The sequence below is a fragment of the Ruegeria sp. Ofav3-42 genome (genome assembly GCF_022347725.1).
GTDB lineage: Bacteria > Pseudomonadota > Alphaproteobacteria > Rhodobacterales > Rhodobacteraceae > Ruegeria.
The window spans coordinates 282,297-395,089 of sequence record NZ_JAKRGB010000002.1; the positions used below are offsets into that span (position 1 = coordinate 282,297).

Genomic DNA, 112,793 nt, shown 5'->3' on the forward strand with positions numbered 1-112,793 from the left:
AAGGTCCGATCCTGGCCCAAATCACCACCGCCTTGAAGGCCCGTGCCCGCGATGATCTTTCTCTCGTTCGGCACGTAAGCATCTGTGCCCTGCACCTGCAGGACGAGGTTCTGCAGATCGGAAAACAGCACATGGATGCGGATCAGCGAAGAGGTCGCGTCCTTGACCTGGTTCACTGGCGGGTCGTAGCGGGCGATGGCAATCAGATCGCCGTCTTTGTCGAACAGGCCCGCCTCGCGGATGATGAAGGGACCTTCGGTTGTCTCCAGCAGAATCTCGAAAAAGGCTGTGTTCAGGGCACCATCCACGGTTCCACTGGCCTGTACGGGTTTGCGGCCCTGCTCGTTCAGCAGGGCGGTTTCACCGCCGCCCGGAACGCGGTCCCCGTCGCCCCATGCGATATGTGTGATCTCCAGCGCCTCTTGTTGCGCAAGCGCGGCCGCTTCCTTGTTGCGGCCGATATTGGTGATGAGTGCCTTATGTGCCATGCGCGCTCCTTACGCGGTTGTCACAATGGATGTGATACGGGTGGTCGGGACAACGGCCATGGACGCCGCTGCGCCCAGTACAGGCGGCGGATCGATGACCGCGTCTGCAATTGCCGTGGTGTGGGTCAGGGGAAACGCGCCTGCATAGGATCTGCTGCGGCCGACAACGCCGATGCGCAGATCCGTGTCTTGCGACTGCCGCTTGGTCGCCTCGATCATTTTCAGCGTGGCACGGGTCTGGCGTGGCGAGAAGTAACCGTCGTCGTCATCGGGATAGAGCACGTCATCGACCATGATTGTCAGCCGGTGCGTGTTTGCTGCCCCTAAAGGTGTCTGCCGGTACCATTGCTCGATGTCTGCCGTCATGCCCATCAGGCTGAGGCCGAGCTTGACGCCTGCATCGTATCCTTCCAGCGATTGCAGCTCCCACGCGTTCTTCAGGATGCGCCGCTGGATGGCTTCGGGCAGCTCGGGGTCGATGAACTCCTGCATCGAGTATTCCGCGATCAGCGCGGGCAGCGCCTCGGCCGGGCAGGTCTCGGCCTCCTTGACCTGAAAAGCGGTAATCGGCTGGTCACGGATGATCTCGTTTAACGCCCGCAGATAAGCTGTGCCGCGCGCATCCTTCACCTGTGGCGGCGTGATGCGGTCGAGTTGATCGTTCTCCCAATAGCCCGCCATCACACTGCCTCCACCGTGACGTTCAGTGTCGTGCATTTGCGCCAGGACGACGCTGCCACCTCTTTGAAGGCGAGACCAGGCACAGAGGCATCCACCACGCCTGTCACATCACGCGCGGCGTCGATCAGAGCGGAGGGCGCGATGTAGCCGCCCAGACTGCGGGTCCATTCATCCAGCACGTTCTGGACAGCGGCCGTTGCGGGGGCTTCTGCTGTTGGGGTGGACAGGACCAGCGTCAGATTTGCGGTGAACGCGTCGGGCGCAGGGGCTTTGACCTGAATGAAATCCCCCTGATGCGTGTTGCTGTCATTGAACACGCCCAGAAGGGAGGTGATCTCCTGCGCGTTTGGCGCGCCGGTATCCATCAGCGGATAGATATCGACGTAACCCGGCTGCGGCCGGGTAATGTGGACATCGATGCAGCGGGCGTTCCAGCCCAGCACATCGGCACGGTACCGTTCCCGGTTCAGACCGCCCCCGATCCGCTCGAAGGCCAGCGCCAGACGCTCGCGGTAGCGGTCATCAGGTTCACGCTCGGAGCCGCCGCCGGTTTCAGTCAGGTTGGTCACGGCGCTGATGCCCGGCACCGGGTCCACCAGCACGGTGAGCGCGCCAACAGGCTGCCCATTCGCGCCGATCCCGACCTTTTTGGCCGTGGCAGGCACATCGATACTGGATTGCCCGACATCCAGCGCCACGGGCTGGCTGGTGGCGAACTGGACCTGCCCACCGGCGTCACCAACCCGCGTTCCGGCCGGGATCTGAATGCGGGCAACAGCGGGCTGTGCCGTCGAGAACCGCAGGTTGGTGGTGGCGGCCGTCGCCGTCAGGCGCGGTGTGTTGCGATCCGCGCCATGCCGGTCCAGCCAATCGCCCTGCGCCCATGCGATGAAACAGTTCTGCAGCGCCAGTTGTTCTTCAGCGCCACGCAGGGCCAGCATGTAGGCGATGGTCTCCAGCAGGTGCATCTCGACCTGCATCTCGGACAGGGTGCGGCCGGTGTCGGCTTCGAATTTCGCCTTGGCCTGATCCAGCAGTTTTTGCGCTTCGACGGTGACGAAACCGGGCGCGCCCGCCTTGTTCAGGACGGTGATTGGTGCATCAGAAGGCATAGGCCACCTCCGTGGTCTGGAAATCGTCCCCAACAGCCTCGACCGGCGACCACGTCACATTCAGCGAAATGGTCTCAAAGGTGGTCTGATAAGTGATCTCGTGCACCTTCACGCGGGGCACCCAGAGCTTCAGCGCTTCGCGTACCTCGGCCACGACAAACAGGCTGCGCACGTTCATCGGCCGATCCCGGAACTGGTCCAGATCACAGCCCTTTTCGGGGTTCAGCGGCACCGAGCCTTTGGGCGTCAGGATGCACTGGCGGATTTCCTGTGCCAGATCCTCAAGATCAGGCGCAATCTCGCCCCACGCAGGCCCCTCGGCCGTGCGTTTCATTTGCCAATGTACGTTTGTGATGGTGTTCCGATCCAGCATGAACAGGTGATGCCGGATCTGAGGGGGTAGCGGATACCTGAACTCAGTTCAGGGGAAGGTCAACAATCCAAGTAATGGAAGTGGTACGCAGCTTTCACAGGAATATGCGACAGGTCAAGATACAGATTATCGCTACGAAAGTGATCGAAAGACAGGCCTTTTTTGTATCTGTGACACACTCTAAATTACTGGTATGGCATCAAATATCCATTGGCTGCGATGATTTTTATGACCGAAGACAACGAAAACCCTAGCTCCGACGACGCAACTGATCCAATTGCCACGGTGTCTGACACCGTGGGAAAGGTCGCGAAAAGCGGCGTGTGGGACAAACTTTTAGGCCCAACAGCTGAAATTCTGGGTGAAGAGTTAGCTCGCCGTGTGAAAGCGCGTTTAAACGGTAAGCAATTGAGAAACCTCGAGGAGATTTCGGCACTTAGCGAACAGCCAAAACTTCTTGAAGCTCCATCGACAACGGTCACTCCAACTCAAGTGGGCGCACTAGTAGATTGGATTGATGGCGCCAAGGATATCAACACTGTAACCGAACCGGCTCTAGCTAAAGCGTGGAGCAAGGCATTGAACGAAATCAAACGTCAGGAATACACCCTTGTAAGCAGCCTACCTCGGTTCGATGATCAGATAGTATCTGACATTCAAGAAAGTAGTTTGATTTCGAACCGAACCGCTGCAGTGCTTTCCGAGGCCAAATTGGGAAGGGTTGTTGAACCGAAGCGGACTAGACGCATTGATCTAAAAGCAGCCATTATGTTCCCTTCAACGCTTGTGATGGGCATCGTCTTCAAAGCCACGGAGTACTTGACCGTACCAAGCAATAGCAGCCCTGGAGTGCTTTTTTATGTATTCGTTATCTTGGCATCGTTTTTGGTCATTTATCTCCTTTTTAGCCTGCGTGTTTTCGAAAGTCGCGATGGCAAAAGAAAAGTTGGCTATTCAACGCTGATTATGGGTGAGTATGGAGGACAGTCGTATAAATGGCTAAAAAAGGACCCCCAATTGGTCCGCATCGAGAAAGCACTCACTGGCAAGTCCAATATCACCAATTACTATCTAGTTGAACGATCTGGGAGTTAGCAGCTCTATACCGGCGAAAAATAGGATAACTCACTTATACGTCAATCTCCGACCTGCGTGATACCGTTGATCTTGGTCGCCTTCAGGTCGGTCTGGCCGGTCACCGTCAAATCACCCGTCACCTCAAGATCACCCTGCACAACCAGCTTGCCACCAGAGATCGACAAGACGATCCCGCTGGCGTGGTTGATCGAGAACGTTCCACCTTCCCAGATCACGGTTGAGCCGTCCGGCATCTCGAAATGCGCCGTCCCATCGCCTCCGGCCGGGGCGGGATCCGCATCGGAATAGAGCGCGCCCAGGACAACGCCCGATTCACGATTGGCATCGAGCAGGCACGCAACCTGACTGCCGGGTTTTGGGCGCGTGAACACCTTCATTCCAGCAGTACTGCGCTGCGCGACATCGAGCCAGCCGGAGATAACCTGGTCATTGTCTTCAAACCGAACTTTCACTTGCGATCCGCGCCCTTCGACGACGATGCCGCGCTTCATCTGATCGGATTGCATGGAACTCACTCCACCAGCTTGAGATCAATGTTGGTCGTGTACCCGTCCGAACTGAACCTGTGCCGCGCCATGGTGATCAGCCAGCGCCCGGCATAGCGCCCATAGCTCGGCCCCAGCGCCACAACCTGACCGGCCAGCAGTAAAGGATCACCAACGGTTGTAATGCGGCCAGTGGCCAACGCGTCATTCTCACGTGCCAGGCGGGCGACACACATCCGCTCGGCATGGGTTTGTGTCTCGACACGATCATCCAGTTTCAGCGTGTCACCGGACGGCACGCGCGGATCCTCGGCCTCGGCCGTCAAGACGGTTTTGCGAACCGGGTGCAGATAGCGCGCCTGCGCCTTCGCATAGAGCTTGTGGGTGGATTTCCGGAACTGGTACCGGGTCACGGGATCACCGTTGACCAGGTCAAAGGTTCGGACAGGCGCTGCGCGCTCGATGGCCTCACGGGCGGTAAAGACCAGCTGGTCTCCCTTGACGGTAAAATAGCAGCCCCAGTCCTCGGCCAGCCGGGTCAGAAACGCCAGATCGCCCTGCTTGTTCTGACTGATGCGCTCAAAGGACAGATCGGGGATTTCGCCCACCACCTTCAGCTGATGCCGCCCCGCCACCTCGTTCACGATGTCCGAAAGTGATTTCTGATCATACGCGGCCGAGCGTTCTGTGCGCAGCTCTTTCGAGGTGAAGGCCGACAGCGCCTTGAACGTGGCAATGTCGCCACCGGCATCGCCTTCAGCTTCGGTCTCGTCCACGGCGAACAACCCGCAGGGCACGCGGATCCCGCGCAGGCCCGTATAGCCCATGACGGCCGAGACCTCGGTGCCCTCATCGATGCCCCAGCTACTGCGCCACAGCCCGCGCCCGTCGGCCAGCTTGAAACTGATATCGTCCACTTCACCGTGATGCACGTCGCGATAGGTGAACCGGCGCAGATCCTTGCCCAGAAACAGCCCCGAGGGTGTACCGGCAACGGTGATGTCCACGACGGGTTGCTGCGGGCCGATCATGGTGTGGCCTGTTTCCATGGTGGCAACTGCACCGCTTCGATCTCGCTCTGCTCCAGCACGGGGATCTTCAGCACCGTGCCCGGCTCGAGGGTCAGCGGCACCGGGTTGCTGGTGTCACCGACCAACTCGGGATTGGCCAACAGGATGTGATGCAACAGCTTGGCGTCACCGTAATAGCGGTGCGCGATCAGATCCCAGCGCTCGCCCGGCCGGGTGGTGTGTTCAAGGTAGGTCTGGCTCATCTCAGCCTCCGGAGGGCGGGGTTGACGGCAGCGCGCACAACACCGGCCGCCGCATCGCGCAGGCTGCCCAGCGGGCTGGCGCTCTCGATCAGCTCAACCTCGATCTCGACCCGAACCAGTCGACCCTTGGGCGTGGTTTTCTGCCGCCGGATCCGCAAGCGCTCGATGACGTAGACGCTGACGTCAAAGCCCTTCAGATCGAAGAACAGCTTCATCGGCACGCGCCCCTGAAACGCCAGCTCTATGCGGACATTCACCAGCGAGCTTTGCGGATCCCGAGAAGCGGACACAGCGGTTGTTGAACATCTAACCTGAAGAGGACGAGGGCTCGCCGCCGCCGGATTACAGCTATTTCTGATGGAGTTGTTCGAGTATTATGTTGCTATGCCACAACCCATGCTTCGAAAACTCGCTGCCATCGTTTCAGCAGACGTGGCTGGCTACTCGCATCTGATGGAATTGGATGAAGCCGGGACAATCTCCCGCCTCTCTGAATGTTTCGACAATGTCTTCTCGCCGCGCGTAGATTCTCGAAATGGACGTGTCGTTAAGTTTATGGGCGACGGCGTTCTAGTGGAGTTTGCGTCGGCTCTGGATGCTGTCACCTGCATGCTGGAAATCCAGTGCGCCCTGAAAGGGTGGGAGACCAATGTGGAGACTGCCCATCGGATAGAATTCAGAATGGGCGTCAATATCGGGGACATTACGATCATCGGTGACGATATCTTTGGCGATGGGGTCAATCAGGCGGCCCGATTGCAGGAGATATCTAAGCCAGGTGAAATTTGCATTTCCGCAGCGGTGCATGAGCAGATCAAAGGTAAGGTCGAACAGATATTCCATGATCTCGGACACCGTAGGCTTAAAAATATGGCTGAACCAGTGCGAGTATTCTCTACTGGTGCCAAAGCAACAGGCGAATACGAAAGACCATCTGGCTGGCCGTTCTTTTCAGCGACTACACGCAAGCCGGTGGCCGCGGGCGGATGCCTTTGCGGCAAAATAAAATACAAGGTTTGGTCACAACCGGTAACAGTTGGGTTTTGCCATTGTCGGCACTGTCAACTCGCACTTGGAGCGCCATTGAACGCCTGGGCGATTTTCGAGAAGCAAAATGTAACGTTTGAAGGCGATCCACCCGGGCTTTATGCGTCCTCGCAGCTTTCCGAGCGGGCATTCTGTAAAACCTGCGGCTCAAGCATTTATACAGACGTAAAAGAGCTTGGGTACTTTTCGATCAGGGTTGGAACTTTCGATAACCCAGCCGACTTCCCTCCTGAACTGCATTTCGGTGTTGAGAGCCAGATACCCTGGGTCGATATTCATGACGATTTGCCAAGGATCAGGACGGAGAATGATCCGCAGCTTTCATCGCGCTGGGTCGCCGCGGGCGAGTCAAAAGCTGGACCAACACCGCCAGATGCAAAAAAGCGCAAAGTTTTTGATGGTCCACCCAAGCTCAAAAAACAAAGCTGGCCTGGGTAAACTTATTACCCTTTTTTTCAGACATAGACGAAACTCCGGAATAACTTGTTCGGGTCGGCTATACATGCATGCTGGAGAAATTGATTTCATCGTAAGATTCTCGCATTTGGCTGGAGATTTCAATGCAGAAACTCGGAGCCCACAATCCATGGTCACGACGCGAAGATGTCAGATTGCTGCGCGGAGAAGGGACTTTTGTCGATAATATCGCGCCAGCAGGTGCGCTTTTTGCGCATTTTTTTAGATCGCCCATAGCGCATGCAAAAATTACCAAGTTGAACGTTTTCAACGCGCGCCAGATGGAAGGCGTGCAATTGGTGCTAAGCGCTGATGACTTACGTGCATCAGGTATTGCAGAAGGATTGCCTTTCGAAGTTGTGGAAAGCTCGGACGGCAGTATTGGCGCCGCGCCCAGGCGGCCATTGCTCGCCGAAGAAAAAGTGCGTTTTGTCGGTGAACCTATTGCAATAGTGGTGGCAGCGACGCCGCAATTAGCGCTAGACGCCTGCGAGTTGATTGAATTCGACTACGATGAATTACCCGCGCACATGCGCGTTTCAGAAGGTGGAGTGCCTTTACACATTGAAGCGCCAAACAATTGCGCGTTTACGTGGTCCACGGGCGATGAGGCAGCCTGCAAGTCAGCTTTTTCAAAGGCTGCACATAGGGTTTCCAGAACCATCCACAACAACCGAATAATAGTGAACTCAATTGAGGCGCGCGGGTGTTTCGCTGAACCGGTGGACGGTCGAATTCATCTTGCCTTGAACAGTCAGGGTGTCCAGAGCACCAAAGACGAAATCAACCGAATTCTCGGTGTGGCATCCGAGGATATCCGAGTGACAACGCCTGATGTCGGGGGCGGTTTCGGTATGAAAGCCATGTCATATCCTGAACCCATTTTGGTCACGCATGCAGCGCGGGTTTTGGACCAACCAGTTCGCTGGATGTCCGACCGAACGGAAGCAATGCTGACTGACGCCGCTGCCCGTGACCTGGATAACGAAGCCGAAATGGCATTTGATAGCGACTATCGTCTTATCGGATATCGTGTCGAAACAAGATGCAATCTGGGGGCCTACAACAGCGACCTTGGGCAACTTATCCAAACCGACTATTTTGCGATGGTTCTGTCCGGTGCATATCAGGTGCAGAATTGTTTCTTGAACGTGAAAGGCATTTTCACCAATACCGCGCAGACCGACGCCTATCGCGGTGCCGGGCGGGCCGAAGCCAGTTATGTTCTGGAACGCATGATGGACTACGCGGCACGCGAACTTGGTGTCGATCCGTGGGATTTGCGACGACGCAATTTTATCCAGCCCGAGCAGTTTCCTTTCATCAACGCGACGGGTGAGCAATATGATCCGGCAAACTACGACCGCGTTCTGGACCGGGCTGAGCATGTGGCTGACAGATCAGGGTTTGCTGAGCGGAGAGCCGGAAGCGAAGCCCGCGGCAGATTGCGCGGGATCGGGTTGAGCTACTACGTTATGAATGCGATAGGCAATTCCAAGGTCAGCGCGCGTTTGGAATTTCCCGGCGATGGAGCAGCCATTCTAACCGTTCCATCGCAGTCCTCGGGGCAGGGGCACGAAAGTGTGTTTGCTGCCTTTCTTTCTGAACAATCCGGAATCCCTGAAGAAAATATTGCCGTCATTCAGGGGGACAGCGACAAAACGGGAATTGGAGTCGGCACTGGCGGGTCGAGCTCGCTTACGACCACCGGCAACGCAACATTGGTAACTGTCTCGAACGCTGTTGAGATAATCAGACCTTTTGTTGCTGAACACATGCAGGTTGTTCCTGATCTGGTTGAGTTTGACGGAGAAACCTTTCGCGCTCCGGGGTCAAACCTGGCACCCTCTATGCTGGAAGCCGCCGATATGGTACGCGCAGCTGGAAGGGCTGACCTTTTGGATATTGAAGGGGTCGGCAAAATCGATACCTGGGCCTTTCCAAATGGCGCACATATTGCAGAGGTTGAACTGGACCCTGAAACCGGAGTGGTGACTCTTGAGAAATACACGGTGGTCAGCGATTTCGGTAACCTGATAAACCCCATGCTGGTTGAAGGCCAGGTGCATGGAGGCTGCGCGCAGGGTATTGGCCAGGCATTACTGGAACGCACCGTTTTCGATGACAACGGTCAATTGCTGTCAGCGAGTTTCATGGACTACGTACTGCCAAGAGCGTTGGACTTTCCACATATCGACTATGTCAACGAACCAGTTCCTTCTACGGCGAATGAAATGGGTGTTAAAGGCTGCGGTGAAGCTGGAACCGTCGGCTCAATTTCCGCTGTCGCCAACGCTGTAGCTGACGCTCTGTGCACACGCGGAGTCGCTAACCTTGATATTCCGATTACCCCGGAACGCATCTGGCGATTGGTGCAACAAGTCTCCACAAATCAAGAGCGTCGTATGGATGCATATTGAATGCAAACGAATCTAATCAGCCCAAAGCCGGCATTCACAACTAGACTTTTCAGCTCTCGAGTTGCGAACGAAGTGATCGTTCGCCGATTGCCGCTATCGGCTAACACTACAGGCGTTCCCAAACCAAAATACCACGTCCTTCCTTTCCCCCGAAAACGACCCCTTCTGCCGTCAATTCCAAAAGCTCGCCGATTGGCGTCATAGTTCGCAATTTGTCCTGCCCGGCCCAAGATGCCTCGGTCGCAGCATGAACCCGGTGCCGAACGACTGGGCCTTCAATTGACCAATCACCGCAATACGAGAAGTAGCTGGGGTATTCACTTGAGTTGGCTCCCTGGACATGCCGGTCGGGGTTCCAAAGGTGAGCCGACATGAACCCACTGCCCGCGTAGACGATCCGGCCTTGCGGGTTGTCGCCATAGGGCAGGAGAGTGGAGCCGTCGTCGAACTCGGTGACGAAACTCTTCAATGCCCATGTTCCGATTATCGAGATGGTCGTCCTCATACTGGCAAGGCTAACCCAGCAATTGGTTGCACGGCAACGACTGGGTTGAAGGCAGAACTGTCGTTCTGTGCGACTCGCGTCAGCGGCGGGTCGCAGCCCGAACCGGACATTCTAAAATAGACTTTGCAGTTCCGGTCTGCGGACTTTGCGGCCATACGCATTTTTGGTCCGGAGGACAGCATTCAGCTCAAAGCGGAGACTTCAGATCTGCGGTTAGAATGGAGAGCCGACCTTTGTTGCGTGCACAGACCAAATTGAGCGCCGGCAAGTAAGCCGACATTCAAAGGGTGGGTGTTTCAGGATCTTAGCTGCTCCACCGCATATCGTTTCTACCTTCAAAACAAACAGAAATTAGAGAACCAACGACCGGACGATTGATCGCGGAGGAGACCGAATACACCAGGAACTGAAAGTTTGTGGAGACGAAAATGCCCCCTGAGGTAAGCGAAAAGACTATCTGGTTGCCTAGTCTTCGCTTGGCCTTCAATGTTGTTGGGCAACTCTCCAACCGAAAAAGGAACACCTATGTCTCGACTTTCAGAACGCAGAGACTTTGCCACCGAAGTCTGCGAGGAGGCTGGGCTACTTGCCAAAAAGTTCTTTGCAGATCGGGTCAATCTTATAGTTGACCAAAAAGGCGCTCAGGACTGGGTTAGCGAGGCGGACAGGAACGTCGAGGCTTTCATTCGTCAAAGGATCGCGGAGGCGTGGCCCAAAGATGGCGTATACGGTGAAGAGCATGGCGCGGTAGCGGGTGAGAGTGGCTTTAACTGGGTCATTGATCCAATTGATGGGACCACGAATTTCGTGAACGGTATTCCTGCATGGACCATTGTTCTGGCTGGTGTCACTGAAGGCCAAACGGAGATTGGTGTGATCCACGATCCAAACGTGGATGAAACTTTTGTCGCAACTCGCGGAGAAACAGCGACACTTAACGGATCACCGATACGTGTCGCTTCAGGAGTGGCATTGCGTGACGGAACAGTGGCCGTAGGATACTCGAACCGGATTGAGAGCCGTCATGTTTTACCTGTTATCGAGGATCTGATCGAGCGCGGGGCGATGTTTCACAGAAACGCCAGCGGAGCGCTTTCATTGGCTTACGTCGCTGCCGGGCGCCTTCTGGGTTACATGGAGGAGCACATGAATGCATGGGATTGTCTGGCTGGGCAATTGCTGGTCTCGGAAGCGGGTGGCGTTGTCGAGGATCAGGACGCCGATGCGATGATCCGAGACGGCGGGCGCGTGATCGTGGGGACACCAGATGTGTTCGAGACGTTGCGTGACATCGCAGAGAACGCTTGGAACGCTTAACGTCTATGCCAAAGAGACCCAACATGAATCAGGCTTGAGCGTAGCTAAATCAGCCTGCCAGAAATGGCCTTGTGAGGGTTGGTCGTGCTTGCGGTCTATCGAACAATTCGAGAGTGCGCACCAAAGCAATGTGCCCACTGCTCCATGCGTCACGATTGCAAGATCCCCGGCATCATGCGACTGGATAATCTCAGTGACTGTCCGATGAATGCGTATCTGTGCTTCGATCGCTGTTTCCCAGCCGCGATAGCTACTTTTCGGCTGAGCAAAGAAAGCGTCGGCCGCGGCTTCGAAATCTTTCAGCGGCAAGTAACCGGTTGCGCTGCGGTCGTTCTCACCAAGACCCAAGTTGCAATTAACGGGTAGCGTTCTTGGTGCAGCAAGAATCTCACCTGTTTCGCGGGCCTTCCGCTCGTCACTGGTCCATACCTGAGTGACGTTGGACAAGATTCCACTGGATGCAAATTCAGTAGGGCGCTTACGGCCCACAGCATTCAAGCCCCACTCAGTTATCGGGACGGAGGGATCGATAGAGACCTCGGGGTGTGTGATGATAATGAGTTTCGGCATTTAATCCGGCAAAAGAACGGGCCCTTTGTCAGCAAAACCCATTCTGATTTCGGTGCCGGGATCAAGCGGCGCATCGACTTCATCGTGTACGGCAAAAACCTGACCGAATACACCGATCAGCGTATATTCCATCCGAACGCCAACATAGGTCGCCTTAGCCACCTTGGCTGCTATGCCTTGGTCTGAGCCGATCACCAGGCGTGAGGGTCGCACTGCAATGGTTGCGTTTCCTTCGGACAAACCGCGATGTGGCAGCGTGTGGCGGTAGCCTTCTATTTCTATCGTTGCCACGTCGCCATTGATATCGACGATTTGGCAATCCAAGAGGTTTGCCTCACCTATGAAATCGGCGACAAAACGGTCGTTCGGGGCATCGTAAAGCTGGCGCGGTGTGCCCATTTGGGCGATCGCTGCGTTGCGCATGACGACAATTTCATCCGAGACCGCCAGTGCCTCCTCCTGATCGTGGGTCACGTAAACAACTGTCAAACCAAGATCTTGCTGGATTGCCCGAATATCCTCTCGCACCTGACGGCGAAGCTTAGCATCGAGATTGGACAGCGGCTCGTCGAACAGCAGAACCTGAGGCTCAAGAACCAGCGCGCGGGCGACGGCAACACGTTGTTGTTGCCCCCCTGACAGTTCGGAGGGAAGACGGTTGTCGAACCCCTGCAGGCCAACCAGTTCCAATCCATACAGAGCGCGGCTGCGGGCTTCATCCTTTGCAAAACCCGAGAATGTGAGGCCATACATCACGTTTTCCAGCACGCTCATGTGAGGGAAAAGCGCGTATGACTGGAAAACCATAGATACGTCACGGTCGGTGGCGGGCAATTTGGTCACGTCCCGATCACCAATTAGGATCTTGCCCGAGCTTGCCATTTCCAACCCGGCAATCATGCGCAGAGTCGTTGTTTTCCCACAGCCTGACGGACCAAGCAGTGTGACGAGTTTTCCTGCCTCGACATGCAGGTTGATGTTGTCGACGGCGACGACGTCCTTACCGAATACTTTCGACACGTTCTCAAAGCGTACCGGGGCGGCCTTGGAACCGATTTTGGTGTCGGTCATCGCGATGTCTCCGTTCCGTGTTGCGTGCGTCGACCAATCTGGACCCGGCCAACGAGAAGTTGCAGTAAACCGACCGCCGCCAGCATCACAAAGATCAGCGTTGTCGAATAGGCGATCGCAAGGCCATAGTCGTTATTCTCGACCCGACCGATAATGTAGCTGGTCGCCATGTCATATTCTGCGCTGACCAGAAAGATGACAGCCGAGATCGCCGTCATGGCACGGACAAAACTGTAAACAAGCGCAGCAAGTATCGCAGGGCGCAATAGCGGCAGGATGACGTTTCGGAACGTCTGCCACGAGTTTGCACCAAGGGTCAGCGAGGATTCATCAAGGCTGCGGTCAAGCTGCGACATGCTCGCGATCCCCGCACGAACGCCAACCGGCATATTACGGAAGATGAAGCTGACAACGAGAATGACACCAGTACCCGTGATTTCAATTGGCGGAACGTTGAAGGCCAGGATGTAGCTGACGCCGATCACTGTTCCGGGGATAGCGAAGGACAGCATTGTTCCAAATTCGAAAGCGTTCTTGCCTGCAAAACTTTGCCTGGTCAGCAGATAAGCGGTCACCAGACCAACGGCGGCAGTCAATGGGGCAGCAATGGCCGCGATCGTTATGGTGGTCCAGAAACTGTCCCAAGCGGCTCCGGTCCAGCGAACGCTATCTTCTTCGAAACGTACGGAGAATGCGGTGACATAGTGTTTGATAGTCAGCGAGTTATCGACACCCCACAACTCGACGACACTGCCGTAAATGATCATCGCATAAACAACAATTGTGAACAGCGCCCAGCCCAGAGCGATGAGTAGTACCGGAACTGAAAGGCCAGTCGGCATCAGCGGATGAACACCGGCATCCCCTTTGCCGGTGACGGTTGTGTAGCTTTTCTTACCCAGCCAGACACGCTGCGCATAAAAAGCGGAAAGAGTAAAGAACAGCAGCACCATGGCCAGAACCGCGGCCCTGCCTTGATCGTATTGAGCGCCAACGATGGCAAAGAATATTTCGGTCGAAAGCACGTCGAAATTGCCGCCCAATACAAGTGGGTTGCCAAAATCGGCCATGCTTTCGATGAAGCCCAGAAGAAATGCGTTTGCAAGACCGGGCCGCATCAGGGGCAAGGAAACCGTCTTGAATGTCTGCCATCTGCTGGCACGGAGCGTTTGAGCCGCTTCCTCCATCGACGGCGAGACGCCTTCAACCACACCTATCAGAACAAGAAACGCAATTGGCGTGAACGCGAGTGTCTGTGCGATCAGGATGCCCGGCATTCCATAAAGCCAGCGTGTCGGCTGGGTGCCGAAAAGTTCGGCAAAGAACCGGGTGACGGACCCGGACAGGCCAAAAAGCAAGATAAGCGCCAGGCCGATCACGAATGGCGGGGTGATTATTGGCAGAACGGTCAGAGCCCGCAGCGCGCGTTTATGGCGAAAGCCTGAGCGCGTCACAACCAGTGCAAAGCAAAGCCCCAGGACCGTGGTGATGACGCCAACTAAGATGGCTAGGAACAGTGAATTCCAGGCGGCACCACAACGCGCGCCCTGAAAACATCCCAGACCCCACAGTCGATCATCGAAAAACTTTGAGAAGAATACCGCGATGGAGTACGCGCCGTCTTCGGTGATGAAGGCAGCAAAAAGCATCTTCGCGATGGGAAAAAAGACAAACGCGGTGACAATCGTAATAACGCCACCGATGGCGCTTACGACAAAGACATCACCGTTAATGGCACCCCTTGCCGCGATCCCCTGAGTAAGCAGGAACAGAAAGCTTGAGGCACATATCATCGCGCCGTAGCCCATGCCGAACTGACGGTCGCCGAGTTCGCCAAACATCGCCTCCAACCAATTGAAGTTGAAGCCTCTGATGCCAATGCTGAACCCCTGAGCGATCAGCCAGCCGAAGCCAAGCGCCCCTGACAGGATCAGTATTCTGGCGTAAAGTGGATCAGATTTGGGGCGCTTCAACACCAGAAGCGGCAGGGCGAGTGCGATCAGGAGCGGAGCGAGCCAAAGTTTTTCACCCTGTCCAATCAGAAACGCAGCGGGGGCATAATCCTCTTCGAATGGGTAGCCGTCCAGAAGCCACTCGAACGACCAAAGGCCACCGTCGACCATATACCAAGGCAACAGGCAGAATCCGACCCACCCAGCCATGATCCAGAAGATCAGGACCGGATGGGTCGTTTTTGAAGTCCGGTCAGTCATTTACTGCGGCAGAGTCGAAACCTCTTCGTCCCATTTCTGCAACAGACGCTTCCGTTCGTCTGAGGAACCATACTTTTTGAAGTCATAGTCAATCAGCTTGATCTGACTCATGTCTGGCGCGCTATCTGAAGTTTCGGCGCTCTTATTCGACGGTACCTGAAACGCGTTGACCTGAAGAGCAAGGTTCTGGGCTTCGGGTGACAGTGCCCAGTCATAGAACCTTTTCGCTTCTTCTTCGTTGCGGGCTCCTTCAATAATCGACATCGAGCCAATTTCGTATCCTGTGCCCTCGCACGGTGCGACGACCTTAATCGGGAATCCTGAAACGGCCTGCTTCACAGCGTCATGCATGAAGACGATACCAATGGTGTTCTCACCACGACCGGCGGCCTTGATCGGCGCAGAACCAGACTTGGTATATTGGTTGATGTTCGAATGCAGACCTTTCATGAACTCAAAGCCTTCATCTTCGCCAAAGATCTGCACCATCGACGCGAGCGTGGTATAGGCCGTACCTGATGAGTTCGGGTTCGCCATCTGAACGTGGCCCTTGTATTCGGGCTTTAGCAGGTCTTTCCAGCAGGCCGGTTCGGGTAGGTTATTGGCAGCAACAAGATCGGCATTGTAGCCGTAGCCGAGTGCGCCTGAATAGATGCCGATCGTCTTGTTGCCCGCGCTTTCTGCCTGGGATATCGCCCAATCATGAAGCTGGTCGCGCATTGGGGACATGTATTCCATCGTCAGGCCCTCTTCGGCGGCCTGCAAATGCGGATCACCCGTCCCGCCCCACCAAACGTCTCCTTTCGGATTCGAGCTTTCGGCGCGGATTTGTGCAAAGGTTTCACCAGACGACTTCCGGGTCATGTTGACGTCGATGCCCGTCGCATCTTCAAAGCTACGCGCCATGAGTTGGCACCAGTCTTCCTGTGCCGAACAATAGAATGTCAGCTTATCGGCCTGTGCCGCCGACAGTGACGCAGCTAGGGCAATCACCGATCCAACCGCAGTGGATGTCAATTTCCTCATTTTTTCCTCCCTTTGAGCTTAATGCGTCCGGGTTTCCCGGTACTTTCATGCCCTTCCTCATGCAGCCTTTCGAAGTTTCTTTATGACAATTTTGACTTCTGGATCGTCTGTTAGATTATGCAGCAAATCTGACAGGTCTCTTTCCTGAACCAACTTTGCGGCCTTTGCCGGTGAGAACCAATGACGCGTTCGTTCAGCTTCTTCCTTCCAGCGTCGCTTCAACTTTTCGACGACCAGAGGATAAAGGGTAACGCGGCAGCGAACGCTGCTTCGCCCCTCGTATCGTTTATCATAGAAAAAATGACCGATGGGCCGTTTCGATATGGTGCCGACTGCGCCTGCTTCTTCTTGAGCTTCTATTTCTGCGGCATGCCATGGTTTTTTGCCGTCCATTAGCCATCCTTTTGGGATAACCCACCGACCGGTATCCCGCGAAGTGACCATAAGAACGCGCAACTTGCCAGTCTTATCCCAGCGCATCGGAAGCGCCGCAATCTGATCTGCCGTTTCGCTGTCGCCCATGCCGCCCCTCAATGCCACACGATCAAGACCAAAAGGAAGCTGTCTGATTGGCAGGTTGGCCGGTTAACGCTTTGCCTTGGCTCGTATTCTGAATTTGATCAACCTGTGCATCTTCGCTTTGCGCTTCGAATTACTTGTGTTCGCTCGAATTCTCACAACCTTCTGAGGGTTATGCAACAAAAAATATTGCATTATGACCGAAAGCCCACAAAAGTAGGTTTCGAAGCCTAGTCGGGTCGTCGGATGTCCAAAACAAAAACGCGCGGCAAAATGTCTGAAAAGAACCAGAGCCGGGTAAAGAAGTCCGACCGGCGCCAACAGATATTGTTGGAGCTGAAGCTGCGCCCGCACGTTCGCATCAACGAACTGGCACAGCGGTTCAACGTCTCCAACGAAACGGTACGTAGAGATTTCGATGCTCTGTCGAACGACGGCTTGATAGCGCGGGCACACGGGGGGGCATCAGCCGCTGCGCAAGGGCACTATCCGGGTTTGGATGAACGAACAAACGCTCAGGTTGAGGAACGCGAACGGATAGGTGCTATTGCAGCAGAACTGATCCGGAGCGGTGAAACGGTCATGATCGATTCCGGCTCGACCACAATCGAAATGGCACGTGTACTGGCTTATATTGGTACCCCTTGCACGGTAATTACCAATTCCATTCCCGTAGCTATGACCCTTGGCCATGGGGCTGCACAAGTCCTGTTATGCCCAGGGGAATACTTGGCAACTGAGTCTGCAACTATCGGAACCGAGACGCTGGAGTTTCTGTCCCGTTTCAACGTCGACAGGTGCATGATCGGTGCCTCTGGGTTGTCGACAGAAGGTCCTTCAGAAACAGTGCGGGGCTTTGCGGCAGTAAAGAGGGTGATGCTGACGCGTGCAGAGAAACGACACCTACTTGTTGATTCCGGGAAATTCGGCCGGAAAGGCTTGTCTCAAGTAGGAGACCTTAACGACTTGGATTCCGTAGTCACCGACAAAAAACCAACAGGAGAATTGCGTAACGCTATTGAGGGCGCCGAGGTCGACGTTCTCGTCGCCGGGTAGACATAAAATGATTGATTAACAGCGGACAAAAAGCACCGCACATGACTGGGAGGAAAACATGAAGATCGATATCAAACTATTGCTTGGGGCATCTGCAATCGCACTCATGTCGATGAGTGGAACAGCGTCGGCGCAGGATTGTCCACGCGGTGACCTGGACGAGCGTTTTTGTGATGCCGACGGGGATTTGATCGCGGATATCCCTACAGATCCTTCCGAGCAAATAGATCCAGACACTTTGATCTTTGCTTATACGCCGGTTGAAGACCCTGCCGTATACAAAACTGCGTGGTCAGACTTTCTCGACCATTTGAAAGCAGAAACGGGCAAGGACGTTGTCTTTTTTCCAGTCCAGAACAACGCAGCCCAGATCGAGGCGATGCGCTCAGGGCGCCTGCATATTGCGGGATTCAACACCGGTTCCAACCCACTTGCGGTAAACTGCGCAGGGTTCCGACCGTTCACAATCATGGCTTCGAAGGACGGTAATTTTGGTTACGAGATGGAAATCATCACCTATCCGGGTTCGGGCATCGAAAAAGTTGAAGACATCAAGGGAAAGCAACTGGCTTTTACATCCCCCACATCGAATTCGGGATTCAAGGCACCTTCCGCGATCCTGAAAAGCGACTTTGATCTTCTGCCCGAACGCGACTTTGAGCCTGTCTATTCGGGCAAACACGACAACTCGATCCTAGGTGTTGCCAACAAAGACTACTTAGCGGCCTCAATTGCGAACTCGGTTAAATCGCGGATGATCTCTCGTGACGTGATCAATGAGGATGATGTCATTACGATCTATAAGTCGCAGACGTTCCCGACCACTGGGTTTGGCACCGTCTACAACCTGACATCCGAGCTGCAGGAAAAGATCCGCAATGCCTTCTTCAATTTCGATTGGGAGGGGACGACACTTGAAGCTGAGTTCTCGAAATCAAACGAAGGCCAATTCCTTGAGATGACCTATCAGGAATTCTGGGACGTCATTCGTAAAATTGATGCTGCCAATGGCGTCTCTTACGCTTGCCAATGACCTTTCACTGATCCGGCGGGCCTGAATGGGCCCGCTGTTCACCCTAATCTGGGGCATTTCATGCTGCGTCTTCAAAAGCTGACGAAAACGTACAAGACCGGAGATCAGGCGCTGAAGGCGATTGATCTTGAGGTTCCAAAAGGACAGGTTCTTGCGTTGATTGGGCCCTCGGGCGCGGGCAAATCAACCATGATCCGCTGTGTTAACCGATTGGTTGAACCTACAAGCGGCGGTGTCCTTTTGGATGATGTAGACCTGACAAAACTCGGATCGGGCGCATTGCGGAAGGCGCGCCGCGAAATGGGCATGATCTTTCAGGAATATGCCTTGGTCGAACGCCTGACAGTGATGGAAAATGTACTGTCCGGCAGGTTGGGCTATGTGGGGTTCTGGCGCAGCTTTCTACGGCGGTATCCGCAGTCGGATGTGGACGAAGCCTTCCGTTTACTTGATCGGGTGGGGCTGTTGCACATGGCGGATAAACGGGCGGACGAATTGTCGGGTGGTCAACGCCAAAGGGTCGGCATCTGCCGCGCTTTGATTCAAAACCCGAAACTGTTGCTGGTTGATGAGCCAACTGCGTCGCTGGACCCAAAGACCAGCCGTCAGATAATGCGGCTAATCACCGAGTTATGTCAGGAACGTGGATTGGCAGCCATAATCAATATCCATGATGTGGCGCTCGCTCAGATGTTTGTTCCCCGCGTTGTGGGACTCCGATTTGGCGAAATTGTATATGATGGACTTCCGACAGGCCTTACCCCTGAGAAGCTGACCGAGATCTATGGGGAAGAAGACTGGGAAGCAACCATCGAAAAAGTGGAAGAAGATGAAGATGTCGAGGCTGCAGAATGAGCCATCGAGAGTTAGACGACATGCTGGGAAAAGGCTGGCGTAAGCCTGCCTTTGTCAAAAACCCATTACTCCGCTGGGCATTGCTCCTTGGCTTTTTCGCCTACCTGATCGCGGCGTTCATGACCATCGAAGTTGATTGGGGCCGTGTCTATGAAGGGCTGGATCGAGGGTGGGCGTTTGTGCTTGCGTTCACCAGCCCAGACTTCATTTCACGCTGGTCAGATATTTGGAGCGGCCTTCTGGAAAGTATCGTGATGACCGTGGCCGCATCGGTTGTGGGCATCCTGATTTCGATCCCGATTGGGCTGGGAGCTGCACGTAATATCGCGCCCTTGCCAATCTACATGATTTGCCGAGGCATCGTCGCGATAAGTCGGGCATTGCAAGAGATCATTGTCGCCATTTTGCTTGTGGCTATCTTTGGCTTTGGCCCGCTGGCCGGATTTCTGACGCTTTCTTTCGCCACCATCGGGTTTCTCTCAAAACTTCTGGCCGAAGATATCGAAGCTATGGACAAAGTTCAGGCCGAGGCGATTAAGGCCTCTGGAGCGCGTTGGCCACAATGGATCAACTATGGAGTTCAGCCCCAGGTTATGCCGCGACTTGTGGGCCTTTCCATGTATCGGATCGACATCAACTTCAGAGAAAGCGCGATCCTCGGGCTCGTGGGGGCTGGTGGAATTGGTGCAACTTTGAACACCGCATTCGACCGCTATGAATACGACACTGCGGCAGCCATTCTCATTCTTATCATCGGCATCGTGATGGCACTTGAATACCTTTCGGGAATTATACGAGCGAGGGTTCAGTAATGCCGATACTCGAACGCGACGATGCGCAAATCTGGCGTCGCCGGACAACGGGTCAGAGCTTGGTCCGTTGGTTCGGCTGGTTGCTGGGCGTGGCGATCTTTGTTTACTGCTGGCAGCTGATCTCAGAGTCGACGACTTGGTTTTTCGTCTGGGATGCGCCCCGCATCGCCAACGATATTTGGACCCGTGCAACGCCTCCTAAATGGGATTACATCACCCAGTTGGGTCGCCCGATTTGGGACACGCTAAACATTGCCACCCTGGGAACAATCATTGCCTTATGCATGGCAGTGCCCGTCGCCTTTTTGGCGGCCCGCAACACCACGCCATCGGCCTTGTTCATCCGACCGATTGCCCTGTTGGTCATTGTCTCGACCCGCTCTATCAACTCGTTGATCTGGGCGCTTCTTCTGATCGCGATTATTGGTCCCGGAGTGTTCGCCGGTGTCATAGCAATCGCCATTCGTTCAATCGGGTTTTGCGCAAAGCTTCTTTACGAAGCGATTGAGGAAATTGATCACACGCAGGTCGAAGCAATCACGGCAACCGGTGCTTCACGCTGGCAGGTCATGGCCTATGGGATAGTACCGCAAATCCTACCCGCTTTCGCGGGCATTGCCGTATTCCGTTGGGATATCAACATCCGCGAGTCCACGGTGCTCGGGCTGGTTGGAGCTGGGGGTATCGGGTTGCAATTGTCGGCTTCGCTCAACGTACTGGCTTGGCCGCAAGTTAGTCTGATCCTGATTGTAATTCTGGTCGCGGTTATGATCAGCGAATGGGTTTCGGCGAAAGTAAGAGGGGCCATCATTTGACCGGTTTCTCTGCGCAAGAGGCTTTTGACGCCTACGAGGCTGTAAGACATCGTCTTCCGCAAACCAGATCTACTGAAGTGAGCTATCGTCGGGCGGACACGCTGGAGGACATAGCTCACGAGTTTGACGTGTTCCTCCTCGATGCCTTCGGGGTTCTCAACATTGGTGATACGGCAATCCCGGATACACCAGATCGGGTCAGGTCGCTGACAGCCGCCGGCAAACGTGTTCTGGTCGTATCGAATGCCGCAGGGTTTCCCCACACAACTCTTATCGAGAAATACAATGGGCTTGGCTACAACTTCGCGCCACAAGACGTGATCACCAGTCGGGCCACGTTGTTGTCTGAACTAAACGGCCAAAGTGAGTTGCATTGGGGATTGATGGCAACTCCAAGTGCCGGCCTTCGCGATCTGGAGGAGTTGAAACTATCCTATCTGGAGGATGACCCGAAGCCCTACGAAACCGTCGACGGTTTTTTGATGATTGGGTCAGCTGTTTGGAATGAAACGCGACAAGCTATGTTGGAAGCCGCTTTGCTGGAACGTCCCCGCCCGGTATTGGTCGGCAATCCTGATATTGTCGCTCCGCGCGAGTACGGTTTCTCCAAGGAACCCGGTCTTTACGCGCACCTGCTAGCAGACCGGACAGGCGTCACCCCTCAGTTCTTTGGAAAACCCTTCGCTAACATCTATGATCTTGCATTCAATCGTCTGGGTCACATCGACAAGTCCCGGGTTCTGATGGTTGGCGACAGCCTGCACACCGACATTCTAGGTGCACGAAATGCAGGCATAGCTTCCGCACTCATCTCTGGATTCGGTTTCTTCGCAGAGCATAATGTTGAAGCAGCGATCATGAAGGCAGGGATAGTACCGAACTTTGTTGTAAACCGGCCTTGATATTAGGGCGTTCCGCTTAGATACGTCTTTCTGTTAACTCGAATGTCGGGTGAATCTGCTTTGCGCACATGCCGACCATGTGGATGAAGCGCCGCGTGTGAACGGCGGCTTTGGAGAACCCCTCCGCAACAACTGAACTCTGAGTTCATGTCCGGCTTGGGCCGCATTCCGAACTTTGCAAAGCCCGCTTTCTGCGCGTAACCGTCGTCGGTTGATCGCGCCGCATCGTTCACTAAGGGCTCATTCGACCAATTGGAGCCTGTCGCAGAGAAAGTCAGGTGCGAGCCGATTAGGACTGATGCAGCACTCTTCGCCATTGCCTGCAAGGGTTGATCTTTTCCGCATTTGATCATGGAGTGCGACAACCGCCTGCAACATATTCAGCGCTCGAAACTCACGCTGATTTCTATTGGAAGGGCCTAATTGAATGAACGACACATCGCTGGTGCCGACGATCGAAACCGAACGCCTGATCCTTCGTGGCCATCGGGTAAGTGACTTTCACGACAGTGCATCAATGTGGGCTGACAAAGAGGTGGTTGCACACATATCCGGAGTGCCGTCGACACATGAGCAATCTTGGTCGCGGCTACTTCGCTATGCTGGTCATTGGCAACTCTTGGGCTTTGGGTATTGGGTTGTTCAATCCAAAACCGACGGTGATTTCCTGGGCGAGGTTGGCCTTGCGGATTATCATCGTGATTCGGAGCCAACATTGGACGGAAGACCAGAAGCCGGGTGGGTGCTCAAAACCTGCGCTCATGGAAAAGGCTACGCAACCGAAGCGGTCACTGCGATGATGCATTGGGCTGATAAGGCTCTATCCTGCACGCATACCTCGGCGATGTTCGACCCTGAATATGCGGCCTCCATCAATGTTGCAAAAAAGGTCGTTTCGCGAATGAAGTTTTGGGTCGCTATGGAGATCAAGAAGCACTTTTCCTGGAGAGAGCCCGGCAATAGTAGATTTCTGCGTCAGCAGGCACTGGCGGACGATCAATTTTGGGTCGGTTTGTTCGAGAAATTCATACTCATCGCTTAGAATCACCGACGAGCTTTCCCGATAAAACCTATCCAAATTGCCGGGCACGTAAGTTTAGAAACCGCTCAAACAAGCCGACAAACATCGTCACTCCCAGGTTTCAGACCCAGCGATTTCAGATGTTGCACCGCACTTTCGACGCCTTGGCGTAACTCTTCTGGGCTAGCAACAGGATCGTCGTCCAGAAATGCCTTAAGATTACACGACAGAGCTTTTTGGTATGCCGCTGTTATTACCACCAACTGACTCAAAACGTGCTCAGGTGCCGGGCTGCGGAGAATATCAAACGAGAACTTTATGGCTCTAAAATTCTGCTCGCCGGCTGCAATCCTTTCAGGCAATGCGTAGCCAAGATCGCCATCATCAACCTCCACCCAAATTAAATAGTCAGTTTGATTGGTCGGGTCGGCCCACTGGAAGCAGTCCATATCTCCCCATTTCAGACCCAATTGGTGTAACAAAGCCCAAATCTCCCGACCTTTCCAGAAGCCGCCCTCAGGATGATGTGCAACTACAATAACGGTCCGAGGTTTAATCGCTGTGAGTTGGGACACCTGATCCACTTGTTTCTCAAGTAAATCAAAGGAGATATCCGTTGCTTGAAAGCCGTCTGGCAGCTCGGTCAGAGCTTTTGCTAAAGCTTGAGCCCCCACAAAGATCTTTTCTTTATCTGGATTAGCCCATTCTCCCAAAGACCATGCGGGGATCAGCGCAATTCCGTGTGGCGGGGTATCAGATGACGATAAATACGTGATCTGGCCCTCAGGGGTGCGTACATGGTGCATTGGGCGGCTGAATTCGTCATGTCTTGCGTGTAATATCTGCGCCAATTCGGCACAATCAAACCGTTGGTTCGCCTCAAAAGTTAGGCTCCATTCAGCGACCGGACTTGGTGTGTAGTCCTGCATTGCGTCTGGGTCAGAGAGACCGACTAGATCGGAATCCACGGGTGGAGGAGCGAGACGAATAATTGGCTCTAAATTTTCCGTGCCTGGAAGTGCTGTTTCCGCCCGCGCAACAGTCTGACTAGAGGGAATGAGCTCCAAATCACCGATTTGAATTTTCTGGGATTGGACTTCAGCTGGGTATTGGCCGAAAAGCCGCTTCCACCAATTAACAATAGTCGCCATTCTCCGCCACTTTCTGTAAATACAGTTGATCACCACGTCCCAACGACATAGCCGACAAGCAGTAGTTCGCTCAATATCAGCGAACGGCAACTAAGTCCGCTCAGCCGACCTTGATGCGGTCTGAACCGACCCTATGACCCACTGAAACAGTCAGATGACCGGTCTGAGCACAATCCGGACATCGTGCCAAGCTATCAAGCTCTACACCTGAACCTTTTTGTGTCCGTAGACAATTCGCGTGGTTTCTTGTCTAATTAGTAAACATAAGCAGAATTTTTATTAGGATTTCATATGGGACTTTCAGTCATTGGTGCAGGGTTCGGTCGTACAGGTACCGAGTCCCTTAAAAGGGCCCTTGAAATATTAGAGTTGGGACCGTGCTACCATATGTACGAGGTGCTGCCCCACGCTGAGCGCGTGGCGGTGTGGCGCGCAGCAGCCAGCGGGGAAACACCGGATTGGGATGAAGTCTTCTCCGAGTATAATGCGACCGTTGACTGGCCCGGCGCCTATTTTTGGCGAGAACTGAGCGCCCACTTCCCGAAAGCAAAGATCATTCTCTCGGTGCGCGACGCTGATTCTTGGTATGAAAGCATGGAAAACACCATATTGCCGATATTGCGGAACAGCGACGACCCTGAATCAATTGGAGTAAAGCTAATCGCCGACGGCGTGTTCGGTGGGAATATCGCTGACCGGGACCACATGGTGTCTGTTTACAAAAAGAACATTGCGGACATTCAAGCCGAGTTCGGTGAAGACCGCCTCTTGACTTATGAGCTTGGTAGCGGATGGGGCCCTCTGTGCGGTTTTTTGGGCTGCCCGATCCCTGACCAGCCCTATCCACGAGGTAATGCCCCCGATGAGTTTCAGCGAAATGTCGACGCCATTACAGACACGCCTTCAGGCTGAAACTCCGGTACCCCCAAAAGCGCAATTGCTCATTCAACAGCCACCTGAAGCGTCGTGTTCGTTTTCGACCTCAAATGCGCCATAAGAATAAAATTTCGAACAAAAACGAACGGCAGCTTTGTCCGCAAAGCGGTCACTAAAGCATGCATCAGCGAATGTTCAGATTACTGTCTTCAATGTTCAAACCATTAAAGCTGGCTCGTTTCCAGATTGATCGCAATGCTCGTATCATACGAACGACTGGATTTTGAGGACGTAGTTTTGTTCGAGGTCAAAATTGGCCTCTACATGGTGAAGCGTCGTGGTAAGTACACCGCAAATGCAGGCGAGGCAATTTCGCCACTAGGGGTACCATTCGGGGTATCGTGTGGTATGTGTTTATATTTCATAATTTAAGAGTATACACTTATTTTATGTATTCCGTGTGGGGCACCACGAATTACCATTCATCTCTGGTAGGCAGGTCGCGGTATCGCGCGTTTCTAAGTGCGGTTGATCGAGATGTGGTTCGGGCGGTGGCGCGATGTGTGATTTTGATGCGCTGCGCTGTTAGTCTCGATTGTCGGTGAGCCTTGTAGGGTCGCGTTCTTAGAAATTTGGGCGGGGTTTGGTCAGTTCATGCCAATGACGATGCCAAATATATAGAGACTGGATGGTTCGGTTAGCTTCTGGATGAACTCCACCCATTCTTCACTGTATATCCGTTCGAAATACGCAGGGTACTTCCATACCAGATTGTGAAAGGTGAAAGTCGTCAGAAGCACGCCCGCAGTGCTCGCGCTGGCAAACTCTTTTTGTTTGTCTTTGAGAAAAAGCGATATGACGATCCCAGCCATGCTGGCCAGGCCTATACCGATAAAATCCTGCGTGTTGATTTGACGAGCGTCCGGTACACCCGCCATCTGAAGCTGAATGTAGCGGGTCAGAAATACCACCAGCACACCCATTAGAAATGCACCGAGGAAAGATGCGGGATACGCGAGGCGTTTCCAAATGCTTTCGGTTCTGGGTGGCGGAGCTTTTCTGGCAGCTTCTTCCGCGCGTTGACTGATACGCGCGACGCGATCCTGAAAGGACTTCTGCTCGGTACTCATAAGTAAACTCAATTGCTTTTGGGTTATGGCACAGGGTTAAACCTTTGGTGGAGGTTAAGCAAGGTGCGCGCAACCTTGGCGCGTGATCGGTCAAGTGCGGAAATCTCATCACAGCGGCGATGAGGCCGTACCGGGGGCGGCGGCAGCAAAAGCGGCCATACCGTGCGGCTGGAATGCGAAGTAACTGGCAGGACCCAAGAAATATGAAACCCGAATTTTCGTCCGTGAAACGCATTGTATTCAGGGCTTGATAGTCTTACTGAGTTTTGGGGGTCCCAACGCGGCCCGGCACGCTGAGCGGGCGTGATGGAATGGTAGACATATCAGACTTAAAATCTGAAGGGCGTATGCCCGTGTGGGTTCGAGTCCCACCGCCCGCACCACAGCTTTTCAGGTTGGAAACCCAAGTTGGCTGATCAACTTCCAGATATCTCTGTTCGCTTCCGAAAGCTGCTCGACCACGTTTTCGATTTCTTTCATTGCGTCCTCGTCAACCATATCTTGCCGACCGAGTTTGATATCCGTCTTCCGGTCGGCAATGCGCATCAATATGGTTTTGGGATTACCGCTGTCCGGGTCAAAGGAATAGATACAGTGGTTGTATCTGTTCCGAATGCCAGAGAGTTTGCCCAGCCGCCGCGTTTGATCCAGAATCGGGTCGCGTATCTCCTCTGGGCGGCCTTCCATCTTTGCCAGTCGCTCAACCAGATCAATCCTGGCGCGACTTGTGTTCAGCGTCAGAAATATGATGACGGCAACGTCCTTATCAGTTTCCGTCAACCCGGCGATCAAGTGAATCAACAGGCTTTCCGTGTTGGTCCACATATAGTTCAACCGGCCGACCATCAGGATGAGGCGGTCAAAGCGGGATTCAAAATTGTCAGTCAACGGGCAGATTGCGCGCCTCATTCGGCGCGACCTCAAAAAAGAATTGCGCAGCCGCCGTTCGGTTGCTGACACCGATCTTGCCCGCCACGTTATGCATGTGGAGTTTGACGGTGTGCTCGGTGATACCCAGGTTCGACGCGATGATTTTGTTGCTTTGACCTTTTGAGACCAGCTGCAGAACCTGCTTTTCCCGTCGTGTCAGCTTGGAATAGATGGGATGCAGATCGCTCGGTTTTGACGCGGGTTCCTGAGGCTCATTCGAGGAAATCTGCGGATGTACCACGCAATCCGCAAGAAAGCACGGCAGATACAGCTCTTCGTGCAGCAATAACCGCAATATGGATCTCCAGACGTCCGGCGCAACGTTCATCGGTAGGTAGCCGATGTCGCCAAATTGACCACGATCCCAGTTTTCGAAAGCCAGGCGGGCTGCATCTTCCTTGCGATAGGCGAAAGCAAGGCACCCTGACCCCGCGCTTTCGGAATAGACTTGCGGTCTGGTCAAAAGATCATCCAGCAGCATCTGATCGACGACGACCACCTTGCCGGCCCCGACATCGGAACCGTTTAACGCCGGCAGCGCGTCAATTGTTTCGATCCGTCGCGTGGACACGCCAAACTCGCTTTGAACAGCATTGATGGTTTGATCTGAATAGAAGAGTTCCTTACCGACGAAATTGATCGAGAATTCTTCGGGATTAGAATCGTTTGCGACAACACTATCCTGAAACGGATTGCCCATTATTCCCCCCTTATTAACCCGCGCCGCGAAAAAAAACGGCGAAATTGTAACCAGCACTCGTAGAGTAGAATTCGAAGAAACTAACAGTATAGAGATACGACTATAGCGGAAAGTACAAGATTCATCAATGATACCTCCGACTGCGAAAATCGGTTCTAGTACTTTCGATTAGGTGAACTAGACCTCTTCCCGCATAAGTAGAAGTAATCGCAGGGTTTCTTAAACTGCTGGTTTCAATTCAGGCGTGTGGGCAACATGTGCGGGTACTTTTGATCACACAAGTTTTACGACAATGAAATCAACGCACTGGGCGTTCTAGTGCTTTAGGGTAGCTATTCACGGTGCCCTCGGCCTGCAACCATGGGTCTGCTTCTATTTCGAAGCTCTAATTCCTGATGTGTCGGCGAATCGCGCATTACAGCGAGCAATTTCCGCAGACACGGTTTCGGCTAAGCCGAGAAAGGAGGGTGGGACAAAATTCACTGAACGAAACCGCACACGCGCGTTTTGCAGCGTCGTGCGGCTCCTATTTTTAACTGCGCCAGTAACCGTTTTGTAGATGAATAGCGGTCCGAGCGCTTCTTAAGTGGAGAACTATTATGAGTAATAGACGCAGCCATCCGCACAATGACGCAACTGCCATCGGCAAAGTCGACGTCGAAGAGGCCCATGTTGATATCGATGCCGACATTACAGTCAAAGAAGCTGAGATTGACGCAAATCTGAATGAGCAAGAGCAAACCAACGACAACAGCGTAGATAACGATCAGGGCCAAGATCAGGACCAAGGTCAGGACCAGGATCAGGGCCAAGATCAGGACCAAGGTCAGGACCAGGATCAGGGTCAGGATCAGGATCAGAACCAGCAGAACTATAATGGTGGTGATGACAGCAACGACAATTCCAACTCGGTTCACATCGACTTTGGTGGTGGCGAGTGGATTCCGCGCGATGACGATCAGGTAGATCTGGATCTGGGTGACGATGCGAGCGTAGGTGACGTGATCACCGCTGGTGGCGATATTGATTATGACCCCGGCGATGACATGAACCTGGATGTTGACATGAGCGGCACGACGACCGCTATGGCAGCAATCAACAATCAAGTTGCTACACTGGAAGACAACGACATTCTGGAAAGTGCCGAAGTTTCCAATGACGGCACCTTTGAGCAGAAGGGTGACGCCTATGGCGGAACCGCAAATGCTGCTGAAGGTATTAGTTCGCGTTCGGATGGCGGCGATTCCGGAGAAGGTGGCGAGACCACTGGAGGTGACGCTTACGGCGAAACCTACGGCGGAAACACAGAGGCCTATGGCGGCACAAGCGGCGATGCTGACGGCGACGGCGCAGGCGGAAACGGCGGTGATTCCGGTGACGCACATAACTTCGGTCTAGGCGTCGGACATTCCAACGCTCAATCGGACGGTGAAAGCACTGGTGGTGACGGCGGTGATGCCGACAGCGCAGCGGATGCCAACAACGAAGGCAGCTCGGAATCGGATGTAGATTCGGATGGCGGTGAAGGCGGTAACGCTGGATCCATTGGTCTGGGCCTCGGATTCGGTTCGTCGAATGCTGACAATGACGGTGAATCGGCCGGTGGCGACAACGACTCGAACGCCGACAATGACGTAGACGTCGATACCGACAACGATTCTGAAGCCGACGATGCAAACGGCGGTGGCGGTCTCGCTGGTAACCTCGGTCTAGCTGCAAACGAGAGCGATAGCGACACGGAAGCCAATGACGCGACATCCGGTGGCAACATCGGACTGGGCCTCGCAGCAGGTCTGGCTGGCGCGGACGCGGACGGCACCGGTGGTGACGGTGACGGCGGTGACGGCGACAGCGGTAACGCAGATGGCGGTAACGGCGACAGCGGTAACGCAGATGGCGGTAACGGTCCCGGCGGTGACGGCGACGGCGGCAACGGCGGTGACGGCGATGGCGGTAACGGCGACAGCGGTAACGCAGATGCCGGTAACGGCCCTGGCGGTGACGGCGGCGACGGTACTGGCGGCGACGGCACAGGTGGTGACGGCGGTAACCGGACCGGCGGTGACGGCGGTGACGGCAACGGTGCGCGCGGTGAAGGCGCTGGCGGTGGCGACGGTGACGGCGGCAACGCTGACAGCGGCAACGGCCCGGGCGGCGACGGCATGGGTGCTGCCGGTGACGGTGGCGACGGTGGTGCCGGCGACGGTGGTAACGCTGACAGCGGCAACGGCCAAGGTGGTGCCGGCGACAGCGGCAACGGCCCCGGCGGTGACGGCAACGGTGCATCCGGTAACGGTGGTACCGCTGACGCTCGTGGTGATGCTCAGGGTGTAGGTGATCAGGACGCTACGGGTCCGGCTGTCACTCAAGCTCCGGGCGACGTGAACGGCGAAGCCGACAACAACCAGGACGCTCAGGTCAATGGCGGCGCTGGCGGAACCAATGACGTTGATGGAACAGCGGCGGGTACCGGAACCGGGACCGCGACAGCTGACGGCGTCGGCGGTGGCGGCGGAGCCGTTCAGCAGGATGCTGCATCCACAGGAACCGGTGAAGGTTCCGCTGACGCTGAAAACAACGCTGGTGACGGTGGTTTGTCCGAAGTCTTCTCAACCGCGGATACCGACGGTTCGGCAGACAGCATGGCGGAAGCCATTGCCGGATATGGCGGCGAGTCGACGTCCAACAATGACGCGACCTCGACCGGTACGGGCAGCGCGACCGGCGCGGCAACTTCGGGCGTCGGTGGCGGCGGTGGTGCCGGTGCCGGGTACGGCGGCAACACAGGTAGTGCCGCGGGCAATGCGAACGGTGGTGACACCTATGGTGCAAACGTCGACGGTGGCGATGCGTCTGGTGCATACTCGGGTGCTGGCGGAGCCGGTGGCAACGCTGGTTCGTGGGGCTCAGGCAACGGCGGTGATGGCATCGTCAACGGCGAGTCCTATGCTTCGGCAGCGGCCGTGGTCGATACATCGGCGTTCAACCAGTCGATCGTCATGGGTGCCAACGTTCTTGGTAACTCGGTCGATACGACAATGGTTGGTGGTTCGATGACCGCAACCAGCAACAGCGACGACACGGACGTGTAAGTCGCAGTCAGGGCCCGAATTACCGGGCCCCGACCTATCTGACAAAACTGCCGGGGCCGCAACAGGCGGCCTCGGCCCAGCAATCCCAAAGCGGAAATTTCAGGCCGGGGCGGGGAAAAGGAAACCGATATGTCACTCGACAGTATTACAGAAACGATTGCGCATTTTGTTGGAACCTTTGAGCTGACCATTGAACAGGCCCGTCTGCGGGATCAATACGAAGAATTCACTGCTCTTCGGCGTAAAAATGAACTGGACGAACTCGAGGACCCGATCGCTATTCGGATTAAGGCAGATCTGAAACTCGACCCGGGCGAGTACGATCCGCTACCTTACAAATTCCTGCCTCCACCTCCGGATCTTCCTTTGCCGCCTGTGCCCGATGGCCCGCTTGCGATGGCAGAGATTTATATTGGCCCGAACATTGGCCCAGAACCCTATGTCCCGAGTGTTCAGTTTGGTGAGGGTCAGACGGCTGTTTTGGTTTTAGACCCGCAGGTTGCCCCGCTGATTATCGGTTCGGCCGTGACCTACACGTTCCAGACGATCGTCTTGAGCGACAACGATGTGATCGGTCACGGCAATTTTCGCGATATCGAAATCCAGATCGCGCAAGGCAAAGAAATGCTGGACACAGCGTTGTCGATGCACGCTGTTTCGAGCCCATCCCTGAACATCGAAGACTACAAATCGCTGGAATACCTTGAAGGTCTGATCGATCAGATGCAGTCACCGATGATTGCGCAGATCGAAGGTGTGGTCATCCACCAGTTCCACGGCGAAGACGCGATTGGCATTTTCGTGAACGGCGAAAAGGTCGATGAAATGCCGGATTGGAATGACCTTCTGCCCGCGCACCATCAGGAGCCGGCGCACCATCAGGAGGAAGACGAGGAAGAAAGCGACGAACCGGATAAGTTTCCAGACGAATGGGATCGGTCCGATGACGAAGAGTTTGGTGAAGGCCACACTGTTATTGCCGGAGGAAATCTGGCGATCAACGAAGTTGCGATTACGGTTGCCTGGGTTGATGCGCCCGTTATCGCCGTGGGCGGAAAATCGGTCAACCTGACCGTCGTCAGCCAGGTCGCAGTTGTGTCCGATATCGATGAAGGCGGGCCTGGTGTGCAAAGCGACACCAATGTGATTCAAGCGTCCTACATTGGGACCGAAGCCAGTGAAGAGTGGTGGCAAGACGACAGTGTCGCAGATCCGGGTACGGATCCGATTGTCTCTGTCACCTGGGTTCAAGGTGATCTTTGGGTCACGAACTTCATCAAACAGGTGATTGACGCCACGGACATCGACAAGATCAACACCGAAATCACGGCCTCGACCAGCCTGTACACGCTTGGTGACAACATACTGACCAACGTGACCAACATTATTCAGTTGGGCAATTTCTACGATCTGATCATGGTCGGCGGAAACATGATTTCGGTTGACCAACTGCACCAGACCATTGCGCTGATGGATGATGATGTCTTTGACGGTGGCACACCGGATGAAGCTGATGACAATCTGGTCATGAACCAGGCCTCGTTGACGACCACCGGTGAAGACACGCTCGAGGAGATGGACATTCCGCATGCAGAGGCCATGCCGCTGCAGCAAGTCGACCGCGAAGCATTTGAGGATGCGCTGACAAACAATCCTGAATATGCCGGTATGGAGTTGTTGCGTGTTCTGAAGATCGAAGGCGATCTGGTGCAGATCAACTCTGTAGAACAAATTACGATGTTGCAGGATCAGGATGATCTCTCGGTTGATGGTGCCGAGGTTCAGGGGGCGGGAAATGCTCTGCTGAACTCCGCCAGCATCACCAAGGTTGGTGTTGACTCGACCGTAATGGCGGCCGGCGGTGAATATTCAGAGCTTTTATTGCATCAGGCGTCTTTGCTCGACCTTCCCGACGAAGACTTGGGTGCGGAAATTGCCAATGAGGTCATTGCGATGGTCATGGAAGAAACGGCAGCAGTTGGCGAAAATGCGATCGCTCAGGCGCAGTCGAACCTTACGCCATCCGAGATGGCTGGCAGTGATGATGCGCTGCAGACCATGTTGGCCTGAATTATCTACCTGTTTTGGTCAATCCGTGTTAGCGTAAAGACTGTGTTTGTTGCGAGTGCCCCGAAAGTTTAAAAATGTCGATTAATTTTTCGTCGCGTCGTTCTTCTGATGCCAGCCCGCTAGATATTAAGGGCGTTGGTACCCCGCGGCAGCCAGAAGGCGAGGATGCTGTACCTAAATCAGCGAAAAGGCCCAGTTTGCGTCTCAATGAAGATATGCGTGTGCCAGATCCAATAGATGATCCGAAATCGACTGCAACGCGGGACGATCCCGTTGTTGCCGAGTCTGCGCCGCACGAGAAACAGGAACCCAAACCCAAATCGGAACCACCAAGCCGCGCCGCGTCTTCCCCCCGGCGCGAGCAGCCGCAGCCCGCCGAAGACAAGAACACAACGGGCAGTGGCGCTGGGGTGGCCGATGATGCCAAAGGCCCCGATCCTGATGCCGCTGAGGAAACGACCGCGCGGATGTCCCCCGACGCGCGCTCGAGTGGCGGTGAACGCATAGGTGCCACTATCGAGGCCAAGGCGAATGAGCCGATGCAACTCCGAAAATCCGGAGGCGGTGACGGCAAAGGGCCACCCCAGACATTCCACAAGCGGACACCGCCTGAGGATTTTCAGAACACCTTGCGTACGTCTCTGCGGGCGATCTGGCGAAACCTCGCGTTTATTCTGGTTTTGACCTGCGCAACGAACATTCTGATCCTTGCGATCCCGATTTATCTGTTTCAGATCAGCGACCGAGTGCTGACCAGCCGGTCGCTGGATACGCTGATCATGCTGACAACGATTGTTGCGGGGGCTGTGATTTTCCAGGCGGCCTTTGACGCCGTACGTCGATTTATGCTGATGCGCACTGCGGTCGAAGTCGCCGCGCGTCTGGGCGCACCGGTATTGAGTGCAGCAGCCCACGCGTCGCTGCACGGGAACGGTCGTGAATACCAGACATTGGGTGACTTGCAGCAAGTGCGCGGGTTTTTGGTTTCAGGAACATTGATTTCGTTCCTGGATGTGCCTTTCGCGCCTTTGTTCATCCTGATGATCTTCCTTGTGCACCCGCAGTTGGGTTCGATCGTCATTGGAACGGCTCTGCTGTTGATGTTGATTGCGCTGATCAACCAGAAAACTACAGCCAAACCATTCGCTGAAGCGAACAGGGCGCAGTCGATGGCCAACCAGCACCTGGACTCGATGGCGCGCAACAGCCAGATCATCAACGCGCTGGCGATGATCCCCGAGGCCGTTCGCATCTGGGGCCGGGACACCGCTCAATCCCTGACCTGGCAGGTGCGCGCGCAGGATCGGAACGTGATCTTTGCGGCCATCTCAAGGGCGGTGCGTCTGCTGACGCAGATCGCTATTCTTGGCTGGGGTGCGTATCTGGCCCTACAGGGCGAAATCACCGGCGGCATGGTCATCGCCGCCTCGATCATCGCAGGACGGGCCTTTGCGCCCATCGAAGGTTCGATCGAAGGCTGGAATACATTCCTGCTGACGCGCGCTGCTTTTGGACGGATCAGAAACCTACTGTCCAAGTCGGCCCTGCAATTTGAAAAACTGCGCCTCCCACGTCCTGAGGGGCGGATGGATGTTGAACGTCTGCTTTACGTTCCGGGGGGCACCAAACGCGTTGTTCTGAACGGGATCAGCTTTTCGCTCAATCCCGGCGAAACGCTGGCGGTCATCGGAAATTCCGGCGCTGGCAAGACCACGCTGGGCAAAACTCTGGTCGGGTCGATCCTGCCGACATCCGGCAGCGTGCGACTGGACCTGATGGACATTCGCAACTGGGATCCGCGTCAGTTTGGCGAAAGTATCGGTTACCTGCCGCAAGACGTTCAGCTGTTCCCCGGGACCATCAAAGACAATATTGGCCGGATGCGCGCGGATGCGACGGATGAACAAATTCATGATGCCGCCGTTCTTGCCGATGTGCACAATATGATCGCCACATTGCCCCAAGGGTATGAAACGGTGGTTGCGGCCGATGGCTCGCCGCTGTCGGGCGGTCAAAAGCAACGGATCGCTCTGGCGCGCGCCTTCTTTGGCAATCCACGCATGGTTGTTTTGGACGAGCCGAACTCGAATCTGGACGTCGCGGGGGATCAGGCATTGTCGCGAGCGATCGCCCAAGCCAAGGAAAGCAAGATTACCGTCGTTGTGATTACCCAAAAACCAACTCTGTTGAGTGTTGTCGACAAAATCATGCTGCTGACGGATGGCCGCGTTGCATTGTTCGGTCAGCGTGAGCAGGTTCTGCAACAGTTGAACGCCTCGCGTGGCAACAAGCCCGGCATTCAGTCACAGCAGCAAGGGGGGCCAGCATGAACGAACTTGTACCCGTAAACAATGACCCCAAGGATCCGACGGTCTGGTATGCCGAGGTTCCGCGTTCAATCCATCGCTTTGTCGTCATCGGTATCATCATGCTGGTCGTCTGTTTTGGCGGCTTTGGCCTCTGGTCATTCAGCGCACCTTTGGCTGCGGCGGTGATTGCCCAGGGCAGTTTCGTGGCCACCGGGCGCAACAAGATCGTTCAGCATCTGGAAGGCGGCATTATCGAGGATATCAAGGTCATAGAGGGCCAGTCCGTTGTTAAGGGACAGGTTCTTATGACCCTTGACCAGACCTCGGCCGAGTCTAACGAACGCGAACTGTTCATCCGCAAAATTCGTCTGCAAGCCATGTCCGAGCGCTTGTCCGCTGAAAACAACGAGCGTGATCGGCTTGAGTTTTCTCCTGAGCTGATTGAAGCGTCAGACGATGTCGAGGTGATGGCAATCCTCGACGGGCAGAAAATCAGCTTTGACGTGTCCCGCAAGACCTTGCTGAACGATATTGCATTGCTGCAGCGCAATATGGAGGCGCTGAAAATTCGCTCAAGTGGCTTTGAGGCCCAGTTGGAAAGCATGATCCGGCGCTCGGAAATCCTCCAGGAAGAATTCGACACCAAGCAGGCCCTGTTCGAAAAAGGGCTGGTGCGTAAGGGTGACATCAACACGATCCGCCGCGTGCAAGCCGAGGCTGAAGGCCAGCAGGCGCGATTGACGGCTGAAACCGCCGAAATCAACCAGATGATTTTGAAGTACGAAGAACAAATTTCCCGCACTCGTTCCGCCTATCGCGAGGCTGCGCTGGATGAGTTGGGTGTGATTGCCGCTGATCTGGAAAGCGTTCGTGAAAAATCCCGGCAGGCCCGCAGTGTTCTGGACCGGGCGGTTGTCCGTGCGCCGGTATCGGGAACCGTGGTACGCCTGCATTATCACACCGCTGGCGGTGTTATCGAAACGGGTGAGCCCATCGCGGAAATCTTGCCATCGGACGCGCCTTTGATCATCGAGGCGCAAGTTCCACGTACAGAAATCGACAGCGTGGTGACGGGCCAGCAGGCGACAGTTCGACTGGTCGCGCTGAACCAGCGAACCACGCCCGTGCTAAGCGGCGAGGTCTTCTATGTTTCAGCGGACGCACTGGTCGAGGACTCCACAGGTGTTCCGCAAGAGGTCTATCTGGCTCGCATCTCGCTGGCGCCTGAAGAGATGGAGCGTGTGCGCGGGTTCATCCCTACACCGGGTATGCCTGCCGAGATCATGATCCAGACCGAAGAACGCACCTTTGCGGCCTACATCGCCAAGCCGGTCACAGACAGCATGTCCCGCGCGTTCCGCGAGCATTGATCGCCCGATTGGGCGATCTGACTGCGCTTTCCCGATTTTGCGTGCTAGCATCTGGTGAAATTCACCAGAGGGGATGTTTCATGCCATTGACCGTTAGCCAAATGATGGAAGCAGCAAATGCTGCCGTCGAACGGATTGATACAGACAAAGCCAAGGATTTGATCGGGCAGGGCGCGTTGCTGTTGGACGTGCGTGACGCTGTTGAGCTGCAGCAAACCGGCCGGGCCAAGGGAGCGCACCACATCCCGCGTGGTATGCTGGAATTCCGAGCTGACGGCGCACTGCGGTCCCACGACCCGGAATTGCGTAAGGAGCGCCCGATCGTGCTGTATTGCGCGGCCGGTGGACGGGCGGCGCTGGCTGGCAAGTTGTTGAAAGATATGGGGTACGAGCAGGTCTTTAACCTAGGCGGTCTGGGGGATTGGGCCAATGGGGGTGGCGAGGTCAATTGATCATCTGACCTTCGGCGGCTGAATACTGACGCAGATCAAAGCGTCCGACATTCCGATTGCGTAATATGAATTTCGGACTTCAAGAAAAAGGAAGACGGACAATGTTACGTTTGGCCGGCATACTGTACTCACTGATCGCAACCGCCATGGCCGGATCGGCTGTCATCGCCGTATTGTCCGCCGGATTGGTGTCAACGGTAGCAATCGTATCCGCCGCCGCGGCCGGTTGCGTGGCCGCACTGCCGGCGTCTTGGTTGGTGGCGAAACGGTTGTATCAGAACGAAGCCTGATCAGGCGTTTAGAAACGTCCGGACCGCTGCTTCGAACTCTCGCGGTTTCTCTGCATGCAGCCAATGGCCTGCGCCGGGGATTTTGGCGAAACGTGCCGCAGGAAACAGGGCGCGGATCGTGTCGCGGTGCTCGGGCAGCACGTAATCGGAACCGCCCCCGGACAAGAACAGGGTTGGGCCATCCCAAGAGGCGTCCGTTTCGGGAAAGCCCATGATCTTTGGCATCTCAGCCGCAAGTGTATCGAGGTTCAGAAGCCAGCGTTTGCCCTTGATATCGAGGGATTGCGTGAAAAAGCTCTGAAGCGCCTTCTCGACACCCTGCTCAGCCAGTTGTCCCTCTGCGTCCGAACGTCTTTCGATTGTAGTAAAATCGACGGCACGCATAGCCTCAATGAACTGGATCTGGCTGTGTGAATAGGTGACCGGCGCAATGTCCGCCACCACCAGTTTGCGTAGCAAATCGCCGTGACTCAATGCCAGCATCATAGCGGCCTTACCGCCCATCGAATGCCCGACGACGTCGGCTTTACCGCCAAAATGCCGGATCACCTCGGCCAAATCGTCCGCCAGATCGGGATAGCCATGCTGGTCGGTCCAGTCGCTGTAGGCATGATTGCGCATATCAACGGCCACAACCTGTCTTTCATCCGACAACCGACGGGCGATGACCCCCCAATTCCGGGCGGAACCATATAGCCCATGAACAATCAGTAAAGGAGGGTTTGTGGTCGGCTCGCCGTGGATAATCGTGTTCAGCATGTAGGTGTGATACCCGCCGCAGTTTGAAACGACCAGCCCCCATTGTCGCCCCTGCGGTCTGAGGGTACATTCCGCGCGCAGGAGGCCGCGTCATGTCGCAGACAACAGATATCCAAAGCCAGATCGCGCAGACAGTGCAATTACTGCGCGCAAAGCTGGGTGTGAAAGACAAAACACTAACGGCCTCTGTCCGTAAGGCCAAGCGCCGTTTGCCGCGCCGTATCTACAAGCAGGCGATGATGCTGGCCCGCGCTGAGCAAATGGCCGCCCATCCCAAACTTCGTTTGGTGCTGGATACACCGAAACTGGTCCAGGCATCAGAAGAAGTTCAGACCCATCTGAGCGGGATCAATCTTGCAGATCGCCGTTGGGGCTGGTTTCTGAGTTTTCTGGGGTCGTTGGCATTGGGGTTTTTAGCGCTCGCGGCTTTGGCGGTGATCATTTTGCGCTGGCGCGGATTTATCTGACAGCGTTCAATTCTGATCCAACGAAAAACGGCGCCCTGTAGGCGCCGTTCTGATCTTTGGTTCCTGTGTATCCTACAGGTTCGGATAGATAGGGAAGCGTGCGCAGAGTTCGGCGACTTCGGCTTTGACCTTGGCCTCGACCGCGCCGTTGCCGTCTTCGCCATTGGCGGCCAAGCCGTCGACGACCTCGATGATCCAGTCCGCGATCTGGCGGAATTCGATCTCGCCAAAGCCGCGGGTGGTGCCGGCGGGCGAACCCAGACGGATGCCCGACGTGATGGTCGGCTTTTCCGGATCAAATGGCACGCCGTTCTTGTTGCAGGTGATGTGCGCGCGACCCAAGGCCTTCTCGGTGGCGTTGCCCTTGACGCCTTTGGGGCGCAGGTCGACCAGCACGACGTGGGTGTCGGTGCCGTGCGTCACGGTGTCCAGACCGCCCTTGATCAGTTGATCCGACAGTGCCTGCGAATTGACCACAACCTGCTTGATGTAGTCCTTGAACGCGGGCTGCAGCGCCTCGCCGAAGGCCACGGCCTTGGCGGCGATCACGTGCATCAGGGGGCCGCCCTGAATGCCAGGGAAGATCGCCGAATTCACTTTCTTAGCGATATCTTCATCATTGGTCAGGATCATGCCGCCACGCGGACCGCGCAGGGTCTTGTGCGTGGTGGTCGTGGCCACATGCGCATAGGGGAAGGGGCTGGGGTGCTCACCCGCCGCCACCAGACCGGCAAAATGCGCCATGTCCACGTGCAAGTAGGCGCCGACCATGTCGGCGATCTCGCGCATGCGGGCAAAGTCGATCTGGCGCGGAATGGCCGAGCCTCCGGCGATGATCAGCTTGGGCTGGTGCTCTTTTGCCAGCGCCTCGACCTGATCGTAGTCCAGCATGTTGTCTTCCTTGCGGACGCCGTACTGCACCGCGTTGAACCACTTGCCCGACTGGTTCGGGCGGGCGCCATGGGTCAGGTGGCCACCGGCATCCAGGCTCATGCCCAGAATGGTGTCGCCGGGTTTGATCAGGGCCTGGAACACACCCTGGTTGGCCTGGCTGCCCGAATTTGGCTGGACGTTAGCGAACTCGCAACCAAACAGTTCCTTGGCGCGGTCGATGGCCAGATTCTCGGCGATATCAACGAACTGGCAGCCGCCATAGTAGCGGCGACCGGGGTAACCTTCGGCGTATTTGTTGGTCATCACCGAACCCTGCGCCTCCATCACGGCGGCAGAGACGATGTTCTCGGACGCGATCAGTTCGATCTCGTCGCGCTGGCGGCCCAGCTCGGATGTGATCGAGCCGAACAGCTCGGGATCACGGTCAGACAAAGACTGGGTGAAAAATCCGGTATCACGGAGATTGGCGTTCATGGGCGCTCCACATGGCTGGGTAAGAATCTTGCGGATTTCCTATCGGAAACGGTACATACGCAAAAGCTTTAAAGCGACGATTTGGCCCGCTGTGGCGTCAAGTCTGGCCTATCGGGGAAAGGTATGGTTGTTTCGGAACCAAATGTGCAGCACCGGAAACCGCAACAAATGATCCAGAGAATCGCTTTCCTCGCCAGTGACGTCAAAGTGGCCCAAACGGCCCGAGATGTTCTGGTGAAACGCTATGGAAACGCAGCCCCCCGGGATGCGGACGTGGTGGTGGCCTTGGGGGGTGACGGGTTCATGCTCCATACGCTGCACAACATGCAGCACCTGGATACGCCGGTGTATGGCATGAACCGGGGCACGATCGGGTTCTTGATGAACGAGTTTCACGAAACCGATCTGATGGCGCGGCTTGACGCTGCCGAGGAAGAAGTCATTAACCCGCTCGCCATGCGCGCCATGGACCAGTCCGGCAAAATGCATGAGGCCCTGGCGATCAATGAAGTTTCGCTGTTGCGGGCCGGTCCACAGGCGGCCCGGCTGCGGATCAGTGTCGACGGTAGGGTGCGGATGGATGAACTGGTTTGTGACGGCGCCTTGCTGTCCACACCTGCGGGATCGACGGCCTACAACTATTCTGCGCATGGTCCGATCCTGCCCATCGGGTCAGACGTTCTTGCATTAACGGCAATTGCAGCGTTCAGGCCACGCCGGTGGCGCGGGGCGCTGTTGCCCAAGATCGCCAAAGTACGTTTCGATGTTTTGGATGCCGATAAGCGTCCGGTCATGGCGGATGCGGACTCGGTGTCGTTTGCTGATATTGACTGGGTTGAAATCCGGTCTGAACCTTCCATCCAGCACCGTATTCTGTTTGACCCGGGGCATGGATTGGAAGAGCGCTTAATCTCTGAGCAATTCACCTAAATTAGTGTCATTACGAATTTTTTAGGACTTGTGTGAACCAGTTCACACGAGATTCATTAAGTTTTCGGTAACCTGAATATGCCCGGAATATACGTCAAGGTGGGAGTGAGTGGCCACCGAACGGCGTTGTCGAACGAGTGCGCAGTTTTCGCGCTGGCGAGGGTAGGTGGTGCTACGCTCGTTAGAGATATCCGGGTATATTTTAGAAAGCGGACCCCGGGCACAATACCCCGGGGTCTATTTTTGCGCCCGCCGATTTACGCGGGCGTTGCCATCTTGTCCCAAAGCGGTAGACACATCTGGCCGACACGCGCTTCAATCGCGGCGGCGGCGTCGACAGCCATGTCTTCGCGCCACCGACGGGCGGCAATCTGGACGTTGATGGGTTGCGGTCCTGGTGGCAAATCCGCAAGCCGGGCCGGAACGCAAGCTGCGGGCAGGCCGAGGAAGTTCATCGCATAGGAATAGACCGCACATCCCAGAACCTCGTGCACCCCTTCTGCGCCTTCGGTGTCCCGGTCCGGTCCAAAGAACGGTTGCGGCAGGAAGGGCGACAGAACCAAGGGGTAGTCTTCCATGAAAATCGACCATTCGCGTGCGTAATGGCTGCGCTTGGCGAGCATGCGGATCAGATCGGTTTCCACGATTGGCGGGAACTCTTGAAAATAGACTTCAAAGATTTCTCGGATGGTCTCGGACCCTGCGGCTTCGATATCGCTTCGTAGCAGCGTCAGAACTTCTCCCATCAATGCGCGATAGCCGGACCGTCCGCTTTCGAAAACGTCGGGCGGATCGATCTCTTCGACTAAATACCCCGCATCGACCAGCGCATCGCGTGCGGTGTCCAACGCCTTTTCGACGTCCGGGTGCAGCGCATAGCCAAAGGTGTTTTTGGTGAAGGCCACTTTGGTGGGGCCGTCCATGGCGTCACCGCGCCACGGCATTGGAACGTGAAACGGATCGCGAGGGTCGGGGGCGATCACACTGGGCATCGACAGGTGCAGATCCGCCGCCGACCGGGTGATCAATCCTTGTACCGACATGGATTGCGCCAGAATCCCGCGTTCCGCCTGTTGGCTGGGGTTCCATGCAGGGACACGGCCCAGTCCGGGTTTGACTGTGACTGCTCCGTTGGCCGCCGCTGGAAACCGCAAGCTGCCGCCGATGTCATTGCCATGTGCGAGGGCACCGACCCCCGCCATAACGGCCGCGCCTGCGCCGCCCGAAGACCCTCCGGGTGAGATGTGTCGACCCCACGGGTTGTGCGTCCGTCCGTGCAAAGGGTTGTCGGTATCGGCCCGAAATGAAAACTCGGGCGTGTTTGTGCGCCCAATTACGACAGCTCCGGCGTTCTGGAGGTTGCGTACGATGGGGGCATCGTCGGGCGCAATCACATCCTTCAGGGCGACCACGCCATTCGAAGTCGCGTGCCCAGTTTGATCGACATTGATTTTGATCGTGACGGGAACCCCATGCAGAGGACCCGGAGGTGCGCCGCCCGCAACTGCCGCATCCAGATTTCGTGCACGGGTCAGCGCCTCGTCGCTGAGGTCCTCGACCACCGCGTTCAGGTCGGGATTGACCTGGTGCATTCGGTTGATGGCGTCCTGCGTGACGTCCTCAGCACCCAGGTCGCCGCTGCGGGTCAAGGCTGTCAGGTCGGTGGCGCTCAGACGCCAGATTTCGGATTGTGTCATGGGCCCTCACTGTCTTGGGAAGACAGTAGGGGGCCCGTTTCAGGTTGCAAGCGAAAGAGACGCTGTGGGCGATTGATCGTCGTCCGCTGTTCGATTACTGCGCGTAACCAATGGTCTTTAGTGCGTCGGTGATCTCGTCCAGGATCGCCGGATCATCGATAGTGGCTGGCATCTTGTATTCCTTGCTGTCCGCTATCGACACCATCGTTCCGCGCAGGATTTTCCCCGATCGCGTCTTTGGAAGACGATCCACTACCACGGCCAGTTTGAATGCGGCAACCGGCCCAATCTTTTCGCGCACCAGCTTGACCACGTCCTGCACGATATCACCGTGGTCACGGTCGCATCCTGCGTTTAGGCACAGGAAGCCAACGGGCATCTGGCCTTTCAACTGATCGGTCACGCCGATCACGGCGCATTCGGCGACGTCGGGATGGGCTGCCAAAACCTCCTCCATCCCGCCGGTGGACAGACGGTGGCCCGCGACGTTGATTACGTCATCCGTGCGCGCCATGATGTAGAGATACCCATCCTCGTCCACCATGCCTGCATCGCCGGTTTCATAGTATCCGGGGAAGTGGTTCAGGTACGAGCTTTTGAACCGCTCTTCCGCATTCCACAGCGTAGGCAAAGTGCCCGGGGGCAGGGGCAGCTTGACCGCGATCGCACCCAGTTCGCCGGGCTTCATCGGGTGGCCGCCTTCGTCCAGAATCTGTACGTCGTAGCCCGGCATCGGCTTGGCGGGCGAGCCCAGCTTGACGGGCAGTTCCTCGATTCCCAGCGGGTTTCCAGCGATGGTCCAACCGGTCTCGGTCTGCCACCAATGGTCGATCACCGGCACTTTCAGCGCGTCCTGTGCCCATTCGATCGTATCGGGATCAGCGCGCTCACCAGCCAGATACAGCGCACGCAGGCAGGACAGGTCGTACTTCGCCAGCAACTCGCCCTTGGGGTCCTCGCGCTTGACCGCGCGGATTGCGGTCGGGGCGGTGAAGAAGCTTTTGACGTTGTGCTCGGAGATAACGCGCCAGAAGGTTCCGGCATCGGGGGTCCCAACCGGTTTCCCCTCGAACACGATAGTCGTGTTGCCGTGGATCAAGGGGGCATAGCAGATGTAGGAATGGCCAACGACCCAACCGACATCTGACGCCGCCCAGAACACATCACCGGGATCGACATCGTAGATGTTCTTCATCGTCCAGTTTAACGCGACCAGATGACCAGCGGTCGGACGCACGACGCCCTTGGGTGCGCCCGTCGTACCAGAGGTATAGAGGATATAGGCCGGATCGTTCCCGTCCACCGGCACACATTCCGCCGGTTCGACACCGTACTGAAACCCGTGCCAGTTGACGTCTCGGCCTTCGACCAGTTGCGCCACTTCTTGTTCGCGCTGGAGGATCACGCAGAACTCGGGCTTGTGGCTGGCCATGTCGATGGCACCGTCCAGCAGCGGTTTATAGTGCACGACGCGCCCCGGCTCCATCCCGCAGGATGCGGCGATGATCGCCTTGGGCTTGGCGTCATCAATCCGCACGGCCAGCTCGTTGCTGGCAAAGCCGCCGAACACTACAGAATGCACGGCACCAAGGCGGGCGCAGGCCAGCATCGCCTCCAGCGCTTCGGGGATCATCGGCATGTAAATGATGACCCTGTCGCCTTTTTCGACCCCTTTGGCCCGCAACGCACCGGCCAGCGTAGCGACTCGGTTGCGCAGCTCCATATAGGAAATCTCGCGCTTGGTATGTGTGATCGGGCTGTCATAGATGATGGCCGTCTGCTCGCCGCGACCGTTCTCTACATGACGGTCCACCGCATTCCAGCAGGTGTTCACTTTGGCATCACTGAACCATTCGTACAAAGGGGCGTTGTCGTCAAACAGGGCCTTGGTTGGGGGTTGAACCCAATCGATTGCCTGCGCGGCCTCCATCCAGAATGCTTCTGGGTCCGATTTCCAGCTTTCGTAAACGTCCTGATAAGCCACGATGACCTCCTCCGAAAATTCCTTGAGAAGTGTGTTATGTGGCCGGTGGACACCGCACAAGCGAACGTAATGACGGAGCGTCACTTTATCGCAAAATATTTGCAAGAATTGACAGCTTCCGCTGCAAATTTTTGCAAACTGACGCCATTTATCTGGGTTTTCGCGATTTTTTTCGCGTTTTTGCAAATCTGAAAACTCTGGCGTGCAAATATTGATCGGCCGCCAGAATCAAAAAGGGCGCCTGTATCGGCGCCCTTTGAATTGTGTGCTGGTTAACTAACCGTAATGCGCAACCGGGGTGCCCGCGATCGCCGCCATATTCAGTAACCCGCGCGCTGTTATGGATGGTGTCACGATATGAGCTTTGTTGCCCATCCCCATCAGGATCGGTCCAACCTCCAGACCATCGGCCTTCATCTTGAGGATGTTGCGCACTCCGCTGGCAGCATCGGCGTGGGCAAAGATCAGAACATTGGCGGCCCCTTCCAGACGCGAATTCGGGAAGATCCGCGACCGAAGTTCAGGGTCGAGGGCCAGATCCAGATTCATCTCACCTTCGTAAGTGAAATCGCGAGGTTCGGAATCAAGGATTTCCAATGCCCCCCGCAACCGTTTCCCGGACCCTTCGGCCTGATTTCCGAACTGCGATTGCGAGCAGAAGGCGATTTTGGGTTCGATCCCGAAACGGCGCACGTGACGCGCCGCACCGATTGTGGTCTCGGCCAGTTCTTCGGGTGTGGGCAGTTGCCGAACATGGGTATCGGCGATGAACAAGGGCCCGTCTTCGAGGATCATCAGCGACAGTGCTCCGTGCGGACGCAGATCGCCGTCGTCCAGAACCTGCTCGAGGTAATTCAGGTGCCAGCGGTATTCGCCAAACGTACCGCAGATCATGCTGTCCGCCTCGCCTCTGTGCACCATGATCGCCGCAATGGCGGTGTTGTTCGTGCGCATGATCGCCTTGGCCAGATCTGGCGTGACACCGCGGCGTTGCATGAGCTGATGGTAGGAATTCCAGTAGTCATAATACCGGGGGTCGTCGTGCGGGTTCACGATCTGGAAGTCTTTGCCGGGGCGAACCGTCAGGCCAAGCTTCTCGCATCGTGCGTTGATCACCTCTGGACGGCCGATCAGAATTGGCGTCTCGGTCGTTTCCTCGAGAATTGCCTGAGCGGCGCGCAAAACCCGTTCATCCTCACCTTCGGCAAACACAATCCGGCGAGAGGCCACAGCGGCAGCTTCAAAAACCGGGCGCATAAGAAGGGCGGATTTGAACACGGTCTGGTTCAGTTTCTCTTTATACGCTTCGATATCGGCGATCGGGCGTTTGGCGACGCCACTGTCCATCGCGGCTTTGGCGACGGATGAGGACACGACGCCGACAAGGCGCGGGTCAAAGGGCTTGGGGATCAGGTAGTCGGGGCCGAAAGTCAGCTGCTCACCCTTGTAGGCCGCTGCCGCTTCGGCGCTGGTCGTGGCCCGGGCCATTTCGGCGATCCCATCCACGCAGGCGATCTGCATTTCATCGTTGATTTCCGTCGCGCCTACGTCCAGCGCCCCTCGAAAGATGAAGGGAAAGCACAGCACGTTGTTGACCTGATTGGGAAAATCGCTGCGGCCTGTTGCTATGATCGCATCCGGCGCAACCTCACGCGCTGCTTGTGGCAGGATTTCCGGGGTTGGGTTGGCCAGCGCAAAGATGATCGGGCGCTTGGCCATTTTCTCAACCATCTCGGGTTTCAGGACGTTCGGGCCGCTGAGGCCCAGGAACAGGTCGGCATCGCCAATCACGTCGTCCAATGTCCGCAGGTCCGATTTCTGCGCGAATTGATCCTTGTGCGGGTTCATGTCCTCTTCGCGGCCCTCGTAAACAAGCCCGTGAATATCGCACAGCCAGATGTTCTCGCGTTTGACCCCCAGTTTGACCAGCATCATCAGGCAGGCAATACCCGCAGCGCCGCCACCGGTTGAAACCACCTTGATGTCTTCGAAGTTCTTGCCGGCAACGTGCAGCGCATTCTTGGCTGCCGCACCCACGACAATCGCGGTGCCGTGCTGATCATCGTGAAATACCGGGATGTTCATCCGTTCGCGGCACAGTTTTTCCACGACAAAGCAATCTGGTGCCTTGATGTCTTCCAGGTTGATCGCGCCAAAGGTCGGCTCCAAGGCGCAAACGATATCCGCCAGTTTTTCCGGATCAGGTTGATCAACCTCGATGTCAAAGCAGTCGATCCCGGCGAACTTTTTGAACAGGACCGCTTTGCCCTCCATCACCGGTTTGGACGCCAGCGCACCGATATTGCCCAGTCCCAACACCGCTGTTCCGTTTGAGACTACGGCCACAAGGTTACCGCGTGCGGTATAGAGTTCTGCGTTGGAGGCATCTGCTTTGATCTCGAGGCTGGCCTCCGCGACGCCCGGCGAATAGGCGCGCGCCAGATCGCGGCCGTTCGCCATCGGTTTCGTGGCCTTGATCTCAAGCTTACCGGGCTTCGGATGGGCATGATAGTCAAGCGCTGCCTGCCGCAGGCTGGGTGTATCGGACATCGGCGATTCAACTCCTTCGGAAATTTGATTTAGTGTTAAACTATTCTTCTCGATTTGGCTACGTTACGTCATTTTGCAACAGTTTGATAAAACTCTTCCGGGCTCCGGTTGAAAGCTCTCATATAAAATTTACATTCGGGCAACTTTGGACCCACTCCAGACCTATCGAGCACCGGCAGATATAAATGAGCTATAAAGATGAATTCCAGGCTGGGACCGCCTTCCCGGCAGGCCAGATTTCCGTTGGCCCAGAGCGTTTCGTTTACGCGATTGTTTTGCTTGCAGCTCTTCTTGTCCTGAGTGCAGTCAGTATCTGGCCGATTCAAGCCCTGGCATTGAACGAAGAGGGGGGATTGTTCGAAACGGTCTCTGCCGCTGCGCTTTTCGCGGCTGGTGTCGCCGCCCTCTGGCGTTATCCCGGTGTAAACCGTCTATACATCGCGTTGGTGTGCCTTCTGCTGGCCGAGCGCGAGCTTGAGGCGGACATCTACCCGGCGGACAGCATGCCATATTGGGTGCTGAGTGGCTTGGACAACCTGCTTGACATGACGCTGGTCCGGATCATTCTGGCCGCGCTCGTTATCGGTGGTGTTGTCTGGCATGGCGTGCCAAACGCGTGGCGGGCCGTTAAGCGCCGCGCCCCTTTCTTCGTTATTTTTGTCCTGACGGGGATGTTGGCTGTTGTTGCCCAGCTTCTTGAAGAAGTTTCCGGAATCTACAGCGCGGATTTGTCCGCAACCATGATGGTACGTTTTGTTGTGCTGGAAGAAACGCTTGAGATGTTCTTTTCGATTGGCATTTTGGCCTCTGTTCTGATCGGATGGCCAAAATCCGATAGCGAAGAGACATTGAATGACTTCGAGCCCAAGCAACAGCCAGACGCGCGCTGAAATCCGCCTGCCAACAAGCGAGCTGCGCGACGACATCCCGTTTTTCACCAAGGTCCTGGGCATGAGGATGGACATGATCTATCCCGCCGATGATCCCCGCGTTGCCGTATTCTCGGGTCATGGATTGCGCCTTCGGGTCGAAAAAAACGCGCCCGAAGCGGCCGGGACGATCCGTATTCTGACAGAGGACCCTGACGGTTTCGCCAGCGGGCAGCGCGTTTTGACTGCGCCAAACGGTACTCGGGTCGAGATTGACGAACTGAACCCACCGATGGTGATGCCTGACACTGTGCACTCCTTCGTCGTGCGCAGGCTCAAGGATCAGGCGCCATGGATCATCGGGCGGGCCGGGATGCATTACCGCGATCTGGTACCGGACCGGCTGGGTGGCTCGATCATCGCCAGCCACATCCGCATCCCTGATGGCGGTCCGGTTCCGGACATGGTGCATTTCCACAAGGTCGGTTTTCAGTTGATTTTCTGCATTCACGGCTGGGTGGACGTTGTCTACGAGGATCAGGGCGACAAGCTACGCCTGACGGCAGGAGATTGCTTTATTCAGCCGCCCGAAATTCGCCACCGCGTTCTGGAGGCATCAGACAACGTTCAGGTGATCGAAATCGGGGTGCCCGCCGAACACGTCACCGAAATCGATCATGAGATGGCGTTGCCGACACCTCACTACCGCCCGGATCGCGAATGGCAGGGCCAGCGCTTTGTCTACAACAAAGCCGAGGGGGCAGACTGGGGGCCGTTCCGCTTACCGGGCTATGTCTGCCGCGACACCACGATTGCCGACAACACCAAAGGCGTTGCCGGGGTACAAGTTGTGCGCAAAGGGCAGGGCGATCCGGTTTGGGCGTCTCATGACACGGATATCCATTTTACCTTTGTCATGAATGGCGAGGTGACGCTGGAAGGCGAAGGGCGGGATCCCTTCCGCTTGGAACAAGGCGATGCTTTCGTAATACCACCGGGAATGCGCACCCGGCTGTCCGATCCCTCGGATGATGTCGAATTACTTGAGGTCACCCTGCCGGGGACGTTCAATACCAAGCTGAGATAGGTGAAATTTAGCTCAGGAATCTTGCGCCCGGGGCTTCAACTCCCCGGGCGTTTTAAATTAGGGTATGGTTTTCTGACCAGTTGATCAAAAATGGGGAATCGCCATGACTTTGAAAGATGCAGCGCTGTCTGTCCGGGAAAAAGCCTACGCGCCGTATTCCAACTTCAAAGTTGGTGCCGCGATCCGTTCCGCAAGCGGCGAGGTTTATTCCGGTTGTAACGTGGAAAATGTAGCCTATCCGGAAGGCACCTGTGCCGAGGCCGGAGCAATCGCAGCGATGGTTGCGGCGGGCGAGCAGGAGTTGTCCGAGGTCTATGTGGTTGCTTCCAGCCCGCAACCGGTGCCTCCGTGCGGCGGCTGCAGACAGAAGCTGGCCGAATTTGGTAAGCGTGAGGTCAAAGTGACCCTTGCGACAGTCGGCGGTGCTGAATTCGTTACTACGATCGGCGATCTACTGCCAGGCGCTTTCGACGCCTCACACATGAAGGACGTCTGACCCCATGGACGCCCGTTCAATCATTGCAAAACTGCGCCGGAACGACGTGCCGACCGGCGATGAGTTGAATTGGTTCGCGCAAGGTTTGGCTGATGGTGGCGTCAGCGACGCGCAGGCAGGGGCCTTTGCCATGGCCGTCTGCATGGGCGGGCTTGGTGCACCGGGGCGTGCGGACTTGACCGTCGCGATGCGCGACAGCGGAGACGTTCTGAGCTGGGACTTTGATGGCCCGGTGATCGACAAACACTCGACCGGAGGGGTCGGGGACAGCGTAAGCCTCGTGCTTGCACCGGCGCTGGCCGAGTTGGGTGCTTATGTCCCTATGATCTCGGGCCGGGGTCTTGGCCATACTGGTGGAACGTTGGACAAGCTTGAGGCGATCCCTGGTGTCAGTACTCAGATCGGGCAGGACCGCCTGACGCAAATTCTGCGCGAAACTGGTGCTGCCATTGTGGGTGCCACTGGGCAGATCGCCCCGGCGGACAAGCGTCTGTACGCAATCCGGGACGTGACGGCGACGGTCGAAAGCCTGGACCTGATCACGGCCTCAATCTTGTCCAAGAAACTGGCCGCCAGCCCCGAGGCTTTGGTGCTGGACGTCAAGGTTGGCAGTGGTGCGTTCATGAAGACGCTTGAGGATGCGCGCAAATTGGCGAAGGCGCTGTCGGAAACCGCGAACGCTGCGGGATGCCGGACATCTGCCGTGATCACAGATATGCACCAACCTTTGGCACCTGCACTGGGTAACGCGCTGGAAGTGGCCGAGGTGATGAAGGTTCTGACGCAGGCGCATTATGCGCCGCTGGCCGAAATCTCGGCTGAACTGGGTGGGGTTTTGCTCGCCGATGCTGGCATGTTCTCCACCCCGGACGAGGGGCGCGACAAGATCACCGACGTCATCCGCGATGGTCGTGCCGCCGAGCGGTTCGGGCGCATGATGGCAGCTGTGGGCGGCCCGATGCAATTTGTCGACAATTGGTCGCGTTTCTTGCCCGAAGCCAGTGTGATCCTTGAAGTTACCGCTCCGACTGACGGATACATTACGGCCATCGACGGCGAAGCACTGGGCCTGACAGTCGTTGCACTGGGTGGTGGTCGACAGGTCGAGGATGACGTGATCGACCCGGCGGTTGGCTTGTCCGGCATTGTTCGTCTGGGTGATAAAGTCGAAAAGGGCACACCTCTGGCGGTGATTCATGCCGCTCGTGAAGACGCCGCGCGACAAGCGGCGGAGTCAGTTCTGAAGGCGGTCACGATTGGCAGCGACGCCCCGACTGAACCCACGCTCGTCCACGAAAGGATCACGCCGTGACCCGCGCGTTTCTTGTGGTGCTGGATTCGGTCGGCATCGGCGGCGCGCCGGACGCGGATCGGTTCTTTAATGGCGAGACCCCAGATACTGGTGCCAACACGCTGGCCCATATCGCGCAGGCCTGCGCCGAAGGGCGGGCCGAAGAGGGGCGATCTGGCCCGCTGCGCCTGCCCAATCTGGAGGCACTCGGGTTGAGTGCCGCAACGCGGCTCGCCTCGGGTGCAGAAACTCCGGGGTTGGACGCGGAACCTACCGGGCTTTGGGGCTGCGCGCGCGAGTATTCGCCGGGCAAGGATACGCCCTCGGGCCATTGGGAACTGGCCGGGCTGCCCGTGCCATGGGACTGGCATTACTTCCCGGAATCCACGCCGTCTTTCCCGGCCGATCTGAGCCACACCGCTGCCGAAGCAGCCGGGACCGACGGCATTCTCGGCAACTGCCACGCATCGGGCACCACCATCATTGCAGAGTTGGGGGCCGAACATATGCGGACCGGCTGGCCGATCTGCTACACGTCTGCCGACAGCGTGTTTCAGATCGCGGCGCATGAAGAGAGCTTTGGCCTCGACCGTCTGCTGGACATGTGCAAGGCCCTCGCCCCGCGCCTGCACGATATGAAGGTGGGCCGTGTCATCGCGCGACCATTTATCGGCTCACCCGAAGAGGGCTTCACCCGCACCACAAACCGGAAGGATTTCGCGATCCTGCCCCCCGCGCCAGTTCTGACAAACTGGGTGCAGGATGCGGGCCGTCGAGTTCATGCGGTGGGCAAGATCGGTGACATCTTCTCGATGCAGGGGATCGATACGCTGCGCAAAGGCTCGGATGCCGAACTGATGGGGCACCTGTCCGATCTGGTCGATGAGGCCGAGGAGGGCAGCCTGACCTTCGCCAATTTCGTTGAATTCGACAGCCTTTACGGTCACCGTCGTGACATCAGCGGCTATGCCCGTGCGCTGGAGTGGTTTGATCGCGAAATCGGCGTGATCCTGAGCAAACTGCGCCCGGGGGATCTTATGCTGTTAACTGCAGATCACGGCAATGATCCAAGCTGGATTGGTACCGATCATACGCGCGAACAAGTGCCTGTTCTGATTGCCGGGCAGGGAGCAGGCCAAATTGGTTCCGTCAACTTCGCAGACGTCGCCGCCAGCATCGCACACCACCTCAATATTCCGGCGCAAGGGCCGGGAAGGACTTTTCTATGAATGTCGCAGACCTGCCCAAAATCGAGCTGCACCTACACCACGAGGGCGCGGCCCCGCCCGCCTTTATCCGTCAGCTTGCGCATGAAAAACGAATCGATCTGAGCGGTATCTTCAAACCTGATGGAAGTTATGATTTCCGCGACTTTGCGCATTTCCTCAGCGTGTATGAAGCCGCGTGCGAAGTGCTGAAGTCGCCCGAGGATTTCCGGCGTCTGACGCTGGCCATTCTGGAAGAAAGCGCAGCCAACGGAGTGGTTTATTCCGAAACCTTCCTCAGCCCCGATTTCTGCGGTGGCGGTGATCTGCACGCCTGGCGTGACTACCTGACTGCCATTCAGGATGCTGCAGACGAGGCAGAGCGCAAGTTCGGCATCACTCTGCGCGGTGTTGTCACCTGTGTCCGCCATTTCGGACCAGAACAGGCGAAACAAAGCGCCTATTGCGCCGCCGAAACAGCGGGTGACTGGATCACCGGGTTTGGAATGGGCGGCAACGAGTCCGTCGGCACTCAGGGCGACTACAAATGGGCCTTTGACTGCGCGCGCGAAGCCGGGCTGCGCCTGACCACCCATGCCGGAGAGTTCGGCGGCCCGGAAAGTGTACGCGATGCGGTCCGCGAATTGGGAGTCGAACGGGTCGGCCACGGTGTTCGCGCCATTGAAGACCCTGATCTGGTTCACGAGCTCGTCGACCGCGAGGTTACTCTGGAAGTCTGTCCCGGTTCCAACGTGGTTCTGGGCCTGTTCCCCGATTTTGCGGCGCATCCGATTGCCCGGCTGCGCGACCACGGCGTCAATGTCACCGTCTCCACTGATGACCCGCCGTTTTTCCATACCTCGATGCGGCGTGAATATGAGATGCTGGGCAAAGCCTTCGGCTGGGACGCCGAGGACTTCGCTGCGCTGAATGACACGGCCCTGAACGCGGCCTTCTGCGATGATGATACCCGCGAACGGGTCAAGAAAAGACTGGAGAGAACATGAGCGAACACCTGACCGTCGTCGACCACCCGCTGGTGCAGCACAAACTGACGCTCATGCGGGACAAGGGCACCTCAACCGCCGTCTTCCGGCAGTTGCTGCGCGAAATTACCCTCTTGCTGGCCTATGAAGTCACACGCGAGCTGAAGCTGACCACCCGCCACATCGAAACCCCGATGGAGGAAATGGACGCCCCCATTCTGGCGGGCAAGAAACTGGCGCTGGTGTCGATCCTGCGGGCCGGTAATGGCATGTTGGACGGGGTACTGGAGCTGGTCCCTTCAGCGCGTGTCGGATTTGTCGGACTGTACCGCGACGAAGAAACGCTGAAGCCGGTGCAGTATTACTTCAAAGCGCCTGAAGGTCTGAAGGACCGTCTGGTCATCGCGGTTGATCCGATGCTGGCCACCGGCAACAGCTCGGCTGCGGCGATTGATCTGCTGAAAGAGGCCGGGGCCACCGATATCCGTTTCCTCTGCTTGTTGGCCGCGCCCGAAGGTGTGGCTCGGATGAAAGAGGCGCATCCTGACGTGAACATCGTCACAGCGTCATTGGATCGCGAGCTGAACTCGAAGGGTTATATCATGCCCGGATTGGGCGACGCCGGCGACCGGATGTTCGGCACTAAGTAATCCGGCCTATTCGCCGCAGATATTCTGCAGCCGGACCCAATCCCGGTCCGGCAGTACCTGTTGAAGGGGGCGGCCCGCCATCGGGTCGGCTTCGATCAGGCCCAGAACCGTCTCGCCTGTCACATCTACAGCGTAAGCGTAGGGTGTAGAGGGCAGCGCCGCTTGGGCAAAAACAGCCAGCAGATCATCATCCGGTAGGGACGGGCGCGGCTCAGTCAGTACCTGCTCGGTATAGGCGTCGACGATCTCGGGCGTTAGTTCTCCGGTCGTCAACAGGCGAAATGCCGTGGTGGCACCAGTGCGGTCCAGCAATTCATCCATGGGGTCTTGTGCGGCTGCACGTGCGCGTTCAGCGATGATGTACCCTGCTGCGACGGATGGATCTTCGTGGTCTTCGACCAACGACCGGTTCAGCAGGATGATCCCACCCGGCAGGCTGAGGCTATTTTGAACCCCGGCGGGCAGGATGACGATTTCACGAACGCCTGTGCGTGTCGCCAGTTGATCCAGTGCCATTTGCGCATCCTCGGATGCGCATGCGGCACCCGAAACCCGTTCGATCCGGTGCAAAATCGCGTCACCGATATCCTTGCGTTTGATGTCTGGGACAACGGAAACAACATGGCTTTGCAACGCGGCCGGCACCCAAAGCAACAACAACGCAGCGACAGCGGCAACCACGCCCGCAACGCTGAGCCAGCGCAACCTGCCGGGATGCGGCCGCGACCGGTCGATGGCCTTTTGCAGACGGTCGATCGCCCCAATCATTGTGGTCTCGGATTCTTCCAGCTCAAGCGTCTCGTCCGGATCTCCGTCTGGGTTGAAGATGGCCGGAAACTCACCCGGATTCTGCCGTTCCAAAGCCGCCAGTGACCAATGAGTCAGCGCCCGGTCGTTAAAGTCCGAAATCGTCAGCGTCGCTTCGCCAATGGACACCACGACCTCGCGCCGTTGAACGTCGGGCGAGGGGCGCCACAGACCGGTGGCTTCGATCCGTTGGTACTGTTTCAGTGCCGTCATCAAGGTGAGGTTTGCTCGTGATTATTTTGACCCAGCTTAACATGGTAAATTCAAAGGGCGCAAACCTGTTGCGTGGCAATCGGTAAATGTGCTGGATATCACGACGCGCGGAAAATCGGATTGCCGTGCACCAATGCGATATCGGGGCGAAAGATGCAGGCGGACACTCAGACTTCACCGATACTGGCTTCAATTCTGATGATCAGCGCGATGGCGATTATCGGTGTGATAGACAATGTGGTGATCCTGTTGGCCGACTCAATTGGTTTGTGGCAATTCCACCTGAGCCGCGCTTTGCTGATGTTGCCGCTGATTTTTGCCTTGTCGTTGCTTGGCCTGGGCGGGATGCGCCCCAAACGGTTTGGCCCGGTGATACTACGCAGTGTTCTGATCACATTGGCCATGCTGTTCTATTTCGCCTCGCTTGCAGTCATGCCGATTGCTCAGGCGCTGGCGGGCCTTTTCACATCGCCCATATTCGTGCTTCTGATTTCGGCCCTAGCCATGAAGCAACGGATTGGGCCGTGGCGCATTCTGGCGGTGCTGCTTGGCTTTGCGGGTATCCTGTGCGTGCTGCAGCTCAACCCGTATGAGTTCGATGCCCGTAGTTTGCTGCCCGTCGCCGGAGGTTTGTTTTACGCCCTGAGCGCGGTGATCACGCGCAGCCATTGCTCCGGTGAAAGCACCGTCGCGCTATTGGCGGCGATGATCGTCACGCTTGGTCTGGCAGGGGCTATCGGTCTTGTGGTTCTGGAGGTGTTTCCGATGGCTGCGCCCGACGGTCCAGACGGCTTTGCGACGCGGGGCTGGGTCTGGCAGATGCAGCCCGCTTTACCATGGGTCGCGATACAGGCGGTCGGATCCACGATTGCGGTTTTCATGTTGATCAAGGCTTACCAGGTCGGCGAGCCGTCGTATGTTGCCGTCTTTGAATACTCGGTCATGATCTTTGGCCCGTTGTTTGCCTGGGTGGCATTCGGGCAGGCCATAGGGGCGATGCAAATCGCGGGGATCGGGCTTATAGCAACAGCAGGTGCTTTGTTGGGGTGGCGCGCCGGGCGCGAGGCAGCCCGACCTGAGGCGGCTTAGCGTTTTCGCGCAACTCGCCTTCAGGCGCTGCCTGAAGAACACGGATGTCCCCTGATGAGCTTTGCCGAATTTACCCGCGCCTAGGGTTGACGTAGCCACCAGACAGCCGACGAAAGTTGGTTTTAGCCTCGCATCCTAATTGCAATGGCCGCATTTAGCCAGATTGCCAGAATCGGGTAGGGCGTCACTTGCACTCGGAATTCATAGTTTCCAATTTACCGCCAATTTTGAATTTTTGTGCAGGGTTGTTCGGGGTTATGTGGGCTTTTGAGGCTTTATCGACCCAAATTGGGCCCCAATGTGTCAAAAATAAGTCTTGTATGTACGTGATGTGTTAATCGTTTTTCGTAGTTGGTTTGTGTCAAAAGTGGGTGCGGCACGTGTTAAAAGTACAGAGTGTTTTGGGTTATTCAGTTGTTCCGGGCAATGAGAGGCATGACAGTCCTCCGGTGTCCCTGAATGCGCGCAGAGGTGGGTTTATTCACGGAACAAAAGTTGCAACGGACCGTGGGTGGAAGCCTGTTGAACGGCTGCAGGCTGGCGATCTTGTCCGAACACTGGACAATGGCTTCAGGGAAGTTTGCCGGGTTTCGACGGATCGCATCTCAGTCCCGGCTAACGAAAACAGAACAGAAAATCTGCCTGTTCGGGTGCCGTCGAATACGCTGTATAACGGACGCTCGGTTTGGCTGATGCCGGAACAGGGCGTGGCGTTGGACAACACCAAGCTGAGCCGGGGTCCAATAACGCTGCCCATCAGCATGCCGGTTGTTCCTGCGCGGCTTTTAAACGGAACGTTCCGTCTTACATCCGGTACACCTGCGTCCTTCTTTGACGTCTGTTCGCTGTTCTTTGAACAGGACGAAGTGATCTACATCGAAGGCGGTCTGCGCGCATATTGCCCTGCGGGACGGTTTGGAACACGCAACCTGCCTCAGACCGCCTCATACGAGCTTGTCGACGCCGAGCAGACGGCAGATTTGATCAATTTGGTGGCGCATAGCAGGGACATTGCAGTTCTGGCTAATTCGCTGGGCGCGTTGCCTGCACCGATTATGCAGAACCCGATTTTCCCGGCGCGACCTGTCAGAGGCGCGCGTCGACCCGGGCGGCCAGGGCGACCTGCTCCGTTAATCTGATTTCATTAAAGCTGTTTCTTAAAGAATGACGCTGGCACGGTTTTCCGCACCAGCGTCAATTTGTTTAGGCAGCTTTTGCTTCGGGGTCGAAGCGGCCATAGAAGCTTTGGCCTTTGTCCGCCATCTCACGCAGCAGCGGCGGGCAGGCGAAACGTTCGCCATACTGCGCTGCCAACTGATCACAACGCTCGGCCGCGTATGGCGTACCGATGATATCCAGCCAGCTGAGCGGGCCGCCCGACCAAGGAGCAAAGCCCCAGCCAAGGATCGCGCCCACGTCGCCTTCGCGGATGTCTTCCAGAACGCCTTCTTCCAGCGCGCGGACCGCTTCCAGAACCTGCGCGAACATCAGACGTTCCTGAACCTCGATCAGGTCGGGCTGGTTTTCGGCATGCGGGTATTTCTCCTGCAGGCCCTTCCAGTACCCGGTACGCTTGCCCTTTTCGTCATAGTCGAAGAAGCCCGCATTCGCCTTGCGGCCCAGACGACCTTCTTCTTCCATCCAGAAGATCAGATCATCGCCCGGGTTTTCGGGATAGGCGTCGCCCATCGCGGCTTTGGTTGCGCGGGCAATCTTGGCACCCAGATCAATCGAGGTTTCGTCGTTCAGCTGGATCGGCCCAACGGGGAAGCCCAGTTGACGTGCGGCGTTGTCGATGAGTACGGGGCTGACGCCCTCAGTGATCATCCGCAGACCTTCGTTGATGTAGGGAATGATGCAGCGGTTGGCGTAGAAGAAGCGCGCATCGTTGACCACGATTGGCGTTTTGCGGATCTGGCGCACATAGTCCAGCGCCTTGGCCACCGCACGATCACCGGTTTCCTTGCCCTTGATGATCTCGACCAGGAACATCTTCTCGACCGGCGAGAAGAAGTGGATGCCGATGAACTGATCCGGACGCACGGATGCTTTGGCCAGATCGGTGATCGGCAGGGTCGAGGTGTTCGAGGCAAAGATGCAATCCTCGGGGATGATCGCCTCGACTTTCTTGGTCATCTCGGCCTTAACGCCCACGTCCTCGAAGACCGCTTCGATGATCAGATCACAGCCTTTGAGGTTGTCCAGATCCGGGGTCGCGGTGATGCGGGCCAGCATGGCCTCTTTCTTCTCAGCCGTGACTTTGCCGCGCTTCATGCCCTTGTCGAGATAGGTCTCGGTATAGGCCTTGCCCTTGTCCGCAGCTTCCTGGTCGCGGTCCACAAGAACCACTTCCATACCGGCCTGAGCCGACACCAGCGCGATACCAGCACCCATCATGCCTGCGCCCAGAACGCCGATCTTCTTGACCGACTGATCGGGAACGCCTGTAGGACGCACAGCGCCTTTTTCCAGCGCTTCCTTGTTCAGGAACAGCGAACGGATCATCGCGCCCGACGACGGGTTCATCAGAACCGAGGTGAACCAACGCGCTTCGATCTTCAGAGCAGTGTCGAAATCGACCAGGGCTCCTTCGTAAACCGCGCTCAACAAAGCTTTGGCCGCAGGGAATGCGCCTTGGGTCTTGCCGTTCACCATCGCCGAGGCACCGACGAAGTTCATGAAGCCTGCGGGATGGTAGGGGGCACCTCCGGGCATCTTATAGCCCTTTGCATCCCACGGTTTGACCAAATCGGCGTCCTTGGCGTTCAGCACCCACTCCTTGGCTGCAGCCATCGGGTCGGCTGCGATCTCGTCGATATAGCCCGCGCCTTTGGCTTTCTTGACGTCCAGCATCTTGCCTTCCAGCAACAGCGGAGCCGCAGCGATGGCGCCAACCTTGCGGACCATCCGCGTGGTGCCTCCCGCGCCGGGGAAAATGCCGACCATGATCTCGGGCAGGCCGTATTTCGCCTTGGGGTTTTCGGCCGCAAAGATGCGGTGTGTGGACAGCGGCAGTTCCATACCGATGCCCGCAGCGGTGCCGGGTAGAACGGTGGCAATCGGCTTGCCGCCCTTCTTGGTCTTGGGGTCCATACCCGCCATCTCGATCTTGCGCAGCAGGGCGTGCATTTGCATCGTGCCCTCGAACAGACCTTTGGCCGGGTTGTCGCCCGCCTGTTCCTTCATCACGGCCAGCAGGTTCAGGTCCATGCCGCCAGCGAAGGAGCCTTCTTTACCTGAAGTGATGATGATGCCTTTGACATCGTCATCAGCTAGCGCTTGATCGATCTGATCGCTAAGCTGTGCAAGCCCGTCAAATGACATCACGTTCATGGTTTTCCCGGGCACATCCCAGGTAATAATGGCGACGCCATCCGCGTCTTTGCTCAGAGTGAAATCAGTCATTGTCATCTCCAATCTGGTCAGCCGTCAGCGGGCTGCCATCCTTGCGGGTGAAGGAGAATCCGTTCTCATCATCCTTCACCATCATGTCTATGTCGCTGTAATAGCCGGTCTCGGTCGGGGTCCGCGTGCCCACCACCAGAAAGGTTGCGGGCGCATCGGTTTTGTTCACAAGGTGGTGGCCGTTGGCCTCACCTGCGGGCCAAGCGGCGCAATCGCCGGGCTGCATCTGATGCTCGCCATTGTCATCGATCAGCACGCAGGTGCCGCTGAGCATGATGGCAAATTCGTCCTGCTCCATATGGTAATGGCGCAGCGAAGACATGCCTTGCGGTTCCAACCGCACGATGTTGACCCCGTATTGGGACAGCCCGCCTGCATCACCGACGCGCTGAACGAAACGACCCGCGGTCGCATCGGCCAGCTTGCCGGGATAGGCCGAGCCGCCCTTGAACGGGATCTGAGAGAGATCCAGCTTGGGCATCAGACCCGCTCGATAATGGTTGCAGCGCCCATGCCGGATGCAATGCAGAGCGTCGCCAGACCGGTCTCCTTGTCCTGACGCTCCAGCTCATCCAGCAGCGTGCCGATGATCATCGCACCGGTCGCGCCCAGCGGGTGGCCCATCGCGATCGAGCCGCCATTCACATTGACCAGCGCCGGATCGACATCAAATGCCTGCTGGAACCGCAGCACGACCGAGGCGAAGGCTTCGTTCACTTCGAACAGGTCCAGATCGCTGATCTTCATGCCGTTGTCGGCCAGAATTTTCTCGGTCACCGGAACCGGGCCGGTTAGCATGATGGTCGGGTCGGTACCGATCTTGGCGGTTGCCTTGATGCGCGCGCGCGGCTTGAGGCCGTATTTCTCACCGAATTCCTTGTTTCCGATCAGAACAGCAGCCGCACCGTCCACGATGCCCGAGCTGTTACCTGCGTGGTGGATGTGGTTCACGCGCTCAAGATGCGGGTATTTCAGCATCGCAACCTTGTCGAAGCCGGGCATCTGCTCGCCCATCATCTGGAACGACGGGTTCAGCGCACCCAGGCTCTGCATGTCGGTGCCGGGGCGCATGTATTCGTCGCGGTCAAGAATGGTCAGGCCGTTCTGGTCTTTGACCGTGATGACCGACTTTTCGAACCGGTTGTCAGCCCATGCTTCCGCAGCGCGTTTTTGTGACTCAACAGCCAGAGCATCTGCGTCATCGCGCGAGAAACCATACTCGGTCGCGATGATGTCGGCCGAGATGCCCTGCGGCACAAAGTAGGTCTCCATCGCCAGCGAGGGGTCGACAGCAATCGCAGCACCGTCGCTGCCCATGGCCACACGGCCCATCATCTCGACACCGCCAGCGATGTAAGCGTCGCCCGCGCCGCCTTTGACCTGGTTTGCCGCGAGGTTCACAGCTTCCATGCCGGAGGCACAGAAACGGTTGATTGCCAGACCGGGGATCGACTGATCCAGATCAGAGGCCAGAACTGCCGAGCGCGCAAGACAGCCGCCTTGCTCCATCACCTGCGTGACGTTGCCCCAGATCACGTCTTCTACGGCGTGGCCTTCGAGGTTGTTACGCTCTTTCATCGCGTTCAGGGTCAGGGCGGACAGGCGCACCGAGGTTACCTCGTGCAGGCTGCCATCCTTGCGGCCCTTGCCGCGCGGGGTGCGCAGGGCGTCATAGATATATGCTTCGGTCATGGGTCTTCTCCTTAAGCTCGATCCGACGGGTTGCCGGGCATCAGGTCATAGGGGTGTTTCCAGCCGGGCTGTTCGCTGAGACGCGTCAGCCAGGCATCGATATGGGGCCAGTCGGCGCGGTCAAATCCGAATGGTTCGGGGTAATACAGATAGCTGCAGCAGCTGAGATCGGCGTTGGTTACGCCGTCACCAACGATCCAGTCGCGGCCGTCCAGATGATCGTTCAGCACTTGATACGCGGCCTTCAAACGCCCTTGGTTGAAGGCTATTACATCTGGGTTGCGGTGTTGTTCCGGGAGGAAATTGATCAGGAAGCGGGTCAGGCCGGCCATCGAGCTGAGTTTGTGATTGTCCCAAAGCACCCAGCGCAGAACGTCGTAATTCTCTTCCCGGTTCTTGCCACCGAACTTACCTGACTTCTCAGTCACATAGGTCTGAATGGCGCCAGACTGGCTTGTGCGGAAATCACCGTCGATCAGGACTGGTGCTTCGCCCATTTCATTCACTTCGGCGCGAAACTCGGGCGTGCGGGTTGCGCCTTTGAAAAAGTCGACAAAGACCGGTTCCCACTCCAGCCCGGACATTTCCAGCGCCAGAGCAGCCTTGTAACTATTTCCGCTTTCTCCGAAGCAATGAAGTTTGATTGTCATGTGATCGCCCCTCCCAAGGCGCATGGTGCGAAGTCTAATTTCGCGTATTTCGAGAAAGATGAACCATAAGGCTAAGCGCCATTAGGGTTTGTCTTTCTGAAAACACGCCCACCTGATTGAAGGTGGCTGATGCTTTTACCGCTTGCGATCATCCAGTTCCGAATTGAAGATGCGCAGGCGGTGGGTCAGGTTATCCTCGTTGATCACGCTGTTGAAATTCTCGAACAGAAACGACAGTGCCTCACCTTCGTCCAAACCAGCCTCGCGCGCGAACGCCTTGAGCTTGCGATACCCGTCCTCGGTCATTGCGACGGGAAAGCGGCGGGTCAGGCGAAAACGTTTTGGCATGTGGTTTCTCCGGTAAGCTGGGTCCGGGCAATGTTACCCGGACCCAGATTGAGATCAGAAGTTTGCCGCGTCCAGAGCCATGACAGTGTCCGCGCCAGTTTGGATACGCGAAAGGTGCATCGCCGTGGCGGGCAGGCGGCGCGCCATGTAGAAGCGGCCGGTGTTGATCTTGGTCTCGTAGAACTCTTTGTCCGAGGCCCCACCGTCCAGAGCTTCTTGCGCGGCTTTGGCCATCTGCGCCCACATCAGGCCCAGGCAGACATGGCCGAACATGTGCATGAAGTCATAGGAACCGGACAGGGCGTTGTTCGGGTTCTTCATGCCTTCCTGCATGAAGTACATGCCAGCGGCCTGCAGATCTTTGGACGCAGCTTTCAACGGTTCGATAAAGGCCTTGTCATAGGCTTCGTCCTTGCCGCCGTTTTCCTTGCAGAAAGATTTGACCATCTCAAAGAAGGCCATGACGTGCTTGCCGCCATCCTGAGCCAGCTTACGGCCGACAAGATCCAGCGCCTGTACGCCGTTCGCACCTTCGTAGATCATCGCGATGCGGGCGTCGCGGGTGTATTGCGACATACCCCATTCTTCGATGTAGCCGTGACCGCCGTAGACCTGTTGGGCCTGAACGGTCATGTCGTAACCCTGATCGGTCAGGAAGCCCTTGATAACCGGGGTCAGCAGCGAAATCAGGCCGTCGGCATCCTCGTCCTCGGACCTGTGGACTCGATCCAGCAAAGTCGCGCCCCAAAGGATGAACGCCCGTGCTCCTTCGGTGAAGCTTTTCTGATCCATCAGGTTGCGGCGGATATCCGGGTGTACGATCAGAGGATCTGCCGGCCCTTCGGGATTTTCCGCACCGGTGACCGCACGTCCCTGAAGGCGATCCTTGGCGTATTCTACGGCGTTTTGGTAGGCAATCTCCGCCTGACACAGACCCTGCATGCCCACGCCCAGACGCGCTTCGTTCATCATGGTGAACATGGCGCGCATGCCCTTGTTTTCCTCACCAATCAGATAACCGGTCGCACCGTCATAGTTCATCACGCAGGTCGAGTTGCCGTGGATGCCCATCTTCTCTTCGATCTTGCCGACCGAGACCGCGTTGCGCGCGCCAAGGCTGCCATCCTCGTTGACCATGAATTTGGGTACGATGAACAGCGATACACCTTTGATGCCGTCCGGGCCGCCGGGGATCTTGGCCAGCACCAGATGGATGATGTTTTCCGCCATGTCGTGATCGCCAGACGAGATAAAGATCTTCTGACCGGAAATCTTGTAGCTGCCGTCGCCTTGCGGTTCTGCCTTTGTACGCATCAGGCCCAGATCGGTGCCGCAATGCGGCTCGGTCAGGTTCATGGTGCCAGTCCATTCACAGCTGACCATGTTCGGCAGGAACTTGTTCTTCTGCTCGTCGGTTCCGTGCGCCAGAATGGCCGATGCTGCGCCGTGCGTCAGGCCCTGGTACATGGTGAACGCGGTGTTCGAGGCCGAGAACATTTCGCCAACAGCCGTCCCCATGACGTGGGGCATGTTCTGCCCGCCATATTCCTCGGGCATGTCCAGACCGGTCCAACCACCTTCCTTCACCTGTTCGAAGGCTTCCTTGAATCCTGAAGGCGTGTAGACGACCCCATTTTCCAGACGGCACCCTTCGGTATCCCCAACCACGTTCAGCGGAAGCAGAACGTTGGTGGCGACCTTGCCCGCTTCTTCCAGAACAGCGCCGGTGAATTCGGCTTCAAGCTCATTATAGCCCGGAATATCGGAGTCCGAGACTTTCAGAACATCGTGCAGGATGAACTGCGTATCTTTGGTTGGCGCGTTGTAGACGGGCATGTGAAGCTCCCTTTAATTCATATGTCCGGGTGGAAGGCAGGCGAGGGGGTTACTCGGCAGCCTTTTTGTCTTGTTTCATCGATGCGATAACTTTTTCGCCCCAGCGCAACTGCTCTTTCAGGTCGTCGATTGCCTGTGTCAGCTCTTCGCGGCGCGCTTCCATGTCCTCCAGACGTTCGCACGCGATTTCGTAGGTGCGGGATATCTGGGTCAGTTGCTGGTCGCCCACATGATACAGGTCCAGAAGCTGGCGGATTTCCTCAAGGCTGAAGCCAAAGCGCTTGCCGCGCAGGATCAGTTTCAGGCGAGCACGGTCGCTTTTGGTGAACAGCCGTTTTTGGCCTTCACGGATAGGAAACAAAAGCTCCTTGGCTTCGTAGAACCGCAAGGTGCGCGGCGTGACATCATATGTCTCGCACATTTCGCGGATGGTCATCAGATCTTCGGTCATGGTCTTAGCACTCTCGTCACTGGCGTCTAGGAAAGTCAGGTGCGCAGTCGATGCGCACGTTACAACACGTAGATGACGTTCACGTAATGCGAACGCTGCGTCACAAATTAAGTTTACGTAACATCCTCACGCGTCAAGGCGCGGATTGCCGACTTTTTTCAGGTTTGACGTAACGGAACTCTGAGCGAGGTGAGGCGCACCAAGAAGCCGGCGCACCTTAAGGTGCACCCGAAGCAACCGGAATCCGCGCCACTTTCTAAGTGCCAAAAGGCGACGGGGTGGGAATCAATCCAGCGATTTGGCCGTCTGATCGCGCATCTGGGTCAGAGCCTCGATCGCCTCGTCCAGCTGTTGTCTTTGCTTGTTCAGCTCAACGATCTGTTTGTCCGCAACGTCAACAAAGGCCTGCATTTGGACCTCGTTGCCTTCGTCTTCATAGATCAGCAGCCACTGCCGAATATCTTCAAGCGAAAACCCATATTTGCGACCGCGCAGGATCAAGGTCATACGCGCGCATTCCCTCGGGCCATAAAATCTCGACCTGCCTTCCCGGTCGGGCTGAAGCAGTTCGATGTATTCATAGTAGCGCAGGGTACGCGGAGTCACGTCGTACTCAGCACACATCTCTTTGAATGACAAACGGTTGTCGGACATTCCTGATCTCCTCTGCCGCAGCCTATGTTTTGTCTGCGGCAAGCGCAACCGGTGGGCTTGCTCTTTTGGCGGACACAGGCTCATAAAGGGATAAACCAAAAGAACGGATTCAAGTACATGGTCGACAAAGCCGCAATTGCGCGCCAGTTCATTGAGGCGATCCCGCATGCCAGGGCATTGGGTTTGAAGCTGACCACAATCGGCAATGGCGAGGCGGGGATTTCAATGCCCTATAGCAAAGAGCTGGTCGGTGATCCGCGCACCGGAGTTATTCACGGCGGCGCGGTTTTTGCAGCATTGGATACCTGTTGCGGCGCGGCGGTCATGAGCCATCCTTCCGCCCCTGGCGGTACTGCGACGATTGACCTGCGGATCGACTATATGCGGGCTGCGACACCGGGGCAGACCATCACGACGCACGCGACCTGCTATCACATCACGCGGAATGTCGCTTTCGTCCGTGCCACGGCGATGGACGAAGATGAGGGCCTTCCGGTGGCGACCGCTGCGGGTTCATTCACTGTGGAGGGTTTGTGATGGCGCGTCCTCGTCCCGAGCCCGTTCAGGTCGTCAAACAGCGCCGAGATGCAGCGTTGAATGCGATTGTCGAAGGCGTGCCGTACATTCGGTTCCTCGATATCGGCTTTGACCGTCGGGGTGATGAATTGACCGGCGTTTTGAACTTCGACGAAAAGCTGATCGGGAACCCCTTGTTGCCTGCGCTGCACGGCGGGGTAACAGCGGCCTTTCTCGAGGTCACAGCCGTCATCACGCTGAGCTGGGATTTTTTCCTTCCTAAGATTGAGAGCGGTGAGCTGGAAGCCAGCGACATCGCTGGCTATGAAACCGTGCGTTTTCCTAAGACGGTCGATTTCACAGTTGACTATCTGAGGTCGGGTTTGCCGCGTGATGCCTACGCCAGGGCATTCATAAGCCGGGCCGGGCGGCGTTATGCTTCGGTGCGTGTTGAGGCATGGCAGGACAATCATTCGCGGCTCTTCGCACAGGCGTCCGGGCATTTTCTGATGCCGCAGCCCAAACCCGCCGACAAGTAAGGAAAGATGCAAGACGCTTCGGCACCCATCACGCATAAGCGGGTGCTCAAGATTGCAGCACCGATCGTTCTGTCCAATGCCACTGTTCCGATTCTGGGAGCGGTAGACACCGGCGTTGTCGGGCAGATGGGGCTGGCCGCCCCAATCGGTGCCGTTGGCATGGGCGCGGTCATTCTTTCGGCGATCTACTGGGTCTTTGGGTTCCTGCGCATGGGGACCACGGGGCTCGCAGCTCAGGCGCGTGGGGCAGGGGACACAGCCGAAACCGGAGCCCTGTTGATGCGCGGCCTGCTTTTGGGTGGGACCGCGGGCCTGTTCTTTATCTTAACGCAAATCTGGGTGTTCTGGGGGGCGTTCGCGCTGTCGCCGGCAAGCCCCGAAGTCGAAGCGCTGACGCGGTCCTACCTTGAAATTCGTATCTGGGGCGCACCCGCGACTATTGGCCTTTATGCCGTAACCGGGTGGCTGATCGCGATAGAACGCACGCGCGGTGTTTTCGTCCTGCAGGTCTGGATGAACGGGCTCAACATCCTGTTGGACCTTTGGTTCGTTCTTGGTCTTGGCTGGGGTGTTGAAGGTGTCGCCATCGCGACGCTGATTGCCGAGTGGACCGGACTGGCGCTTGGCCTTTGGCTGTGTCGCGACGCGTTCAGCGGAAACCAATGGCGTGATTGGCCAAGGATTTTCGACGCCGCCCGCCTGCGCCGGATGATGCAAGTAAACGGTGACATCATGGTGCGGTCCGTGCTGCTGACCGGATCATTCACGACGTTTTTGTTCGTCGGATCCGATTTGGGGGACGTCAATCTGGCAGCCAATCAGGTGCTGCTGCAATTTCTTGAGATTACGGCCTTTGCCCTGGACGGCTTTGCTTTCTCTGCCGAGGCCCTGGTGGGCGGCGCCGTCGGGGCACGTGACCGATCACAAGTGCGGCGTGCTTCGATCATGGCATCGCAATGGGGTGTTGGCGGAGCTTTCGTTTTGGCTGCGGTCTACTTTACTTCAGGACCAGCACTTGTCGATTTGATGACAACTTCGCCCGAAGTCCGCGTCGCGTCGCGCGAGTTCATGTTCTGGATTGTGCTGGCACCAGTCATCAGCGTGGCCAGTTGGATGCTTGATGGCATTTACATCGGCGCGACTTGGACCCGTGAAATGAGAAATGCGATGATCCAAACCGTTGCGATCTATGTGGTGGCCCTGTTCCTTCTGGTTCCTACCTTCGGCAACCATGGTTTGTGGGCTGCGCTGATGGTCCTGAACATCGCGCGTGGGGTCACGCTGGGGTGGCGTTACCCCAAGCTGGAAGCTCGGATCGCTTAAAGAAGCGCCAACAGGTTCTCCGGCGGGCGACCGATTGCGGCCTTGTCCCCGACAATGGCCAGTGGGCGCTCGATCAGGATCGGGTTTGCTGCCATCGCCTTGATCAGTTCATCCTCGGACATGGTTTTGGTCAGGCCCAATTCCTTGAATCGTTTCTCTCCGGTGCGCATCAATTCGGTTGCAGGAATGCCCAACTGCGAAAGAACTGTGCGCAGCTCATCTGCGGATGGCGCGTCCTCCAGATACTTGCGAACTTCGACCGATGCGCCGTTTTCTTCCAGCAGCGCCAGACCGGCGCGGGATTTTGAACAGCGCGGGTTGTGCCAGTATTTGATCACAGCCAATCCTCTCGTTTACTGCCAACGGCCTGTTCGACCGATGTGAATCCGTCCTTAGTCAGCAATTCGTCCAGCCCCCGTGCAATTTCAGCGGCCAAAGATATGCCACCGTAGACCATTGCCGTGTAGAACTGCACGGCGGAGGCTCCGGCGCAAATCTTGTCATAAGCCTGCTGGGCAGAGCTGATCCCACCGACCCCAATCAACGGGATTTGCCCGTCGGTCAGTTGACTTAGACGTGCCAGAACACGGGTCGATTTCTCGAACAAAGGCGCACCGGACAGTCCACCCGCCTGATCCTTGTGGACGCTACGCAAACCGTCGCGGGACAGGGTGGTGTTGGTGGCAACCACCGCGTCCACGCCCGTTTCACGCGCCACATCGGCGATATCCTGCAATTCGGCTTCGGTCAGGTCCGGGGCAATCTTCAGAAAGATCGGCAAAGGTCGGGACAAAGCGTTGCGCGTCTCAATCACGCCGCCAAGCAAAGCGCCAAGAGCGGCCTTGCCCTGAAGATCGCGCAGCTTTTCTGTGTTCGGTGATGAGACGTTAACCGTGGCGAAATCCAGATGATCGGCGCAATGGGCCAGCACTTTGGCAAAATCGCCGGGGCGGTCATCGCTGTCCTTGTTGGCACCAAGATTCAGACCGATAACCGCGTCTTTGGGACGGTCGGCCAGACGGCGCGCCATGACCTCCATACCTTCGTTGTTGAACCCGAAACGGTTGATGGCGGCGGTGTCCTCGGTCAGGCGGAACAAGCGGGGCTTGGGATTGCCAGGTTGTGGACGCGGAGTAACGGCACCCACCTCGATAAAGCCAAACCCGGCCTGTGACAGAGGAGCCAGAACCTCTCCGTTTTTGTCAAACCCTGCGGCCAGACCCACCGGGTTCGGCAGGTTCAGTCCCGCAACACGCGTGCGCAGTCGAGACGACGTAACCAGCCCCGGCGTTGGGGCCAGCCCGGCCTTCAGTGCTTTGATAGACAGCCCATGAGCGGTCTCGGGGTCCATCCGGTGCAGGGCGCTCAGGCCCAGTTTTTCGATCAGGTTCATCCAAAAGCCTCTCCGCCCCGGGCAGGGGCACAACGAATAAGGCGCGAAGTCGCCACGGCCGCCTGTCGGTGGACGACGGCTTTTTGATAGTCCGGGTCCGTCACCATCTGCAGAAACGCATGCGCCGTGGGATAGCGGGCGATGAAGACCTCGTCCCACACTTCGTCCTGCGGTCCGATCAGCGTCGTCTGAAACGCGCCGCGCCACAGGATCGAGGCACCCAGACGGGCAATGATCGGTGCGGTCTCAGCCCCGTACCTGCCATAAGCCTGCGCGCCGGTCAGACCCGCGCCTGCAAGTTCGTGATCTGCGGGATACTCGGCCTCGTCCCGAAACTTCACCAGATTCAGCATCTCGATCGGGTGGTCGCGATCCAACCCCTTAAACGCCTCGAACTGTGCGCGTTCCGGGTCGATGAAGGCGGTCATTTCATATCCTTCGGAAACTGATGCGCGGTTCCGTCAAAGGGTAAGGGGCAAGACCAGACGACGTCTGTCATTCTGATCTGCCGGTAAAGATGCGGGAACAATGCGCCACCCCGCGAAACCTCCCATTTCAGGTCATCACCCATCGCGTCGGCGTCACAGGCCAGCAGGGTCAGCCCCTCGACACCAGCGAAGTGCTTGGCGGCTGTTTCCTCGGCCTGTTCAGCCGTCGAGAAATGCACATACCCGTCGGAAACATCAATCGGTGCCCCATCTGATGCGCCTTGCGCTTGCAGCGTTGCCCATTCGTCGGCACGGAAAATCTTGTAAATCAGCATGGGGTCGTGATGCACCGGGCCACGGGTAGAATCAAGCCGGATTTCCCCCTTTGACTCTCGGCGTTGCGCGTCGCAACATCGCCGCAATTAACAATAGGGAGTTAAACTATGCTCACCCGTCTTTTGACATCAGCTGCGGCGCTAAGCTTGACCGCAGGCATGGCGCTGGCCGAGTACAAGCTGACGATTCTGCACACCAACGACATTCACAGCCGTATCGAATCCATCAACAAATACGACTCGACCTGCGATGCCGAAGGTGAGGCCGAAGGAAAATGCTTCGGTGGTGTTGCCCGCCTAAAGTCCATCGTTGACGCGCGCCGTGGTGCGATGGAAGGGGAAAACGTGTTGCTGTTGGACGCCGGTGATCCGTTTCAGGGATCGCTCTTCTACACCACGTACAAAGGCGCAGCCGAAGCTGAGTTCATGGAAGCCATCGGCTATGATGTCATGGCCGTGGGTAACCACGAATTTGACGACGGCCCGGAAGGTCTGGCCGCCTTTATTGATGCCGTCAGCTTCCCGGTTATTTCGGGTAACCTTGATCTGTCTTCCTCAGCGGAATTGAAAGACCGGGTTCAGAACCATGTTGTTCTGGAAGTCGGCGGCGAGAAGATCGGTATCATTTCCGCGCTGGCCACCGATACGGTGGATACATCGAGCCCCGGCAAGGATGTTCTGTTTCAGGATGAAATCGAAAGCCTGATCGCGGATGTCGAAGCGCTCAAGGCCGAAGGTGTCGACATCGTCATCGCGCTGACTCACGTGGGTCTGGCCAAGGACCTTGAGATTGCAGAAAAAGTTCCCGGATTGGATCTGGTGATTGGTGGGCATTCGCACACCCTTCTGTCCAACACGCAGGAAGGCGCAGCGGGCCCTTACCCAACGATGGTTGGCGACGTGCCGGTCGTTCAGGCCTATGCTTACTCCAAGTACCTTGGAGAGATCACTCTGACCTTCGATGACGATGGCAATTTGGTCTCGGCAGAAGGCGAGCCAATCCTGCTGGACGCGTCGGTTGAGCCCAATGCGGATATCGCTGCCCGTGTCGCTGAGATGGGTGCGCCGATCGAAGAGATGAAAAAGCGCGTCGTCGCAAACACCGGCGCGGCGATCCAAGGCGATCGTGACGTTTGCCGTGTACAGGAATGCGAGATGGGCAACCTTGTGGCCGACGCCATGCTGGCGCGGGTCGCGGATCAGGGCGCTCAGATTGCAATTGCCAACTCGGGCGGATTGCGTGCCTCGATCGATCCGGGCGAAGTGACCATGGGCGAAGTGCTGACCGTGCTGCCGTTCCAGAACACGCTTTCGACCTTTGAGATCACCGGCCAGGTCGTGATCGACGCGCTGGAAAATGGCGTCAGCCAGGTCGAAGAGGTCAAAGGCCGCTTCCCGCAGGTTGCTGGGCTGACCTTTACTTGGGACCCGAGCGTTGCGCCGAATGAAGGCCGTATCCAGGAGGTTATGGTCGCTGAAGGTGACGGATTTGTTCCGATTGACCCAGCCGCGACTTATCTGGTCGTGACCAACAACTACGTCCGCAACGGCGGTGACGGCTACAAGATGTTCGAAGGCGACGACAAGAACGCCTATGACTTTGGGCCCGATCTGGCTGATGTCACGGCTGAGTATCTGGCAGAGAATGCGCCGTACCAGCCGTACCTCGATGGCCGCATCAAGCAAAAGTAATTGTGCTTTGACAAGCAACTCAAAAGGCCGCGTTTAACGCGGCCTTTTCTATTATAAGGTCGGATGTGGCCCGAACGCGTTCGAATAGCTCTGAGCCCGATCTGGCGGCGAGGGCTATATCAATTGTAAGACTTTGAAACAGGGGCAAGAACCATGTGCGGACGGTTTGCTGTTACGCTTCCCAACGATGCGATGGCGCAACTGTTTGCGGCACGCCCGGCGAACACATTGCCTGCTGTTCCGAATTTCAACGTTTGCCCGACCAATCAGGTGCATGTGGTTCGGGCTGGTGAAAACGGTCGCACGCTTGATCCTCTGCGCTGGGGATTTTTGCCGCATTGGTACAAGGCGGAAAACGCCGGGCCGCTGCTGATCAACGCGCGTGCGGAAACTCTGGCCGAGAAACCCGCCTTTCGCGTCGCGTGCCGAGAACGCCGCTGCCTGATCGTTGCTACGGGTTTTTATGAATGGACCAAGACAGAGGAAGGCAACCGGCTGCCGTGGTACATTTTCCGTCAGGACAATGCGCCGATTGCCTTTGCCGGCGTTTGGCAGGATTGGGGGCCTGAGGACGCGCGGCAGGGAACCTGCGCCATCGTGACGACCTCTGCCAACCGTCACCTAAGTGCGATTCACCACCGCATGCCCCTAATCCTCGAGTCCGAAGACTGGCCGATGTGGCTGGGTGAAGCGGGTAAAGGGGCCGCGCGACTGATGCGTCCGGGCGCCGAAGATGTTCTGAGCTTTTACCGCGTAGACCCAGCCGTGAATTCGAACCGGGCGAGCGGGCCAGAGCTGATCGAACAGATCCAAGACTAGCGCCGCCTTTCCATTCGCAGCTTCGCGGGATAGACCTCTGACATGGTTCTGAAATTCACCAGCCTGCCTGATCTCTATGCGCATGACTTCGACACGGTGATCGACGTGCGCAGTCCGGCGGAATATGCCGAGGATCATCTGCCTGGCGCCATCAGCCTTCCAGTTTTGGACAACGAAGAACGCGCCCGCGTTGGTACGATCTATGTGCAAGAAAGCCCCTTTCTGGCGCGCAAGCTGGGAGCCGCTTTGGTGTTTCGGAACGCGGCCAATCACATTGAAAACAGCCTTTCCCACCACGAAGGCGGCTGGCGCCCTCTGGTATATTGCTGGCGTGGCGGGCAAAGATCGGGATCGTTCACATGGATGCTGCAGCAGATCGGCTGGCGGGCTGAAGTTGTGAATGGTGGGTATCGTACCTATCGCCGGTTGGTGAATCGTTACCTCTATGACGATCCGCTGCCGCATCGCCTGATTGCGCTGGATGGCTATACCGGAACAGCCAAGACCGAACTTTTGGCACACCTGAAAGACCGCGGCGTTCAGGTACTGGACTTTGAGGGGTTCGCAAATCATCGGGGGTCCCTTCTGGGCGAGATGCCCGGTGGTCAGCCCAGCCAAAAGGCGTTCGAGTCCGCTCTGGCCGTTGCTCTCTGCCGTTTGGACCAGTCGCGCCCGGTAGTGGTCGAGGCGGAGTCGTCCAAAATCGGGTCTCTGATCCTGCCGCCAACGCTTTGGACCGCACTCCGCAATGCGCCGCGCATTCTGATCCAAGCGTCCATTCAGGCGCGCTCAGCCTATCTGGCGTCGGCCTATGACGATATCCTCTCAGACCAGGATCGTCTGCGCGACCGTCTTTCTCCTTTGCGCTTTCACCGCGGTCATGAGGTCGTGGATAATTGGCTGGACTTGATCGACGCCGGAGATAAGCGGGCGCTGACACAAGCCCTTATCGAGCAGCACTATGATCCGGCGTATGCCAAATCCAGCCGCGGCCGTCGCACGGACGTAATCGCGCAGATCGATGCGCCCGCGCTGGATAAGACTGGCTTGAACGAGACGGCATCCCGAATCCAAAGCGTTCTGGATCAGCTTTGAAGGCTCAGCCCAGGTGCGTCGGTCATCTGTCCGATGATCACAGCTGAGTATCCAGCTTTTCGAAGCGCTTCGCACACCGCGTTCGCCTGGTCTGCCGGAACTGCGGCCAGAAGGCCACCAGCAGTTTGCGGATCGTATAGCAAGTCCGCTTTGCCACCTGTCGGCAATTCAGGTGCGATAGCGCGGTTGTCCTCAAACAGGGTTGAACGGACACCTTTCGCGCTCAGCTCTAGCGCACCGGCCATTACGGGAACAGCGCCCAAATTGAGTGAAGCCCCGCAACCCGAGGCCTCGGACATGCCCAGCAGATGTCCCGCCAACCCGAAACCTGTAACGTCTGTCATCGCGTTCGCGCCCACCAACAACTCGGAAGCTGCTCCTTGTGGGCAAACCATCTGTTTCAAAGCCGAGGCCACCCATTTACCCTCGGCTACACCCGCCATCTCACCTGCCATCACGACGCCGCTGCCCAAAGGTTTGGTCAAGATCAGCGCGTCGCCCGGTTGCGCGCCCGACAAAGTGATCGGGTCTGTTTCGCACAGACCGGTCAGGGTAAAACCGATGGTCATTTCGTCGCCCATCGAGCTGTGCCCGCCGACTATTTCGGCCCCGGCCTGACGTATAACTTCGTTTGCAGTGGACATGATCTCGGCCATCGTCCGACGCTGAAGGGCGGGAGACATTCGCGGCAGGATTACGGTTGCAGTGGCTGCTTGAGGGTGCGCACCCATCGCCCAGATATCACCCAGAGCGTGAACGGCTGCGATGCGGGTCATCAGGACAGGGTCGTGGATGAAGCCGCGCAGATGATCTGATGTCATGACCTGCCGCGCGTTACCTATGTTCAACAGGGCTGCATCATCGCCGGGCAACGGCGTGACGTCGGAACGCGTGGGGGCGGGCAATTCGCTGAGAACCGTTTGTAGCGCGCCGCGCCCGACCTTTGCGCCACAGCCGCCACACATGGGTTTTTCGCCTAACGCTTCCTTCATACCGGCCGCGTGGTGGCGCGGCAGTGCCGGCGCCTTCATTTGAGGCAGATCGCGGAACTTGTTCATAAAGCTCTGATCGATGTGGTTTTTCCACTTCCACATCAACGGCCCGCTGAATGAGGTGCCAAGCCGTTCGGCCAGCGCTGATTTGCCGCCCAACGAAATCAGCTTCAGGTAATCCTTTTGCGGTTCGTAGCGCCGCAGTGTTCCGGCACCCAATGCGACGCGCAGGTTGTCGAACAGAACAGGGGCTTCTCGCACCGCGTAGACCCCGGCTTTTGGGCGTGGATTTTCGCTGAGATGCGCGCAGTCTCCTGCCGCGAAAATCGCCGGATCGCTGGACTGCAGATGAGCGTCCACGCGGATGAACCCGTCTTTCAGCTCTAGCCCGGTATTGGCGATCCAGCCATAGGGCTTTGCACCGGCTGCTCCAGTCACGAAATCGGCCGCAATCTGACGTCCATCCTGCAGCACCACATGGTTTGCCGTGATATGCGAAATCGTTGCCTGTTCGATCACTTCAATTCCCAGATCGCTCATCGCCTTGCGAATTGTTGCAGCCGATTTGGGCTTTGTCGCCGTAAGCGCCTCAGCATTGTCGATCAGGGTCAACTGCGCCGCGCGGTTCTTTTTGCGTAGCGCGTAAGCCATGGCCATGACCAGTTCTGCCCCGGCGACACCGCCACCAATAACCGCGACGGATGCGGGACCTGTTCTATTCAAGTAGTCGGCCCATCTTGCGGCAAACGGTCCTAGCGGCTTGGCCGGAACCGCATGTTCGGAAAAACCGGGTAGGGCGGGCATGTCCGACGTGATCCCCACATTGACCGAGGCGACATCAAAGGCCACGGGCGGGCGACCGCACACATGAACCTGCCGCCCGTCTTTGTCGATGCCTTCAACCGAGCCGAGAATAACCCGTGCGCCGGCGAAGCGGGCCAGTTTGACCAGATCGATATCCAGTTCCCAGCGATCATAGTGCCCGGCGACAAAGCCAGGCAGCATCCCCGAATAAGGCGCTGTGGGGCCGGGGTTGATTGCCGTCACCCGCGCACCGGGTAACGGGTTCATGCCCCACTTGCGTAACAACAGCGCATGGGTGTGGCCGCCGCCAATGAGAACCAGATCGCGGGTCAGGGGCAGCGGTGGGTGATGCATGAAACTCAGGTCTTACTATGGTCAGGGACGTCTTCGACCTGCTCGACCGCGTGGGTGGCCCAAAGCTCATCTTCGCCCGCGTCCGGCAGATCGCTGGGCTTTTCATGGCGATGAATGTGCCACTTGGCAATGAACAGGGCCGTGATCGGGGCTGTCAGGAAAAGGAACAGGGTGATCAGCAGCTCATGCAAGGAAACGTGCTGCTCAATCAGGACCGAATGGCAGATCGACGCCAGCAAGACGCCGCCAACGCCCAGTGTCGTCGCCTTGGTGGGCGCGTGCAGGCGGGACATGGGATCTTTTAGCTTGATCATGCCGTAAGACCCGACAAAGCCAAAGATTCCAGACACGATCAGGAAGAAGGCGATCAGAAATTCGAAGATGTAACCCATGCTGCCCTCACTCGATAATATTGCCGCGCAACATGAAGCGCGCATAGGCAACGGTTGAGACAAAGCCCAGCATGGCGATGATCATGGCGGATTCGAAGAAAATCTCGGTTCCCAGGTTGAGGCCATAAAGGATCATCAGGGCGATCGTGTTGATGACCATCGTATCCAGGGCCAGAACGCGGGTGCCGACGCCGTCTGCGGTGATGATCCGCCAGAGGCACATCATGATCGCCGCTCCGAAACAGGCAAACGCAAACCAGATTGCAAATTCGATCATTCGAAAATCTCCTTCAGGCGGCGTTCGTAGCGGTGTTTGATCTGATCGCGTACCGCGTCAGGATCGGGCGCGTCGAGGCAGTGCACCAGCAGGTTATGCCCCTGTGCGGACAGATCGCTGCTGACCGTGCCAGGGGTCATGGTAATAGTGCCTGCCAACACTGTGATCGCCTCGGGCGTACGCAACTCCAGCGGGACACAGATCCAGTTGGGCTGGCGATCCGCGTCGCGTTTGAACAGGATGATCCTGGCTACTGTGATATTGGCGATCACGATATCCCACAGCACGACCAGAATGTACTCGACCACCATGGGCCAGTTGCGCAGTTTTGGCCGATCAGGCCAGTAGGGCTGAGTGATGAACGGGATGATAATTCCAAGGATCAGGCCGAAGACCACCGAGTTCAGTGTCAGGTTGTTGGCCAGCAACACCCAGACCACCGTCAACAGGAACGTCAGGTGCGGGTGCGGGAAAATCCGGTGCAGAAGTCTGATCATGCGTCGCCTCCCAATACGGCCGAGATGTAGTCTTCGGGCGAGAACAGTTGCTCGGCTGTTTTACTGGTATACTCCAGAGCTGGCCCCGCAAACAGTGTCAGCAGGACAAGGCCCATGGCCATTGCGAATACGGCGGTGAACGTCAGGCCCGGGTTGGGCTCGGGCGCGGGTGCGGCCGCGACTTCCTCATCGTTTTCCGGGTCCATTTCCGTGTTGTGTTGGGCGTCGTGGCTTTTCCAGAAGATTAGAGAGCCGGCACGGGCAAGGCCGACGATGGTGATGAACGACCCGATTAGGATCACGGCCCAGATGGCGTTTGCATCCGGCGCGTCGCGCGCAGCGTCCAGTACCAACAGCTTACCGATGAAACCTGACAGCGGTGGCATCCCGGCCAGGGCAATTGCGCCGACAAAAAACAGGGCTGAGATCAGACCGCTTTGCGGCATGGGCGCTGTTGGGGTGATGGCGCCGCCTCGGCGCTCCATTACCAGATCGGCCACAAGGAACATAAGGGCCGTGGCAAGTGTCGAGTGATAGACATAGTACAGCGCCGCAGCGGTAGCCGTCTCGGTGAACAGCGAAATGGCAATCAGCAGTGTTCCCATCGAGGTGATCGCGCAGAAGGCCACCATTCGCGCGATATGTTGCGCGCCGAGAATGCCAATCGCACCAATGGCCAGAGTCAGCATTGCAGCTGGTTGCAGCCATGTCCCGACCAGACCCTGCGTTGCTTCGACCTCGGGGCCGAAGCCAAGCGTATACATCCGCAGGATCGAATACGCGCCGACTTTGGTCATGATTGCGAACAAGGCTCCCACGGGCAAAGGCGCATTAGCATAACTGGCCGGCAGCCAGAAATGTAACGGCAAAACGGCGGCCTTGATGCAGAATACCAACAGCAATAGTACCGCACCAACGCGCAACAGCGCGGTGTCCTCTGCTGGTAATTCGGCCACCCGCAGCGCCATGTCGGCCATGTTCAACGTTCCGGTCACGCCGTAGAGCGTGCCCAGCGCAAACAGGAACAGCGTTGAGCCAAGAAGGTTATAGGCTACGTACTGAACGCCCGCTTTGAGCCGAACCGACCCGCCCCCGTGGGTCATCAGACCGTACGAGGCGATCAGCAAAACCTCGAAGAAAACAAACAGGTTGAAAGCGTCGCCGGTCAGGAATGCCCCGCAGACGCCCATAAGCTGAAAGTGAAACAGGGCATGGAAATGTTTGCCCCGGTCATCCCAGCCAGAGGCAATGGCATAAAGAACGATCGGCAGGGCCAGCAGGGCGGTCAGCAAAACCATCATGGCCGACAGGCGGTCCAGCACCAGAACGATGCCGAAGGGCGCGGGCCAGTTGCCCAGCTCATAGACCTGAATGTCTCCACCCGCAGCTTGCGCCGTGATGGTCAGGGCAATGCCCAATAGGCCAACGACACCTGCGACCGAGAAGATGCGCTGCAAGTCCAGATGGTACCGCAGTACCATGATGATAAACGGGGCCAGGATCGCGGGCAGGACGATCGGCGCAACGATCCAATGGTTCATGCGTCTTCTCCCGGCGCGTCCACGCTGTCCTGTGCGGTCATGTCAATGTGGTCATCCTTCGAGGACAGGTACGCGCTGAGCGCGATCATCACGATCACCGCCGTCATCCCGAATGAGATCACGATGGCCGTCAGCACCAGCGCCTGTGGCAGCGGATCGGTGTAGGGCACCTCTTTGTACTTGTTCAGAACCGCTGGCGCGTCCAGCGCCAGCCGCCCGGTCGCGAACAGGAACACGTTCACTGCATAGGTGATCAGGGACAGACCCAGAATGACAGGAAAGGTACGGCGGCGCAGAATCAGGAAAATCCCGGCAGCAGTCATGACGCCAACGGCAGAGGCTACAAGCGCTTCCATCAGGCCTGCTCCTTTTGTTGTTCTTCTTCCGGCGGATCATCCCGCAGCGGGTTGATATCCATCGGGAATTCCTGCGCCATGCCCGGCTGCCAGGCAAAGCGTGACAAGCTGTCGAGCGCCAGCATCACCGCACCCAGAACGGCCAGGAAGACGCCTGTATCGAACAGGATGGCCGTGGCCCATTCGAATTCTTCCAAAGGTGGCCAATTGATGTAGCCATAGTCGCTGGTCAGGAATGGGCGCTCGTTGAACCAGGCGCCCAGACCGGTGGCCGCAGCAATCAGGACGCCCCAGCCGATGGAGCCGTGATAGTAAAACCGCTGGCGTTCGATAGCCCAGGTATAGCCACTGGCCATGTACTGCATCAGGAACGCGATCGCGACGACCAGACCGGCGATGAAACCGCCTCCGGGCTGGTTGTGGCCGCGGAAAAAGATGTAGGCCCCGACCATCAGGGCGATGGGCATCATCATCCGTGTCACGACCACCATCATCAGCGGGTGCGAGTCCCCCGATTGCGGCCAATGCGGTTTCCGGTTCAGCAGGTAGCTGCGGACATTGGTGCTCAGAACAGCTTCGGTCAGGGCAAAGATAACCAGCGCGGCGATACCCAGAACAATGATCTCGCCAAAGGTATCAAAACCCCGGAAGTCCACCAGAATCACGTTGACCACGTTGGTGCCGCCACCGCCTTCATACGAGTTCGCCAGATGAAAGTCTGAAATTGTCGGAAAGGCAAAGTCCCGCAGCAGTATCGCATAGACCAGCGCGCCCGAACCAATCCCAGCCACGACCGAGATCGCAGCATCCCGCCAGCGTCGCGCGGCGCTGCTGTCCCACGGGGTGTCCGTGGGCAGGAAGTTCAGCGACAACAGCAGCAGGATCATCGTCACCACTTCGACCGAGATCTGTGTCAGCGCCAGATCCGGAGCTGAAAGGTAGTTGAATGCCATCGAAACGATCAGGCCGACCACGCCGATCAGCACCAGCGACAGCAAGCGGTTGCGGTGGAACCACATGATCGCCAGCGTTGCGCCCACCAGGCAGATCCACCCGATGACAGGGATGGTCTGGATCGGCAACGGCTCGCGGGTCTCGGGGCCGATCGTGCCGGTCGTATAAGCATAGTATCCCAGCGCGAGGGTAAAGCCGATCATGATAATCGCATAGCGGCTGAGAACGCCGTTGTGCAAAGTGTCGGTGATCAACCGGCTGAGTTTTGTCAGCACGCCGATTACCGCGTCAAAGATCACCTTGGCCTCGGGGCGTGGGAGTGCATTCCACACCTTCTCTTCGTGCCGGTGCAGGCTCAGCAGGAACAGACCGCCAAGTGTCGCCACTGCCGACATGTAAAGCGCTGGTGTCAAACCGTGCCACAGTTTCAGTGAGTAGTAGGGCAGCTTCTCACCCCCGATTACCGCACTGGAAACGACGGCAACCAGCGGCCCGACAATGGCGTTCGAATACAGCCCGATCAGCACCACGAGTACCACAAGGAAGGCGGGGGCCAGCCACAACCCGACTGGCGGGTCATGCGGGTGCGCCGGATAGTCGTGGCGCTCGGGGCCCAGGAAAACGTGGCTGATAAAACGGAAAGAGTAGGCCGCCGAAAACAGCGCCGCCAGCAGTGCCAGGCCAGGCACCAGATAGTGGGAGTTCAGCCAGGTGGTGTGAACGGTTTCCTCCAGCATCATTTCCTTGGACAGGAACCCGTTCAGCGGCGGAATGCCGGCCATCGACAGCGCAGCGATGGTGCCAATTGTAAAGGTGATCGGCATCAGGTGGCGCAGCCCGCCCAGTCGCTTGATGTCGCGCGTGCCTGTCTCGTGATCCACGATCCCGGCAGTCATGAACAACGCACATTTGAAAGTCGCGTGGTTGATGATGTGGAAGATCGCGGCAACAGCGGCGATCTTTGTGCCAAAGCCCAGCAACATGGTGACCAGCCCAAGATGCGACACGGTCGAAAACGCCAGCAGGGCTTTCAGGTCATCCTTGTACAAAGCGATCACTGCACCGATGAGCATGGTGATCAGTCCAGTTGTGGCTACTATATAGAACCAGGCGTCCGTGCCCGCCAATACGGGCCACATGCGGGCCATCAGGAACAGCCCCGCCTTCACCATCGTGGCCGAGTGCAGGTAGGCCGAAACTGGCGTCGGTGCCGCCATGGCATGGGGCAACCAGAAATGGAACGGGAACTGGGCCGACTTGGTGAAACAGCCTAGCAGGATCAGGATCAGTGCGGGCAGGTAGTAGGGCGATCCTTGAATGAGTTCCTTGTTCTGCAGAATAACACTCAGGTCATATGACCCGACTATATTGCCGAGGATCAGCATCCCGGCGATCATGGCCAATCCGCCGGAACCTGTCACCGCCAGCGCCATCCGGGCGCCTTGGCGCCCTTCGGGCAGGTGTTTCCAATATCCGATCAGCAGAAATGAGCTGAGTGATGTGAGTTCCCAAAAGATGAGCAAAAGCAATATGTTGTCCGATAGAACGATCCCGACCATCGCGCCTTGAAACAGCAACAGATAGGTATAGAACTGCCCCATTGGGTCTTCGCGAGACAGGTAGAACCGCGCATACAGGATGATTAACAATCCGATACCCAGGATCAGACCGGCAAAGAGAAACCCAAGCCCGTCCAGCATGAAATTTGCGTTGAGCCCCAACCCCGGGATCCAGTCGAACCGGGCTGTCACAACGTCTCCGCGCATGACCGAAGGGATGTGGATCAACAGACCTGCCAGAGCGAGAAAACTGGTCAAACCTGCCGCCGAAGCGGCTGCATTTCGTCCTGCCCTGATCAGAAGGGCTGGGAAAACAGCGCCGAGAAAAGGAAGGGCCGCGATTAGGAATAGGGACAAGTGCGATACTCCGTTCTTGGCGGTCAAGTGGTACTGATTTTGTACGGATAATTTTCTTACTGTCCAGCTATTACAATTTAATTGTCGCGCACTATCACAGTCAGACAACAGTGTTTTCTGACGAAAATAATGACGTGAACTTGATCCGCGGGGGCAAATTCGGCGCGGATTCGAATATTACGGTGTGATAGAACCATTCTGTCAGGTCAGGAGGGTGTCACGTGGCCCTAAACGCAAACCGATCCCGCAGGTGGATCTTGATCGGAGGCTCTGCCGCAGTAGCGGCCGGATTTGCGATACGTGAGTACCGCCTGATCCCTCCTGACTACGCCGGCAAACAGCTGAGTGTTCAGGCCGCGCACAAGAAGGCCGTTTCTGGGGACATATTGTTGTTGGACATACGAACTCCCAAGGAATGGCAGGCGACCGGGATCGGGGAGGGTGCTCATTTTCTGGACATGCGCCGCGAGGATTTTATCCCTGCGCTGACACAGCTTTCTCAGGGCGACAAAGGTACGGCGATCGCATTGATTTGCGCTCGGGGCGTCCGCTCGGCTCGGCTAAGCAACAGACTGACCGAGGCAGGTTTTACAAACATCATTGATGTACCAGAAGGTATGTTGGGTTCGGCCGCCGGGCCGGGTTGGGTGCGTGCCGGATTACCGGTCAATAACTACGACAGGAGTGCAGGATGATCCGGGAATTGACGCTGGCAGCTGGCCTGACGTTGATAGGGCAGGCGGGGCTTGCCGCCTGTGCCGATCAGGATGGCATGTGCGAGATCGCCTCGGGCGGGTATCACATCGAATTGCCCGAGGATGAAAACCCGCCGCTGGTTGTGTTTCTGCACGGTTATGGCGGGACTGCTACGGGGACATTGAAGAACCGCGGTATGGTCGAGCCGTTGCTGGCACGCGGCTATGCCGTGATGGCGCCAGAGGGTTCAGAACGCAACGGGCGGCAAAGCTGGAACTTCTTCCCAGGGTGGGAAGGGCGCGATGAAGCGGCCTTTTTGACTGAGGCTGTGCAAGACGCCGCGGATCGGTTTGGTGTTGATACGGATCGGGTCGTTCTGGGCGGCTTCTCGGCAGGGGCCTTTATGGTTTATTACCTTGCCTGTGCCGCGCCGGGTACTTTCTCGGCTTATGTGCCAGTGTCAGGCGGGTTCTGGCGACCGGATCCCGAGACATGCGACGGCCCGGTGCGCCTGTTCCACACTCATGGCTGGACAGACAATGTTGTTCCGCTGGAAGGAAGGCTGTTGGGAGGAGGGCGGTTCCATCAGGGCGATATTTTCGCAGGTCTGGAGATTTGGCGCGAGGCCAATGAATGCGTCGACACTAAGCCCACCGGGTTCAGCACCACGGGTCAGTTCATGCGCCGCAAGTGGACCACATGCGCCGAAGGCAGCGCTCTGGAATTCGCGCTGTTCCCCGGCGGTCACAATGTGCCCAAAGGCTGGGCCGACATGATGGTCGATTGGTACGAGGGCCTGCCGGGCGGGTGATCACTCGGCAGGGGTCATGATGCCTTTACCCTCGATCACGGTCTTCAACTCATCCCGGTAGCGACGGGCCGAGCGCGTAATGGCAGGTTCCTGAAAGTCCTCTTTCATGCCGACCATGCGGCGCGCAGCACCGGCCGAGACACCGCTAAGCGCGGACAGGGGAATCGCCAGCGCAAGGCTGATGGCGATCGGCGCCAACCAGATAGAAACAAGGCCGGACAGAATGCCAACGCTTAGTGCGATGCCGCTGATGGTCTCAACCGAGTGGCAGAGGATCAACGTGCGCAGGCTGTAGCTGCCGCCATCCCGAGCTTGCGGAGACCAGCCCTTTTGGATTCCAAGCGCGGTACGGAATACGGCGATCACCTGCTGCACCATCAGGATGGGGGCGTACAGAATTGACAGAAGCACTTCGGTCAGGAACGAAGTCACAAACTTTCGCCCACCACCGAATTCGGCATAACGCACCCCGCTGAGCGGTAGGGCCATAACACCCAGTACCTTTGGCGCAAGCAGCATCGCATACATCACCAGAATGATCAGCACATGGCGGGTTTCCGACATCTCGGGCCACTGCGGGAACATTGGATTATCAGGGCTGAAGTAATGCAGGACCGAAGCATCCTCGCCCTGACCAATCAGCGCCCACATGACCAGCAACGCAAACCACAATGGCGACATCAGATAGCCAACGGCTCCGTGGAACATGTGGAACCGCGACACGGGCTGGAACCCGGCAGAGCCCAACAGTTTCAGGTGCTGCAGGTTGCCCTGACACCAGCGCCGGTCACGCAGTGCGTGGTCGATGAGTGTTGGCGGCGTTTCTTCATAAGATCCGCGAATACGGGGCAGAAACCGCACGGCCCATCCGGCTCGACGCAAAAGGCCGGCCTCGACAAAATCGTGGCTCATGATCAGTTTTTCCTGACCATTCAGCGCCCGCAGTTTTGGCAGGCCTGCACAATTGGCGAAAGCCTTGGTGCGGATAATCGCGTTGTGGCCCCAATAGTTGCCTTCCTGTCCGCACCAACGCGCAAGACCTTCGGCAAATGCGATTCCGTAGACGCCATTGGCGAATTGCTGCATCCGGGCGAAAACCGATTGCGCGCCGATCAGCTGTGGATAGCTCTGAATCAGCCCCGCGCCCGGATCGCGCGCCAGAGCGTCTGTCAGGCGAGCGATGGCACGACCAGTCATCAGACTGTCGGCGTCCAGCACCAGCATCGCATCCCAATCCGAACCCCAACGGCTGACCCAATCGGCAATGTTGCCGACTTTTCGGTCCGTGTTCTGCTCGCGGCGGCGATAATACAGCTCAAGACCGGGTGCGAGGGTTGTACGCAGCGCTTCGATACTGGCCTGCTCCTGCGCAGCAATCTCGGGGTCGCGGGTGTCGGACAGGATGAACATGGCATAGTCGTGCTGCCCGCCCCGCGTCTGCAGATCTTCCAGCATCGTTCGGGCGTTGCCCAGCACGTTCCAGGGAACTTCGTTATAAACCGGCATCAACAGCGCCACGCGCAGCGGTTGCGACCGCCCTTGGCGGACCGGACGCTCTTGCCGGGACAAGGACACCATACCCAGCAAGACGGTGCAGACCGTGAAGGAAATCCAGAAGAAGTTGAAAGAGATCAGGGCCAGCAGAATGCCCTCGATCAGGTTGATGCCTTCCGCATCGAACCAATCAGTCATAACCCAAAGCAAGCCAAGGGTCGCGGCCATTGCCGGCGAAAACGCCAACGCGCGCCAAAAGCCGGTCGAAGGGCGCTTGCCGTCCGGGACCTGCGCATCCCGGAAACCCGCGCTGAAATCCTGCGCGGGCATGGCCAAAGGCGCCTCAGGGGGCATGATATGCAGGTCTCGGTTCATGAGGTCCAACGGTAGAGCCAGACTTCAGAGGCCGGCTGTTTATCCTTCAGCAACTGCGCGCGCAGTTCGACATGGTCGCGGTCGCCGGGCTCGAATGAAAACGCCAGCCGTAGCCCGCCGGTGTCCGGGTTGCGTTGCAAAACGCCCTCGGATGTCTCGGCGTGGGGAGAATCCACGAAAATCGTCATCGACTCAGGGTCTTCGAACAACTCGCTCTCTTCAAAATCGATAACGGCCAGACGTCCTTCGCCGAAGGTGTTTTCACCCATCGCCGTATTGATCACGCGCGGCATCGGCGTGCGTTGAGGTTCCTCACCCCAGATCAGGCGATAGGACAGATCGACCTGGCTCCCGGCGGCATAAGGCTCCATAGGCCGCCAATAGGCGACGATATTGTCATAGATTTCCTGATCCGCCGGAATCTCGACCAGCGTGACGGTGCCCTTGCCCCAACCTGAGCCTGGCTCGACCCACAGGCCGGGGCGTTTGTGGTAGTTCGCCTCGAGGTCCGCGTAATCCGAGAATTTACGTTTCCGCTGCATCAGTCCAAAACCGCGCGGGTTCGTGTCGACGAACGAGGAAATCTGCAGGCGCGTCGGATTTGCCAAAGGCCGCCACAGAACCTCTCCGGCGCCGTTGCGGATCAGCAGACCGTCGCTGTCGTGCACGGCAGGGCGAAAGTCGTCGAACCGGCTGTGGTTGGTCTGATCGAACAGGAACATCGACGTGCCGGGGGCGATGCCCACGTGGCTCAGTTCCTCGCGCGGGAACAACGTGGCTTCGATATCCATCACGCAATCCGCGCCCGCGGTTACGTTGAACCGGTAGGCACCTGTCACACTCGGGCTGTCCATCAACGCATGGACAACCATATCGCGTTGACCGGGTTTGGGACGTTCCAACCAGAAGCGGATGAACTCGGGGAACTCCTCACCATCCGGGTCACCGGTCTTCAAGGCCAGACCTCGGGCGGACAGACCGTAAACCTCGTGCAGGCCGATGGCGCGGAAATAGCTGGCCCCTTGCCAGACACAGAACTCGTCGGTTTTTCCGGGGCGGTGCATTTCGGTGCGCAGGCGCAGGCCAGAAAAGCCCAGCGTGTCGTCGATGGGTAGTTCCGGGACCTCTTCGGACTTGTCGAACATCGCCAAGTCGAAAGCGACCGGGGTCGCCATGCCGTTCTCAACCGTCGACACTTTGACCGCGCGCGGGAAGTACAGACCCGGGGTAAAGAAATCGACATTAAAAGGCGTCTCAGTTTCGTACCAAAGCGCTCGGTCCAGCCGGAACCGGATCGAGCGGTATTGCTGATATGTCAGGTCCTGCCATTCCTGCGGAACCATATCGCGTTCGGCGTAGGGTTGGCTGGCCAGTTCACGAGCCAGCGCTATGACGTCGTTGCGGTCAAACGGGGTTTCCCCACCGGTGGCAAATGTGGCCGGCGCGAAGGCAAGCGCCGAAGTCGAGGCCAAAAATGCGCGACGTGTAAAATTCATTTCTTAGACTTCCAAGGTTGTGACTTAAACCAAGCGGCCATGTATGCCACGCCGATGATCATCGCAAAGCCAATCATGTTGGCGACGAAAACACTGGCAACATCCCGCCCACTCAGATCCAGTCCGACGCCGATAAGTCGTGCTGCTGCCATCGAAAAAACGAATACTGCCAGTGATTGCTGCCCGACTTTGGTGATCACGGTCAGCAGGATCTGCCAGATTTTGGCTGCCATTCCGTGACCGGTGGCGATCAGCCGGTGGCCGTGTTCACCCGCCACGACCCAGCCCAGATAGGCCAGCGACAGGAAGTGAAGATAGCGGAACAGGCCGAAATCGGTCTTGTCGCGGAACTCTTTCGTCACGGGCCAGACTTTGCGGATCTCATCCGCCAGATCAGGGGCTGCGGCGTTGATCCATGTGAACACTTTCCACGACCCGAACGGCATCGAGAAAATCAGGAACAAAGCTGCGGCCCAGATCAGTGTTTTCGACACCGGGGGCGCTGGAATCCAACCTCGCATGAAGGCAAAGCCAGTGAAGAACAGCAGTTGCCAGCCGAAGGGGTTGAAGAACCATTGACGCTCTGACCATGGCTCGGCCGGTAGGTCCAAAACATCGAATTGTGCGACCAACCAAATCGCGACGGATGCTAGTGCAACGGCCCAGAAGCCGATCCTCGACAAACCCATGAACAGCGGCATCATCGCCAGAACCACCAGATACATCGGCAGGATGTCAAAGTAGTTCGGCACATAGGTCAGCGTGAACAGCCCGACGATCTGAGGGGCCGGATCGTTGAAGAAATGTTGGAGGTTCAGGGAGGAGATATAGCTTTTCTCGAACAACCCGCTCTGATCCAGCGCGGCCATCGACATGGCGACAAAGAAGAACAGCGCGATATGCGCCCAGTAAACCTGCCAGATACGGAACGACACGCGGGCGGTGCCCATCCACCAGCCCTTGCGCAGGAAGGCTCCGCCAAAGGCGATCGCCGAGGCCATGCCCGAACAGAACACGAAAATCTCAGTCGCGTCCGAGAACCCGAACCGGGCAGGAATCCACTTGGCCCAGGGGTCGTTCGGGATATGCGCGATCAGGATGATGAACATCGCGATACCGCGATAGAAATCCAGTCGCGGGTCGCGCGTGCGGGCAGGGGCCGCCACAGAGGCAGCCACCGGCGCAAAATCAGAAGCGGGCGAAACTGTCGCCATACGAGTTCTGTCCTTCTTGGTCTTGTTTTTGTTATTCAGCCGGGACGCTTTGTGCGTCTCCGTTGTCACGTGCTGCGTCGATCAATGCGCGGCGCGCAAGAGCGTAATTGTCTTCGCCCCCGGCCCTTTTGGCGCGGCGATCGTCCAGGATGCGCTCGACAGCATCCAGACGGCCGGCACGCAGGCCGGAATCAATTGTGATGCGCTCGAAAACATCACGTTGGGCGTGGCTTCCACCTGCCAATTGCATACCTGCTCGGGCATTCGACAAAAAGTCGAAGGCGTCGCCGTACAGGCCTTCGCCGAAGGCCTCAAGGCCCTTGGCCGCGGCAATGCCTGGATCGGACATGCGGATCGGGGTATCCCCCTGATTACGTTGCGCATCTTTCTGAATACGTTGCAACATTTTACCGGTTGCATCCGTGCGGCTGTCACCGGTCAGCGCCAGAAGATAGTGAAGATCGGCAAAGATCAGGCAGCCATCTTCGGTTCGCGCGGCGCTGAGATCAGCCAGTTCTTCCCAGCGGTTTCCGACTTCGACGCCCTCAAGCTCAAGCCGCGACAGCAGCGAGGTTGCGTTCGAGATATCACGGTAGTCGTCGGTTTTGTCCTGACGGATATAGTTGTCGTACAACTCCATCACCTGATCGACCTGACCCAGATCCAGATGCATCAGCGCCTTGTGCCACCAGACGTGATAGCGGAAGTTGTTGCAATGGGTCCAAGCCTCTTCGCGCCCGGCCAGCCAATCAAGGCCCAATTGCGCGTTGCCTGTCATCTCATGCACGTGTGCTACGGCGTGCAGACCCCAGGCATCGTCGGACACCATCCACAACGCCTGACGGCCCGCGATCTCGGCCTTTTCGTAAGCGCCGGTTTCTTCCAGCGCGAAGGAATGACAGCCCAGCAAATAGCCGCGACCCGCATGATCAGGTTCATAAGCAGGCAGAACGCGTTCGATCGACCGGCGCATCCCGTGCGGGTCGCCCAGCACAAAGCGTGTCGCATGGCTGAGCTTCATGGCCAGCGTGTCCTGCGGGTGGGCGCGCAGGATCTCTTCGAATTTCTGAATGGCTTGCGTGGGCAGGTCGGCCAGATACAGACCCAACGCTTCGACATAAAGCCGTTCGCGCGCCGAGACCGGCTGACGCTCCATAGCGCTATTGGCGGCGGCAAGGGCTTCGACTGCGACTGGCATCATCTCGCGACGGCCCAGCAGAACCATGAACAGGCCTTTGATCGCATGGCCCAGGGCAAAATCGGGCTCAAGCTCAAGAACTGTGCCAAGATGCTGCGGCGTAACGGCGGCATGGGCCATGAACCCAAGCAGAACACCATCCCACGCTTCGACGCTTGCCGGATGGCTCAGGGTGTTCATCTGTCCGAAAACGTCTTGCTTCATGTTCATGTTCCGATCCAATCGAGAATTTCTACAACAAATGATGTAGCAGAGACTCCGACAGCGTCGTATCAGTATCGGCTCTGCTCTCGAATTGGTGAAATGCCGTGTGGGCAAAAATTGAAAAAAACCGCCGATTCAAGGGCATGTTTCAGCAACATGCCGCCGAAACAGGCAGAGTGTTTCAATCGTCAAAGGGGTTTTCAGCGTTCAATACAGCTTGTGTATCTGCTCCGAAGACGGGCGGAGCTGCACGATATGTTACAGGCGTCCGTGACAGTTTCAGCGGATTTCCGATGAGTTGAACTTCGCCCGGGGCGGCCTGCATCGCGATCTGCATTTGACGGGCATCGACCTGATCGGTGGAGAAAACCTGATCCAATGTCTGCACTGGTCCGACGGGAACCTTACGGGCTTCAAGCTCGGCAATAACCGTCGCTGAAGCGTGTGATTTGACGGCCGGGCGCAGCACGGCGTTCAGCGCGTCACGATTTTCCAGTCGGGCAGGGTTGGTGGCAAATCGCGGATCACCCGCCAGATCGGCGTGGCCGATGAATTCACAGAAACGGCGGAACTGACTGTCATTGCCGACGGCCAGAATGACATGTCCGTCGGCCGTTTCGTAGACATCGTAGGGCACGATGTTTGGGTGTCCGTTGCCGCGCCGCTGCGGGACGTTGCCGGAGGTCAGGTAGTTTACCCCCTCGTTGATCAGCCATGCGATCTGCGCGTCTACCAGGGCCAGATCGATCTGCTGACCTTCGCCGGTCTGATCGCGATGGCGCAGGGCGGCCAAAATGCCGACGCTTGCGTACATCCCGCACATCACATCCGCGATACCCACACCTACCTTCATCGGCGAACCATCCGGATCACCGGTCAGGGACATGATCCCGCCATACCCCTGCGCCATCAGGTCGTAGCCGGGCTTGGACGAATTGGGCCCAGTCTGGCCGTAACCAGAGATAGAGCAGTAAACGAGGCTTGGAAATTCCTGCGACAGGCTCGCATAATCCAGGCCGTACTTCGCCAACCCACCGGGTTTGAAGTTTTCAATCAGAATGTCCGCATGCGAGGCCAAGCGTTTGATTTCAGACTGTCCTTCCGGCGTGGTGATATCGATTGCAACGGACTTCTTGTTGCGGTTGGCCGCCATGAAATACGCGCTCAGATCGGATCTGTTGCCTTCAGCGTCTTTTACATAAGGAGGGCCCCACTGGCGGGTATCATCGCCACCGGTCGCGGGGTTTTCGATCTTAATGATGCTAGCGCCCAGATCGCCCAACAACTGCGTGCAGGTCGGACCGGCCAGAATGCGGCTGAGGTCCAGTACTTTGACACCCTTCAGCGGTCCTTCAGATCCGGCCATCATAGCCTCCACGGTCGATTTCGGCGGCAATCACAGTGAATGTGCCAGCGTTCATGGCCTCATTCAGGGCCGCTCGCAGCTCCTCGCGGTTACGGACCGTGTGCCCGTTGCCGCCAAAGGCACGCCCCATGGCTGCAAAGTCATGACGGTCGAAGTCTACGCCCATATTACCCATCTGGCGTTGACGTTGTTTCAGCTCAATCAGCGCAAGGCTGGCATCGACAAAGACCAGAAAGATCGGGTTTCCGCCCATCTCGGCTGCGGTTGACAACTCTCCGGCGACCATCAGGAATCCTGCATCGCCCGAGAAGCTGATGACCGGACGGTCCCGTTCAGCCAGCTTCAGGCCAATTGCCATCGGTACGGCGCAGCCCATTGTGCAAAGGGCCGAGGACTGGATCAGCCCGCGTTCCTCGGAACATTCCCACATCTGGCTCAGCAGGATGCGATGCGCGCCGCTGTCGGCGGTGGCCAGCGTTTCAGCGGGCAGGGTGGCGCGGGTTTCGGCAATGATAGCGGCGGGCCCCCATTCATCGTTGGTCGGGAAGGCCTGCGCCAGCGCGGCTTTGGCTTGCGCGGGTTCGCCGCCCGGCCATGTCTCACGCGCGGGGTTGCCCTTGGCGATGGCTTCCAAAGTAGGACCCGTGTTCGCAACCATATTCAGCCCGGCCTGATGCATGTAATGGTCATTGACCACGGCCGAGATATCGATGACGCGCTTTTCCTCGGGGTCCCAGATCTCGCGCCATCCGGGGCGCATTTCGATGGGGTCATATCCCAGGCACAGAACCAGATCGGCCTGTTCTACCAATGGCAGCAGGTGCTTGTCGGCCAGAGGCGACAATCCGGCTCCGCCAAGGCACAGCGGATGATCTTCAGGAATAACGCCCTTTGACTTGTAGGTTGTGACGAAGGGGATGCCGAAGTGTTCCAGAAACGCCTGAACTATGTTGCGCGATCCGTCATACAGAACATCCAGCCCGACAATCGCGATAGGCCGCTCAGCGTCGGCGACCCAGCGGCGGGCTTTCTCGACGCAATTGCCTTCGGGGGCGACGGCAGCAATCGGAGATCTACGCCGCGTTTTGACGCCGGATACGCGCGTATCCGCAACAGAAATAGGAACGTCGATATGCACCGGGCCAGGGCGCGGTTGATTGGCCAGCGAGACGGCTTTGTCCGCGATGACATCCGCCCCCTGCGCGGTCAGCATGAACGTACCTTTGGTGATCGACCGATAGACTTGCGCGTGGTCCATCACCTGATGCGTATAGGTCAGCGCCTCATCGGCATCGACGCAGCCCGTCAGCACGATCATCGGCACACGGTCCTGCAACGCGTTGGCGACCACGTTGATCCCGTTCATCGCACCAGGGCCCAGCGTGGCAACCAGAATGGCAGGCGCTCCATCACGATGATGCACTGCCTCAGCCATGAAACCGGCAGCGTTTTCATGCTTGGCGAGATGAAAAGTAATCCCAGCCTGCTCCAGTGCATCCACCAGCGTCAGAACCTCGCCGCCTGGCATGCCAAAGGCGTGGCGGCATCCGGCCTCATACAATCTTTGCGCCAAAAGGTCCGCGGCGCGGGGCGAGACGTCCTGCATCAGTTATGCTCCGAAGTAATCACAACTCTGCAGATTGCGGAGGACGCGTCCGGACGCAAGCAGGTTCACGTCAGTGTGACTATTTGACGGCGGTTTCCGCCACTGCCTGAAACTTTGTGTCAAGTTCCTGGGCAATATCACGCAGTGGCTCACCGCCTTCGTACACATAGGGCGCGAAAACATAGCTGGGGGTTTTGTAGGACAGTGTGGCTGTTCCATCGTCGTTTTCGGTCACATAAAACCGGATTGGTGCTTCGATCATCGCGCTGACTGACGTTTCCAGAACGCGCACGGCGTAGTCGTTGTTGAAGGCTCCGATCACCAGATTTCCCGGAATGATGATGCCACGTGCTGCGGCGGCCTTGGTCGGTCCGGCCTGAGTGACCACGATCAGGCCGTTTTCTTTTACGGCTGACTTCGTGTCAGCGACCAACTCATCATAGCTTTTGTCCGTCGGATGAACGGCCCAACCCGAAAGCGGTTCTTGCGCAAGGGCGGGCAGGGCCAGCAAACACAATACGGTCGAAATGGCCTTCATCGCACGCTCCTGATCATAAGGGATGAGTGGTTGATGCCAGAAACCGGAGTGCAGCGCACTCACAATCGCGTGGGCCTTCAGGGCTGAAACCGCTGGGGAAAAGCGACGATTGGATCAGTTTGTGCGCTTTTTCAGCAAATAAATATCCATGATCCAGCCGTGATCCGCCCGCGCCTGCGCCCGCGTTTCCAGGATCTGGTCAGCCACATCGGTCAGAGAGCCTTTGATCAGGATCTCTTCCTTCATCCCAACATAGGCGCCCCACCAGATGTCGTAATCCGCCATCTCAAGGCTTTGAAAGGAACACTCGCCATCCAGCATTACCGCGACTTTTGACACGCCTTTTGGCCAGCCTTCATCGCGAATTCGCCGACCGGTCGTGACCACGTAAGGCGCGCCAAGATCATTGATCGGTATCGCATGCGCCGCCGTCAGTGCCTGCAGGGCGGTAATGCCGGGAATCACTCGGGTGGCTGGTTGTGGGTCCAGCCGCGACGCGATCCGCAGAGAGCTGTCATATAGGGACGGATCACCCCAGATCAGCAGAGCAAACTGGCGCGCATCAGGGTGGGCCGAGATCGCCTCGTGCCAACGCACGGCAATCGCGTCATGCCATTCGTCAACGCCCCGCAGGTACCCATCGTCAGCGCGCCGCTTGGGAATATCGAAATATGCGATCTTTGGCGGTGTGTCGGTGACCTGCGTGATGATCTCTTCGCGCAACCCGGCCAGATCGGCCTTGTTCTCACCCTTTCGCGGGATCAGGATCACGTCCGCATTCCGAATGGCCTGCGCACCTTGAAACGTCACATGGTCCGGGTTGCCGGTGCCAATACCGATCAGCGTCAGGTCATACATCATCGAACTCTGCCAGTGGCCCATAGAGGATCAGCGCCGGGGCCGTTCCGATTTCATCTGCCAGCTTCTCAGCCAGCCCGCCAACTGTGGATCGCTGCAAAGACTGATCCGGCGTCGAGACGGACTCGGCCATCAGTGCCGGTGTGTCCAAAGGCAGACCGTGTTCGTGCAAGGTGCTGGCCAATAGGGGGAATGTGCGTTTGCCCATGAAGACAACGGTTGTGGCATCCGGATCGGAGAGGGCAGCCAGATTCAGATCGTCGGGCAGCTTGCCGCTGACGTCGTGGCCTGTGACGAACTGCACGCGTCTTGCCGTCAGGCGCCGGGTTAGCGGAATGCCCGCCGCTGCGGCAGCTGCCACGGCCGAAGGGATCCCCGGGATGATCTCGTACTCGATTCCAGCCTCGCGCAGCGCCACCAGCTCTTCTTCCAGCCGTCCGAACAGCCCGCCGTCACCGGATTTCAAACGCACCACGCGGGCGCCGGTCTTGGCATAATCCACCAGCAATCGGCTCACGTGGTCCTGCTTGGGCGACGGGCGCCCGGCGCGTTTTCCAACGCCCACCAGATCGGCGTCCTCATGAGCATGGCTCAGGATCGGTCCGCTGCTGAGGTCGTCAAACAGCACAGCATCCGCCTTTTGCATCCGGTCAACAGCCTTGAGCGTCAGCAGTTCCGGATCACCCGGTCCAGATCCAATGAACGAAACAAAACCGCTCATGCCTGTGCCTCTGCGATCAGGTGAAAGAATGTTCCGGTTACATTGCCACGTACCGAACCTGTTTGTGGGCCTTCAACGCCTTCGGCATCAAATACACGGGCCAAAGGCGCATCCGGTTGTTCCACGATGGACGAATAGTGGAACTCGTGACCGCGCAATGTCATGTCAGTTGCGTAACCCGGCATGGGGGCCAGCAATTGCGCCTTTCGATACCCGAGGTTGAACTTGCGCTTTTCGTAGGACGTCACAAGCCCAAGCAGGCCCGCCATCTGATGCCGGACACCTTCCTTGTCGATCAGTGCCTCACCCAGCGCCATATATCCTCCGCACTCGCCATGTACGGGTTTTGTCTCCGCGTGCTTGCGCAGGCCGGTCAGGAAGGTATTGGCGGCAGCCAGAGTGCCAGCGTGCAGTTCGGGATAACCGCCCGGCAACCAAACAAGATCGGCATCTGCTGCTGGGGCTTCATCGGCCAGTGGTGAAAACGGCAAGATTGCCGCCCCAGCCGCATGCCAGCCCTCCAGCAAATGCGGATAGGTGAACGAAAAAGCGGCGTCCCGGGCCAGTGAGATCCGCTGGGCCGGAGGCCGCGGCAGCGCGGCTGACGATGGCTCCTTGGGGCCTGAGGAAGCCGCTGCCTTGATTGCGTCAAGATCCACATGCTCGCGCAGGAACGCGGCATATCCGGCAATCGCGCTTTCCAGATCGGGGTGCTCGACTGCTTGAATCAGGCCAAGATGCCGCTCGGGCAGGGTCAAATCTCCGCGCCGGGGCAACACGCCCAGAACGGGGAGGCCCGCGCGCTCCATCCCCAATCGGGTCAGGCGCTCGTGACGGGGGCTGGCACAACGGTTCAGGATCACCCCTGCAAAGGGCAGGTCGGGATTGTACATCCGGAACCCCAGTGCCGTCGCCGCCGCAGATTGCGCCTGACCGCCGACATCCAGCACCAGAACCACCGGCCAGCCCATGCGCTGGGCGGTTTCGGCGCTGGACCCATGGCCCAGTTCCCCCGGCTTGGCCACGCCGTCAAACAACCCCATCGAGCCTTCGGCCACCACAATGTCTGCGCCCTCAGCTTGCGAAGAAATCGCACCCAGCAAGGGTTCGGCCATTGCCCAGCTGTCCAGATTGAACGACGCCCGCCCGGCGGCGGCCCGATGAAAGGCCGGGTCGATATAGTCCGGTCCGCTTTTGAACGGTTGCACCTTAAGGCCGTCCTCGGCCAGTGCGCGCAGCAGGCCCAGCATCACGGTGGTTTTGCCGGTACCGGAGGACGGCGCAGAGATCAGAATTCCTGGTGGGTTAGTCATCCCCATGGCTCCAGCTTGACCATGGGCTCTCAGCACTTTGCGGGCGATAGCGGCGGTCGTAGTCTTTTGAATAGAGGCAGCTTTCGTCAAAGCCTTCTCCGGCAAGTGCGGGACCAACCATGATCAGGGCAGTGCGCGAGATGCTTTCGTCCAGCGCCTCTTTCAGAGTTGCCAGAGTGGCGCGAATGATCCGCTCGTCCGGCCAACTGGCGCGATACACCACGGCCACCGGGCATTCTGCACCATAGGCCGGGGTCAGATCGGTGATCACTTTGTCCAGATTGCCGATCGACAGGTGGATGGCCAGAGTCGCCCCGGTGCGGGCAAAATTCTCAAGCGTCTCACCTTCGGGCATCGATGACGCACGACCGGGTGTGCGGGTCAAAACCACAGATTGCGCCAGACCGGGCAGGGTCAGTTCCGTCCCAAGCGAGGCAGCGGCGGCGGCAAACGAGGGCACGCCGGGTGTCACACTGACCGGGATCCCCATTTCTTTCAGTCGCCGGATCTGCTCGCCCATCGCGGACCAGACCGAAAGGTCACCGGAATGCAGACGCGCCACGTCTTGGCCCGCCTTATGGGCAGCTTCAATCTCGGCCATGATCTGATCCAGATCCATCGGCGCGGTGTTCACGATCTTTGCGCCTTCGGGGCAATGACCCAGAATCTCTTCCGGTACCAGCGATCCGGCGTAGAGGCATACCGGGCAGGACGCGATGATGTCGCGTCCGCGCAGGGTCAGCAGGTCGGCGGCACCTGGTCCGGCGCCTATGAAATGAACGGTCATATCTGTCCTCCGATGGCGACGGCGCAGGTTGCAAGCCGGTCGTCCGAGATCTGTCTGGGAGAGGTCAGCCGCGCGCCGGGACCGGCGGCGGCAAGGGCGGATGCTTCGGCCACGCTGCCAGTGCCATATGTGGCGCGGCTGCGATTCGAGCAGGTGAGTGTGCGCTGTCCGGCAAGATCGGCAGGCGCGATGAAATGCAAGGGCAGGGCGGCGGTCAGGGCAAATTCGGCAAGTGCCGCGTGGCCTTCCTTGTCTGCGACCGTGGCTAGCGCGTCCACATTTTGACCGACGCTGGCCTGTTCAAACGCCGCACGCAGGCTGTCGACGGTAGCTGTCGACGAGAAACCAAGCCCCGCCACGATCATATGGTCACGCTCCACTGCACTACCGGATAGGCTGATTTCCAGCCACGCCGTGGACCCAATGCCGAGGCTTGCGCCAGCTCGATACGCAAAAGTTCTCCGCCCAGCTTGTCATGCCATTGCGCCAGCAAGGCCTCGCTTTCCAACGTCACGGCGTTGGCAACGAGACGTGTACCAGTGGGCAGAGACGTTTGCAGCCATTCCAGTAAGTCAACGCTCAGACCGCCCCCGATAAAGACCACATCCGGCAGCGGAAGGCCGTCCAGCGCGTCCGGAGCGGTGCCGTGCACCACGCTCAGCCGATCCTGCCCCAACGCATCCGCGTTGCGACGGATGCGTTCAGCACGGTCTGTAAGGGGCTCGATCGTAGTTGCGGTCAGGGTCGGGTCGCACATCAGCCATTCGATGCTGATCGAGCCGGTCCCACCGCCGATGTCCCACAGGTGTTCCCCGCGCTTGGGGGCCAGCGCCGACAGGGTCAGTGCGCGCACCGGGCGCTTGGTGATCTGTCCGTCGGTTTCGAATATCTCGTCTGGCTTGCCGGATGCTTTTGGCAGAGCCTGACCTTCGCCCGCAACCTCAAGCCCGACGCAGACCGGGTGGTCGAACCCGCCCAGCAATGCCTCGGTCAGGGTCACACTGCGCGACCGCTCGCGCGGACCGCCTAGCGCTTCCATGACGTGCAATTGCGTATCGGCAAAGCCGGTTTCGTTGAGGTACGTTGCAAGCTCAGCCACTGCGGCCCCGTTCCGAAGTAGCAGAATGGCGCGCAATCCCGGTGCAAGGTGCGGCCGCAGTCGCGTAAGCGGTGCTGCGTGCAGGCCAAATGTCTGCGTGCTTTCCAGCGGCCAGCCGAGACGGGCGGCTGCCAGCGAAAAGGTGGATTGACCGGGCAGGGCAACCCACTCTCCGACGTCGAAATTGCGGGCGATGACTGATCCCGCACCGAACCAGAACGGATCGCCTGAGGCGAGAACAACCGTCGGCCGCCCCCGAAATCCGGTCAGAATCGGCAGCCCGTCGGCAAAGGGCACCGGCCATTCAACACGCTGGGCACCTGCGTCTGGGATCAGAGACAGGTGGCGCTGCGGACCCATGATAATTTCGGCGCGCTCCAGCACTTGACGGCTTGCGGGCGGCAGTCCATCCAGTCCATCTTCGCCCAAGCCCAAAACGCTTAGCCACGGAGCCTCATGCATGACTCACCTCCTGATTCTTGGCGGCACGACCGAGGCCAATGCGCTGGCCAAAGATGTGGCCGAGCAGGGCATTCCGGCAACGTACTCTTACGCGGGACGCGTGGACAGCCCGCGCCCTCAGCCGCTGCCGGTGCGCGTTGGCGGGTTTGGTGGAGCTGATGGGCTGGCGGGTTACATTCGGGATCACTCGGTCACCCACGTCGTCGACGCGACGCATCCATTCGCGGCCCAGATGAGCAGCAATGCGGTTGCGGCATGCGACGAAACCAATGTGCCGCTGGCCGCGCTGACCAGACCGGCTTGGTCCGTTCAGCACGGCGACCGGTGGGACCATGTCCCCGACATAAATAGCGCAGTCGCGGCCCTTGCAGGGCCAGCTCAGCGCGTTTTTCTGGCTGTGGGGCGAATGCATCTGGATGATTTCGCTGCCCAGCCCCAACATCATTATCTGCTCCGCCTGGTGGATGAGCCGGACGCACTGCCCTTGCCGCATTGCGATGTGGTGGTGTCGCGTGGGCCGTTTACCGAAGCGGATGACCGGGTTCTGATGCAACGCCACGGTATCGAACTGGTTGTGTCCAAAAACGCGGGCGGCACCGGAGCACGCGCCAAGCTGGACGCCGCGCGGGCGTTGGGCTTGCCGGTGCTGATGATCGACCGTCCGGCCCTTCCGCAAAGGACTGAACTGTCGAGCGTGACGCAGGTTTTGGACTGGCTGGCTCATTCCGGTGTGAACCTCGGGGTGTAAACGATCGGAGCGCTGTCTCGTTCTATCACGCGGGTCAGAGATGAGCCTACAATGACCACCGTCTGCATGTCTGCCATGTCCGGTGTTGCCTCTGCGAGGGTCGAGATACGGATCGCCTGATCCGGACGTGACACCGCGCGGGCGAACAGGATCAGACGCCCGGGCTCGCATTCTTCGCGCAGGATTTCCAGCGTTTTGACAAAGCCTTCGGGGCGGGACTTTGATCGCGGATTGTAGAATGCCATGGCAAAATCGCCTTGCGCCGCCAGACGCAGTCGCTTTTCGATCAGGGCCCACGGTTTGAGATTGTCGCTGAGGTTGATCGCGCAGAAATCATGCCCCAACGGAGCACCGGCGCGCGCCGAAGCCGCAAGCATCGCGGTAATCCCCGGCAGGACGTCGATCGGAACATCGCGCCATTCAACCGGCCCGTTTTCCAGAGCTTCGAACACTGCAGCCGCCATGGCGAATACACCCGGATCGCCAGAGGACACCACGACCACACGTTTCCCTTCGGCGGCCATCTGCAAAGCGTGTTGCGAGCGGTCGATCTCAACCCGGTTGTCACTGGCGTGCAGCGTCAGGCCGGGGCGTTCCGCCACGCGCGCGACGTAGGGAATATAGCCGACCACATCCGTGGCCTCAGCCAACGCGGCCGAAACTTCGGGCGTCACCAAGTCTTCGTTGCCCGGCCCAAGGCCAGCGATCTTGATCCAACCGCTCATGGCCGCCGCCCTTGACCATGCACGATGATGATCGAGAAATAAGGGGTAACTTTTTCACAAGCCTCGGACAGTTTCGTTACCGTCTGGTTCGGCATTTGTGCAAATTCAACAATCCATGCGCGATCGTACAGGCCAGCGGTTTTCAGCGCCCGCTTCACCTTGTCGATGTTACGCCCGATCTTCATGACCACCAGCGCGTCAGTCTGCGCCATGCGCCGTGCCAAATCGTCCTCGGGTAGGGTGCCGACCAAAACGGTCAGAACATCGTCTCCCCAGGTGATCGGGTCTCCGGTCGCTGTCCAAGCACCGGACATGCCGGTGATGGCGGGAACGACTTCGACTTCAGCTTGATCGCGCAATCGGCTGTAAAGATGCATGAAAGACCCGTAGAAGAACGGATCGCCTTCGCACAGGACCACAACCTCTTCGCCCTGATCCGACAGCGATTTCAGATGTGCTGCGCATTCCTCGTAGAACGCTGACAGCAACTCGTTGTAGCGCGGGTCGGTCAGTGGGATTTCGGTGGTCACGGGGTATTCCATCGGGAACTCCACTGCATCTCCCGGAATCATGCCGTTGACGATTTTACGCGCCTGACCGCTGCGGCCCGGTTTGCGGAAAAACGCCACGTGACGCGCGTTTCGCAGCAGCCGGTCGGCCCGAACGCTCATCAAGTCCGGATCACCGGGGCCGAGGCCCAACCCGTATATCTTGCCCGCGCTCATTCCGCGCGGCTCGCGATGGCGTTGATGGCGGCGACAGTAATGGCGCTTCCGCCCAGACGACCTTTGACGATGCACGAAGGCACGGGTTGTGCTTCCCACAGTGCGTCTTTGGACTCTACCGCGCCGACAAATCCAACCGGGCAGCCAATGATGGCGGCGGGGCGTGGGCAGTCGGGGTCTTCAAGCATGTTCAGCAGGTGGAACAGGGCGGTCGGCGCGTTGCCAATGGCCACCACTGCCCCCTCCAGCTGGGGACGCCACAGCTCCAGCGCAGCGGCCGAACGGGTATTGCTCATTTCAGCGGCCAGAGGACGAACCCGCTCGTCATGCAGAGTGCAGATCACCTCGTTATCGGCGGGCAGGCGGAACCGGGTCACGCCTTCGCTGACCATACGCGCGTCGCATAAGATCGGCGCGCCGTTTTCCAGTGCCGCTCGGGCAGCCGTCACAAAGCCTGGCGAGAAATGCACGAACTCTTCCAGACCGACCATCCCGGCGGCGTGGATCATGCGCACTGCGACCTGTTCTTCGTCGGCGTCAAAACGGGCCAGATCAGCCTCGGACCGGATCGTGGCAAAGCTCTGTTTATAGATCGCTGCGCCATCGGTTTCGTATTCATAGGGCATCAGGTCAGGTCCATAGTCTTAAGTGTTTCGGGGCTTAGCCCACGCTGGAATGGCTCATCCCCTGCGCGGCCGTTTTTGACAAGATCAAATCGTCCGTGATTGCCGACCAGAGTGACATTTGCTGTGCCCATGCGGGCACATCCTTTGGAGCAACCCGAGACGTGCAGACTGCCTGCGACCCGAGCGGCCAATGCACGCGCAATAGTGCGGGTTTCCACCTGGGCCTGCGGGCAGAACGGTGCGCCGGGGCAGGCGTCGGTCGTCATCAGCGGGTCGGTGCCATTTGTGACAAAGTCTGGGGCAGGTATCGCCGCCCCGCCTTCCAGCAGGATCAGCCGCCACGGCGTGACCCGCAAGGCAGAGGCGCCGCTGTCTTCAATCAGGTCATGCAACTTTCGTGCCGGCAATTGCCCGAACGCGGCACCATATAAGGCACCTAGCGGGCAAAAAGACGGCTGCAGCGGGCCTGCTGTCGGCCCGGGTGCCTTGCCTTGCCATGCCGCCGGCAGGCCCGTGGCGGCAACAAGGCGCGCCATACGACGGGTGTCAGAGGTGTGATGTTCGGCAAACCACCGTGCCAATTCGATCAGTTGATTGACGGCTTCGGCTTCTTTGACAGCTCGACCTGTCGGCGCGCCGTCGGCTCGCAGCACCAGCCCGTCCACACCGGTTTCCAGCCGGATATCGGCCGAGTCGTCTGACAGCAGCCGCGCCGGGCCGGTGTCGATCGCGAAACCGAACTTGGCCGGCAGTGCAGGCAGTTCGCCCAAACGATCGATTAACTCCTGCGTCAGTCGCGCGGTCAGATCGCCCAATTGATACAGTGGCGAAACAAGGATGTTGCGGCGCACTTCAATTCCCGGCTCAGCGTCCAACAGATTGAGCGAAGCCAACTTCTTGAGCAATGGTTGGTGATCGTCTTCCTTGACCCCGCGCAACTGAAGGTTAGCCCGGTTGGTCAGGTCGATCGTGCCGTTGCCAAATCGCTCAGCCAGGTCACACAGGCCAAGCGCCTGCGCGGCGCTGAGACGGGCCAGCCGTGGCCGCACGCGCACGACAAGCCCATCGCCCGACATCATCGGTCGATGGGCACCCGGACACCAACCCTGGACAATGGGCGCACTCATCCCAGCCCCTCCAAATCGGCTCGGATCGAGTTGCGGCGTGTGTTCCATAGACCTGCCTCCAACAAGGCGCGGAACCGGTCCTGCATGGCCTGATGCGCCTGAGGGTTGGCCTCTTGCAGGAAGGCGTCGACCTCGGCGTCGCCGAGAGTGGCGTCGTGGTACAGGTCGAACAGATGCGGCGCGACCGTGCCGGACAGATGTGCAAACGAGGCCATGTGATCCAGTGTTGCCGCGATCTCGGCCGCACCCCGGAATCCGTGCCTTTGCATTCCTGCGATCCAGCCCGGATTGGCTGCACGGGCATGTACGACGCGACTGATTTCCTCGGGCAGGGTTCGGGCGCGCGGGTTTTCGGGGTTGGTATTGTCCAGGTGATACAGCTGCGCGGTACCACCAGTGATCTTCTTGGCGGCCGCAAATCCGGCCTCATGGGTGGCATAGTCGTTGGCCAGCAGAAGGTCGGTTTCAGTCAGGTCCTGCAGATGGACAAAGCTGTCCGCGTTGGCGACGCGTTGACTGATGCCGTCGACGTCCTGCGCGATATGCACACCTTCCAGCGCGAATGAGCTGGCGTCCAGCCAGGCCTGCCCGGCCTGTTCGCGCGCCTCGTCGGTGTAGGTTTCGGACAGATGAGTCATGTTCAGGCCATAGCTACCCGGCGCCGGGCCATAGACGCGAGCTGCCGGAACCTGCCCCGCATAGGGGTTCCAATCAGTCGCCTCATCACGTTCGCACAAGGCGCGAACCGCCTGACCATAAAGCGCCGAGAGCGTCGGAAACACGTCCCGGAACAGGCCCGAGACACGCAGCGTGACATCCAGACGTGGGCGGCTGAGGTCAGTGATCGGCAGCACTTCAATGCCGGACACCCGCTCGGACCCCTTGTCCCAGACCGGTTTCACACCCAGCAGGTGCAAGGCCATGGCGAATTCCTCGCCGGCTGTGCGCATTGTGGCAGAGCCCCAGAGGTCAACGATCAAACCCTTTGGATAGTCGCCTTCCTCTTGCAGGTGCCGCCGCACCAGTTCCTCGGCCAGTTTCACGCCCTGTGTGTAGGCCGCGCGAGTGGGCACTGAACGTGGATCGGTGGTGTAGAGGTTCCTCCCGGTTGGCAGCACGTCCGAACGGCCGCGATAGGGTGAGCCGGACGGCCCGGCCTCGATCCGTTTTCCGGCCAACGCGTCAATTAGGGCACTCCGCTCGGCATTGGCCGAGGGTGCGGGATCGAAATTGCCTGTCACCTCGGGTATGCGGCCAAAGATGTGCAGCCCGTCACCGAACTGGCTTTCCTTGATGTCACAGACAAAACGGTCGATGCGGGTGATCGCCTCGGCGGTGCAGGTCGCCTGATCGAGGCCCAGATCGCTTTCCAGCCCGATGGCATGCGCCTCGTCCCGGATATCCTCTTGCAGTCGGTCGCGGCGCTTAGGGTCCAGCCCGTCGGCGTTCGAGAACTCATCCAGCAGCGATTCCAACCGAACCATCCGATCCGGCGTGCCGCTTTCCTTCATTGGGGGCGGGATATGGCCCAGCGTGACGGCTCCGATCCGGCGCTTGGCCTGCGCGGCCTCGCCGGGGTCGTTGACGATGAATGGGTAGATAACCGGAAGATCGCGGATCAGAACCTCGGGCCAGCATTTGTCGGACAGGGCGACCGATTTGCCCGGCAGCCATTCCAGCGTGCCATGGGCGCCGATATGGATCAGCGCATCGGCACCAAGGCTTTTGCGCAGCCACAGATAAAACGCGACATAGCTGTGCCGCGGCGTGCGCGACAAGTCATGATAATCGTCATCGCGCAATTCAGGCGTGCCGCGTTCAGGCTGCAGCGCGACCAGCGCTTTGCCCCGGTGCAGAGCCGTGAACTGAAACGCGCCATCGGTGAAGGCTGGATCATCCTCGGGGTTCCCCCAGACGGTGTTCAGATCTGAACGCAATTGCTCTGGCAAATCGGCAAGTGTGGTGAGGTAATCCTGCAGCGGCCACGAAATTCGGGCGTCCAGCAAAACATCTGCAATCGGCTCTGCCGGTGCAGTGTCATAGCCCTCGTCCTGCAGATCGGCCAGCATCGCTTCGGCCGAAGCAAGTGCATCGAGGCCCACCGCATGGGCCATCTGCCAATCCTTGCCGGGATAGGTGGACAGCACCAAAGCAGGCACCTGATCCTCTTTAGGTCGGTCATTCAGGTTCAGCCAACCAGTTACACGGTCGATGATCGCTTCGATCCGTTCAGGTTCGGCCCGGTGGGCGAAGCGGGAATACTCAAGGTGCGGGTCGCGTTTGCCGGGCTCTTTGAAGGAGGCAATACCGGCCGAGATACGCCCATCCACTTCGGGCAGCACCACATGCATGGCAAGGTCGGCGGGGGACAGCCCTCGCTCCGCCTCGGCCCATGCTTTGCGGCGCGAGGTCGCCAGGGCGACCTGAAACACCGGCACATCTGCTGCATCCAAGGGGGATGTCCCCGACGCGCCTTTGCCCGAGAAGGAAGTGGCGTTGATGATCGCGGATGGGCTCAGGGCATCAACCTGTTCGCGCAACCAGTCGGCCGCAGCGGGGGCTTTCAGCGACGGCGCGAACAGCCCAACCGCGTCCAGGCCACGGTCTCGTAAGCTGCGGATCAAAGTTGCGACCGGAGCGGTGTCCGCCGCGGTCAGATAGGCCCGATAGAAGCTCACAAGGATGCGCTTCGTATCGCCCGAGAACGCCTTGTCCACGGGGATAACGCCGCGATCCGGACACCATGCACCGCATTCCGGCAGGGTCTTGGCTCCCATCACCGGCCCGGCATAAAGCCCCGCCGCCAGCGCCATTTGCGCCAAAGCAGCCTGTGCCGCGACTTCACCGCCAGTGTCACAAAGATGCGCCAGCCGCCGCAGGGTCGAGACGGGCAGGGTTGAGTAGTCGTCCAGCCGCGTATCCTCGCGCCCGTCGGCGGGCAGAACGGCCAATGCAATGCCCTTGGCCTGCGCCAGCGCCAAAACCTGCTGCAGGCCGTAGGACCAGTAGGGTACGCCGCCGATCAAGCGAATCAGAATACCCTTGGCCCCCTCAAGCGTCTGCTCGACATAGGTGTCGACGGAAAGCGGGTGCTTCAACGCCGTCAGATTGGCCAGCCGCATCGTTGGCATACGCCCTTCGGCCCCGCCACCGCGATGCCAGCCTGCCGCGAAAGCGCCAAGGTCGCTGTCCGAGAAGGACAGCACCACCAGATCCGCCGGGCTCTGGCCCAGATCGGTCGGGGTTTCGGTTTCTTCTAACCCGTGGCTTTCGCGGAAGACGACGTGCATGGCTTACTCGGCAGCCTCGGCTACACCTACGAGGATATCGCGGATTGCGGCCTCTTTGATGTCGTCATGCTCGGCGATCACGACCAAACGCGAGCGGCGCTCTTCACCGGGTTCCCACGGACGGTCGTACTGGTGACGCACGCGGGCACCAACAGCCTGAACCAGTAGGCGCATGGGCTTGCCCTGAACGGCTGCATAGCCTTTGACGCGCAAGATATTCAGCTCATTGGCCAAACGTTCGATATTGGCGACCAGTTGAGCCGGGTCTGTCTGTTCCGGCAACTCGACGATGATGCTTTCGAAATCGTCGTGCTCGTGATCGTGATGACCGTCGTGATGCGACGGGCGGGCGTCCATGTCATCCTCGGCAGCGGCCTCCAGACCCAGCACGACGCGGACGTCCACGGCACCTTCGGCAACTTCGACAACCGGCAGGGGACGCGGAGCCTCAGCCGCAATGATCTCTTTGGCCTTGGCAACCCCTTCCGGACCGGCCAGATCGGGCTTGGTCAGCAGGATGATGTCGGCGCAGGAGATCTGATCCTCGAACACCTCGGACAGAGGCGTTTCGTGGTCGATCGAGTCGTCAGCCAGGCGCTGGGCGTCCACGGCTTCGACATTCGGAGCAAAGCGTCCTGCGGCCACGGCCTCGGCATCTGCCAGAGCGATCACACCATCAACTGTGATTTTGGAGCGGATATCAGGCCAGTCGAATGCCTTCAGCAGCGGCTTTGGCAACGCGAGGCCAGAGGTTTCGATCAGGATGTGATCAGGGCGCGGCTCCAGCGCCATCAGCGCCTCGATGGTCGGGATGAAGTCATCTGCCACGGTGCAACAGATGCAGCCATTGGCCAGTTCCATGATGTTTTCCGCAGGGCAATCCGGGATCGCGCAGGATTTCAGGATGTCGCCATCGACACCCACATCGCCGAATTCATTGACCACAACAGCCAGACGTTTGCCCTGCGGGTTCTGCATCAGGTGCTTTACCAGCGTGGTCTTGCCCGAGCCCAGAAAGCCGGTGATCACAGTGACAGGGAGTTTTTCGAGATTGCTCATTTCAGGGCTCCAATCGGGGGAATGCGGGCCGCACAGTTTTTGCGGAAATGTTCGGGGCGCTCACGCCATTTTACCAGACCGTCTTCGGCGGCGAGATACTTGGTTGCACCGTCAACGATGGTTTCGACGTGGTCGGTCTCGTTGAGATTTTCATAAACGAAGGTCCAGCGGGATGGGCCACCGCGTAACACGATAGAACATCCCTGATCGCAGTTCGAAAGGCATTCCACTGGCTTCAGATCGACGCCGTCGGGCAGGCCAGCCTGTTCCAGCGCCTTGTGCAACAAGGTGCCGGGCCGTTGCGCATCATCCTCGACAGGCAGTCCACGGCGGCACGTGGTGCAGACCAGCAATTCGACTGGTGTGGTCGCGGTCATGTCTCTCATCCCCCCAAATCCTCTTCGTGGGGGACGGGGTTTCATGCGGGCCACGTATGCGACATGGACCCGACACCGGAACACCCCGCCCGGTTTCATCTACGGCTGCTGGCAGGTCTCCCGGCTTGCGGATGTCAGGGCCTTGGCCCTGTCGGATGTCCCGCCTTCCCGGCCTTGCGGCCAGTGGCTTTGGGCACCCTCTCCGGTCACGGTCGCGGGGGCGGCTGTGCTTGACGGAATTTCCGCTGGCACATTCCCTTTTCATCCATCCGAAGATGGACACCAACGCAAGGGACATGCGGCACGGGCAGGGGGCTTGTCAAGCGCGAGCAGGGTGCAGAAAACGCGCAGGTCGGAAAAGCGACAAGCCAGTGTCAGTCAGCGGCATCCGCAGCCAGGCGATCACGCAGCCAGGCACAGAATACGCCCGCTGCGGCGGATGAGTGCGTGCGCCCGGGCGCGGAGATCAGGTAGTGCGACTGCGCAAACGGAATCGCCGGGCCTGCAATTTCTATCGGCGCGCCCTGAGCAATGGCATTTTGAGCGAACCTTTCCACAATGGTCGCGCAGCCTGCACCGGCCATCACCAACTGCAATGCTGCGACGGATGTATCGACCGAATGAAGTGACGTTTGTTCGGGCGGCTCCATATCGTGTGCCTGAAAATAGCGCGCCCAGTTGTCCTCGTATCCGAGGATGTGAATCAGCGGCCCTTGTCGGAGGTCCAGCAAGCTTGGGTTAGCCGTACCGGCCCGACAAACCGGCACCAGGTTCTCATCGCTCAGCTTTTCAGAGATGACCGCCGGCCAATCGCCATAGCCCATCCGGATTTCGACATCCACATCGTTTGGCGCGATGCTGTCATTCCAGATGTGCGATACCAGCCGAACGGGAATGTCCGGGTATTGCGTGTTGAACTCGGGCAGTTCAGCGGCAATCCAATATGTCGCCGTGGAAATCGCGGCCCGAACCGTAAGCGTTTGTCGGGACGCAGGGCCAAACAAGCTGTTGGTGGACAGCGCGATGTCACCCAAGGCGCGCCGAACAGTCAAAGCATAAGATTGCCCCAGCTCGGTCAATTCAAGCCGTCGTGCATTTCTGGTGAACAGGTTTTGGCCAAGTTCCGCCTCAAGGGACCGAATATGCAGAGATACGGCTGTCTGGGTCAGCCCAAGTTCCCGTGCCGTGGTGGTGAAATTCAGGTGCCTTGCGGCGCATTCAAAGCTGCGCAGCCATGCCGGGTTTGGAAGTCGGTCCATCTATCACCAAAAATTTTTTGCCATAACGCGGCTTATTATTCGTTTCGCTTTTGGAATTGCAACGTGGATACTCGATCAACAGCATCGCAGACGTACACTTTCGGGAGGGAAACATGAAAGTCGGCTTTATCGGATTGGGAAACGTTGGCGCAAAACTGTCGGGTTCGCTGCTGCGCAACGGCGTGGACCTGACGGTTCATGACCTCAACGCGGATTTGGTGCAGAACTTCGTGGCCAAAGGTGCCAATGCAGCCGAAAGTCCGGCGCAGTTGATGCGTGATTGTGATGCCGTCATCACCTGTCTTCCATCCCCGGCCGCCTCTGACGCCGTGATGCAGGAAATGTTGCCTGAAGTTGGCCCCGGAAAAATTTGGATGGAAATGTCCACGACGGACGAGGCCGAAGTCAAGCGCCTGGGTACTATGGTGATTGAACGCGGTGGTGCTGCCGTCGATTGTCCGGTTTCCGGTGGCTGTCACCGGGCCGCCACGGGCAATATTTCGATCTTTGCCGGCTGTGATCGCGCGACTTTCGAAAAAATCCTGCCATTCCTGACGACGATGGGGCGACGCATCCTGCACACGGGCGAACTGGGATCTGCCTCAGTCCTGAAAGTTCTGACCAACTATCTGGCAACCGCAAACCTGATCACCTGCGCCGAGGCGCTGGTGACCGCCAAGGCTGCCGGCATGGACCTCAACACGACGTACGAGGCAATCAAGATCTCGTCGGGCACATCGTTCGTTCACGAGACGGAAAGCCAGGTAATCCTGAACGGCTCGCGTGATATCTCCTTCACGATGGACCTCGTGAAAAAGGACATCGGCCTGTTCCAGGAGGTCGCGGACCGCGCCGGAGTGCCGCTGGAAATAAATCCGGTGATGATCCGGATCTTCGAAGACGGAATTGCCCGGTACGGAGACCGCGAACTCTCGCCCAATATCATCAAGCGGCTTGAGGATGCGACGGGTCTGGATATCCGCGCCCCGGGTTTCCCGCCCGAAATGCTGGACGATGAGCCGGAAGAGGCCGGCTATGAGGTTGTCCCGCAAGGACGTGAGGCCGTGTGACGCACGCCATGTGCGACCGGAATATACCTTCTAATCAGAAGAGTGGAGGCGAGTACCTGTTTTGAAATTGAGCTGCGGCAAGATTCGTACCTATTGAAAACAAGTACTTATAACAAGACACCTCTCTCCAAGCCTAAAAATGTTGCGGGATTTGTTGCGGGACCGAAATCTGAAAATGCAGTGTCTTTCGTGTGAGGTCGTCTGCAGTTCAGCGGTTTTGATAGGCCAATTTTCAAACATTTGTGTGCAGCGTACTTTGACTACTGATCGTTGCATTGTGGCTTCAATTGAAGGGGTTTTCGCTAAGAGCGATCGTGGTAACTCCGATCGAAGTTTCCGAGATGCCGTAAACGTCTTTGGTCAAGCCGCCTCTCTTAAAAATTCTCAATACCTCTTGAGAGTTTTCAAAACTATCAGAGAGCGAAGTCACATAAATGCGCTCATCGTCCACTTTAATAAGGAAGCGTTTCCTTAGATTTTTGGCCCGAAAATCTTCGTCAGCGTCGAAACTAGTCATATCCACAACACCGCATTCATAGTCATCTCCTGCGGCCAATGCGCTTGTGGAAAGAAGTAGAGAAACAAGAATTGATGAAAGTAGCGGAATTGTCTGCATTAGTTGCCTCACTAGCCGCCATTCGTTCGCGGCGCAGCAAGGATTTGGGTGTCAAGGATCGGGTCGCGGGACTTTGTTGCCTTTTGTTTGCTAGCCAGTGAGTTCCGCTTTTCGACGTTCGGCTGGTATGCAGTAAGAATACTGCACTTGATATGCAGTATTCTTACTGCATATAGGGTGTATGACAGATGACCAACTCGACCTAATTTTCAAAGCTCTTTCAGACAGCACCCGTCGTCGCATCATCGGCCATCTGAGCAAAAGGCCCGCTCAATCGTTGTTCGAAGTGTGCGCGGCTTCGGTTGCAGAGGATGGGATTGCTTTGTCCCGACAAACGGTCTCCCAGCATCTCGCTGTCTTAGAGAAAGCGGGATTGATTGAGATTGAGTGGAGGGGGCGAACAAAGGCGCATTCATTGAGCGTCAGCGAAGACGACATCGCGGCGGCATCGTGGCTCACAAAGTTCAAACCGAAAGGAACCAAGACATGAAAATCTACGTCACAAGCGTCTTTGTTGACGATCAAGACAAGGCCGAAAAATTCTATACTGAAGTGCTCGGCTTCAAAGTGAAACACAACATTCCATTGGGCACCAACCGCTGGCTGACCGTTGTCTCAGAAGAAGACCCAGACGGTACAGAGTTGCTGCTTGAGCCAAGTGACCATCCAGCCACAAGAACCTTCAAGGAAGCTATCGTTGCCGATGGCATTGCAGCCCATTCGTTTCAGGTGCAAGACCTCGATGCAGAGTGGAAGAAGCTGACCGACCGAGGCGTAGAGTTCACCACCGAACCAATGGATGCGGGCGCAATTCACATGGCTGTTTTTGATGACACCTGTGGCAATCTGATCCAGTTGATCCAGATGAAAGACGCCTAAATGGCCACTTTGGCTGGCCGGACGGCAGCTTCCGCACCGTCCGGTCAGCATGCAGCAATTAGGAGTTTGGGCTCGCAGTCAGAATTCGCCGTCCGTTGCATGAGCGATAACTACCGAGGCACCAGTAACTGTCCGTTCAGCGACCTTGCACAAGATCAATAGCTTATCCACACCCGGTTCCACGGTGCCTGATCCCCGCCGCTTGCTGCACAGGCATTGGGCCGCGAAGAGCCCATACTTTCGAGTGCGTCAAGTCGACCGAATGGCCGTAAACTGAACTTAATTCGAGTAGAAGTTAGCGTACTCAATTCAGAATATCGGCGATTGCCCCAATCAGGTTCAGTACTTCATGCGTTTCACGGTTTACTTCGTAAACGTAATCTCCGGCTCGTACGTAGTATCCATTGCGCCGTAGTCCCCAACGGCTGGGATCATCGATGCGGACATACCCATCATAGATGTAATCACCACGGCGGTATTTCTTTGCCTGTCCAGGCGGTACGCACGGGATGGCCTTTTTCGCCAATCCCGGTGGACAATGCCCGGATTTGGATTTCACTTGTATTGGTGCGGTCGTTACTACAGCGATACCGTGCAATTTGTCTTGGTTCCACAGATTGTGATGTGCACGCGCCACAGACGCGCCCTGAACGGTCACGGCTATCGCCAAAATTCCAACAGATATCTTCATTCCTCACGCCTTTTTAGCTTCGTGGCTTAGATATGCCATTGAACCGGCATTGGCGAGTTGATCGGCAAAGAGTTGCTTTCCAGTGCGGAAATTAGCCCGTGCTTCGTGGAAACTGAGTGAGGAGCCTCTTTTCTCAGAGGTAGCCTAAAGCACCAGGACAGGATGTCCTTCGTCCACCTCATCGCCAATTCTCTCTTTCGTTTGTCTTTATTTCGCGAACAACATTAACAGAACGTGAACAATGTATTCTCAGAGTGTTCAACCAAGCTGAGGCATAGTGATCCTGTTGGATCGAACACGTGGTGTGTCGTTTGATCTCTAACAAGGGGAAACGCATGATCAAGTCTGCCTTTGTGACTGAAGAATCCAGCACAACAGCTGTGATGCAAACCTCCGGCAAAAGTGCCGTAGAACGTTTGTCAACCATGACCAAATCGAGCAGTGGTCGCTTCCCTCCTATCGAAAATGCACTAACAGAGATCGTTAAGAACAAGCGGCTTTTTGAGGCACATAACAACGTCTGAAGGCAGTTCAGCAGACCCCCAAACAATTCCCGATATTCGTCCTAAATTTCGGAATTGAAAACTTAATCCCGCTCCGTCTTGGGGCGGGGTTTCTTTATTGGGTATAGTGCGGATACTGTTTCAGGTTGAGACGCGGGTGTAAAAATGCGGGCCAGCCGCTTCCCATCTCCGTGAAGCATGTGGCTGGCCCGGCTTTCAGTACTTCCGTGAGTGGTCAGCACTGAAGGAATATTGACGCGAGGAGGCTGTGGACTTTTGTTACAGGCCCAACAGCGCCTTAACCTCTTCTTCAACAGCGTCAGTGACAGGTTTGTTGGCAGCAGCTTCCAGTGCTTCCCGCTCGGTTAATTCCTGTTCCTCAACCAAATCAGCGAGTTCCTGCACTTCTTCAGTCGCTTCCTCGTATTCGACAGCAGCCTGACGTTCATCGTTCAGGTCCTGCGCTTCTTCGACCGAATTATCTAAATCCGTACGTGCCTCTTCCAGTTGTTCCTCGATCTCGGGATCAGTTCCGCCGGCGTCTTCAAGTGCCTGTTCAAGGTCTTCGACCCGCTCTCGATTCTCTTGCACGTCGTCCAGTGTGGTACGCAGGTCTTCTTCGATCTCGGGCACTGTCCGCTCCGGAGGCTCCAATCCGGTGAGTTTTTCCAACTGTTCCGCAAGTTCCTCGCGCAGCGAATCCCCGGCCAGTACGGTATCTCGATAATTGGCAATTCGACCGACGCGGGAATTAGGTGCAGCGTTTGCCAATGCAGTTGCGCTGGCGTTGGCTGCGTTTAATGCACCCAGTTCAGATGGGTGAGCACCAAGAAGCGCAGCCATTCGGTTGCCCTTGGTCCGGACAGCTGGGCGAATGGATTCTTCGACAATCACAGATTTCGAAGGCGTCTTGTACGTCCTGGGCTTTTGTTTGCCACCACTGGTTGTCGAGCCTTTCTTTGAGGTGGCAGCTGTTCTCGACTTACCCTTGCCGCTGAAGAGGTCCTTCAAGGAAAAACGGCCGCCCTTGTCCGAAGCCGAGCGCGAGGACTTCGACTTCGAGTTACCGACAGAGGATTTCCCGGCTTTTCGGCCACCACGGCTTTTGTCGGCACCTTTCTTTCCGCCTTTGTTACCGGCGGAACTGTTGTCCCCACGGTCTCCTTTGGCAGAGTTCCCTTTGCCGCCGCTACCGTTTCCACCACCGTTTCCGTTGTCTCCGCCCTTGCCATTTCCTCCACCGTTACCTTTTCCGCCCCCATTGCCTTTACCTTCCTTTGCAAAGGCAGCATCTGGCGTAGCGATAGTGGCGACAATGGTTGCTGATCCCAACAACGCGATTGCCAGGGTGGTTGCTTTCAGCAGTCCCAAACTGGTGGTTTTCATTTCAACCTCCTCGGTGGAAATTAGCGGGCAACAATTCTTTCGATCGGTCCGCTGTGTTCAATCGTCTAGATTCCTGCACGAATCTTCAAAGCTCACTGCCATTTAACTTGAGGGTGCTTGAACGCAGGGCTAACTGATTGTTCATCATCGGTTCATGTCAAAAAACGTAATCTCTAGCCGCGAAACACGAGGATTTTCATGCGCGCGAAGGTGATCTTGGTTGTTGCGAGCTTGCTTGTTGCTTTGCCC

110 protein-coding genes, 1 tRNA gene and 1 riboswitch (2 of these 112 cut by a window edge) are annotated in these 112,793 nt (G+C 57.6%); of the genes, 44 read left to right on the forward strand and 67 right to left on the reverse strand.

The window, feature by feature from the left end:
• The 4 genes in view from MHN28_RS04175 to MHN28_RS04190 are tightly spaced (at most 9 nt apart) and all read right to left on the reverse strand, a layout consistent with a single transcriptional unit that may run on beyond the window.
• Positions 1-488, reverse strand: the beginning of a protein-coding gene (locus MHN28_RS04175; protein ID WP_239336251.1) for a phage tail protein. The gene continues 661 nt to the left of window position 1, outside the view; the window shows 488 of its 1,149 coding nt (coding positions 1-488); it begins with the start codon at positions 486-488; the stop codon falls past the left edge of the window.
• Positions 489-497: 9 nt separating this feature from the next.
• Positions 498-1,169 carry a phage tail protein I gene (locus MHN28_RS04180; RefSeq protein WP_239336254.1) on the reverse strand — a complete coding sequence of 224 codons (672 nt, stop codon included), beginning with the start codon at positions 1,167-1,169 and terminating at the stop codon, positions 498-500.
• Positions 1,169-2,281, reverse strand: a complete 1,113-nt coding sequence (locus MHN28_RS04185) for a baseplate J/gp47 family protein (protein ID WP_239336256.1) — start codon at positions 2,279-2,281, stop codon at positions 1,169-1,171. The genes MHN28_RS04180 and MHN28_RS04185 overlap by 1 nt, the downstream gene beginning before the upstream one ends.
• Positions 2,271-2,615, reverse strand: a complete 345-nt coding sequence (locus MHN28_RS04190) for a GPW/gp25 family protein (RefSeq protein ID WP_239336259.1) — start codon at positions 2,613-2,615, stop codon at positions 2,271-2,273. The genes MHN28_RS04185 and MHN28_RS04190 overlap by 11 nt, the downstream gene beginning before the upstream one ends.
• A gap of 267 nt (positions 2,616-2,882) precedes the next feature.
• Here MHN28_RS04190 and MHN28_RS04195 point away from each other — a divergent pair, with 267 nt between their 5' ends.
• A complete protein-coding gene (locus MHN28_RS04195; RefSeq protein WP_239336261.1) occupies positions 2,883-3,749 on the forward strand; it encodes a hypothetical protein in 867 nt (288 codons plus the stop codon).
• A 41-nt stretch (positions 3,750-3,790) separates the two neighbouring features.
• Here the strand turns inward: MHN28_RS04195 and MHN28_RS04200 are convergent, their stop codons facing one another.
• Genes MHN28_RS04200 through MHN28_RS04215 form a run of 4 tightly spaced genes read right to left on the reverse strand, consistent with a single transcriptional unit; the run spans position 3,791 to position 5,800 of the window.
• Positions 3,791-4,258 (reverse strand): phage baseplate assembly protein V, encoded by a 468-nt coding sequence (locus MHN28_RS04200; protein WP_239336263.1) that lies wholly within the window; start codon positions 4,256-4,258, stop codon positions 3,791-3,793.
• 5 nt (positions 4,259-4,263) lie between these two features.
• Positions 4,264-5,286 carry a phage late control D family protein gene (locus tag MHN28_RS04205; RefSeq protein ID WP_239336265.1) on the reverse strand — a complete coding sequence of 341 codons (1,023 nt, stop codon included), beginning with the start codon at positions 5,284-5,286 and terminating at the stop codon, positions 4,264-4,266.
• A complete protein-coding gene (locus MHN28_RS04210) occupies positions 5,265-5,510 on the reverse strand; it encodes a tail protein X (protein ID WP_239336267.1) in 246 nt (81 codons plus the stop codon). The genes MHN28_RS04205 and MHN28_RS04210 overlap by 22 nt, the downstream gene beginning before the upstream one ends.
• On the reverse strand, positions 5,507-5,800 hold the full coding sequence (locus MHN28_RS04215) for a hypothetical protein (RefSeq protein WP_239336269.1): 294 nt from the start codon (positions 5,798-5,800) through the stop codon (positions 5,507-5,509). Before MHN28_RS04215 ends, MHN28_RS04210 begins: the two co-directional genes overlap by 4 nt.
• A gap of 67 nt (positions 5,801-5,867) precedes the next feature.
• Here MHN28_RS04215 and MHN28_RS04220 point away from each other — a divergent pair, with 67 nt between their 5' ends.
• Positions 5,868-6,995, forward strand: a complete 1,128-nt coding sequence (locus tag MHN28_RS04220) for a GFA family protein (RefSeq protein WP_239336276.1) — start codon at positions 5,868-5,870, stop codon at positions 6,993-6,995.
• A gap of 122 nt (positions 6,996-7,117) precedes the next feature.
• Positions 7,118-9,433 carry a xanthine dehydrogenase family protein molybdopterin-binding subunit gene (locus tag MHN28_RS04225; RefSeq protein ID WP_239336278.1) on the forward strand — a complete coding sequence of 772 codons (2,316 nt, stop codon included), beginning with the start codon at positions 7,118-7,120 and terminating at the stop codon, positions 9,431-9,433.
• Positions 9,434-9,539: 106 nt separating this feature from the next.
• Here MHN28_RS04225 and MHN28_RS04230 read toward each other — a convergent pair whose 3' ends face one another.
• Positions 9,540-9,938: a lipocalin-like domain-containing protein gene (locus tag MHN28_RS04230; protein WP_239336280.1), complete on the reverse strand. Its 399-nt coding sequence runs from the start codon at positions 9,936-9,938 to the stop codon at positions 9,540-9,542.
• Positions 9,939-10,463: 525 nt separating this feature from the next.
• Between MHN28_RS04230 and MHN28_RS04235 the strand changes: the two genes are divergently transcribed.
• A complete protein-coding gene (locus MHN28_RS04235; RefSeq protein ID WP_239336281.1) occupies positions 10,464-11,255 on the forward strand; it encodes an inositol monophosphatase family protein in 792 nt (263 codons plus the stop codon).
• A 3-nt stretch (positions 11,256-11,258) separates the two neighbouring features.
• Here the strand turns inward: MHN28_RS04235 and MHN28_RS04240 are convergent, their stop codons facing one another.
• The 5 genes from MHN28_RS04240 to MHN28_RS04260 are packed head-to-tail and all read right to left on the reverse strand — an operon-like array spanning position 11,259 to position 16,657.
• Positions 11,259-11,825, reverse strand: a complete 567-nt coding sequence (locus MHN28_RS04240; RefSeq protein ID WP_239336283.1) for a histidine phosphatase family protein — start codon at positions 11,823-11,825, stop codon at positions 11,259-11,261.
• A complete protein-coding gene (locus tag MHN28_RS04245) occupies positions 11,826-12,896 on the reverse strand; it encodes an ABC transporter ATP-binding protein (protein ID WP_239336285.1) in 1,071 nt (356 codons plus the stop codon).
• Entirely contained in the window at positions 12,893-15,109 is a 2,217-nt protein-coding gene (locus MHN28_RS04250) for an iron ABC transporter permease (RefSeq protein WP_239336287.1), read from the reverse strand. The genes MHN28_RS04245 and MHN28_RS04250 overlap by 4 nt, the downstream gene beginning before the upstream one ends.
• A complete protein-coding gene (locus tag MHN28_RS04255) occupies positions 15,110-16,135 on the reverse strand; it encodes an ABC transporter substrate-binding protein (RefSeq protein WP_239336294.1) in 1,026 nt (341 codons plus the stop codon).
• Between the two features lie 57 nt (positions 16,136-16,192).
• Entirely contained in the window at positions 16,193-16,657 is a 465-nt protein-coding gene (locus tag MHN28_RS04260) for an NUDIX hydrolase (RefSeq protein ID WP_239336297.1), read from the reverse strand.
• 243 nt (positions 16,658-16,900) lie between these two features.
• Here MHN28_RS04260 and MHN28_RS04265 point away from each other — a divergent pair, with 243 nt between their 5' ends.
• From MHN28_RS04265 to MHN28_RS04295, 7 genes are all read left to right on the forward strand, one after another.
• Entirely contained in the window at positions 16,901-17,710 is an 810-nt protein-coding gene (locus MHN28_RS04265; RefSeq protein ID WP_239336299.1) for a DeoR/GlpR family DNA-binding transcription regulator, read from the forward strand.
• Positions 17,711-17,768: 58 nt separating this feature from the next.
• Positions 17,769-18,743: a phosphate/phosphite/phosphonate ABC transporter substrate-binding protein gene (phnD, locus tag MHN28_RS04270; protein ID WP_239336301.1), complete on the forward strand. Its 975-nt coding sequence runs from the start codon at positions 17,769-17,771 to the stop codon at positions 18,741-18,743.
• Between the two features lie 60 nt (positions 18,744-18,803).
• The gene (gene phnC / locus MHN28_RS04275; RefSeq protein ID WP_239336302.1) at positions 18,804-19,598 is read left to right on the forward strand and encodes a phosphonate ABC transporter ATP-binding protein; all 795 of its coding nucleotides are present in this window, start codon (positions 18,804-18,806) and stop codon (positions 19,596-19,598) included.
• A complete protein-coding gene (phnE, locus tag MHN28_RS04280) occupies positions 19,595-20,410 on the forward strand; it encodes a phosphonate ABC transporter, permease protein PhnE (RefSeq protein WP_239336303.1) in 816 nt (271 codons plus the stop codon). The genes phnC and phnE (MHN28_RS04280) overlap by 4 nt, the downstream gene beginning before the upstream one ends.
• The gene (gene phnE / locus MHN28_RS04285; RefSeq protein WP_170327399.1) at positions 20,410-21,225 is read left to right on the forward strand and encodes a phosphonate ABC transporter, permease protein PhnE; all 816 of its coding nucleotides are present in this window, start codon (positions 20,410-20,412) and stop codon (positions 21,223-21,225) included. The genes phnE (MHN28_RS04280) and phnE (MHN28_RS04285) overlap by 1 nt, the downstream gene beginning before the upstream one ends.
• Positions 21,189-22,127 (forward strand): HAD-IIA family hydrolase, encoded by a 939-nt coding sequence (locus MHN28_RS04290; RefSeq protein ID WP_239336304.1) that lies wholly within the window; start codon positions 21,189-21,191, stop codon positions 22,125-22,127. The genes phnE (MHN28_RS04285) and MHN28_RS04290 overlap by 37 nt, the downstream gene beginning before the upstream one ends.
• 445 nt (positions 22,128-22,572) lie before the next feature.
• Positions 22,573-23,169 carry a GNAT family N-acetyltransferase gene (locus MHN28_RS04295; RefSeq protein WP_239336305.1) on the forward strand — a complete coding sequence of 199 codons (597 nt, stop codon included), beginning with the start codon at positions 22,573-22,575 and terminating at the stop codon, positions 23,167-23,169.
• A 65-nt stretch (positions 23,170-23,234) separates the two neighbouring features.
• Here the strand turns inward: MHN28_RS04295 and MHN28_RS04300 are convergent, their stop codons facing one another.
• Entirely contained in the window at positions 23,235-24,299 is a 1,065-nt protein-coding gene (locus MHN28_RS04300) for a hypothetical protein (protein WP_239336306.1), read from the reverse strand.
• A gap of 291 nt (positions 24,300-24,590) precedes the next feature.
• Here MHN28_RS04300 and MHN28_RS04305 point away from each other — a divergent pair, with 291 nt between their 5' ends.
• The gene (locus MHN28_RS04305) at positions 24,591-25,211 is read left to right on the forward strand and encodes a sulfotransferase family protein (RefSeq protein WP_239336307.1); all 621 of its coding nucleotides are present in this window, start codon (positions 24,591-24,593) and stop codon (positions 25,209-25,211) included.
• A gap of 611 nt (positions 25,212-25,822) precedes the next feature.
• Here the strand turns inward: MHN28_RS04305 and MHN28_RS04310 are convergent.
• Positions 25,823-26,305, reverse strand: a complete 483-nt coding sequence (locus tag MHN28_RS04310; RefSeq protein WP_239336308.1) for a hypothetical protein — start codon at positions 26,303-26,305, stop codon at positions 25,823-25,825.
• Between the two features lie 297 nt (positions 26,306-26,602).
• Here MHN28_RS04310 and MHN28_RS04315 point away from each other — a divergent pair.
• Positions 26,603-26,688 (forward strand) — tRNA-Leu (locus MHN28_RS04315).
• Positions 26,689-26,695: 7 nt separating this feature from the next.
• Here the strand turns inward: MHN28_RS04315 and MHN28_RS04320 are convergent.
• Together MHN28_RS04320 and MHN28_RS04325 are read right to left on the reverse strand one after the other, a co-directional pair.
• Positions 26,696-27,214 (reverse strand): hypothetical protein, encoded by a 519-nt coding sequence (locus tag MHN28_RS04320; RefSeq protein WP_239336309.1) that lies wholly within the window; start codon positions 27,212-27,214, stop codon positions 26,696-26,698.
• Complete coding sequence (locus MHN28_RS04325) at positions 27,186-27,935, reverse strand: response regulator transcription factor (protein WP_239336312.1); 750 nt, start codon at positions 27,933-27,935, stop codon at positions 27,186-27,188. The genes MHN28_RS04320 and MHN28_RS04325 overlap by 29 nt, the downstream gene beginning before the upstream one ends.
• 599 nt (positions 27,936-28,534) lie before the next feature.
• Between MHN28_RS04325 and MHN28_RS24790 the strand changes: the two genes are divergently transcribed.
• From MHN28_RS24790 to MHN28_RS04355, 6 genes are all read left to right on the forward strand, one after another.
• Positions 28,535-31,027: a hypothetical protein gene (locus MHN28_RS24790; protein WP_255732022.1), complete on the forward strand. Its 2,493-nt coding sequence runs from the start codon at positions 28,535-28,537 to the stop codon at positions 31,025-31,027.
• A 129-nt stretch (positions 31,028-31,156) separates the two neighbouring features.
• Complete coding sequence (locus tag MHN28_RS04335; RefSeq protein WP_239336316.1) at positions 31,157-33,097, forward strand: type I secretion protein; 1,941 nt, start codon at positions 31,157-31,159, stop codon at positions 33,095-33,097.
• Positions 33,098-33,318: 221 nt separating this feature from the next.
• Entirely contained in the window at positions 33,319-35,427 is a 2,109-nt protein-coding gene (locus MHN28_RS04340; RefSeq protein WP_370645652.1) for a type I secretion system permease/ATPase, read from the forward strand.
• Complete coding sequence (locus tag MHN28_RS04345) at positions 35,424-36,776, forward strand: HlyD family type I secretion periplasmic adaptor subunit (RefSeq protein WP_239336321.1); 1,353 nt, start codon at positions 35,424-35,426, stop codon at positions 36,774-36,776. Before MHN28_RS04340 ends, MHN28_RS04345 begins: the two co-directional genes overlap by 4 nt.
• 80 nt (positions 36,777-36,856) lie before the next feature.
• The gene (locus MHN28_RS04350; protein WP_239336323.1) at positions 36,857-37,228 is read left to right on the forward strand and encodes a rhodanese-like domain-containing protein; all 372 of its coding nucleotides are present in this window, start codon (positions 36,857-36,859) and stop codon (positions 37,226-37,228) included.
• A gap of 101 nt (positions 37,229-37,329) precedes the next feature.
• On the forward strand, positions 37,330-37,518 hold the full coding sequence (locus tag MHN28_RS04355; RefSeq protein ID WP_239336324.1) for a hypothetical protein: 189 nt from the start codon (positions 37,330-37,332) through the stop codon (positions 37,516-37,518).
• On the opposite strand, the gene MHN28_RS04360 is transcribed toward MHN28_RS04355, so the two are convergent.
• Positions 37,519-38,277, reverse strand: coding sequence for an alpha/beta fold hydrolase (locus MHN28_RS04360; protein WP_239336327.1), 759 nt, complete (start codon positions 38,275-38,277; stop codon positions 37,519-37,521).
• A gap of 92 nt (positions 38,278-38,369) precedes the next feature.
• Here MHN28_RS04360 and MHN28_RS04365 point away from each other — a divergent pair, with 92 nt between their 5' ends.
• Positions 38,370-38,744, forward strand: a complete 375-nt coding sequence (locus MHN28_RS04365; protein ID WP_239336330.1) for a hypothetical protein — start codon at positions 38,370-38,372, stop codon at positions 38,742-38,744.
• Between the two features lie 72 nt (positions 38,745-38,816).
• On the opposite strand, the gene glyA is transcribed toward MHN28_RS04365, so the two are convergent.
• The gene (gene glyA / locus MHN28_RS04370; RefSeq protein ID WP_239336345.1) at positions 38,817-40,112 is read right to left on the reverse strand and encodes a serine hydroxymethyltransferase; all 1,296 of its coding nucleotides are present in this window, start codon (positions 40,110-40,112) and stop codon (positions 38,817-38,819) included.
• A gap of 168 nt (positions 40,113-40,280) precedes the next feature.
• Here glyA and MHN28_RS04375 point away from each other — a divergent pair, with 168 nt between their 5' ends.
• Positions 40,281-41,042: an NAD kinase gene (locus MHN28_RS04375; protein WP_239336348.1), complete on the forward strand. Its 762-nt coding sequence runs from the start codon at positions 40,281-40,283 to the stop codon at positions 41,040-41,042.
• A gap of 257 nt (positions 41,043-41,299) precedes the next feature.
• Here the strand turns inward: MHN28_RS04375 and MHN28_RS04380 are convergent, their stop codons facing one another.
• The 3 genes from MHN28_RS04380 to MHN28_RS04390 all read right to left on the reverse strand — a co-directional run bounded on the left by MHN28_RS04380 (position 41,300) and on the right by MHN28_RS04390 (position 47,273).
• Complete coding sequence (locus tag MHN28_RS04380) at positions 41,300-42,739, reverse strand: amidase family protein (protein WP_239336351.1); 1,440 nt, start codon at positions 42,737-42,739, stop codon at positions 41,300-41,302.
• A 94-nt stretch (positions 42,740-42,833) separates the two neighbouring features.
• The gene (gene prpE, locus MHN28_RS04385) at positions 42,834-44,723 is read right to left on the reverse strand and encodes a propionate-CoA ligase PrpE (RefSeq protein WP_239336354.1); all 1,890 of its coding nucleotides are present in this window, start codon (positions 44,721-44,723) and stop codon (positions 42,834-42,836) included.
• A 276-nt stretch (positions 44,724-44,999) separates the two neighbouring features.
• Positions 45,000-47,273: an NADP-dependent malic enzyme gene (locus tag MHN28_RS04390; RefSeq protein ID WP_239336356.1), complete on the reverse strand. Its 2,274-nt coding sequence runs from the start codon at positions 47,271-47,273 to the stop codon at positions 45,000-45,002.
• A 185-nt stretch (positions 47,274-47,458) separates the two neighbouring features.
• Between MHN28_RS04390 and MHN28_RS04395 the strand changes: the two genes are divergently transcribed.
• The 7 genes from MHN28_RS04395 (at position 47,459) to upp (ending at position 53,857) form a co-directional block, all read left to right on the forward strand.
• On the forward strand, positions 47,459-48,163 hold the full coding sequence (locus tag MHN28_RS04395; protein ID WP_239336358.1) for a hypothetical protein: 705 nt from the start codon (positions 47,459-47,461) through the stop codon (positions 48,161-48,163).
• Positions 48,126-49,229, forward strand: a complete 1,104-nt coding sequence (locus MHN28_RS04400; RefSeq protein ID WP_239336360.1) for a cupin domain-containing protein — start codon at positions 48,126-48,128, stop codon at positions 49,227-49,229. Before MHN28_RS04395 ends, MHN28_RS04400 begins: the two co-directional genes overlap by 38 nt.
• Before the next feature lie 103 nt (positions 49,230-49,332).
• A complete protein-coding gene (locus tag MHN28_RS04405; RefSeq protein WP_239336362.1) occupies positions 49,333-49,725 on the forward strand; it encodes a cytidine deaminase in 393 nt (130 codons plus the stop codon).
• Between the two features lie 4 nt (positions 49,726-49,729).
• Positions 49,730-51,037: a thymidine phosphorylase gene (locus MHN28_RS04410; RefSeq protein WP_239336363.1), complete on the forward strand. Its 1,308-nt coding sequence runs from the start codon at positions 49,730-49,732 to the stop codon at positions 51,035-51,037.
• Entirely contained in the window at positions 51,034-52,245 is a 1,212-nt protein-coding gene (locus MHN28_RS04415; protein ID WP_239336364.1) for a phosphopentomutase, read from the forward strand. Before MHN28_RS04410 ends, MHN28_RS04415 begins: the two co-directional genes overlap by 4 nt.
• Positions 52,242-53,228, forward strand: a complete 987-nt coding sequence (locus MHN28_RS04420) for an adenosine deaminase (RefSeq protein WP_239336366.1) — start codon at positions 52,242-52,244, stop codon at positions 53,226-53,228. Before MHN28_RS04415 ends, MHN28_RS04420 begins: the two co-directional genes overlap by 4 nt.
• Positions 53,225-53,857: a uracil phosphoribosyltransferase gene (upp, locus tag MHN28_RS04425; protein ID WP_058274218.1), complete on the forward strand. Its 633-nt coding sequence runs from the start codon at positions 53,225-53,227 to the stop codon at positions 53,855-53,857. Before MHN28_RS04420 ends, upp begins: the two co-directional genes overlap by 4 nt.
• 6 nt (positions 53,858-53,863) lie before the next feature.
• On the opposite strand, the gene MHN28_RS04430 is transcribed toward upp, so the two are convergent.
• Entirely contained in the window at positions 53,864-54,877 is a 1,014-nt protein-coding gene (locus MHN28_RS04430) for a hypothetical protein (RefSeq protein WP_239336368.1), read from the reverse strand.
• Between the two features lie 153 nt (positions 54,878-55,030).
• Here MHN28_RS04430 and MHN28_RS04435 point away from each other — a divergent pair, with 153 nt between their 5' ends.
• Together MHN28_RS04435 and MHN28_RS04440 are read left to right on the forward strand one after the other, a co-directional pair.
• Positions 55,031-55,966: a DMT family transporter gene (locus MHN28_RS04435; protein WP_239336370.1), complete on the forward strand. Its 936-nt coding sequence runs from the start codon at positions 55,031-55,033 to the stop codon at positions 55,964-55,966.
• A 380-nt stretch (positions 55,967-56,346) separates the two neighbouring features.
• Positions 56,347-57,105, forward strand: coding sequence for a Hint domain-containing protein (locus MHN28_RS04440; RefSeq protein ID WP_239336379.1), 759 nt, complete (start codon positions 56,347-56,349; stop codon positions 57,103-57,105).
• 64 nt (positions 57,106-57,169) lie between these two features.
• Here the strand turns inward: MHN28_RS04440 and MHN28_RS04445 are convergent, their stop codons facing one another.
• The 8 genes from MHN28_RS04445 to MHN28_RS04480 all read right to left on the reverse strand — a co-directional run bounded on the left by MHN28_RS04445 (position 57,170) and on the right by MHN28_RS04480 (position 65,002).
• Positions 57,170-59,371, reverse strand: coding sequence for a 3-hydroxyacyl-CoA dehydrogenase NAD-binding domain-containing protein (locus MHN28_RS04445; RefSeq protein WP_239336383.1), 2,202 nt, complete (start codon positions 59,369-59,371; stop codon positions 57,170-57,172).
• Positions 59,364-59,852 carry a cupin domain-containing protein gene (locus tag MHN28_RS04450; protein ID WP_239336386.1) on the reverse strand — a complete coding sequence of 163 codons (489 nt, stop codon included), beginning with the start codon at positions 59,850-59,852 and terminating at the stop codon, positions 59,364-59,366. Before MHN28_RS04450 ends, MHN28_RS04445 begins: the two co-directional genes overlap by 8 nt.
• On the reverse strand, positions 59,852-61,063 hold the full coding sequence (locus MHN28_RS04455; protein ID WP_239336388.1) for an acetyl-CoA C-acetyltransferase: 1,212 nt from the start codon (positions 61,061-61,063) through the stop codon (positions 59,852-59,854). The genes MHN28_RS04450 and MHN28_RS04455 overlap by 1 nt, the downstream gene beginning before the upstream one ends.
• Positions 61,064-61,074: 11 nt before the next feature.
• A complete protein-coding gene (locus MHN28_RS04460) occupies positions 61,075-61,713 on the reverse strand; it encodes a glutathione S-transferase family protein (RefSeq protein ID WP_239336391.1) in 639 nt (212 codons plus the stop codon).
• Between the two features lie 135 nt (positions 61,714-61,848).
• The gene (locus MHN28_RS04465) at positions 61,849-62,061 is read right to left on the reverse strand and encodes a hypothetical protein (RefSeq protein ID WP_170417753.1); all 213 of its coding nucleotides are present in this window, start codon (positions 62,059-62,061) and stop codon (positions 61,849-61,851) included.
• A 54-nt stretch (positions 62,062-62,115) separates the two neighbouring features.
• Positions 62,116-63,897 carry an acyl-CoA dehydrogenase C-terminal domain-containing protein gene (locus MHN28_RS04470; protein WP_239336394.1) on the reverse strand — a complete coding sequence of 594 codons (1,782 nt, stop codon included), beginning with the start codon at positions 63,895-63,897 and terminating at the stop codon, positions 62,116-62,118.
• 49 nt (positions 63,898-63,946) lie between these two features.
• Entirely contained in the window at positions 63,947-64,348 is a 402-nt protein-coding gene (locus tag MHN28_RS04475) for a MerR family DNA-binding transcriptional regulator (RefSeq protein WP_170417747.1), read from the reverse strand.
• A 285-nt stretch (positions 64,349-64,633) separates the two neighbouring features.
• Entirely contained in the window at positions 64,634-65,002 is a 369-nt protein-coding gene (locus tag MHN28_RS04480) for a MerR family DNA-binding transcriptional regulator (RefSeq protein WP_239336397.1), read from the reverse strand.
• 117 nt (positions 65,003-65,119) lie between these two features.
• On the opposite strand from MHN28_RS04480, the gene MHN28_RS04485 reads away from it, so the two are divergent.
• The 3 genes from MHN28_RS04485 to MHN28_RS04495 are packed head-to-tail and all read left to right on the forward strand — an operon-like array spanning position 65,120 to position 67,380.
• The gene (locus tag MHN28_RS04485) at positions 65,120-65,539 is read left to right on the forward strand and encodes a PaaI family thioesterase (protein WP_239336398.1); all 420 of its coding nucleotides are present in this window, start codon (positions 65,120-65,122) and stop codon (positions 65,537-65,539) included.
• On the forward strand, positions 65,539-66,057 hold the full coding sequence (locus tag MHN28_RS04490) for a PaaI family thioesterase (protein WP_239336401.1): 519 nt from the start codon (positions 65,539-65,541) through the stop codon (positions 66,055-66,057). The genes MHN28_RS04485 and MHN28_RS04490 overlap by 1 nt, the downstream gene beginning before the upstream one ends.
• A 6-nt stretch (positions 66,058-66,063) precedes the next feature.
• On the forward strand, positions 66,064-67,380 hold the full coding sequence (locus tag MHN28_RS04495) for an MATE family efflux transporter (RefSeq protein ID WP_239336403.1): 1,317 nt from the start codon (positions 66,064-66,066) through the stop codon (positions 67,378-67,380).
• Here MHN28_RS04495 and arsC read toward each other — a convergent pair.
• From arsC to MHN28_RS04515, 4 genes are read right to left on the reverse strand one after another with little or no spacing between them, the layout of a single operon-like run.
• Positions 67,377-67,718: an arsenate reductase (glutaredoxin) gene (gene arsC, locus MHN28_RS04500; RefSeq protein ID WP_239336405.1), complete on the reverse strand. Its 342-nt coding sequence runs from the start codon at positions 67,716-67,718 to the stop codon at positions 67,377-67,379. The two genes, MHN28_RS04495 and arsC, sit on opposite strands and share 4 nt — an antisense overlap.
• The gene (locus tag MHN28_RS04505; protein WP_239336407.1) at positions 67,715-68,773 is read right to left on the reverse strand and encodes a quinone-dependent dihydroorotate dehydrogenase; all 1,059 of its coding nucleotides are present in this window, start codon (positions 68,771-68,773) and stop codon (positions 67,715-67,717) included. The genes arsC and MHN28_RS04505 overlap by 4 nt, the downstream gene beginning before the upstream one ends.
• Positions 68,770-69,201 (reverse strand): DUF1330 domain-containing protein, encoded by a 432-nt coding sequence (locus tag MHN28_RS04510; RefSeq protein WP_239336409.1) that lies wholly within the window; start codon positions 69,199-69,201, stop codon positions 68,770-68,772. Before MHN28_RS04510 ends, MHN28_RS04505 begins: the two co-directional genes overlap by 4 nt.
• Positions 69,198-69,536: a DUF952 domain-containing protein gene (locus tag MHN28_RS04515; RefSeq protein WP_239336411.1), complete on the reverse strand. Its 339-nt coding sequence runs from the start codon at positions 69,534-69,536 to the stop codon at positions 69,198-69,200. Before MHN28_RS04515 ends, MHN28_RS04510 begins: the two co-directional genes overlap by 4 nt.
• 108 nt (positions 69,537-69,644) lie before the next feature.
• Between MHN28_RS04515 and MHN28_RS04520 the strand changes: the two genes are divergently transcribed.
• The 3 genes from MHN28_RS04520 to mnmH all read left to right on the forward strand — a co-directional run bounded on the left by MHN28_RS04520 (position 69,645) and on the right by mnmH (position 73,142).
• Positions 69,645-71,228 (forward strand): bifunctional UDP-sugar hydrolase/5'-nucleotidase, encoded by a 1,584-nt coding sequence (locus MHN28_RS04520; protein ID WP_239336416.1) that lies wholly within the window; start codon positions 69,645-69,647, stop codon positions 71,226-71,228.
• A 153-nt stretch (positions 71,229-71,381) separates the two neighbouring features.
• Entirely contained in the window at positions 71,382-72,047 is a 666-nt protein-coding gene (locus MHN28_RS04525) for an SOS response-associated peptidase (RefSeq protein ID WP_239336418.1), read from the forward strand.
• A 42-nt stretch (positions 72,048-72,089) separates the two neighbouring features.
• The gene (gene mnmH / locus MHN28_RS04530) at positions 72,090-73,142 is read left to right on the forward strand and encodes a tRNA 2-selenouridine(34) synthase MnmH (protein WP_239336421.1); all 1,053 of its coding nucleotides are present in this window, start codon (positions 72,090-72,092) and stop codon (positions 73,140-73,142) included.
• Here the strand turns inward: mnmH and selD are convergent.
• The 7 genes from selD to MHN28_RS04565 are packed head-to-tail and all read right to left on the reverse strand — an operon-like array spanning position 73,133 to position 81,225.
• A complete protein-coding gene (gene selD, locus MHN28_RS04535) occupies positions 73,133-75,292 on the reverse strand; it encodes a selenide, water dikinase SelD (protein ID WP_239336424.1) in 2,160 nt (719 codons plus the stop codon). The genes mnmH and selD overlap by 10 nt on opposite strands.
• 5 nt (positions 75,293-75,297) lie before the next feature.
• Entirely contained in the window at positions 75,298-75,684 is a 387-nt protein-coding gene (locus tag MHN28_RS04540) for a Na+/H+ antiporter subunit G (RefSeq protein ID WP_239336427.1), read from the reverse strand.
• Between the two features lie 7 nt (positions 75,685-75,691).
• On the reverse strand, positions 75,692-75,961 hold the full coding sequence (locus MHN28_RS04545; protein WP_239336430.1) for a K+/H+ antiporter subunit F: 270 nt from the start codon (positions 75,959-75,961) through the stop codon (positions 75,692-75,694).
• A complete protein-coding gene (locus MHN28_RS04550) occupies positions 75,958-76,458 on the reverse strand; it encodes a Na+/H+ antiporter subunit E (RefSeq protein WP_255732034.1) in 501 nt (166 codons plus the stop codon). Before MHN28_RS04550 ends, MHN28_RS04545 begins: the two co-directional genes overlap by 4 nt.
• Complete coding sequence (locus MHN28_RS04555; protein ID WP_239336434.1) at positions 76,455-77,999, reverse strand: monovalent cation/H+ antiporter subunit D; 1,545 nt, start codon at positions 77,997-77,999, stop codon at positions 76,455-76,457. Before MHN28_RS04555 ends, MHN28_RS04550 begins: the two co-directional genes overlap by 4 nt.
• On the reverse strand, positions 77,996-78,355 hold the full coding sequence (locus MHN28_RS04560; protein ID WP_239336437.1) for a Na+/H+ antiporter subunit C: 360 nt from the start codon (positions 78,353-78,355) through the stop codon (positions 77,996-77,998). Before MHN28_RS04560 ends, MHN28_RS04555 begins: the two co-directional genes overlap by 4 nt.
• Positions 78,355-81,225: a monovalent cation/H+ antiporter subunit A gene (locus tag MHN28_RS04565; RefSeq protein WP_239336440.1), complete on the reverse strand. Its 2,871-nt coding sequence runs from the start codon at positions 81,223-81,225 to the stop codon at positions 78,355-78,357. Before MHN28_RS04565 ends, MHN28_RS04560 begins: the two co-directional genes overlap by 1 nt.
• 221 nt (positions 81,226-81,446) lie before the next feature.
• Here MHN28_RS04565 and MHN28_RS04570 point away from each other — a divergent pair, with 221 nt between their 5' ends.
• Positions 81,447-81,920 carry a rhodanese-like domain-containing protein gene (locus MHN28_RS04570; protein WP_239336443.1) on the forward strand — a complete coding sequence of 158 codons (474 nt, stop codon included), beginning with the start codon at positions 81,447-81,449 and terminating at the stop codon, positions 81,918-81,920.
• Positions 81,917-82,732: a PHB depolymerase family esterase gene (locus MHN28_RS04575; RefSeq protein ID WP_239336446.1), complete on the forward strand. Its 816-nt coding sequence runs from the start codon at positions 81,917-81,919 to the stop codon at positions 82,730-82,732. Before MHN28_RS04570 ends, MHN28_RS04575 begins: the two co-directional genes overlap by 4 nt.
• Here MHN28_RS04575 and mdoH read toward each other — a convergent pair whose 3' ends face one another.
• From mdoH to cbiE, 13 genes are all read right to left on the reverse strand, one after another.
• Positions 82,733-84,601 carry a glucans biosynthesis glucosyltransferase MdoH gene (mdoH, locus tag MHN28_RS04580; RefSeq protein WP_239336449.1) on the reverse strand — a complete coding sequence of 623 codons (1,869 nt, stop codon included), beginning with the start codon at positions 84,599-84,601 and terminating at the stop codon, positions 82,733-82,735.
• Positions 84,598-86,097 (reverse strand): glucan biosynthesis protein, encoded by a 1,500-nt coding sequence (locus tag MHN28_RS04585; RefSeq protein ID WP_239336452.1) that lies wholly within the window; start codon positions 86,095-86,097, stop codon positions 84,598-84,600. The genes mdoH and MHN28_RS04585 overlap by 4 nt, the downstream gene beginning before the upstream one ends.
• Entirely contained in the window at positions 86,094-87,311 is a 1,218-nt protein-coding gene (locus tag MHN28_RS04590) for an OpgC family protein (RefSeq protein ID WP_239336455.1), read from the reverse strand. The genes MHN28_RS04585 and MHN28_RS04590 overlap by 4 nt, the downstream gene beginning before the upstream one ends.
• Positions 87,312-87,342: 31 nt before the next feature.
• Positions 87,343-88,713 carry a tetratricopeptide repeat protein gene (locus MHN28_RS04595; protein WP_239336458.1) on the reverse strand — a complete coding sequence of 457 codons (1,371 nt, stop codon included), beginning with the start codon at positions 88,711-88,713 and terminating at the stop codon, positions 87,343-87,345.
• A 181-nt stretch (positions 88,714-88,894) separates the two neighbouring features.
• Positions 88,895-90,079, reverse strand: a complete 1,185-nt coding sequence (locus MHN28_RS04600) for a CaiB/BaiF CoA-transferase family protein (RefSeq protein ID WP_239336461.1) — start codon at positions 90,077-90,079, stop codon at positions 88,895-88,897.
• Positions 90,066-91,685 (reverse strand): thiamine pyrophosphate-binding protein, encoded by a 1,620-nt coding sequence (locus tag MHN28_RS04605; RefSeq protein WP_239336464.1) that lies wholly within the window; start codon positions 91,683-91,685, stop codon positions 90,066-90,068. Before MHN28_RS04605 ends, MHN28_RS04600 begins: the two co-directional genes overlap by 14 nt.
• A 79-nt stretch (positions 91,686-91,764) precedes the next feature.
• On the reverse strand, positions 91,765-92,223 hold the full coding sequence (locus MHN28_RS04610) for a DUF302 domain-containing protein (protein ID WP_239336467.1): 459 nt from the start codon (positions 92,221-92,223) through the stop codon (positions 91,765-91,767).
• A gap of 114 nt (positions 92,224-92,337) precedes the next feature.
• Positions 92,338-93,081: a precorrin-6A synthase (deacetylating) gene (gene cobF / locus MHN28_RS04615; protein ID WP_239336848.1), complete on the reverse strand. Its 744-nt coding sequence runs from the start codon at positions 93,079-93,081 to the stop codon at positions 92,338-92,340.
• Entirely contained in the window at positions 93,074-93,802 is a 729-nt protein-coding gene (cobA, locus tag MHN28_RS04620; RefSeq protein WP_239336469.1) for a uroporphyrinogen-III C-methyltransferase, read from the reverse strand. The genes cobF and cobA overlap by 8 nt, the downstream gene beginning before the upstream one ends.
• Positions 93,799-95,121, reverse strand: a complete 1,323-nt coding sequence (locus tag MHN28_RS04625) for a cobyrinate a,c-diamide synthase (protein ID WP_239336471.1) — start codon at positions 95,119-95,121, stop codon at positions 93,799-93,801. Before MHN28_RS04625 ends, cobA begins: the two co-directional genes overlap by 4 nt.
• Positions 95,108-95,902, reverse strand: coding sequence for a precorrin-4 C(11)-methyltransferase (cobM, locus tag MHN28_RS04630; protein WP_239336474.1), 795 nt, complete (start codon positions 95,900-95,902; stop codon positions 95,108-95,110). Before cobM ends, MHN28_RS04625 begins: the two co-directional genes overlap by 14 nt.
• A complete protein-coding gene (locus MHN28_RS04635) occupies positions 95,899-96,267 on the reverse strand; it encodes a cobalamin biosynthesis protein (protein ID WP_239336850.1) in 369 nt (122 codons plus the stop codon). The genes cobM and MHN28_RS04635 overlap by 4 nt, the downstream gene beginning before the upstream one ends.
• Entirely contained in the window at positions 96,264-97,463 is a 1,200-nt protein-coding gene (gene cbiE / locus MHN28_RS04640) for a precorrin-6y C5,15-methyltransferase (decarboxylating) subunit CbiE (protein ID WP_239336477.1), read from the reverse strand. The genes MHN28_RS04635 and cbiE overlap by 4 nt, the downstream gene beginning before the upstream one ends.
• Between cbiE and MHN28_RS04645 the strand changes: the two genes are divergently transcribed.
• Positions 97,462-98,211, forward strand: coding sequence for a cobalt-precorrin-6A reductase (locus tag MHN28_RS04645; RefSeq protein WP_239336480.1), 750 nt, complete (start codon positions 97,462-97,464; stop codon positions 98,209-98,211). The two genes, cbiE and MHN28_RS04645, sit on opposite strands and share 2 nt — an antisense overlap.
• Here the strand turns inward: MHN28_RS04645 and cobJ are convergent.
• The 8 genes from cobJ to MHN28_RS04685 all read right to left on the reverse strand — a co-directional run bounded on the left by cobJ (position 98,184) and on the right by MHN28_RS04685 (position 107,399).
• Positions 98,184-98,936, reverse strand: a complete 753-nt coding sequence (gene cobJ, locus MHN28_RS04650; RefSeq protein ID WP_239336484.1) for a precorrin-3B C(17)-methyltransferase — start codon at positions 98,934-98,936, stop codon at positions 98,184-98,186. The two genes, MHN28_RS04645 and cobJ, sit on opposite strands and share 28 nt — an antisense overlap.
• The gene (locus tag MHN28_RS04655) at positions 98,933-99,661 is read right to left on the reverse strand and encodes a precorrin-2 C(20)-methyltransferase (RefSeq protein ID WP_239336487.1); all 729 of its coding nucleotides are present in this window, start codon (positions 99,659-99,661) and stop codon (positions 98,933-98,935) included. The genes cobJ and MHN28_RS04655 overlap by 4 nt, the downstream gene beginning before the upstream one ends.
• Positions 99,658-100,287: a precorrin-8X methylmutase gene (locus tag MHN28_RS04660; protein ID WP_239336493.1), complete on the reverse strand. Its 630-nt coding sequence runs from the start codon at positions 100,285-100,287 to the stop codon at positions 99,658-99,660. The genes MHN28_RS04655 and MHN28_RS04660 overlap by 4 nt, the downstream gene beginning before the upstream one ends.
• Entirely contained in the window at positions 100,287-101,414 is a 1,128-nt protein-coding gene (locus MHN28_RS04665; protein ID WP_239336495.1) for a cobalamin biosynthesis protein CobG, read from the reverse strand. The genes MHN28_RS04660 and MHN28_RS04665 overlap by 1 nt, the downstream gene beginning before the upstream one ends.
• Entirely contained in the window at positions 101,411-104,704 is a 3,294-nt protein-coding gene (cobN, locus tag MHN28_RS04670) for a cobaltochelatase subunit CobN (protein WP_239336497.1), read from the reverse strand. Before cobN ends, MHN28_RS04665 begins: the two co-directional genes overlap by 4 nt.
• Positions 104,705-104,707: 3 nt before the next feature.
• Complete coding sequence (gene cobW / locus MHN28_RS04675; protein WP_155151666.1) at positions 104,708-105,763, reverse strand: cobalamin biosynthesis protein CobW; 1,056 nt, start codon at positions 105,761-105,763, stop codon at positions 104,708-104,710.
• Complete coding sequence (locus MHN28_RS04680) at positions 105,760-106,140, reverse strand: DUF1636 domain-containing protein (protein ID WP_239336499.1); 381 nt, start codon at positions 106,138-106,140, stop codon at positions 105,760-105,762. The genes cobW and MHN28_RS04680 overlap by 4 nt, the downstream gene beginning before the upstream one ends.
• A 92-nt stretch (positions 106,141-106,232) precedes the next feature.
• Positions 106,233-106,442: riboswitch (cobalamin riboswitch) on the reverse strand.
• A gap of 72 nt (positions 106,443-106,514) precedes the next feature.
• The gene (locus MHN28_RS04685; protein ID WP_239336502.1) at positions 106,515-107,399 is read right to left on the reverse strand and encodes a LysR substrate-binding domain-containing protein; all 885 of its coding nucleotides are present in this window, start codon (positions 107,397-107,399) and stop codon (positions 106,515-106,517) included.
• Between the two features lie 113 nt (positions 107,400-107,512).
• On the opposite strand from MHN28_RS04685, the gene MHN28_RS04690 reads away from it, so the two are divergent.
• Entirely contained in the window at positions 107,513-108,469 is a 957-nt protein-coding gene (locus MHN28_RS04690; RefSeq protein WP_239336505.1) for an NAD(P)-dependent oxidoreductase, read from the forward strand.
• 283 nt (positions 108,470-108,752) lie between these two features.
• Here MHN28_RS04690 and MHN28_RS04695 read toward each other — a convergent pair whose 3' ends face one another.
• Entirely contained in the window at positions 108,753-109,085 is a 333-nt protein-coding gene (locus tag MHN28_RS04695; RefSeq protein WP_239336507.1) for a hypothetical protein, read from the reverse strand.
• A 181-nt stretch (positions 109,086-109,266) separates the two neighbouring features.
• Here MHN28_RS04695 and MHN28_RS04700 point away from each other — a divergent pair, with 181 nt between their 5' ends.
• Positions 109,267-109,575 (forward strand): helix-turn-helix transcriptional regulator, encoded by a 309-nt coding sequence (locus MHN28_RS04700; RefSeq protein WP_239336510.1) that lies wholly within the window; start codon positions 109,267-109,269, stop codon positions 109,573-109,575.
• A complete protein-coding gene (locus MHN28_RS04705; protein ID WP_239336513.1) occupies positions 109,572-109,964 on the forward strand; it encodes a VOC family protein in 393 nt (130 codons plus the stop codon). The genes MHN28_RS04700 and MHN28_RS04705 overlap by 4 nt, the downstream gene beginning before the upstream one ends.
• 304 nt (positions 109,965-110,268) lie before the next feature.
• On the opposite strand, the gene MHN28_RS04710 is transcribed toward MHN28_RS04705, so the two are convergent.
• Entirely contained in the window at positions 110,269-110,655 is a 387-nt protein-coding gene (locus MHN28_RS04710; RefSeq protein WP_239336516.1) for a hypothetical protein, read from the reverse strand.
• 335 nt (positions 110,656-110,990) lie between these two features.
• Here MHN28_RS04710 and MHN28_RS04715 point away from each other — a divergent pair, with 335 nt between their 5' ends.
• Complete coding sequence (locus MHN28_RS04715; RefSeq protein WP_239336519.1) at positions 110,991-111,179, forward strand: hypothetical protein; 189 nt, start codon at positions 110,991-110,993, stop codon at positions 111,177-111,179.
• A gap of 258 nt (positions 111,180-111,437) precedes the next feature.
• Here MHN28_RS04715 and MHN28_RS04720 read toward each other — a convergent pair whose 3' ends face one another.
• A complete protein-coding gene (locus tag MHN28_RS04720) occupies positions 111,438-112,544 on the reverse strand; it encodes a hypothetical protein (RefSeq protein ID WP_239336522.1) in 1,107 nt (368 codons plus the stop codon).
• 198 nt (positions 112,545-112,742) lie between these two features.
• On the opposite strand from MHN28_RS04720, the gene MHN28_RS04725 reads away from it, so the two are divergent.
• Positions 112,743-112,793, forward strand: the 5' end (the start) of a protein-coding gene (locus tag MHN28_RS04725) for a PepSY domain-containing protein (RefSeq protein WP_239336524.1). The gene runs 594 nt beyond the window's last position; the window shows 51 of its 645 coding nt (coding positions 1-51); it begins with the start codon at positions 112,743-112,745; the stop codon falls past the right edge of the window.

What these genes read in the sequence shown, in the direction of transcription:
- MHN28_RS04655 (WP_239336487.1), bottom strand. Translation starts at nt 99,661, where the DNA reads ATGAGCGCGGGCAAGATATACGGGTTGGGCCTCGGCCCCGGTGATCCG.
- MHN28_RS04715 (WP_239336519.1), top strand. Translation starts at nt 110,991, where the DNA reads ATGATCAAGTCTGCCTTTGTGACTGAAGAATCCAGCACAACAGCTGTG.
- MHN28_RS04550 (WP_255732034.1), bottom strand. Translation starts at nt 76,458, where the DNA reads ATGATCAGACTTCTGCACCGGATTTTCCCGCACCCGCACCTGACGTTC.
- MHN28_RS04505 (WP_239336407.1), bottom strand. Translation starts at nt 68,773, where the DNA reads ATGAACCTGATCGAAAAACTGGGCCTGAGCGCCCTGCACCGGATGGAC.
- MHN28_RS04185 (WP_239336256.1), bottom strand. Translation starts at nt 2,281, where the DNA reads ATGCCTTCTGATGCACCAATCACCGTCCTGAACAAGGCGGGCGCGCCC.
- MHN28_RS24790 (WP_255732022.1), top strand. Translation starts at nt 28,535, where the DNA reads ATGAGTAATAGACGCAGCCATCCGCACAATGACGCAACTGCCATCGGC.
- glyA (WP_239336345.1), bottom strand. Translation starts at nt 40,112, where the DNA reads ATGAACGCCAATCTCCGTGATACCGGATTTTTCACCCAGTCTTTGTCT.
- MHN28_RS04300 (WP_239336306.1), bottom strand. Translation starts at nt 24,299, where the DNA reads ATGGCGACTATTGTTAATTGGTGGAAGCGGCTTTTCGGCCAATACCCA.
- MHN28_RS04410 (WP_239336363.1), top strand. Translation starts at nt 49,730, where the DNA reads ATGGACGCCCGTTCAATCATTGCAAAACTGCGCCGGAACGACGTGCCG.
- selD (WP_239336424.1), bottom strand. Translation starts at nt 75,292, where the DNA reads ATGCATCACCCACCGCTGCCCCTGACCCGCGATCTGGTTCTCATTGGC.
- MHN28_RS04450 (WP_239336386.1), bottom strand. Translation starts at nt 59,852, where the DNA reads ATGCCCAAGCTGGATCTCTCTCAGATCCCGTTCAAGGGCGGCTCGGCC.
- MHN28_RS04705 (WP_239336513.1), top strand. Translation starts at nt 109,572, where the DNA reads ATGAAAATCTACGTCACAAGCGTCTTTGTTGACGATCAAGACAAGGCC.
- MHN28_RS04600 (WP_239336461.1), bottom strand. Translation starts at nt 90,079, where the DNA reads ATGGCCGGATCTGAAGGACCGCTGAAGGGTGTCAAAGTACTGGACCTC.
- MHN28_RS04445 (WP_239336383.1), bottom strand. Translation starts at nt 59,371, where the DNA reads ATGACTGATTTCACTCTGAGCAAAGACGCGGATGGCGTCGCCATTATT.
- MHN28_RS04260 (WP_239336297.1), bottom strand. Translation starts at nt 16,657, where the DNA reads ATGGGCGACAGCGAAACGGCAGATCAGATTGCGGCGCTTCCGATGCGC.
- MHN28_RS04240 (WP_239336283.1), bottom strand. Translation starts at nt 11,825, where the DNA reads ATGCCGAAACTCATTATCATCACACACCCCGAGGTCTCTATCGATCCC.
- MHN28_RS04235 (WP_239336281.1), top strand. Translation starts at nt 10,464, where the DNA reads ATGTCTCGACTTTCAGAACGCAGAGACTTTGCCACCGAAGTCTGCGAG.
- cobF (WP_239336848.1), bottom strand. Translation starts at nt 93,081, where the DNA reads ATGTATGACCTGACGCTGATCGGTATTGGCACCGGCAACCCGGACCAT.
- MHN28_RS04230 (WP_239336280.1), bottom strand. Translation starts at nt 9,938, where the DNA reads ATGAGGACGACCATCTCGATAATCGGAACATGGGCATTGAAGAGTTTC.
- MHN28_RS04560 (WP_239336437.1), bottom strand. Translation starts at nt 78,355, where the DNA reads ATGGAAGCGCTTGTAGCCTCTGCCGTTGGCGTCATGACTGCTGCCGGG.
- MHN28_RS04465 (WP_170417753.1), bottom strand. Translation starts at nt 62,061, where the DNA reads ATGCCAAAACGTTTTCGCCTGACCCGCCGCTTTCCCGTCGCAATGACC.
- MHN28_RS04515 (WP_239336411.1), bottom strand. Translation starts at nt 69,536, where the DNA reads ATGCTGATTTACAAGATTTTCCGTGCCGACGAATGGGCAACGCTGCAA.
- upp (WP_058274218.1), top strand. Translation starts at nt 53,225, where the DNA reads ATGAGCGAACACCTGACCGTCGTCGACCACCCGCTGGTGCAGCACAAA.
- MHN28_RS04435 (WP_239336370.1), top strand. Translation starts at nt 55,031, where the DNA reads ATGCAGGCGGACACTCAGACTTCACCGATACTGGCTTCAATTCTGATG.
- MHN28_RS04290 (WP_239336304.1), top strand. Translation starts at nt 21,189, where the DNA reads ATGGGTTTCGGCGAAAGTAAGAGGGGCCATCATTTGACCGGTTTCTCT.
- MHN28_RS04660 (WP_239336493.1), bottom strand. Translation starts at nt 100,287, where the DNA reads ATGCCCTATGAATACGAAACCGATGGCGCAGCGATCTATAAACAGAGC.
- MHN28_RS04350 (WP_239336323.1), top strand. Translation starts at nt 36,857, where the DNA reads ATGCCATTGACCGTTAGCCAAATGATGGAAGCAGCAAATGCTGCCGTC.
- MHN28_RS04690 (WP_239336505.1), top strand. Translation starts at nt 107,513, where the DNA reads ATGAAAGTCGGCTTTATCGGATTGGGAAACGTTGGCGCAAAACTGTCG.
- MHN28_RS04265 (WP_239336299.1), top strand. Translation starts at nt 16,901, where the DNA reads ATGTCCAAAACAAAAACGCGCGGCAAAATGTCTGAAAAGAACCAGAGC.
- phnE (WP_239336303.1), top strand. Translation starts at nt 19,595, where the DNA reads ATGAGCCATCGAGAGTTAGACGACATGCTGGGAAAAGGCTGGCGTAAG.
- MHN28_RS04475 (WP_170417747.1), bottom strand. Translation starts at nt 64,348, where the DNA reads ATGACCGAAGATCTGATGACCATCCGCGAAATGTGCGAGACATATGAT.
- cobJ (WP_239336484.1), bottom strand. Translation starts at nt 98,936, where the DNA reads ATGAGCGGTTGGATCAAGATCGCTGGCCTTGGGCCGGGCAACGAAGAC.
- phnE (WP_170327399.1), top strand. Translation starts at nt 20,410, where the DNA reads ATGCCGATACTCGAACGCGACGATGCGCAAATCTGGCGTCGCCGGACA.
- MHN28_RS04400 (WP_239336360.1), top strand. Translation starts at nt 48,126, where the DNA reads ATGACTTCGAGCCCAAGCAACAGCCAGACGCGCGCTGAAATCCGCCTG.
- MHN28_RS04250 (WP_239336287.1), bottom strand. Translation starts at nt 15,109, where the DNA reads ATGACTGACCGGACTTCAAAAACGACCCATCCGGTCCTGATCTTCTGG.
- mnmH (WP_239336421.1), top strand. Translation starts at nt 72,090, where the DNA reads ATGGTTCTGAAATTCACCAGCCTGCCTGATCTCTATGCGCATGACTTC.
- MHN28_RS04625 (WP_239336471.1), bottom strand. Translation starts at nt 95,121, where the DNA reads ATGGGGATGACTAACCCACCAGGAATTCTGATCTCTGCGCCGTCCTCC.
- MHN28_RS04180 (WP_239336254.1), bottom strand. Translation starts at nt 1,169, where the DNA reads ATGGCGGGCTATTGGGAGAACGATCAACTCGACCGCATCACGCCGCCA.
- cbiE (WP_239336477.1), bottom strand. Translation starts at nt 97,463, where the DNA reads ATGCATGAGGCTCCGTGGCTAAGCGTTTTGGGCTTGGGCGAAGATGGA.
- MHN28_RS04545 (WP_239336430.1), bottom strand. Translation starts at nt 75,961, where the DNA reads ATGATCGAATTTGCAATCTGGTTTGCGTTTGCCTGTTTCGGAGCGGCG.
- cobA (WP_239336469.1), bottom strand. Translation starts at nt 93,802, where the DNA reads ATGAGCGGTTTTGTTTCGTTCATTGGATCTGGACCGGGTGATCCGGAA.
- MHN28_RS04395 (WP_239336358.1), top strand. Translation starts at nt 47,459, where the DNA reads ATGAGCTATAAAGATGAATTCCAGGCTGGGACCGCCTTCCCGGCAGGC.
- MHN28_RS04635 (WP_239336850.1), bottom strand. Translation starts at nt 96,267, where the DNA reads ATGATCGTGGCGGGGCTTGGTTTCTCGTCGACAGCTACCGTCGACAGC.
- MHN28_RS04485 (WP_239336398.1), top strand. Translation starts at nt 65,120, where the DNA reads ATGGTCGACAAAGCCGCAATTGCGCGCCAGTTCATTGAGGCGATCCCG.
- MHN28_RS04685 (WP_239336502.1), bottom strand. Translation starts at nt 107,399, where the DNA reads ATGGACCGACTTCCAAACCCGGCATGGCTGCGCAGCTTTGAATGCGCC.
- MHN28_RS04335 (WP_239336316.1), top strand. Translation starts at nt 31,157, where the DNA reads ATGTCACTCGACAGTATTACAGAAACGATTGCGCATTTTGTTGGAACC.
- MHN28_RS04695 (WP_239336507.1), bottom strand. Translation starts at nt 109,085, where the DNA reads ATGCAGACAATTCCGCTACTTTCATCAATTCTTGTTTCTCTACTTCTT.
- MHN28_RS04490 (WP_239336401.1), top strand. Translation starts at nt 65,539, where the DNA reads ATGGCGCGTCCTCGTCCCGAGCCCGTTCAGGTCGTCAAACAGCGCCGA.
- MHN28_RS04480 (WP_239336397.1), bottom strand. Translation starts at nt 65,002, where the DNA reads ATGTCCGACAACCGTTTGTCATTCAAAGAGATGTGTGCTGAGTACGAC.
- MHN28_RS04645 (WP_239336480.1), top strand. Translation starts at nt 97,462, where the DNA reads ATGACTCACCTCCTGATTCTTGGCGGCACGACCGAGGCCAATGCGCTG.
- mdoH (WP_239336449.1), bottom strand. Translation starts at nt 84,601, where the DNA reads ATGAACCGAGACCTGCATATCATGCCCCCTGAGGCGCCTTTGGCCATG.
- MHN28_RS04710 (WP_239336516.1), bottom strand. Translation starts at nt 110,655, where the DNA reads ATGAAGATATCTGTTGGAATTTTGGCGATAGCCGTGACCGTTCAGGGC.
- MHN28_RS04255 (WP_239336294.1), bottom strand. Translation starts at nt 16,135, where the DNA reads ATGAGGAAATTGACATCCACTGCGGTTGGATCGGTGATTGCCCTAGCT.
- MHN28_RS04495 (WP_239336403.1), top strand. Translation starts at nt 66,064, where the DNA reads ATGCAAGACGCTTCGGCACCCATCACGCATAAGCGGGTGCTCAAGATT.
- MHN28_RS04430 (WP_239336368.1), bottom strand. Translation starts at nt 54,877, where the DNA reads ATGACGGCACTGAAACAGTACCAACGGATCGAAGCCACCGGTCTGTGG.
- MHN28_RS04310 (WP_239336308.1), bottom strand. Translation starts at nt 26,305, where the DNA reads ATGAGTACCGAGCAGAAGTCCTTTCAGGATCGCGTCGCGCGTATCAGT.
- MHN28_RS04195 (WP_239336261.1), top strand. Translation starts at nt 2,883, where the DNA reads ATGACCGAAGACAACGAAAACCCTAGCTCCGACGACGCAACTGATCCA.
- cobN (WP_239336497.1), bottom strand. Translation starts at nt 104,704, where the DNA reads ATGCACGTCGTCTTCCGCGAAAGCCACGGGTTAGAAGAAACCGAAACC.
- MHN28_RS04360 (WP_239336327.1), bottom strand. Translation starts at nt 38,277, where the DNA reads ATGCTGAACACGATTATCCACGGCGAGCCGACCACAAACCCTCCTTTA.
- MHN28_RS04305 (WP_239336307.1), top strand. Translation starts at nt 24,591, where the DNA reads ATGGGACTTTCAGTCATTGGTGCAGGGTTCGGTCGTACAGGTACCGAG.
- cobW (WP_155151666.1), bottom strand. Translation starts at nt 105,763, where the DNA reads ATGAGCAATCTCGAAAAACTCCCTGTCACTGTGATCACCGGCTTTCTG.
- MHN28_RS04405 (WP_239336362.1), top strand. Translation starts at nt 49,333, where the DNA reads ATGACTTTGAAAGATGCAGCGCTGTCTGTCCGGGAAAAAGCCTACGCG.
- MHN28_RS04380 (WP_239336351.1), bottom strand. Translation starts at nt 42,739, where the DNA reads ATGACACAATCCGAAATCTGGCGTCTGAGCGCCACCGACCTGACAGCC.
- MHN28_RS04375 (WP_239336348.1), top strand. Translation starts at nt 40,281, where the DNA reads ATGATCCAGAGAATCGCTTTCCTCGCCAGTGACGTCAAAGTGGCCCAA.
- MHN28_RS04345 (WP_239336321.1), top strand. Translation starts at nt 35,424, where the DNA reads ATGAACGAACTTGTACCCGTAAACAATGACCCCAAGGATCCGACGGTC.
- MHN28_RS04220 (WP_239336276.1), top strand. Translation starts at nt 5,868, where the DNA reads ATGGAGTTGTTCGAGTATTATGTTGCTATGCCACAACCCATGCTTCGA.
- MHN28_RS04590 (WP_239336455.1), bottom strand. Translation starts at nt 87,311, where the DNA reads ATGGCGACAGTTTCGCCCGCTTCTGATTTTGCGCCGGTGGCTGCCTCT.
- MHN28_RS04420 (WP_239336366.1), top strand. Translation starts at nt 52,242, where the DNA reads ATGAATGTCGCAGACCTGCCCAAAATCGAGCTGCACCTACACCACGAG.
- MHN28_RS04355 (WP_239336324.1), top strand. Translation starts at nt 37,330, where the DNA reads ATGTTACGTTTGGCCGGCATACTGTACTCACTGATCGCAACCGCCATG.
- MHN28_RS04680 (WP_239336499.1), bottom strand. Translation starts at nt 106,140, where the DNA reads ATGACCGCGACCACACCAGTCGAATTGCTGGTCTGCACCACGTGCCGC.
- phnC (WP_239336302.1), top strand. Translation starts at nt 18,804, where the DNA reads ATGCTGCGTCTTCAAAAGCTGACGAAAACGTACAAGACCGGAGATCAG.
- MHN28_RS04595 (WP_239336458.1), bottom strand. Translation starts at nt 88,713, where the DNA reads ATGAAGCAAGACGTTTTCGGACAGATGAACACCCTGAGCCATCCGGCA.
- MHN28_RS04325 (WP_239336312.1), bottom strand. Translation starts at nt 27,935, where the DNA reads ATGGGCAATCCGTTTCAGGATAGTGTTGTCGCAAACGATTCTAATCCC.
- MHN28_RS04460 (WP_239336391.1), bottom strand. Translation starts at nt 61,713, where the DNA reads ATGACAATCAAACTTCATTGCTTCGGAGAAAGCGGAAATAGTTACAAG.
- MHN28_RS04210 (WP_239336267.1), bottom strand. Translation starts at nt 5,510, where the DNA reads ATGAGCCAGACCTACCTTGAACACACCACCCGGCCGGGCGAGCGCTGG.
- MHN28_RS04190 (WP_239336259.1), bottom strand. Translation starts at nt 2,615, where the DNA reads ATGAAACGCACGGCCGAGGGGCCTGCGTGGGGCGAGATTGCGCCTGAT.
- MHN28_RS04510 (WP_239336409.1), bottom strand. Translation starts at nt 69,201, where the DNA reads ATGACCGCCTTCATCGACCCGGAACGCGCACAGTTCGAGGCGTTTAAG.
- MHN28_RS04525 (WP_239336418.1), top strand. Translation starts at nt 71,382, where the DNA reads ATGTGCGGACGGTTTGCTGTTACGCTTCCCAACGATGCGATGGCGCAA.
- MHN28_RS04700 (WP_239336510.1), top strand. Translation starts at nt 109,267, where the DNA reads ATGACAGATGACCAACTCGACCTAATTTTCAAAGCTCTTTCAGACAGC.
- MHN28_RS04470 (WP_239336394.1), bottom strand. Translation starts at nt 63,897, where the DNA reads ATGCCCGTCTACAACGCGCCAACCAAAGATACGCAGTTCATCCTGCAC.
- MHN28_RS04365 (WP_239336330.1), top strand. Translation starts at nt 38,370, where the DNA reads ATGTCGCAGACAACAGATATCCAAAGCCAGATCGCGCAGACAGTGCAA.
- MHN28_RS04605 (WP_239336464.1), bottom strand. Translation starts at nt 91,685, where the DNA reads ATGCAGGACGTCTCGCCCCGCGCCGCGGACCTTTTGGCGCAAAGATTG.
- MHN28_RS04610 (WP_239336467.1), bottom strand. Translation starts at nt 92,223, where the DNA reads ATGAAGGCCATTTCGACCGTATTGTGTTTGCTGGCCCTGCCCGCCCTT.
- MHN28_RS04575 (WP_239336446.1), top strand. Translation starts at nt 81,917, where the DNA reads ATGATCCGGGAATTGACGCTGGCAGCTGGCCTGACGTTGATAGGGCAG.
- MHN28_RS04585 (WP_239336452.1), bottom strand. Translation starts at nt 86,097, where the DNA reads ATGAATTTTACACGTCGCGCATTTTTGGCCTCGACTTCGGCGCTTGCC.
- cobM (WP_239336474.1), bottom strand. Translation starts at nt 95,902, where the DNA reads ATGACCGTTCATTTCATAGGCGCCGGACCAGGTGCCGCCGACCTGCTG.
- MHN28_RS04720 (WP_239336522.1), bottom strand. Translation starts at nt 112,544, where the DNA reads ATGAAAACCACCAGTTTGGGACTGCTGAAAGCAACCACCCTGGCAATC.
- MHN28_RS04320 (WP_239336309.1), bottom strand. Translation starts at nt 27,214, where the DNA reads ATGAGGCGCGCAATCTGCCCGTTGACTGACAATTTTGAATCCCGCTTT.
- MHN28_RS04225 (WP_239336278.1), top strand. Translation starts at nt 7,118, where the DNA reads ATGCAGAAACTCGGAGCCCACAATCCATGGTCACGACGCGAAGATGTC.
- phnD (WP_239336301.1), top strand. Translation starts at nt 17,769, where the DNA reads ATGAAGATCGATATCAAACTATTGCTTGGGGCATCTGCAATCGCACTC.
- MHN28_RS04665 (WP_239336495.1), bottom strand. Translation starts at nt 101,414, where the DNA reads ATGAGTGCGCCCATTGTCCAGGGTTGGTGTCCGGGTGCCCATCGACCG.
- MHN28_RS04455 (WP_239336388.1), bottom strand. Translation starts at nt 61,063, where the DNA reads ATGACCGAAGCATATATCTATGACGCCCTGCGCACCCCGCGCGGCAAG.
- MHN28_RS04390 (WP_239336356.1), bottom strand. Translation starts at nt 47,273, where the DNA reads ATGTCCGATACACCCAGCCTGCGGCAGGCAGCGCTTGACTATCATGCC.
- MHN28_RS04555 (WP_239336434.1), bottom strand. Translation starts at nt 77,999, where the DNA reads ATGAACCATTGGATCGTTGCGCCGATCGTCCTGCCCGCGATCCTGGCC.
- MHN28_RS04540 (WP_239336427.1), bottom strand. Translation starts at nt 75,684, where the DNA reads ATGGGTTACATCTTCGAATTTCTGATCGCCTTCTTCCTGATCGTGTCT.
- MHN28_RS04205 (WP_239336265.1), bottom strand. Translation starts at nt 5,286, where the DNA reads ATGGAAACAGGCCACACCATGATCGGCCCGCAGCAACCCGTCGTGGAC.
- MHN28_RS04245 (WP_239336285.1), bottom strand. Translation starts at nt 12,896, where the DNA reads ATGACCGACACCAAAATCGGTTCCAAGGCCGCCCCGGTACGCTTTGAG.
- MHN28_RS04520 (WP_239336416.1), top strand. Translation starts at nt 69,645, where the DNA reads ATGCTCACCCGTCTTTTGACATCAGCTGCGGCGCTAAGCTTGACCGCA.
- MHN28_RS04200 (WP_239336263.1), bottom strand. Translation starts at nt 4,258, where the DNA reads ATGCAATCCGATCAGATGAAGCGCGGCATCGTCGTCGAAGGGCGCGGA.